This window comes from Bradyrhizobium sp. SZCCHNS3016, assembly GCF_032484535.1.
In the GTDB taxonomy this organism is placed as follows: Bacteria; Pseudomonadota; Alphaproteobacteria; order Rhizobiales; family Xanthobacteraceae; genus Bradyrhizobium.
In genome coordinates this window covers 150,001-261,437 of the sequence record NZ_JAUETE010000002.1, presented here as the reverse complement: position 1 = coordinate 261,437, position 111,437 = coordinate 150,001, and the positions used below count along the sequence as shown (strand labels likewise).

Here is a 111,437-nt window from a genome sequence, read left to right as displayed (position 1 = left end):
GCGCAGAGCGATGCGGCCTGAGCCCGACGGCCTTTGAGGCTCTCCAGGCGATGACCCATGCACTTGCTCGGAGCTTCGGCGAGAGGTCAGGAGGAGCGTGCAATGCCCGATATCACCTACTACGTCGCGATGCCGTTCAGGCGGGACGAGGGTGGCATGTTGGTCGCGGGAACGGCTGAGGAATGCCAGAGCTCGTCGGCCGCGCTGCGTCGCGCGGAGGCCATGTCGCGCTTATCAGACAATATCGGCGCCATTGCCTTCAGCCGCAGCGGCGATCCATTGAAGGGGGAATTCAGCGACGCCCGGCTGCTGCACAAGTTCGGCGAGTTGCCTGACGATCTCGGCGAGCTGTGAGCGCCGTGTTCCGCCAGCTCGGTCATCGGCGCGGATGGCCGGTGAGCGTCACCGCTTGTCGCCCGGCAGGGTCGTTCGTTACGCGGGGCTCTCGTACCTTCGCTGGGCCTTGCGCATGTACATCGCGCGGTCGGCTTCCTCCAACGCACGTACTGGGTTGACGCGCTTGTCGAGAAGGGCAACCCCGGCCGACGCGCCGGCACGCACGGTCTGATCGCCGAAGGTGAAGGTCAGGCTGTCGATGGCCTGCTCCAGCTCCGCCGCCTTGGCATGCGCCTCCGTCGCGCTGAGGTGCCAAAGCAGCACGCCGAACTCGTCGCCGCCGAGCCGACCGATCACGTCGGAGGATCGGACCCGCTCGCCGAGGACACGCGCAACCGCCTTCAGGACCTCGTCACCGGCCGCATGGCCGAAGGTGTCATTGATGGGTTTCAACCGATCGACGTCGAGCACGACCAGGGCACCGGTCGCATCGTAACGCTTGATGAACGCGATGGAGCGATGGAGCTCGCGGGCGAAGCCGCGACGATTGAAGATGTCGAGCAGGAAATCGCGCTCGGCGGAGGCCGTGAGCTCGGCGATCCGCGCCTGCGCTGCCCTCAGCTCGGCCTTCAGGCGTCGGATCGTCTGCCGCGTGCCCGCCGATGCGGAACCAGGTTCAGGTGAGCGCGCGCCCCGAAGAACCCGATGACGGTACCGGGTTCTTCGCTTCCCGGCCCGCCACGCGGCCGCCATGCGCTTCTTTTTCATCGGACACCTGCCGCGCCGTCGTTTGGGCTTGCCGGGCTTAACCAAGACAGGATAGTCCATTCGGGCCTCCATGCCATGGCTTGCCGCTGTCGGGACCGATCCTATACTCCGGCCCATGCTGATGGATTCCCGAGAAGATTTGAGGTTATGACCGCCCCGATCGCCATTATCATGGGAAGCCAGTCGGACTGGGATACCATGCGCCATGCCGCCGACACACTCGGAGCGTTGGGCGTGAGCTACGACGCCCGTATCATCTCGGCGCACCGCACCCCGGACCGACTGTATGCCTTTGCCAAGGGCGCCAAGGCGGCCGGCTACAAGGTCGTCATCGCCGGTGCAGGCGGCGCCGCCCATCTGCCGGGCATGACGGCCTCGCTGACAGAGCTGCCCGTGTTCGGCGTTCCCGTCGAGTCGAAGGCGCTGTCGGGGGTCGATTCGCTATATTCCATCGTCCAGATGCCGGCCGGAATTCCGGTGGGAACGCTCGCCATCGGCAAATCCGGCGCCATTAACGCGGCGCTGCTGGCGGCGAGCGTGCTCGCTCTCTCCGATCCCGCGCTCGCCGGCCGTCTGTCGGCCTGGCGCCAGGCGCAGACCAATGCGATCGCCGAACGTCCGGAGGGCACGGCGTGACCGACTCCAATCGGGTGAAACTCAAGCCCGGCGACACCATCGGTATTCTCGGCGGCGGCCAGCTCGGCCGGATGCTGGCGCTTGCTGCGGCGCGGCTCGGGCTGCGCTGCCAGGTGTTCTCGCCGGACCCGGACTCCCCCGCCTTCGACGTGGTGCTGAACGCAACCTGCGCCGAATATGCCGACGTCGAGGCGCTCGAGCTGTTCGCCAATGACGTCGACGTCGTCACCTACGAGTTCGAAAACGTCCCCTCGGCCGCGGCCATGGTGCTGGCGGCGAGGCGCCCGGTGCTGCCGCGCCGCTCGGCGCTCGAGACGACCCAGGATCGCCTCACCGAGAAGGATTTCGTCACCTCGCTGGGCATCAGCACCGCGACCTATGCCGACGTGTCCTCGGTCGCCACCTTGCGCGAAGCCGCGTTCCGGATCGGCTTGCCGGCCGTGCTGAAGACGCGTCGGTTCGGCTATGACGGCAAGGGCCAGATCAAGATCCGCCCGGGTGACGATCTCGAGCGGATCTGGGCCGAACTCGGCACCAAGTCGGCGATCCTTGAGGCGTTCGTTCCGTTCGAGCGCGAGATCTCGGTCGTGGCGGCCCGAGCGGCCGATGGACAGGTCGAGTGCTTCGACGTCACCGAGAACGAGCATCGCGATCACATCCTGAAGGTGTCGCGGGCGCCGGCGCGCATCCCGGATGCGCTCGCCGACGAGGCCAGGGACATTGCGAGCCGGATCGCCACCGCCCTCGATTACGTCGGGGTGCTGGCCGTGGAGATGTTTGTGGTATCGGATGGTCCCACTCCAGGCGTCCTGGTCAACGAGATTGCCCCGCGGGTGCATAATTCCGGCCACTGGACCCTCGATGGCGCCTCGATTTCCCAGTTCGAACAGCACATCCGGGCGATCGCCGGTTGGCCGCTCGGCAAGCCGCTGCGCCATGGCCACGTCACGATGACGAACCTGATCGGGGACGAGATCGACAGCTACGAGCAGTGGCTCACGGTTCCCGGCGCGACCGTGCATCTCTACGGCAAGGGCGCCGCTCGTCCGGGCCGCAAAATGGGGCATGTGACCCAGGTCTCGCCACTGCCGCCGAGGCAGGGCTGAAATAAACCGCTCCGGCGAGGTTAAACTTGCGGTCAAGAGCCCGTCAGCGGGTGGACAGCGACGGTGTCCTCTGATACACGGGCGCGCTCAAGGTTAAGGGCGCGGGCATTTGCCAGCCCTGGCTTCACCAGATTTCAAACCGATAGACTGAGAAAGAGGATGCCGCGTGCAGGTTCTCGTTCGCGATAACAATGTCGATCAAGCCCTCAAGGCGCTCAAGAAGAAGATGCAGCGTGAGGGCATTTTCCGCGAGATGAAGCTTCGCGGCCATTACGAGAAGCCGTCCGAGAAGAAAGCCCGCGAGAAGGCCGAAGCCGTGCGCCGTGCGCGCAAGCTGGCCCGCAAGAAGTTGCAGCGTGAAGGCCTGCTGCCGATGAAGCCGAAGCCGGTGTTCGGCGCTGGCCCCGGCGGTGACCGTGGTGCTGGTCGTGGTCCGGGCGCAGGTGCCCGTCCCGGCGCGCCGCGCTGATCTGGCCACTTCAATCTGACGTCGTCTGAAGCGCGGGCCTTTGGCTCGCGTTTTTGTTTTGGGCGCTCCTTTTTGATTTTGCGCCTCTGGCCATCCGGCGACCGGATTCAATCCGGGTTGCTGCGCCCGCCCCTCGCATCGCTGCAGAGCTCGCCACTCCAAAGAAAAAGCGGCAGACCGGCCAGGCCCACCGCCTCGATCACGTCCGCGAACGATTCGACCGGCTATTTCGGCAGCACTGAGTGGAACACCGATTTCGCCGCCGACATCATGTCCTGCGCCACGCTGGACATCTGGTCCTTGATCGATGGATCAGCCTTGTCGGCGCGCAGGTCGAGCGGACGCAACTGCTGGACAGGGATCTCCGCCGGCGGGGTCGGGCGCCCGTCCGGCTGCAATGATCCCGTGTAGGTCGGGCTCGAGGCCGACGGCAAGGCAAGGCCCTGCTCGGCCGGTGGCGCAGAGACCGTCACGGGAGGCGGCAGCGGACGGACCGGCGACACCTGTGGCGCGACGGTCGCGATGCGCGGGGTCTCGCCAGCGCCCCGGGCTGCGTCGCTCGACGGCTTCTCGACAGCCGCCTTGCCGGCACCTTCGCTCGCGCGCAACCGCTCGATCGCCGCGCGGGCGAGATCAGCAGCATCCCGGCGATCGTCCTGCTGGGCCGCTGGGGCCTCGGCCGGAGTACCGCGCGCAATCAGCTTTTCCCGCGGCGACCCGGGATGGCGCGCGGCCTGCACATCGGTCGGGAGGTTCGCTGTTTCGGTCGGCTTCACTTCGACGGCCTTCTCCGCAGCCTTGTCGGCGAGCGACTTCTCCGAGACCCCCTTGGCCTTGATGCCAGGAGCGGTAATGCTGGAGACCTCCGTCGACGTTTCCGCCGGCTTGGCGTCGGACTTGGGATCGGCCTTCGCTTCCAGCTTGGCGGGGTCGATCCCCTTGCCCGTGGATTTCGGAGCGTCGCTCTTTGAGCCGGTGAGCTTGGCGTAGGCAGCCGACGCCACCGCCGCCACGGTCGATGGCGGCGAGTCGGGCTTGGTATTGATGTAGTGGTTGACGATGTAGGCCCCGATGATGGTGGCAACCACCGACGGGACGATCTCCATGGCGAACTTTGTGAGATATTTCAGCATGCTGACCACTCCCGCGCGGTATTTGCGGGAACTTTGAGGCACAATTAAGGGACCATCCCAGTACCTTCCGGAGCCCGCAACCTGCGATCCCTGCAGGCGCAACCGCCGAAAAGTCGTTCTCCTGAAGCCCTTTGAGACCGAAGCCGTGCTGCAATCCAAGATCGTATGGGCGCTGCCAACTGCTTCCGGATCGCCGGCTCAAGATACCACAATCAGCGGCATCCCGGTAAACAAATGGTTACGGCTTCAATTCAACTTCGAGGAAAACGATCTCGGAACCAGTCTCATTCAGGACATCGTGTTCGACACCGGCTTTGCGGAAATAGGATTTGCCGACCGCGAGCTGCGCCTTCGAGCGCTCGCCGGACGGCGCCACGATCGTCATCTCGCCCGCGGTGACCGGCACGATCACGTAATCCATCTCATGAACGTGGCGCCCCGTGGCACTGCCGGGCAATAGCCGCCACTCCGTGACGCGGACTTCGGGCGTATCGACCTGGACGTCGGACTGGGCGCTGAGCATGGGGGATCTCTTGAATCAGGGGACGAAGAGCAGGAACAGGAATATCGCGAACACCACCATGTGCACCAGCCCGAACAGGATGTTCGTCCGTCCCGTGCCGAAGGTCAGCATGCTTAGGACGAAGGTCAGGACCAGCAGCACTATTCCCTGCGGGTCCAGCCCGAGGACGAGCTGCTTGTCGAGCACATGGGCGGCGACCGCCACTGCCGGGATGGTCAGCCCTATGGTGGCGAGCGAGGAGCCAAGCGCGAGATTGATGCTCTTCTGAAGGTCGTTGGCGCGGGCGGCCGAGAGGGCGGCGATACTCTCCGGCAGCAGGATCAACAGCGCCACGAGCACGCCTGCGACCGCCTGCGGCGCACCCGTTGCGGCAACGCCGGCGTCGACCACCAGCGAGAACTTCTTGGCAAGCAGGACCACAGCGAGCAGTGCGACCAGCAGCAGCCCGACACTGAGCAACAGCTTCGCACGCGGCAGCCGGACATCGTCATCGGCGAACCCAGCCGAGCCGCCGACGAAATAATCCCGATGGCGGGTGGTCTGCGTATACAGGAACACCGCGTAGAGCAGGATCGTCACGACGCTGACGAAGGCGATCTGCACGGCAGAATACACCGGACCAGGCGACGTCAAGGTATAATTCGGCAGCACCAGTGTGATGGTTGCCATCGTGAACAGTACGCTGAGATACAGATTGGCACCGGAGACCAGCACGTCCTGCTCGCGATAGCGCAGGCCGCCGATGAAGATGCAGATGCCGGCCAGGCCGTTGCACACGATCATGACGACCGCGAACACGGTGTCGCGGGCCAGCGCGGGCGCAGCCTTGTCGCCGAGCATGATGGTGGCGATCAGCGCCACCTCGATCACCGTCACCGCCAGGGTCAGGAGCAGCGTGCCGAACGGCTCGCCGATCTCATGCGCGATCACCTCGGCATGGTGCACGGCCGCGAACACCGTGCCGAACAGGATCACCAGCAGCACCGCGGCGAAGACCACGCCGGCGGCCGAAGGCGTGAAGTCATAATGCGTCGCCGTGACGATCGCGACGAGCGCGACCGCCAGGCCGGGAAAGATCACCGATGATGCGGGCGTTGCGCCCTTCACGCTCATGATTCGCGTCCTTCGATCCGTTCTGTCCGACTATGCGCGACAGCGAGGCGATCGTCACGCGGTCCGGCCGTGACAGGGTCAACCAGGACGGTCTCTGAAAGTGCCGTCGATCAGGTCAATGCGGGCTGAGCAGCGGATGGATCGGAAGCACGGTCAGCAGCACGAACAGCGGAATGAGGACGGCACCTGCCCGCAGCATGTAGCCGAAGAAACTCGGCATCTTGATGCCGCGCTCATTGGCGATCGCTGCGACCATGAAGTTCGGCGCGTTTCCAATGTAGGTCAGCGCACCCATGTAGACGGCGCCCATCGAGATCGCCGCCAGCGTGCCCGAGAGTTCGCCCATCAGCACCTTGGGATCGCCGCCCGCCAATTCGAAGAACAAGAGATAGGTCGGGGCATTGTCGAGGAAGGCCGACATCAGCCCGGTGAACCAGAAATAGGCGACCTCTCTCGGCGCGCCGGCGGGTGTCGTCACGGCATCCAAGAGCCAGCCGAACGAGCCACTGCGCCCCGCGTTCAGCATGGCGATGACCGGGACGATCGCGGTGAAGATCGCCGCGAACAGCTTGGCGACCTCTCGGATTGGCTCCCAGTTGAACCCGTTCGCCTCGCGGTGCTCGTCCGGCGTGAGCCAGAGCGACAGGCCGGCGATCGCCACGAGGATGGCATCGCGCACGAGGTTCTGAAGCTCGACATGCGTGCCGAAGACGTCGAAGGAGATGCCTGGCTTCCAGGTCGCCGAGAACAGCGTATTGGCAACGATCGCGGCGATCAGAACGACATTGATGAGGCCGCGAATGCGCACCGGCTCCTTCGTTACGAACGCTTGCGACGCAAGCTTCTCCGCTCGGAAGCGCCACCAGTCGATAGCGGCAAAGACGATGAGCAGCAATCCGGCGACGATCGCGGTCTGCAGCCAGAGGTGTTGCGTCGTCCAGAAGAAATCGACGCCGCGCAGAAAGCCGACGAACAGCGGCGGATCGCCCAGAGGGCTGAGCGCGCCACCGACATTGGCAGCCAGGATGATGAAGAAGACCAGCACGTGCACGTTGTGCGGCCGCGTCAGATTGGCGCGGATCAGCGGACGCACCAGGATCATCGCGGCGCCCGTCGTGCCGACCACGCTCGCGATGATCGTGCCGAGAGCCAGGATGGCCGTATTGGTCGCCGGCGTACCTCTGATGTCGCCGGTCACCAGGATGCCGCCAGCGACGGTGTAGAGCGCAAACAGCAGCACGATGAAGCTGAGATACTCCGCGAGCAGCGCGTGGATGAAGGACGCGAGCGAGGCCGCCAGTCCCGCCTGCCAGGTCAGCGCCGCCAGCGTCACCACGGCCCATGCCAAGGCGATCTTGCCGTAATGGTGATGCCAGAGGCGGGCAAACAGCAGCGGGCCGAGCGCGATCGACAGCAGCAATCCCGCAAACGGCAGCGCGAACGGCCAGGTCATCGCAGCGCCATCGAGGCCGGCGGCAGCATACGCGGGGATCGGCAGACCTGCGACGATCGCGACTACAAGCAGAGCCGGCCACCGACCGAGGACATTACGGGCTGTCGATGAAACGCTTGGCCGTACCTGTCGCACCATAGAAATCCAGATCATTATGTCCGCCGTCGGGAAACCGTACGAAGCGCTTGGGGTCATGCGCAAGCGCGAACAATCGTTCCCCGAAGCGGATCGGAATCCCCGGATCTTTGGCGCCATGCATGATCAGCAGCGGCACATGCACCTTGGCGATGCGCTGATCGGATTGGAAGCGGTCGCGCATCAGCAGGCTGACGGGAACCACTTTGAGCATGTCGGAGGCGACGTCGACCGTGGACGTATAGGGCGCCTCCAGGATCAGCCTGGCGATGGGACGCTCAGCGGCGATCGCGGCGGCCACGCCGCTGCCCAGTGAAAAGCCCCAAGCCACGATGCGCTCCGCCGCGTAGCGCTCGCGCGTGAAGGCATAGGCGGCTGCGGCATCCTGAAGCAGCTCCTGCTCACTGGGGTTGCCGCTCGAGCCTGCATAACCGCGATAGGACAGCGCGACGAGGCCGGTCCCGTCGGAGGTCAGCGCCTTGAGGCGCGAGACCACGCCGGCGAGGAAGTCGCCATTGCCCGGGAAATACAGCACGACCTTGCGGCCGGGCTGCGCCGGCACATGCCAGGCGATGACCTTCTCGCCGTCGGCCGAGGTCAGCACGTGCTCTTCAGCCTGCGGAAATCCGGCCGCGTCCGGCGCGGTGCGACCGACCGGCGGGATCGGAAACAGCATCGCGCGCTGGCGCATGAACAGCACAGCAAGCACGGTGGCGTAGATCGCCACCACGACGATCAGGAGCCATTTCAGGACCGTCATGGCTCCCAATAATGCCAGCTACATGCCCTTGACGATGTTCTCGGTCATCTTCTTGGCGTCGCCGAGCAGCATCATCGTGTTGTCGCGGTAGAATAGCGGATTGTCGATGCCGGCATAGCCCGAGGCGAGCGAGCGCTTGATGAACATCACGGTGCCGGCCTTCCAGACCTGCAGCACCGGCATGCCGTAGATCGGCGAGGACTTGTCCTCCTCAGCCGCCGGGTTGGTGACATCGTTGGCGCCGATCACGAAGGCGACGTCGGCCTGGGCGAATTCCGAGTTGATGTCCTCGAGCTCGAACACCTCGTCATAGGGGACGTTGGCCTCGGCGAGCAGCACGTTCATGTGGCCGGGCATGCGGCCCGCGACCGGATGAATGGCGTACTTCACCTCGACGCCTTCCTTCTTCAGCGTGTCGGCCATCTCGCGCAGCGCGTGCTGGGCCTGGGCCACCGCCATGCCGTAGCCGGGCACGATGATCACCTTCGAGGCGTTCTTCATGATGAAGGCCGCGTCGTCGGCCGAGCCGAGCTTGGCCGGCTTCTGCTCACCGGTACCACCGCCGGCCGCTGCGGTCTCGCCGCCGAAGCCGCCGAGGATGACCGAGATGAAGGAGCGGTTCATCGCATGGCACATGATGTAGGACAGGATCGCACCGGACGAGCCGACCAGCGCGCCGGTGATGATCAGCGCCGAATTGCCGAGCGTGAAGCCGATACCCGCCGCGGCCCAGCCCGAATAGGAGTTCAGCATCGAGATCACGACCGGCATGTCGGCGCCGCCGATAGGGATGATCATGAGCACGCCGAGCGCCAGCGCCAGCAGCGTCACCATCAGGAAGTCGAACCCGCCGCCCGTCATCACCAGACGGACCACGAAGAAGACGAGCGCAACGGCGAGCGCAATGTTGATGATGTGGCGCGCCGGCAGGATGATGGGCGCGCCGCTCATCCGTGCCGAGAGCTTCAGGAAGGCGATGACCGAGCCGGTGAAGGTCAGCGCGCCGATGGCGACGCCGAGCGACATTTCGACCAGGCTCTGCGGATGGATGTTGCCGGGCGTGCCGATGTCGAAGGCTTCCGGCGCGAAGAACGCGCCGGCGGCGACCAGCACCGCGGCCATGCCGACCAGCGAGTGGAACGCCGCCACGAGCTCGGGCATCGACGTCATCGGCACCCGGCGCGCGATCACCGCGCCGATGCCGCCGCCGATCGCAACGCCGAGGATCACGAGGATCCAGGCGATCGCATCTGCCGGGGGATGCCCGGCCAGCGTGGTGGCGACCGCAATCGCCATGCCGGCCATGCCGAAGAAATTGCCTTGCCGGCTGGAGGCCGGACTCGACAGCCCGCGAAGAGACAGGATGAACAGCACACCTGCCACGAGATAAAGGAGTGCCGACAGATTGGCGTTCATTGCAGATGCCCCGTTGTGCCTGTCATCCCGCGTCGTGCGGCGTTGTTACTTGGACTTCTTCTTGTACATCGCCAGCATGCGCTGGGTGACGAGGAAGCCGCCGAAGATGTTCACGCAGGCGAAGATCAGCGCGATGAAGCCGAACGCCCGCGCCAGACCGCTGCCGCTCGACAGCATGGGAACGCCGACCGCGAGCAGCGCGCCGACCACGATCACCGAGGAGATCGCATTGGTCACCGACATCAGCGGCGTGTGCAGGGCCGGCGTCACCGACCACACCACGAAATAGCCGACGAACACCGCCAGCACGAAGATCGACAGCCGGAAGACGAAGGGGTCGACGGCTTGGACGACATGTTCCATGGCTCTGCTCCTTAGGGCTTCGGCTGGAAGTTCGGGTGGACGATGGCGCCATCCTTTGTCAAAGCCGTGGCCTTGACCAGCTCGTCGTCCCAGTTGACCGCCAGTGTCTTTTCCTTCTTGTCGATCATCGTCTCGATGAAGGAAAACAGGTTGCGGGCGTAGAGACCGGAGGCGGAAGCTGCGACCCGGCCGGCGAGATTGGGGTAGCCGATGATCTTGACGCCGTCGATCTCGACGGTCTCGCCCAGCTTGACGCCCTCGACATTGCCGCCGCGCTCGACCGCGAGGTCGACCAGCACCGAGCCCGGGCGCATCGACTTCACCATTTCCATGGTGACGAGGCGCGGCGCCGGACGGCCGGGAATCAGCGCCGTGGTGATGATGACGTCCTGCTTCTTGATGTGTTCCGCCGTCAGCCCCGCCTGCTTGGCCTGGTACTCCTTGGACATCTCCTTGGCGTAGCCGCCGGCCGTCTGGGCGTTCTTGAACTCCTCGTCCTCGACCGCGAGGAACTTGGCGCCGAGGCTCTCCACCTGCTCCTTGGTGGCCGGCCGCACGTCGGTCGCAGAGACCATGGCGCCGAGCCGGCGCGCAGTCGCGATCGCCTGCAGGCCGGCGACGCCGACGCCCATCACGAACACCTTGGTCGCCGGCACGGTGCCGGCCGCGGTCATCATCATCGGGAAGGCGCGGCCGAAGGCCTCGGCGCCTTCGATGACGGCGCGGTAGCCGGCGAGGTTGGCCTGGCTCGACAGCACGTCCATCACCTGGGCGCGGGTGATGCGCGGCATCAGCTCCATCGCGAAGGAGGCAATGCCGGCATCGGCCATGGCCTTGAGCGCCGCGTCATTGCCGTAAGGATCCATGATCGCGAACACCAAGGCGCCGCGCCGGTAGTTGGCGAGTTCGGAGGCTTCCGGCCGCTTCACCTTGATGATGATGTCGGCATCCTTGAGCGCGTCCGCGCTCACGGTTGCGCCCGCCGCCGTGAATTCCGAGTCCGGCAGGCCGGATTTGATGCCGGCGCCGGGCTCGACCGCGATCTCGGCACCCAACGCCTTGAACTTCTTCACCGTGTCGGGAGAGGCGGCAACCCGCGGCTCCAACGGGTCGATTTCCTTGGCGACGGCAATCTTCATGAGGCCTCCGGCGCGAATGCGCGCGCGAGCTTTAAGAGGGCGGGACGTCCATGGGCTACAGCATGACGCCAAGTTAGCACTTGGCTTCGGCAGTCAGCTGAAGGCCCGCCGGCGGGGATGCCGGCGGGCCGAGAGCGACATTAAGCGAGGAAAATAGCCATCAAGATGACGATGAGAGCGACGCTGATCGTGCCGTACTTCACCAGCTTGATGAAGCCCTCGTAGGTGGCCTCATGCGCCACATAGTCGTTGCCGTCAGCCGTCGAGTAGGCGATCTCGCCATGGTTTGCCATCGGGGTCCCCCAGAGAAATATGCTTTGTTAAGGTCGCATACCCCAAAGCCGATGCAAGGGCAACGGCTGGCATGCAAGGCAGTTTTATCGCGTTTTCCGATCGCCCTATTGGCGAGGCCAATTGTCACGGATCCAGCGCGTCAGGCTGGCCTCGCTGACCTCGCCGGCGGCGAGGGCGAGGATCACGGCGGTGGCCTGAGCCGGCTCGGGCGCAAACGCAATTCCATTGCGCCGTAGGAAGATCATCATGGCCATGAAGGCGATGCGCTTGTTGCCGTCGACAAAGGCGTGATTTTTGGCGAGGCCGAACGCATAGGCCGCGGCAAGCTCGGGCAACGATGCTTGTTCATAGGTCCATTTGTTGATTGGACGCTCTAGCGCCGAGCGCAACATTCCCTCGTCACGGAGTCCGGATGCCCCGCCGAACCGGCGCAGCTGCCGGGCATGGATCGCGATCGCCTGATCGTAGGTGATCCAGAGCGGGTCCTGCAGCTCGCTCATTTGGCGAGGGCGGCTAGCGTATCGCGATACTCGTCCATGAGTTCGTCGGCGATCTCCATGGTTCGCTCGAAATCCGGATCATAGGGAAGAGCCTGGAAGCCGCCCCCGGGCAGTTCCACGATATGCAACTGCTGACCGCGCTTCAGATCCAGCCGCTGCATCAGCTCGCGCGGCAACAGCAGGCCGTCAGAATTGCCGATCTTCTTGATTTCAATCTTCATCGCAGACCTCCGTCCGCATACAAAAGGCGCGTTACACACATGTATAACGCGCCTTTTCGTTCAGTTCAACAGATGTTGTACGCCCCCTACCCCATCCGCTCCAACTCATCGATCATCCCGGCGATGACCGACAGGCCACCGTCCCAGAATTTCGGGTCCTTCGCGTCCAGCCCGAACGGGGCGAGCAGCTCCGAATAGTGCTTGGTGCCGCCGGCCGCGAGCATCGCCAGATAGCGCTCGGCAAACCCCTCGGCGGCGTGCTCGTAGACCGCATAGAGCGAGTTCACGAGGCAGTCGCCGAACGCATAGGCGTAGACGTAGAACGGCGAATGGATGAAGTGCGGGATGTACATCCAGAAGTTTTCGTAGCCCGGCTTGATCTCGATCGCCTCGCCGAGACTCTCGGTCTGCACCGACAGCCAGAGCTGCCCGAGCCGCTCGGCGGTCAGCTCGCCGTTCTTGCGCTCGGTATGCACCGCGCGCTCGAACGAATAGAACGCGATCTGCCGCACCACGGTGTTGATCATGTCCTCGACCTTGCCGGCGAGCAGCGCCTGGCGCTGCCTGGCGTCCTTGGTCTCGGACAGCAGCCGCTTGAACGTCAGCATCTCGCCGAACACGCTTGCGGTCTCCGCCAGCGTCAGCGGCGTCGGCGCCATCAGCGCACCTTGCCTTGCCGCCAGCACCTGGTGCACGCCGTGGCCGAGCTCGTGGGCGAGCGTCATGACGTCGCGCGGCTTGCCCTGGTAGTTCATCAGCACATAGGGATGCGCCGACGGCGTGGTCGGATGCGAGAACGCGCCCGGCGCCTTGCCCGGCCGCACCGGCGCATCGATCCAGCTCTGGTCGAAGAAGCGCTGCGCGATGTCGGCCATCTCCGGCGAGAAGCCGCGATAGGCCGTCAGCACCATGCTCTTGGCCTCCGGCCACGCAATGGTGGCATTGGCGGCGAAGGGCAGCGGCGCATTGCGGTCCCAATGCGCCAGCTTCTTCTTTTTGAACCAGCGCGCCTTGAGCTGGTAGTAGCGATGCGACAGCTTCGGATAGGCCGCGCGCACCGAGGCCACCAGTGCATCGACCACCTCGCGCTCGACGCGGTTGTTGAGATGGCGCGAGTCCGCAACGTCCTGGAAGCCGCGCCACCGGTCGGAGATGTCCTTGTCCTTGGCGAGCGTATTGGTGATCAGCGCGAAGGTTCGCTCATTGGCCTTGAAGGTTTTTGCCAGCGCCTCGGCGGCCGCCTTGCGCTTGGCGCCGTCGCGGTCCTGCAGGAAGTTCAACGTCGGCTCGATCGCGAGCTCCTTACCTCCGACCTGGAAGCGCAGGCCAGCGATGGTCTGGTCGAACAACCTGTTCCAGGCCGAGTATCCGGTCTGCGACTTTTCGTGGAACAGCTGCTCGACGCGGTCCTCGAGCTGATACGGCTTGTCCTTGCGCAGATCCTCGATCCACGGACGGTAATGGCCGAGCGCGGGCGTCTCCATCGCGCGCTCGATCACGGCGTCGTCGATGCGGTTGAGCTCGAGAGGGAAGAACAGCAGATGCGTCGACGCCGCCGTCAGCCGCTCCGAGATGTCGCCGTAGAATTTGGAGATCGCCGGATCGACGCTGTCGCCGGCATGCGCAAGACCAGCGAACGAACCGAGCCTCCCGGCGAGATCGTCGATCGCCTCGTAGCGCCGCACGGCTTCTGCGAGCCATTCGCCGCCATCCTCGCGCGCGACATGCTCGGCGAGCTTGCCCTTGTAGTCGGTCTCAAACGCGACGCATTCGGAATCCATCTTCGCGAGATCGTGAGCGATCTCAGGGGCGTCGATGCCCATATAAAGGTCGCCGAGATTCCATTCGGGCAGCACGCCGATGCCGGCCTTTGCCGCAACGGCCTTCTTTGCCGGTTTGGCCGATGATTTGGCCGTCGCACCGCGCGCAGCCTTGACCTCTACCGGTTTCGGCTTTGACGCGGGCTTCTTGGCCGGCTTGGCCTTGTTGGATTTGGTCTTGGCGGATTTGGTCTGGGGGGCGGATCTGGTCGGCTTGCGAAGGGCAGAAGAAGCGCGCGAGGTCATCGGATGGGTAACCTGTTGTTCGAACGTGTATCCCGATCAGCGAGGTTTAAGGTTGCGTTAATCGGCGTCGGCGAGAGTGCCCCGATTCGAGACAGATAGTCGTAGCGTGCAAGGAAAGCCATGGCTGCCAGCATTTTGATTGCCGATGATGATCCGGTCCAGCGCCGGCTGGTGGAGAACATGGTTCAGAAATGCGGCTACGAGGCGGTCGTCGTCGAGACCGGCGATGCCGTCATCGAGAAGCTGACGAATCCTGATACCGGCCCCATCGACGCCATCGTGCTCGATCTCGTGATGCCCGGCCTCGACGGCATGGGTGTCCTCTCCAAGATGCGCGAGATGGGGATCTCGATACCCGTGATCGTGCAGACCGCGCATGGCGGCATCGACAACGTCGTCTCCGCAATGCGCGCCGGCGCGCAGGACTTCGTCGTCAAGCCGGTCGGCATCGAGCGGCTCCAGGTCTCGTTGCGTAATGCGCTCAATACCTCGGCCTTGAAGGGCGAGTTGCAGCGCATCCGGCACAGCCGCGAAGGGCGCCTGACCTTCGCCGACATCATCACCCGCGCGGAGACGATGGCGCCGATCCTGCGCATCGCCGAGAAGGCCGCGGCCTCGTCGATCCCGGTGCTGATCGAAGGCGAATCAGGCGTCGGCAAGGAGCTGTTCGCCCGCGCCATCCACGGCACCAGCGAGCGCAAGACGAAACCGTTCGTTGCCGTCAATTGCGGCGCGATCCCGGACAATCTGGTGGAATCGATCCTGTTCGGTCACGAGAAGGGCGCATTCACCGGCGCGACCGAGCGTCACATGGGCAAGTTCGTCGAAGCCCATGGCGGCACGCTGTTCCTCGATGAGGTCTCGGAGCTGCCGCTCACCGCCCAGGTCAAGCTGCTGCGCGCCCTGCAGGAGGGCGCCGTGGAAGCCGTCGGCGGCCGCAAGCCGGTCAAGGTCGACGTGCGCATCATCTCGGCGACCAATCGCAGGCTGCTCGACCGCGTCAAGGAAGGCCACTTCCGCGAGGATCTGTTCTACCGGCTGCATGTGCTGCCGCTCACCGTTCCGCCGCTGCGCACCCGCCGCGAGGACATCCCGCATTTGTTGCGGCATTTCCTCGCGCGGTTCGCGGCCGAGGAGAACCGCGCCATTTCGGGCATCGCCGGCGAGGCCGTCGCCTATCTGACCAAGCTCGACTGGCCCGGCAATATCCGCCAGTTGGAAAACGCGGTCTACCGCGCCGTCGTCATGGGCGAGAGTGACCAGCTCGGCGTGGCCGATTTTCCACTGATTCCCACCCACGCACCGCCGGTGGAGCCTGCGCCGGCCCTCACCGTGGAGCGGCCCGTTCCTCCCCTGCCTGCGATGGTGCCGGGGAGTGAAGTCCCCATTGCCCCCCTGCCCTCGCATGGGTTCCTGCCGCTGCTCACCGCAAGCGGCGAGGTGCGGCCGCTCGAGGAGATGGAGCATGAGATCATCCGTTTCGCCATCGCCCATTACCGCGGCCAGATGTCGGAGGTGGCGCGCCGCCTCAAAATCGGACGCTCGACGCTCTACCGCAAGCTCGACGAAGCCAATGACGAGACCCCCACGACGGAAAGCCCGCCGCTCGGCTGAGCCGCTCGGATCCGCACCATGGTTGCGCTTGGCTGTCGTCTGAAAAAGGCCGCAAGTCTTGGCAACACTGGAACATCTGAACCGTTGCCTTGCGGTGACAGACAAAGGAAATAACGCGTGGCACAAACGCACGATCGGTTTGGCCGGGGTTTCCCAAGAGTCAGTTTGTCGTGAGTTGTCCCGTGTGGCGCTGGCCGCAGAAATGGGGCTTGAGTATCGTTTGGGCGTGAATCATTGCGTGCAAATGTGAACCATCCTCACAGGCGGTACCCGCGCCGAAGCTGGCGGATCGACCTTGTTACCCCTGTTCCAGCCGGGACAGATCATCCGAGGGATTGATGATGCGAGATTGTGTGACCACCCGTGGCGGATATGACCGCGTGCTCATGGCTGTCGCGGCGACTTTCCTCGCGGTGTCCTCGACCTCTGCTTTCGCCCAGAACGATCCGCCCCGCAACAGCGCGGCCGAGCTCGCCATCGATGCGGCGATCCCGTTCCCCGAGCCGGCCAACGTGCCGCCGCCGACCGCCAGCGACTTCAAACTCGACACCACCGCCACCGTGTCGCCCGACCAGGCCAAGTCGCCCGAGACGACGACCAAGCCGCTCGACTCTGCCGCGGCGCCTGCGGCCGATCCCGCCAAGACCGTCGCCACGCCGCCGGCAGCGGCCCCTGCGACCGCGACAGTCCCAGAGCCGGTCAAGGCCGCCAGCACCGTTCCCGCCGCCGACCAGCCCATTGCCGACCGTCTGCGCGACCTGATGGCGAGCAAGGCGACAAGGTATTTCGACCGCAAGGCCGAACGCGCCGCCGTCGAGAAATTCTACACCGGCCGCGACTACGCGCCGATCTGGACCCAGGGCGGCAATCTGACAGCCGCCGCGAAGGGCGTCATCGCCCGTCTCAGGGATGCAGCAGCCGATGGCCTCAATCCCGGCGACTATCCGGTGCCGGATTTCGCAGCCGCAGCCTCCGCACCGGACGCGCTGGCGGAGGCGGATCTCAGACTCACCGAGAGCATAATGGACTACGCGCGCCAGGCGCAGAGCGGCCGCATGCACTGGTCGCAGGTCTCAGCGGATATCCAATATCCCGAGCATCCGGTCGATCCGAACGAGGTGCTGGCCAACGTCACCGGCGCAAAGGATGCCTCCGCGGCGCTGGAGAGCTACAACCCGCCGCACAAGCTCTACAAGCTGCTGAAGGCCAAGCTCGCCGAGCTGCGCGGCGTCAGCGACGGCGCGCCTGTTATCATCGACGACGGCCAGCCGCTGAAATACGCCCCTGCCCGCGGCAAGAATGCGCCGGAGGCCGAGGCGCAGATGTCCGACCCGCGCGTGCCCAAGCTGCGCGCCAAGCTCGGCATCACCGAGAACGCCGACGACATCCGCTATGACGCCAAGGTCGCCGCCGCCGTCCGCAAGTTCCAGGAAAGCGTCGACCTCAAGCCGACCGGGGTGCTCGACGACCGCACCGTGAAGGCGCTGAACACGCCCAAGCGCGACAAGCAGATCGATACGGTCCTCGTCAACATGGAACGCTGGCGCTGGCTGCCGCGCGACCTCGGCGCGCCCGCGATCGGCGACGCTTATGTGATCCTCAACATTCCCGACTACACGCTGAAAGTGATGCAGCACGGCGCGCAGGTGTGGAGCACCCGCGTGGTGACCGGCAAGCCGGGGCAGCATGCGACGCCGTTGCTCAGCGAGACGATGAAGTTCATCACGGTCAATCCGACCTGGAACGTGCCGCCGTCGATCATCTACAACGAGTATCTGCCGGCGTTGCAGCAGGATCCGACCGTGCTCGACCGCATGGGCCTGCGGCTGGAGCGCGCGCGCGACGGCTCGATCCACATCTCGCAGCCGCCGGGCGAGGCCAACGCGCTCGGCCGCATCCGCTTCAATTTCCCGAACAAGTTCCTGGTCTATCAGCACGACACGCCGGACAAGAACCTGTTCGCCCGTGATGAGCGCGCCTTCAGCCATGGCTGCATGCGCGTGCAGTATCCGGATCAGTACGCGTCGGTCCTGCTCAACATCACCATGCCGAACGAGCGCTACACGCCCGAGCGCATCCGCAGCATGTACGGCCGCAGCGAGATCGATCTGAAATTCCCGACGCCGATCCCGGTCAACATCACCTACCAGACCGCCTTCGTCGACGATGCCGGCAAGCTGCAATTCCGCAAGGACATCTATGGCCGCGACGCGACCATGATCTCGATCCTGAAGAACAACCGCGGCAAGGATCTCGAGAACGTCGTCGCCCACGCCCAACCGAGCTACGCGCGTCCGAAGGGGCCGCTGCCGAACTCGGTCAACATCAGCGACAACAGCTTCTCCTCCGGCCCGAACTTCTTCGAGCGCCTGTTCGGCGGCGGTGGCCAGCCGACGCCGCCGGCGCCGGTCGGCCGCCCTGCCCGGCGGGTCTTCACCCGCTGATCAGGCCGCCGATCACGGTCAAAATTTCCATTTTGAGATCAAAGGCCTCGCCGATCGGCGGGGCCTTTGCTTTAGGTTAACCACAATGATCGACCAAGATTCGATGGCTCTTTTTCGCCACACTCAAGAGTATATGTTAAGGGTAATTGGGGGGCGGGTCGGTCAGTATCCTTTAACCATCCCGCCTTAGGTAAGCGTTTCCTCTCTCTTCCGCCGGACGGGCCGCAAGAGGGTAATCGAGTAAACGCTCGTCGACGGGGTGGGCTGCATCTTGCTGTCTGTTTTCGCGCGCCAATCTGTTTCGCTCACGAGGGCGGGTTGGAAGGCTGGATGCCAATGCGGGCTGGCGGCGCTGCTGCTGCTCATCGGCGCCGGCTCGGTGCATGACGCAGCGGCGCTGAATGAAACCCACACCCTCTCCTTCCACCACACCCATTCCGGCGAGGACCTGACGGTCACCTTCAAGCGCGAGGGCCGCTATGACGAAGACGCGCTGAAGAAGCTCAATCACTTCCTCCGCGACTGGCGTACCCAGGACGAGACGGTCATGGACCGCCGCCTGTTCGACATCCTCTGGGAGGTCTATCGCGACGTCGACGCCAAGCAGCCGATCCAGATCATCTCGTCGTACCGGTCGCCCGCCACCAACTCGATGCTGCGCCGCCGCTCGGCGCATTCCGGGGTGGCGCGGCACAGCCAGCACATGCTGGGCCACGCGATGGATTTCTACATTCCCAACGTGCCACTGGAGCAGATCCGCTTCGCCGGACTGCGCCTGCAGCGCGGCGGCGTCGGCTTCTACCCGACTTCCGGCTCGCCCTTCGTGCACCTCGACACCGGCAACATCCGGCACTGGCCGCGGATGACGGCTGACCAGCTCGCCCGCGTGTTCCCGGACGGCAAGACCGTTCACGTGCCGAGCAACGGCGTTCCGCTCAAGGGCTATGAGCTGGCCAAGGCTGAGATCGAGAAACGCGGCAATGGCGATGACGCGTCGTCCAGCCGCCCCAACCTGTTTGCACGGCTGTTCCGCGGTCGTCCGAGCGAGGATGACGAGGAGTCTGGCGAGAGCGAGAGCAAGGCCGACGCCAAGCCGGTCCAGACCGCGGCACTCGCCGCGAAGCCGGCTGACAAGAGCTCCGACAAGGACGGCCGGACCGTCGAGCGATCGGTGGACAGCAAAGCCGCCACCACGCGCGGCAAGATTGCCAATGCCCTGCAGTTGGCCTCCGCGGATGCGCAATCTGCCGCTCAGCCCGCGGCGACCAAGCCCGAGACGAAGTCCGAAACGACAAGCGCCGTCGGCAGCAAATCCAGGGACGGCGCGCCGCAGAGCGTCGCCGACATCATCAATTCGCGCGGCTTCTGGGGTGACAATCCCGGCACGCCGAAGCAGGCCACCCCCGAGCAGGTTGCCGCGATCACGGCGCGCCGTGCGCTGTCATCGATCGATCAGCAGCAGACCGCGAGCCTGATGCAGGCCATGGCCTTCGCACCCCCGGCCTCCTCTCCGCTCGATCGCGCCAATGTCGCCTCCACCGCCCCCATCCCGGTGCGAAACTCCCGCCCGGCGACCCGCAGCGTCGCGCCGGTGCCTGAGGCCGCCCCGGCGGCCGCGAAGAACGGCCAAGGCCAGGACGGCGCCATCACGATGGCGACGCGAATCTCGGCGGCCAAGGGTCCCGATTCGACCTGGATGCGGGCTATCATGCTGACGCCGAGCGCATCGTCATCGATGTCCGTGACGAAAATGGGCGACGTGGACCTCACCGTGATGCGCAGCTATTTCGTCAAGCCGCAGGTCGCGCTGGCGATGAGCTTCACCGCCGAGCCGACTCCGGGACTAAGCTACGATCAGTTCACAGGGCCGGCGATCATCAAGCTCGAAACCAAATCCTTCGCCATGCGCGCGGCAGCCTTGCGCTGACACCGCGACAGCCGGTTCGTCGTTCTCCTCAGCATTGACGAGCTGGAGTGCAGCGTCGATGGCCGCATGCCGCCGGCGCGAATCGGGAGAAAGCGAATCCCCCGTCAGGGGCAGCCGAGGTCTCCTCCGGGTGTCCGGGTGAGCGAGGCCGGCTGCTCAGATCATTCCGAGCGCCTGCATATAGGTCTCGAGGATGCTTTCCTCTTCCTGGCGCTCGTTCGGGTCCTGCTTGCGCAGCCGAATGATCGTGCGCAGCGCCTTGACGTCGAAGCCATTGCCCTTGCTCTCGGCGTAGACGTCCTTGATGTCTTCGGAGATCGCCTTCTTCTCCTCCTCGAGACGCTCGATCCGCTCGATAATCGACTTGAGCTGGTCTACGGCAAAGCGGGTCGCGGGCGAGTCGTCGTCCTTCGCGGCGGCGGAGGTGGCCATCTGATACTCCTGAGTGGAACTCGTGTGTCCAAGGAAGGCGCCAAAGGGCGCTACATGTTCGCCGCGACCCTCAAATCTGGCGTGCCCCGCGTCAAGGCGACATCGCCCTCATCCACAGAGCGGCCCACATCTTGTTGGCCTGCGCAGCGTGAAGCCTACGCAAGCCGGCCGCGCCACTTGTGTTTCGTCGCCATCCTGCGCAGGACCCGATTCGCCTTCGAAGCCTCTGCCAAGTCTGGGCTCGCGCGCGAAAGGCAACAAAGCGCGTCTCCTGCGCGCTCGTTTCGGAATCAGTGGCCCGGATGCGCCTTCTTGAAGGCTTCGCGCTGCTCGGCGCTGGCCTCGCGCTGGTACTTCGCCTTCCATTCCTCGTAAGGCATGCCATAGACCGCCTCGCGGCTCTCGTCCTTGGTCATCGGCGCCCCCTGGGCGTCGGCGGCGTCCTTCAGCCAGTTGGAGAGGCAGTTGCGGCAGAACCCCGCCAGATTCATCAGATCGATGTTCTGAACGTCGGTTCTGGTCCGCAGATGCTCGACGAGCCGGCGAAAGGCGGCGGCTTCGAGTTCGGTCCGGGTGGTGCTGTCCATCGTCATCTCTTTGTTCCCTGTTCCGCGCCATAACGGATGTCTGCTATATAATGAGGCTTCGTCGCAGATTTGGCCATATCGCAGCGCGGTCAGGAGGAGCGAGGCGCTGGATCGCAGCGGCTTCGCACGAGATCGTCATGGCGTTGACAGCCGCAGCCAAGCCCAGCGACATCGTTCAACGGTTGATATAGCGTCGCGCAATGATCCCCAAAATCTCCTCTCTCCTGCATCGCAATCCCTTCCGCCCTGGCTACGGACTGCTTTCGCTGCTTGGGCTGGCCGCGCTCTGTCTGTCGTCCACTCCGGCGGCCGCCGATTTCCGGCTCTGCAACAATACCTCCAGCCGAGTCGGGATCGCCCTCGGCTACAAGGACGCCGAAGGCTGGACCACGGAGGGCTGGTGGAACGTGTCGTCACGCAGCTGCGAGACCCTTCTCAAGGGCACGCTGGTGGCGCGCTATTATTACATCTACGCGCTCGACTATGACCGCGGCGGTGAATGGTCGGGACAGGCCTTCATGTGCTCGCGCGACAAGGAATTCACCATCAAGGGCACCGACAATTGCCTGGCTCGCGGCTTCGACCGCACCGGCTTCTTCGAGGTCGACACCGGCGACCAGCGCGCCTGGACGGTGCAGCTCACGGAGGCCAATGAGCAGCCGGCGCAGCAGCGCGTGCCCGGAATTCCCGGTACGTTGGGACCCGGAGGCAACGTTCCAGGTCTACCCAATGGGCCGCAAGGTGCGCCGCCGGCAGCCGCACCGGCCCTGCCGCCAGGGCAAGCACCCAAGCCATGAGGCGGCTGCGACGCATCAAGATCCTCGCGACGCTCGGCCCCGCCTCCTCGGACAGCGCGATGATTCGTAAGCTGTTCGAGGCCGGGGCCGACATATTCAGGATCAACATGAGCCACACCCCGCACGACAAGCTGCGGGAGCTGGTGACGACGATCCGCAGCGTCGAAGCGAGCTACGGCCGCCCGATCGGCATTCTGGTCGATCTTCAGGGTCCGAAGCTCAGGCTCGGCACCTTCGCCGACGGCCCGGTTCAGCTCAACAACGGCCAGAGCTTCGTGCTCGATTCCGACAAGACACCGGGCGATGCGACGCGGGTCCATCTGCCGCATCCGGAAATCCTGGCCGCCCTGCAGCCGGGACATGCGCTGCTGCTGGATGACGGCAAGGTGCGGCTGATCGCCGAGGAGACCTCGCCGACCCGCGCCGTCACCCGGGTCGTGATCGGCGGCAAGATGTCCGACCGCAAGGGCGTGAGCCTACCGGACACCGACCTGCCGGTCTCGGCGATGACGCCGAAGGACCGGGCCGACCTCGATGCAGCCTTGAACATCGGCATCGACTGGATCGCGCTGTCCTTCGTGCAGCGCGCCGACGACGTGCTGGAAGCCAAGAAGATCATCCGCGGCCGCGCCGCCGTGATGTCGAAGATCGAGAAGCCGCAGGCGATCGACCGGCTCAACGACATCGTCGACGTCTCCGATGCTTTGATGGTGGCGCGCGGCGACCTTGGCGTCGAGCTGCCGCTAGAGCGCGTGCCCGGCCTGCAGAAGCAGATGACGCGGCTGGCGCGCCGCGCCGGCAAGCCGGTGGTGGTCGCGACACAGATGCTGGAATCGATGATCCAGTCGCCGGTGCCGACGCGCGCCGAGGTCTCCGACGTCGCCACTGCGGTCTATGAAGGCGCCGACGCGATCATGCTGTCGGCCGAGTCGGCCGCCGGCAAATACCCGGTTGAGGCGGTCTCGACCATGAACCGCATTGGCGAGGAGGTCGAGCGCGACGTGGTCTATCGCTCGGTGATCGCGGCGCAGCGCCCCGAGCCGGAATCGACCGCAGGCGATGCGATCGCCGAAGCCGCACGCCGGATCGCCGAAAATCTCGATCTTCCTACGATCATCTGCTGGACCTCGTCCGGCTCCACCGCGATCCGCGTCGCGCGCGAGCGGCCGAAGCCGCCGGTGGTCGCGATCACCCCGAACCTGGCAACCGGACGCCGCCTGTCGGTCGTGTGGGGCGTGCACTGCGTGGTGGCCGAGGACGCGCGCGACCAGGACGACATGGTCGAGCGCGCCGGCTCGATTGCCTTCCGCGACGGCTTCGTCCGCGCCGGACAGCGCGTCATCATCGTCGCCGGCGTGCCGCTCGGCACACCCGGCACCACGAACATGGTGCGCATCGCCTATGTCGGGCCGTCGAGCGACGCCCATATCTGAGACGACCTATTGGGTCCTATCGATCGCGCCCAGTCCGGCCGTGGACGGGGGCTTGGCCCGCGCGATCACCGGACAGGCCTCGATGGCAATGCCGGCGGCGCCGGGGATGCGCTCGCAGCCGCGCGACGCATCGATCTGGAGATCATAGTCCGCAAGCACCTCGAGCCGCGGCGGGTTGTCGGCCGGGCTCTTGGAGAAATACAGCGCCCACACGCCTCCCGGCAGCGGATTGGCCAGGCCGTTGCGAACCCGGCGGTCCAGCACGCCGCCGGGCACGATCGGCACCACGAGCTCCGACAACTGATAGACGCGCGAGCCCTGTGGCAGGAACGACGTGACGTAGCCGAGCGGCTTCTGCAGCAGCAGGAACGTCGCGGGACGTTGCAGGTCCGCCGCGAGCTGCGGCCGGTAGGGATCGGACCATGGCCGCCGCATCCAGTCGGTCGGCTGCGACGCCAGCGCGATGCCGAGCGCGGCCATCACCGTGACGGCCTGCGTCATCCGCCGCGATGGTGACGCGACCGGCCCAGCGTCTGCACGCCAAGCATCGACCAGGCGGATGAGCAGCAGCACGATCAGCGGCGCCGACAACAGCTCGAGCGGCATCAGATAGCGCTGGATCGAGAAGGCCAGCACCCACAGAACGTAGCTGAGCCAGAAGAAGATCAGGAGGCGCCGGTCGCGCAGCGGCAACACTTCACGCCGCTGCCACAGGCCGGTGACGATCAGCGCGATGAGCAGCACGATCACGACGGCGAAACGCGGATCGCGGAACGGCCATTCCGACGAGGGATGCTTGCCGATCACCCAGTAGAACGGATAGGCGAGCGCATCGAGCAGTCCCTGCGGCATGAAGCGCGTATCGACGATCGAGGCCTGCGGCGCTTCGGGCGAGCGGAAGATCGTGTTGTAGAACGGAAACAGCGGGCTGCCGTAGTCGCGCGCCATCTTCAGCGCCCACGGCCCCGCGGTCACAATCACGCCGGCCGAACTGCCCGCGCCGAATGCGACGATCGCGCGCCACGGCCGCGCCACCAGCAGCAGCGACACGCCCGCTCCGACCAGAAACGTCGCATTGGTGAGCTTCAATCCCGTGGCCGCGCCGATCAGCAGGCCCGCGGCGACGAAACGGCGGCCGCGCTCATCATCCTCCCCGAAGATCAGCGCGATGCCGGCGAGGATCGGAATGGTCGTGAGAATGTCGGCGAAGCTGGTGCCGACCTCGGACAGCGCCATCGGACTGAGGGCGGCGATGATGAGCGCGGCGCTGAGCGTGAACGCGTCAGCCGCGCGCCGGAGCAGCACGCGCGCAACCCAATAGACCAGCGCGAGATTGAGGCCGTGCAGCGCGCCCAGCGCGACGCCCCACCACGGCGCATCGAGCCCGTGGCGGACCGCGTAAGGCAGCAGGTAGATCAGCGGATTGAGGAAGCTCTGAAAGCCGCCAGGCGCGACGTCGATGTCGAAGCGGCCATGCAGCAGCGCGAAGCCGGCATAGTCGTGATAGTTCTGCCAGTCCCAGTTGATGTCCTCGCCGGCGAGATATGCATAGACAGCGCCGGCGGCGGCCGATCCGGCGATGACGAGGCGCGTCGCCAGAGGGTTGCGTGCAATCGACATCGTCTGAGGAGGCACCTGGAGTGGGGCAAGGCGGTGCTCTCGCGGCACGCCAGCCTCACCATCGCCGCGACGGGTGAATCCTTGCTTAAGCGAGGCCTTGCGTCCGAAGGGTAAAGCATGGTGGCGCTGACTACGCGCCGACCAAGCTCCTGACCGGCAGCACGGCCTGCACGACGAGACCGCGCGCACGCGCATCCATGACGCCGACCGCGCGCAGCGCCAGCAGGGTGACCGCCTGAACGGTGTCGCGGAGCTTGGCGGGGTCGTTGGGATTCTGGGTCGCCAGCGGCCCCACCAGCGCCTCGTGCAGCGCGCCGAGCAGCGCGGTCGCGGCCAACTGGGTGTCCTGCGCCGGAAGGTGGCCGGCACGGACGGCCGCATCGATCCGTGAGGCGATCTCGCCGACGATCTCGCGGCGGCTCGCGATCCGTGACGCCGTCACGTCGACGTCGACGGGCTCGGCCAAGATGCCCCAGGCGAGCTTGCGCTGCGACAGGATGTGCACTGCGACCGTGGACACCGCGGCAGCCAGCGCTGAGGATGGACCGGGCGCGGCATCGGCGGCGCGCCGGACGGCGGCGAGCTCATCGCGCGAGACTTCCGCGATCAGCTCCGAGATCAGATCCGCCTTGGAGGGAAAGTAGCGATAGACGGTGCCGGCGGCGACATTGGCCCGGATCGCCACCGGGGCGATCTGGACGGCAGACATGCCGCCTTCCGCGGCGGTTTCGCGGGCGGCAGCCAGGATCGCGCTGCGGCGAGCCGCGAGCCGCTTCACGACCTGATGGGTTCGCCGATAGACCATGGCGTTTCTCGTCCCGGACGCGCTCGTCCAGGGAACCCGGCGAACGCTGGTTCAGTGTTTTTGGAGGATCGACCTCACAAATGGCTGGGAAGAACTGAACACTTGTTCACGAAGGAAGACAAGGGAAATCATGACCCTGCCCGGCCCCAACCAGTGTGTCAGGCGCTCGCGAGCGCCGCCGCGGCGGGCGCCGGCTGCCGACGCCACCACGAGCCGGCGCGCGCCAGCACCAGGCCGGCCAGGATCAGATTGGCCGCAAGCCCGAGCGGAATCCCCGACAGCATGAACGTGATCTGAAGCGCCGCGATGCCGCCGAGCGCGGGGAGTTCGTAGCGGCGAAAGCCCTCGGCGAGGCCGATCCGCACCAGCCATGCCACCGCGATGGCCTGAACCATCATGTCGTACATGAACAAATAGGGCGTCGTCAGCAGCAGCCCGACGGCCAGCGCCGCCGCCTTCAGCGCGTAGCGCACCGGGCTGCGCCACAGCGTCACCAGCACGACCGCAACGGCTGCGGTCAGCACCCATTGGAAGGTCCAGCCGAGCGCTTCCGAGCCGCCGAAATAGCGCACGAGCGAAAACAGGCTCTGCAGCTTCCACCAGGTCGCCTTGCCCTCGGTCAGGAACGCCTGCGAGAACATCGGCAGCCAATGCAAGAAGGCCTGCCAGCTCTCCAGCCCGAAGGCGAGCCATGACAGCAGCGCCAGCACGATCGCGGTGACGCTCGCCGAAACGAAGGCTGTCCAGCGCTGGGTGGCGATCAGCACGATCGGGAAGAGCAGGCCATATTGCGGCTTGTAGGTCAGGAGCCCGAGACAGATCCCCGCCAGCACCGGCCGCACCGGCAGCAGATAGAGCGTGCCGCCGACGAGCGCGGCAGTGAGGCATCCGTTCTGCCCGACCAGCGCGTTCGAGAACAGGGCCGGAAAGCCGGCTGCGAGCAGCAGGCCGAAGCCGCGGCCGACGATCGCGCGCATCGCGAGCGCATAGGGAACAAAGCTGGCATAGACCCAGCCGACGAAGGCGAGCGTGTAGGGAAACTGCGCCAGGAACGCTGCGACGAACAGGAACGGCGGCGGATAGTGCCAGGCAAAGTAGCCCGGGAAATCCTGCCGCAGCAGGTCGAGCTCGACCTGGCGCTGCACGTCCCAGTCCCAGGCCAGCGCCGGATGTCCCTGCAGCGCCAGCTTGCCGGCCGCCCAGACATTGACGAAATCGGTGGGAATGCCGAGACCCGCCTGGTCCCAGATCCAGGTGCCCGACCACAGCCCGGCCGGAAAGAACGAGGCGTTGATGCAGGCGAGCGCGAAGCAGGCCGCGAACAGGCCGAGCGGAACGTCACGACGCTGCGATGGCATCGCGGCGGCATCAGGATTGTCAGCCATCTGGACCTCGCCCCGCGCTGCATGGATGCATTCCCGATCGAGACATAGGCGCGGACGCTTGAAGAAGGCTTAAGCGCGGGCGATGGCGTCCGGCCGCCGGCGCCGCACCGATTGTTTACGTGCGATCTGTATCGCAGGGGTCCGAATGCAACCAACGGCGGCAGGCCGGGGAGATCCCATGTTCGTTTATCGCGCCCTCATCGCGCTGCTCGTTTGCGCCATTTGGCCGGCCGCAAGCCGCGCCCAGGACAAGGGTCCGGTCCGTGTCTCCTCCGACGTCAGCTATGAATATCTGGCCCGCTGGGACGTCGCCCGGCTGAACACCATCCTCACTGTCGATACGCCGAAATTCGCCGGCGTCTCGGTGACCTACACCCCCGCGCGCAATGCCGTCCGGCTCTATCGCGTGACCTATGCCTCAGTCGTGCCCGAGCGCGGCAACAAGCCGATCACGGCGAGCGGCCTGCTCGCGGTGCCCGAGACCGGCGAGACCAGCCTGCCGATGGTGTCCTATCAACACGGCACGGTGTACGGAAAGCAGGAGGTGCCGTCGTTTCCGGAGCAGTCGCCCGAGACGCAGCTGATGATCGCGCAGTTCGCAGGACAAGGCTATCTGCTGATCGGCGCCGACTATTTCGGAATGGGCATCTCGACCGAGCCGGAAGGCTACATGGTGAAGGCCAGTCATCAGCAGGCCACCTACGACATGTTGCGGGCGAGCCGCGCCGTGCTCGACCAGATGAAGCTGACGAGCGCCAGGCTCGACATCGCCGGCTGGTCGCAAGGCGGCTTCGTGACCATGGCCTTTCTGGAGAAGCTCGAAAGCGCCGGCGTGCCGGTGACGGCGGCGGCGACCGCGAGCGCCCCTGTCGACGTGTCCGTGGCGCTCAACGGCTTCCTCAGCTTCCCGCGCAAGAACGACGCCGCCTGGGTCAATTCGCTGTTCATCCTGTCGGCCTTCGCATTCGAGAACTATTACAGCGTACCGGGACTGGCGCGCTCGGTGATCAGCGACACCTATTACGACGTCGCCCGCAAGGCCTATGAGCGCGAGCCCTTCAACGTCGCCGACGTCCCGACCGATCTGCACGAGCTGCTCAAGCCCGACTATTTCGATGCGCAGTATTTCGCGGCGTCGGCCTACGGCCGCCTGGTCGCGCAGACGCAAGCCTATCGCTGGATCATCAAGACGCCGGTGCGCAACTATTACGGCGAGGCCGACGAGGCGATCTCGACCGGTCTCGGCCGGCTGGCGATGACCTACCAGCAGGCGATCGGGGCCGGCAACAGCAAGGTCGAGGCGGTGTCGACGGGACCGACCAGCCATCGCGGCACGTTCGCCACCGCCGTCCCGCAGTGGAAGGCCTGGTTCGACAAGCCGTGATGCGCGCGGCGCCGGTGGATGCGGTCCGCGGCGCGGCACCCCGTCAACGAAAGACGTGACAAACAGAACGCGCGCCCACCGCGCGCAAATCGGACTGCCGCCGGCACGACTCCAAACAAACGAAAAGCCCGGCTGCAAGCCGGGCCTGTCGTCGCTCTCGATCTTCCGGATCAGATAGGCTGACCGTCGGAAGTCCGTTGCATATCAACCCTGGCTCACGCCTGGGGCTGCGGCTCCAGGCCTGGATCGGGCCGCGGCCGCGGCTTGCCGGCCGGCGGCACGGCCGACGCGCGCGGCGTCGACGGCTCGACCGCCGATTCGCGGTTCGGCTTCTTGCCCTTCAGGAGGTCGTTGATCTCCTCGCCGGTCAGCGTCTCGTATTCGAGCAGCGCCTGGGCGATCGCTTCCCAGTCGTCGCGCTTCTCGGTGATGATGCGGCGCGCCTCCTGCTCGCCGGCCTCGATCAGGCCGCGAATTTCGGAGTCGATCAGGCGGGCGGTATCGTCGGAGATGTTGGTCGAGCGCGCCACCGAATGACCCAGGAAGACCTCCTGCTCATTGCTCTGGTAGCGCACGCGGCCGAGCTTGTCCGACATGCCCCATTCCATGACCATCGCGCGGGCGAGGTTGGTGGCCTGCTGGATGTCGCCGGTGGCGCCATTGGTCACCTTCTCCGCACCGAACTTCTGCACCTCGGCCTCGCGGCCGCCGAACATCATCGCGAGCTTCGAGACGCACCACTCACGCGTATGCGAGTGACGGTCGGCCTCGGGCAGCGACTGCACCATGCCGAGCGCGCGGCCGCGCGGAATGATGGTGGCCTTGTGGATCGGGTCGTGGCTCGGGACGTTGAGGCCGACGATCGCATGTCCCGCCTCGTGATAGGCGGTCAGCATCTTCTCTTCCTCGGTCATGACCATCGAGCGGCGCTCGGCGCCCATCAGCACCTTGTCCTTGGCCTCCTCGAACTCGGACTGCGTCACCATCCGCTTGTTGCGGCGAGCGGCGGTCAGGGCAGCCTCGTTGACGAGGTTCATCAGGTCGGCGCCGGAGAAGCCGGGCGTGCCGCGGGCGATGGTCTTGAGGTTGACGTCCGGCGCCAGCGGCACCTTGCGGACATGAACCTTGAGGATCTGCTCGCGGCCGATGATGTCCGGGTTCGAGACCACGACCTGGCGGTCGAAGCGGCCGGGACGCATCAGGGCAGGATCGAGCACGTCGGGCCGGTTGGTGGCTGCGATCAGGATCACGCCCTCGTTGGCCTCGAAGCCGTCCATCTCGACCAGCAACTGATTGAGGGTCTGCTCGCGCTCGTCATTGCCGCCGCCGAGACCGGCGCCGCGATGGCGACCGACGGCGTCGATTTCGTCGATGAAGATGATGCAGGGCGCGTTCTTCTTGGCCTGCTCGAACATGTCGCGGACGCGGCTGGCGCCGACGCCGACGAACATCTCGACGAAGTCAGACCCCGAAATGGTGAAGAACGGCACGTTGGCTTCGCCGGCCACCGCACGCGCGATCAGCGTCTTGCCGGTGCCGGGAGGGCCGACCAGCAGCACGCCGCGCGGGATGCGGCCGCCGAGCCGCTGGAACTTGCCGGGATCGCGCAGGAATTCGACGATCTCCTGCAGATCCTGCTTGGCCTCGTCGACGCCAGCGACGTCCTCGAACGTCACCCGACCGTGCGCCTCGGTCAGCATCTTGGCGCGCGACTTGCCGAAGCCCATCGCCTTGCCGGCGCCGCCCTGCATCTGCCGGGAGAGGAAGATCCAGACGCCGATCAGCGCGATGAAGGGCAGCCACGAGACCAGCAGCGACACGAACCACGGCACGTTGTCGCCGGGCGGCTTGGCCTGGATGTTGACCTTGGCGTCGTACAGGCGCTTCACGAGGTTCGGATCGCTCGGCGCGTAGGTCTGGAACGACGAGCCGTTCTTGAAGGTGCCGTGAATCTCCGGCCCCTGGATCACGACGTCGCGCACATTGCCCTGATCGACCTCGGTCAACAACTGCGAGAAGTTGATGTCGGTCGACGACGCGCGTTGCCCCGGGTTCTGGAAGAGTGTGAACAGCGCCAACAGCAACAGGACAATAATGACCCAAAGGGCGAAATTGCGCAGATTGGCGTTCATCGATTTTCCTTCGTGGTCGCGCGGATCGCGGCCGTTCGTCCTCGGACTCATCCCTGGGTAGCCACGAGGGAATCCCCCGGTCGACCGTCTCGTAATCTAGGTACCACTCGCGGCAATGCCAAGGGAACTAGAAAGGACTATTTATCGCATCCTAGCCCGATTCCCGCTCAAAAAATGGCGCGGGAAACCGCTGCCAGGGCCGGTGGTTAAGGGTCCGCGAAAGCGACGAACCGCTTCAAGTCGCGCCCGACCGCCGCGGCGGCGCGGGCGTGATGCGGATCGCGCCTCGCGTCATGCTTACCAGTGCACCAGCCAGGGTCTGTTTTAGCCTGCCCGGAGCAGACGTACCACCATCTGCGTTCCCCGCAAGAGTCCGGTCCAGCCGCGCCAGCAGCGCCTCGGCCTTGCCGAGTTCCACGGGACCTTCAGTGCCAATGCGATTGATGGCGCGCATCAGCAGCCTCAGTTTGATTTCTGCCGGGAGTGCGACAAAGGCGCGCGCCTCGAAGGTCTCGCCGTGATCCGCCTGTCCGGGCCCGGTGCCGGCCGCTCGCAATGCGAGATAGCGTTCGGCGCCATCCGCCATCGATTCGATCGCGGCATTGGCCCGTCCGAGCCGGTCGGCCAGCGTCGCCAGCGTCCGGGCATCGCCGCCCTCGGCGGCCAGAGCCGGCATCAGGGCGCGCAGCCGCGGCCGGGTGAAGGCGGGATCTTGATTGGTCGGATCATCTGCGAAGGGGATCCCGGCCGAGCGCAGCGTCGCCACCAGCCTGGCCTTGGCAACGTCGAGCAGAGGCCGCGCCAGCAACAGCCCTTCACGCTCGCTGAGCGGTGCCATCGCCGCGAGCCCCGCAATGCCGCTGCCACGCAAGAGCCGCATCAGCACGGTCTCGGCCTGGTCGTCACGGGTGTGGGCGGTGACGACGTGTCCGGCGCCCGCCTGCCGCGCCGCGCGCGCCAGCAGGCGGTATCTTGCCAGGCGCGCCGCTTCGGGAATCCCGGTGTCCGGCTTCTCATCGTTCCAGCGCAAGGTTCGATGTGGAATTGCGAGCCGCCGCGCGGTCTCCTTCACCATACGGGCTTCACGGGCGGAGTCGCGCCGCAGAGCATGGTCGACCGTCACAGCCACAAGGCGCGGCCCCTGCGCAAGCCCCGCGCGCCACCGCGCCGCGAGCCACATCAGAGCCATCGAATCCGGACCGCCCGATACGGCGAGCACCAGCACGGGCGCCGCCGAAAGCGGCGCGAACAGGCGCTCCGCTTCGGCGGAGGAGATCGCAAGATTATCTTCGGAACCGGCCTTCGACATGGCGCCGCAGCCTACCCGCCCCGCCGGTCGTAGGCGAGAGGCCTACCCTCGCCCGGGGGCGTTCAGCACTTCACCCGCTTCTGCTCGCGATCGACCGTCGCCTTCACGCCCGCCGACGCGCGCGGATATTTGCGCGTCACTTCGCCGAACGCGGCGCAGGCGGCCTCCTTCTCCTTCAGCGCGGCCAGCGACTGGCCGAGCCGGAGCAGCGCATCCGCCGCCTTGCCCGACTTCTCGTATTTCGTCGTCACGGCGAGGAAGACCTCGGCGGCATCGCGATATTGCTGACGCTGGTAGAAGCTCTCGCCGAGCCAATATTGCGCGTCGCCGACCATCGGATCGTTCGGATATTTCTGGGTGAAGTTGCGCATCGTCTGCTCGGCCAGCGCGTAGTCGCGGCGCTGCATGTAGCCGATGCCGAGGTCGTATTCGTCGCGCGGCGTCTGCCGCGGCGGCGCGGTCTCCAGTCCGCCAGCGCCGGGAGCAGCGGCCGGCGGCGCACCCTGGGGATAGCGACCGCCCGTGTTGGCGAGAGTCGTGGGATCGCCGGCGGGACGGCCGGCGGGCTGGCCGCCACCCGGCTGGATCGGCAACTGGCCGCCGCCGAGCGCTTGCGGGGCGCCGGGAGCCGTCGGATTCTGGCTCGGATCGAACGCATCGCCGCGGCGGCCCCGGCCAGGGGCCGCGGGCTCCTGGACGATTTGCACCGGCGCGCCGGCCTGCGGCTGCGCATAGCCCGGCTGCTGCTGGGGAGAGGCCTGTTGCGGCTGGCCGTACTGCTGCTGGCCATATTGCTGCTGCCCGTAAGCGGGCTGTGGAGGCTGGCCGTAGGCGGGATTGGCCTGCGCCGGCGCGGCCGCGCTCGGCTGCGCCGCGGGGGCGCCGCCGGGCGCTGCGCTCTGCAGTTGCCGCAGCCGCTCCTCGAGCTGGCGATTGCGATATTGCAGCTCCTCGTTCTGACCGGTCAGTTGCCGGAGCTGGTTTTCGAGCCGCTGGATCCGGATCTCGGGATCATCGTCGGTCTGGGCGAGCGCCCGCGACGAAAGTGCCTGACACGAGAATACGACGAGCGCTGCGAGGATCGCGGCGGCGCTCCGTGGAAGAAACATGAATGACATGCTGCCCTGACGACCGGATCGGCGAGACATTGAAAACAGGCCTGTGAGCGAGGCTGTAAAGCAGAAATGCGATAGAGACAAATGACGTTCAAGCGAAGACAAGACCAAGCTCGGACAAGACCCGCCGATCACAAACAATGAAGCCGGCGTCGATGGGCGACGCCGGCTTCATCAGCAACGGATTCGTTCAGCTTTATGAACTGGCGTTCAGGACCGTCACCGCACGACGGTTCTGCGACCAGCACGAGATATCGTTACAAACCGCCACCGGCCGCTCCTTGCCGTACGAGATCGTGCGCATGCGGCCCTGGTCGATGCCGCGCGACACCAGGAAGTTGCGGACCGACTGCGCGCGCCGCGCGCCCAGCGCGATGTTGTACTCGCGGGTGCCGCGCTCGTCGGCATGGCCCTCGATCGTGAAGGAGTAGCGCGGATAGCTCTGCAGCCACTGCGCCTGCTTCTCCAAGGTCGCGATCGCCTGCGGCGTGAGATCGGTCTGATCGCTCTCGAAGAAGACGCGATCGCCGACATTCACGACGAAGTCCTGCTGGCTGCCTGGAGTCGCAGCGCTGGCCATCGCCCCGTCGGCCCCGGTGAGATTCTTGTTGGCGCAGGCGCCCATCGACAGCGCCACGGCCAGCACGGCGGCCAACTTCAATCCCTGGAGGATACGCATCTGATATTTCATTCCCGGAGCCTCCACGCTCACGTTCTTAGACTGCCATCCGGTCTACAGGGCGATGGTTAAGCGAACGTTCCGTCAACCTTGATGGGGTCTTGCCGAACCCCGTCAAATGCTAACGAAACCCGAAAAGCGACCGCGATGGTTAATGGGTTGTAAATGTGGCGCCAGGGTGAAGGCAAGCGGCGCGACGCCTGCAGCAGGGCGCTTTTTCGCTGATTTTTGCATCAGCGCCACGGTGTGAACCGGCCAGACGGCCGAACTGGCCCCGATATCCGCCGATGATCAGCCGGCCTTCGCGACCGCCTGAATCCTGAACGAATCAGTGAAGGCGTCCGGCGCGGGACGATCGAACAGCATCCGCCGTTCGAACGCGCTCGAGCGCATGAACGGAAAGCGCTGGAACACGCGATCGCGGATCGAAGGATAATGCGCGGCCACCAGGCCGACCGGCTTGGTGAGGCCGGAGTAGAGCCGCGGCTCACCCCATGGTTCCTGCAGGAACACCTTCTTGTAGAAGGCGCGATGCTCGGGGCGGACGTTGGCGAGACCGATGTCCGCATTGAAGTGGGCGCAGGCGACGTAGCCGAGCCGGACCGTCACATAGGGAAGCGCCGGAAACAGCCGCGCCTTCTCATGGTCGGCGACGAACCGTGTCGGGTCGATGATGACCTTCCCGCGCTCGAGCTCGGGATGCAGCAAGTCGGCGAACATGTCCGAGGACAACGATCGGCGCCATTGCGAGTTCACCACGCTGATGCGGATCGAGCTGTAGAGCTCGCCATTGACGTAGACGCCGAAGATGAAGCTGTTGGGAAGATCGTCATATTCGTCGGTGACACGTTCGCTGGGCGACGGCAGGATGGCGCCTTCACGCAGATAGGCGCGGTAGCGCAGCCGATAGATCTCGTCCTTGTCCTCAACAGTCAGCGCCAGTCGATAGTCCACGTTCTCCAGCACATCCGACTTCTGTTCAGCAACGGCACTTACTCTAGCCGCCGACTTCATCCGCAACCCCTTCTCACACAACTCCTACGAGCAGTATGAGCTTAACAGCGGGTTAATGCCGACGCAAAGCTTTCGGCGGTACAAAGTTAACAGCTCGTAGAATCCCGGAGGCGCAACCGTGACTTACGGGATTGGACGCTGCACCGGACGGATTGCTTCGGATCACTTGCGTGTCAAATCGAAACGGATTGGCTTGGTAGACGCGTGCAATGTTTCCGAATGATGCGACGTGGGGTTGTCACATCGCCATTCACGTGCGAGCCACGCTCGTAGAGAGGACTGGCGGGATGCTACGCACAGAGCTCTCCTCCAGCGCCGGTCGATCTTCGCGGCACGTCCGCATCAAGGCGGAGGTCGGGCGATCAAGCGATCGAACGTGTCCCGCCGGCGGCCGCGATCGCCCCGTCGCTCGAACGGCGCCCATGCGAGGCATTCAGGAGCTGTCGGATGCGGATTGCGGGGACGGGCCGGCTGAACAGATAGCCCTGCGCCTCGGTGACCGTGCCGTCGGCGCTGACCAGTTCGAGCTGCTCGTTGGTTTCGATGCCCTCCACCACCACCGACATGCCGAGATCGGCGGACAATCTTGCGACACCGCGCAACAGGGTCAGCGGCCGATCGCTGTCGATGCCTTCGAGGAAAGAGCGATCGATCTTGACCTTCTCCAACGGGAAGTTGTGCAAATAGCTGAGGCTCGAATAGCCGGTGCCGAAATCGTCGAGCGAAATACGGACCCCGAGCATGTGCAGTTGCGACAGCACATCGTGCGTGAGCTGGGTGTTGCGCAACAGCGAGGATTCGGTGATCTCGATTTCGAGCCGATGCGGCGGCAGCCCGGACACTTCGAGCGCGTAGCGGACCTCACTGAGCACGTCGCGCTGATGGAACTGCTGCGGCGAGAAGTTGACGGCGACGCTGACCGCATCCGGCCATTTCATGCATTCCAGGCAGGCCTTGCGCAGGATCCAGCGGCCGAGATCGACGATCAGGCCCATGTCCTCGGCGACGGGAATGATGTCGACCGGCGAGACCGTGCCGCGCACCGGGTGATTCCAGCGCAGCAGCGCCTCGCAGGTCGAGATCTTGCCGGACTTCAGATTGACCAGCGGCTGATAGAACAGCTCGAACTCCTCGTTCGCCAGCGCCTTGCGCAGATCGAGCTCGAGGATGCGGCGCGCCTCGACCGTCTGGGCGAGTTCGTCGCGGAAGAAGCAGAAGGTGCCCCGTCCCTCGGCCTTGGCGCGGTACAGCGCCATGTCGGCGTTCTTCAGTAGCGTGTCGGCGCTGATCCCCGGCCCAGTCATGGCGATGCCGACGCTGGCGCCGATCTCGACCAGATGATTGTCGATCTTGTAGCGCTCGCTGAGCTGGTCGACGATCCGGCGCGCCAGCATGGCCGCGTCATCGTTGGAGCGGATGTTGCGCTGGAACACCACGAACTCGTCGCCGCCGAAGCGCGCGACGAAGTCTTCCGGACGCAGCATGTCGCGCAGCCGCTCGGAGACCGCGCAGAGCAGTTGATCGCCGCAGGGGTGGCCGAGCGTGTCGTTGACCTGCTTGAAGCGGTCGAGATCGACGAACAGCAGCGCGGACAATTCGCCGTGCCGCTGCGGAATCCTGAGCAGCCGTTCGATCTCGTCGCGGAAGCTGACGCGGTTCGGCAAGGTCGTGAGCTCGTCATAGCGCGCCAGATGCGAGATGCGCGCCTCCGCATGCCGGCGCTCGGTGATGTCCTCGAGCAGGACCACGGCGCCGCCGTCGGCCATCGGCTGGAAGGTCCAGGACAGCGACCGGTCGCGCGCGACGTCGGGATCGCTGGTAATGACGTTATGGGTCTTGGTGTGCTCGATCTCGGCCAGAATCAGCCGGCCGCTCGAAGCGGAGATCGAGCCTGCGATCACGCAGGCGTTGATGATGTCGGCCGCCTTGCCGCCACGCTGCAGGATGTCATCCGGCAGGCTCATCATGTGGCCGAAGCGGTGGTTCATCACGGCCAGACGCCCGTCGGAGCGGAACATGCACAGGCCGTGCGGCATGTTGTTCAGGGCCGTATCGAACTGCTTGGCCAGCGCAGCCTCGCTTTCGCGCGCCACGAAGGCCTGGACGAAGATCCTCTGCAGATTGGTCGAGATATGTTTCAGCGACACGAAGAACAGGACGCAGAACGCCGCCATGCCCAGGTAATAAGGGCTGCCGTGGATCGCGAGAGCCACTGCAAGCGGTCCGCAGGCGAGCAGGATCTGGACATGGAATATCCAAGGCCGCCCGTAGGTCCGGCCGGCGCCCGCCGACATGTAGCAGAGCGTCACCGTGATCGCGATCAGGTGCACCACCGGGTCGCTGTTGTCGACAAGGGCGACTACGCACCACACGCCGAGCACCAGCGCATAGATCATGGCGCCGATCTGGTAGCGAACCTCCCAGCGCTCGACCGCCTCCTGCGTGAGGCGACCGTTGTCGCAGAGGCTCCGATAGTAGCGCATGTCGAGCGAACGGAACGCCCCTGCGATGATCAGCATCGCGGCACACGGCCACAGATTGACGTCGCCGCTCTTGATCGCGGTCATGACGGCGGCGACGGCGGCGCAGAGTGCGCCGGCGAACATCGGGCCGGGATCCTGGAAGAGGGAGTCGACGAGAGCCGCCTGGATCGCAGGCGACAACTTTTGATCGTCTTCTCCATTCTGAGTGGCAAGCTGCATTCGTGCGCACGCGTCCTGTTCGGTGCACAAACATTACCGCTCGCAGGTGAAGTCTTTCTGAGGGAACATCGTTAGCGGAGCGTTTCCGCGCTCGCGAAATGCACGAATTCGCTCGAAAATTCAGAGAACTAGGCAAACACTACCCGGCTACTACAACTAATAGTTCCACCTTTCCACAGAACACGCCTCGCGCGACTCGAAAAATCGCGTCCACCACGACGTGAGCGGGCCCAGAGCCTCGCTCACCGTCACGACAACAGCGGCGACCAGGCCGGATCCGAGGCGAAGCCCGGCGTCGGCACCTTCTGCTCGAAGCGGCCGGAGACGTCGATCGAGTACAGCGACGGACCGGCGGTGCCGCCGGGGTCACGGAAGAACATCAGCACGCGGCCGTTGGGCGAGAAGGTCGGCCCTTCGTTGTGGAAGCCGGCGGTGAGGATGCGCTCGCCCGAGCCGTCCGTCTTCATGATGCCGATCGCGAACTGGCCGCCGCCCTGCTTGGTGAAGGCGATGAAGTCGCCGCGCGGCGACCACACCGGCGTCGAGTAGCTGCCCTCGCCGAACGAGATGCGCTGCGCTGCCCCGCCACTGGAGGACATCACGTAGATCTGCGGCTTGCCGCCGCGATCGGACTCGAAGCAGATCTGGCTGCCGTCCGGCGAGTAGCACGGCGAGGTATCGATCGCCGGCGTGTCGGTGAGCCGCGTGGTCGTGCGCGAGCGCAGGTCCATCACGAACAGGTTGGAGTTGCCGCCCTGCTGCAGACTCAGGATGATGCGCTGGCCGTCCGGCGAGAAGCGCGGCGAGAACGACATGCCGGGGAAGTTGCCGACGATCTCGCGCTGGCCGGTCTCGATGTTGAACAGATAGACCTTCGGGTCGCCCTGCCCGAACTCCATGTAGGTGATTTCCTGGCTCGACGGCGAGAACCGCGGCGTCAGCACGAGGTCGGCACCGCGGGTGAGATAGCGGACGTTGGCGCCGTCCTGGTCCATCAGCGCGAGCCGCTTGACGCGGCGATCCGACGGGCCGCTCTCGTCGACGAACACGACGCGGCTGTCGAAATAGCCCTTCTCGCCGGTCATCTGCGTGTAGATCTGGTCCGAGATGATATGCGCGATGCGCCGCCAATATTCCGGCGCCGTGACATATTGCTGGCCGGTGAGCTGCTGTCCCGAGTTCGGGTCCCACAGCCGAAACTCAGCCTTCAGGCGCCCGTCCGGCTGCCGCGTCGCGCGGCCCGTCACCAGCCCGCGCAGGTCGAGCGGACGCCAGCTCGCGAATTGCGGCGGCGCCTCGAAATTGCTGATGCGCTCGGGAAACGCAGCCGGGTCGACCGGCACGAACAGCCCGCTGCGCTTCAGATTGTTGGTGATCACCTGCGCAATGCCATTGCCGACATCGGCATCCCCTGCCCCGCCGGGCACGAAGGGCGGAACGGCGATCGGGATCGGCTTGAACTCGCCGCTCGGGATGATCTCCAGGCGCTTTTGCTGGGCGAGCGCGGGCCCAGCGCCCAGCGCCGCCATCGCGGCGCCTCCGGTCAGCAACAGCTGGCGCCGCGTGAAAAATCCGGTCGTGCGCGTCGGAGGTGTCGTCAAGTTCGGCCTCGCATCGAATTCATCATTTTGAGATTGAATGTCGTCGGTACGAGCTTCCACTCATTGTACCGGTTCTTCGGCAGGAACGAATAGGGCTGGCAATTCTCGACCGCGCGCTTGGCATTCTCCGCCATGGCCACGCTGACCCGCGACGGTCCTCGCGTCCCAACGACGGCCGGCACGGCGGCCAGCGATCCATCCGGACGCAGCTGGATGTCGATATCGACCTCGATCTTGTCCTCATCGACGCCGGTATAGGGAAGATTGAAGCAGCGACCGACCGCTTGTTGAAATGCGATCTGCCAGCTCGCGACGTTGGCTTCGGCCGTTCCCTGCGTTGCGCCGAGCGCCGCATTGGCATTGAGCTCCGCCCCCGTCGCCGCCTGCCGCGTCGGGTCCTTCTGATTGATCAGGCTCGCGATCTTCTCAGAGTCGTATTTGCGCTCGCTCTTGTGCTTGGGCGGCTCCGGCGGCGCGGCGGCGGCCTGCGGCTTCGGCGGCTGCTTCGCCTTGTCCTTGTTGAGCACGCTGGCGATCTGGTCCGGATTGAAGGGATCGGGCTTCTTCTCTTCCGGCTTCGGCTTCTCGGCCGGCGCGGGCTTCGGCGGCTCCGGCTTCTTTTCGGCCACCGGCTTCGGCGTCTCCGGCTGCTTCTCGACCGGCTTCGGCGGGTCGGGCTTCTTCTCGACCGGCTTCTCCGGCTTGGGCTGCGGCGTCGGCGCTGCGTCGGTCTCGGTGACCTGCTTGGTGTCGACCTTGCCGACGATGTCCTCGGTCGGCTTCTTCTCGCCGATCTTGTCGGCCAGCAGCTTCTGGGATTCCTTCTTGCCCGTCAGCACGCCGGCCTTGGCCTTGGACGAGTTGTCCTCCGAGATCACGTCGACGGGTACCAGGTCCTCCGCCGGCACCACCATCGAGCGCGCGGAGAAGCTGAACAGACCCCAGCACAGCACGAGCACGTGCAGGGCGACGGACAGCACCGTCCCCTTGCGCGTGCGAACGAACCGGATGAGGTCTGCTGACGTCATGAGCCCTGATCCGGCAGCACGACGATGCTGGCGCGATAGCCGGCGTCGCGCGCCAGGCCCAGCACCTTCATCATGTCGGAGTAGCAGGCGTCGCGGTCGCCGCGGATCTTGACGACGTTGTCGGCGCCACCGGCGCCCGCTTCCTTCATCGCCTTGATCTTCGGCCCAAGCTCGTTGATCGCGATCGGCGAGTCGCCGAGATACACGTCCACCTTCGACGCGCAGCCGCCGCCGGTCTTCTTGACGGTGACCTCGAGCGGCGGCTTGGCGTCGGCCGTCGAGGCCGAGCCGCCTTGCGCCTGGGGCAGGTCGACCTGGATGTTGACGGTGAGCAGCGGCGCCGCGACCATGAAGATGATCAGCAGCACCAGCATGACGTCGACCATCGGCGTGACGTTGATCTCCGCCATCACGGCCGCCTTGCGCCGACCGCGGCGACCACCGCCGCCGGACGCGCTGCCCATGCTCATGCCCATGCTGTGGTACTCACGATCCGGATGCCACTATACCTGCCCTCATCCCCGCTCGTCGATCTGACGGGACAAGATGGCTGAAAATTCATCTGCGAAGCCTTCCAACCGCTGCGCCTGCCGGTTCACCTCCGAAGAGAACTTGTTGTAGAAAATCGTCGCCGGGATGGCCGCGATCAGGCCGATGGCAGTGGCGAACAGCGCCTCCGCGATGCCCGGCGCGACCACCGCCAGCGAGGTGTTCTTCGAAGCCGCGATCGCCTGGAAGCTGGTCATGATGCCCCAGACCGTGCCGAACAGGCCGACGAAAGGGCCGGCGGAGCCGACCGTGGCGAGCACCAGGAGACGGCGTTCCAGCCGCTCGACCTCGCGCGCGATCGAGACGTTCATCACCTTCTCGATGCGCATCTGCAGCCCGGCGAAGGAGCGCGCATGGCCCTCGAACGAGCGCTTCCATTCCCGCATCGCCGCCACGAAACACGCCGCCATCGACTGCGTCGGCTTCGCCGACAGCACCCGATACAGCTCCTCGATCGACTCGCCGGACCAGAAGGCCTGCTCGAAACGGTCCATCGAGCGGCGGGTCCGCGAGAACAGGAACATCTTGTCGATCGCAATCGCCCAGACCCAGATCGAGCAGGAGATCAGGCCGAGCATGATGATCCGAACCACCCAGCCGGCATTGCCGAACAGATCGATCAGGGACAGGCCGCCGCTATCGACAGACATCTGCAGTATCCTCTCAACCAATCATCCCGGGACGCCCGGGACCATGCAGCCGCCGTTCCATGCCGGATGCCGTCGCGGCGGAAAGCGCCTGCGCGAGAAAACCCTGAACTGATCGCTTTAAGAGGCCCGCCGAAGCCATAAGCGGCCTGCTTCCTCTGCCAACGTGTCAAAACAAGGGCTCTTGGCGCGCGTAAGCGCCCCTTAACCAAACCCCCTCCGGGGTTAAGGCGGGGTTACCGCGGAGTATTGCCGAGGTCAAAGGTCCAGCCGGACCAGCCAGATAGAGCCTTTGTGATCAGTCGCTTGACCCTTTTGGCCGGCGGCGGACAGCGGCCAGCCGCCGCAGGTGGGCGGTATCGGAGAACGCAAAACGCCCGCCGGCGGGGGAACCGCAAGCGGGCGTCTTATGCCGTCAGGGCGGGGGCTGAAAGCCCTGCGCCGTCAGGTGAGAGGCGATCAGCTCTGCGGCTGGTCGTTAGGCGGGGTCGGACGCGGCTTGTGCTGGGCCATGAACGCGTCGAACTCCTCCTTGTCCTTGGCGTGGCGCAGCCGGGTCAGGAAGTCGCGGAACTCCTGCTGCTCCTCCTCGAGCCGCCGCAGGGTCTCCATGCGGTACTCATCGAAGGCGCGGTTGCCGCTCGAAGCCGGCTGCGAGAACCCGAAGCCGAAGCCGCGGCGCTCCATCTTGTCGCGCATGCGGTCCATCTTCCACTGCATCCGCTCCATCTTGTTCGACCAGCGATCACCGCCGTTCCAGCACGCCATCTTTCTGCTCCCGAGTGTGAAAAAGAGAAGGGCAAGTCCGATCGGCCACCAGATGATGAAGCCGAGCACGGTCACGGCGATCCAGCCGGGATGCCAGGGCGACTCCATCATGCGGGGCCGGTACCTCTGCTCCTCCTCCGAACCGCGCCAACGATTGACATCTGCGGTGTAGGCCATCTCCCTCTCCATTCGCGGCGCCATGCCGTGTGAATGTAAATAACATTTACATAGCTAGCTCAACCCGGGATTTTGTCAAGGCGACCGCCTGACGCGTCGCTCGAATTATTTTTCGGCGTTCCTTGAACCTTATTTCGGGCGGCCCCAGGGCCCTGCCGGCTTGTCATCGTCCGGCAGCGGCGGCGGCTCGGCAGCGGAGGACGGCGCAGGCCGGCGGTCGGTCGGGAAGCCGAGCCCGCGCAGATAGATCAACACCTCGGCCTCCAGCAGCTCCTCGGGCGACATCGGCAGCTTGCGCCGGGCAGCATCGCCGCGCGCGAACAGCGAGGCGATGCCATGCGCCATCGACCAGATGTGCAGCGCCATCATCAGGGCCGGCGGCCGCGGCACCCCGGCCGGCGCCAGCGCCGCCAGCCGCTCCGCCGCAGCACGGATGACGCCGAAAGCGCGCTCCCCCGCCGCCAGCAGACCGGCGGTGGAGTCGGCCGGCACACCGGATTCGAACATCGCCGAATAGAACGCAGGCTCCGAACGGGCAAATGCGAGATACGCCTTGCCGACGCGCTCGAACGCCGTGACGGTGTCGGGCCGGCCGTCGTCCCACGCCGCCGAGAGCTGCGCCTCGAACTGCTCGAAGCCGCGCTGGGCGATGCTCGACAGCAGTTCGTCGCGGTCGCGGAAGTGGCGATAGGGCGCGGCCGGGCTGACGCCGGCCATGCGGGCCGCATCGGCAAAGGTGAAGCCGGCAGCCCCCTTCTGCGCGATCAGGTCGAGCGCCGCCTGCAGCAGCGCCTCCTTGAGGTTACCGTGATGATAGCCGCGCTCGGCGCGGCGCTCTTCCTTGCGCCAGCTCATGTAAAAGGCTTTTACATGAGCCGGGTCAAAGGAAGCCAGCGACTTTTGGGCGGGGTCAGCCGCCGATGTGCGCGGGGGGGCCGTCCCGTCGTCCCGTTAAGCCCCCAGCGAAACAGGCGCCACCCTCGCCTGAAGGGTCGCGCAAGGAGCAGGGTGGCACCGAAGTCGCCGCGAGATCAGCGCGCCCGGCACAAGCGCCGGGCGCCGCAGCAAGCGCGATGTTCACACCTCAGCCGACGTTCCGCCCTGCAGGCCGCTCAACTAACCGCCCGGAATCGGCAGCACCGGCATGATCTCGACCCGCTCGCCCGGGAAGATCGCAAAATGCGGATGGTTGACGAACATCTTCGCGGCATCCTCGTGCGACGCGGCGCGGACCACGGTGAACGCGCCCATCTCGTTGGCGATGTCGTTGACGCCGCCCTTGTCGACCCGCTTGGTCTTGCCGAGCGGCCCGCCCATCGCGACGATCGCGTCCTTGTGTTGGTCCACCCAGGCATGCCAGGCCGCCATGCCCTGCTGTCCCCTGGCATTGCGCTCCGTTTCGGACAGCGCCTCCCAGGCTTTCCAGGCCGGACTGGTCTTGCTGCCGAGAAAGACGGCGAGATAGGTGTTGCTGTTGTCGCTCATTGCACTTCCCTCTCCTGCTGTGAAACGGATCGATCAGACACGGCCGGCATGCGGCAGCTCGGCGAAGCCGGCGGCGGCCTGCTGCACCTCGTCGGAAAAATCGGCCATCTCCTGGACCTGGCGAATCTCGATGATCTCGTTGTCCGAGGCCGGGCACTGCCTGGCCCAGGCGATCGCCTCGTCGCGCGAAGCGACCTCGATCATCCAATAGCCGCCGAGCACCTCCTTGGCCTCCGCGAACGGGCCGTCGGTCACCACAGGCGTGCCGCCCGCGAACGAGACCCGCGCCCCCATCGACAGCGGATGCAGGCCCTCCAGCGTGATCAGCACGCCGGCGTCCTTCAGGGCCTCGTTGTAGCGCATCATCGCCTTGACGCGCTCGGGATCGAGCTGCACGTCCGGCGGCGCGCGCTCATAGCCGAGCGGGATCATCAGCATCATGAATCGCATTGCGTTTCTCCTCCTCTCCTGATCAGGGTCGGTTCAGCTCTTGGCGGCCTGCGCACGCAGCCGTTCGACCCGCTCACGCAATTTGGGCGTGAACGCCTCGCCGAAATCCTCCGCGGCGTAGACCTGGCGGATCTCGATCTCGCCGCTCGGGAACGGCGCCCGCTGCATGTGCTCGATCACCTCGTCGAGCGAGCCGGCCTTGAGCATCCAGAAGCCCGCCGCGAGATCGCGGGAGAGATCGAACGGACCGCGCGCGACGCTCGGCGTCCCGTTCGAGAAGTCGATGCGCGCCCCCTTTGCGGTCGGATGCAGGCCCTCACCCGCCTCCATCATGCCGGCCTTGACCAGTCCCTCGTTGAACCGGCCCATCGCCGCGAACTCCTCGGTCGTCGGCAGGATTCCCGCTTCCGTGTCCCTGGTCGCCTTCACGATCACCATGAACCGCATGGCGCCTCTCCCCTGATGCTGTCCGGCAGGACTGCCCTGCCCTCATCAGTAAGACGATCCGGCCCTGGTGCCGCCGACACGCTCCCGCAATTATTTCGACCCGGTTCCCGGTTCAGCCCGGCTCCTGCGGGAACATGTGGAAATAAGGCTCGGCCTCTGCGAGCACCCGCGCCACGGATGGCCTCGCCTTGAGCCGGTCGAGATAGGCTGTGACCCGGGGGAGCCCATCACCCAGCGGCTCCACTCTGTCGGCGTAGAACAGCGCCGGCAGGGCGGCGCAATCTGCTAAGGTGAACGGGTCTCCCATCGCCCAGCCACGCGGCGGCAGCTCGGCCTCCAGCATGGCGTAGGACGTGCGCAGCCGGCTTCGAGCGTCGGCGACGCCGAGCGGATCGCGGGCATCGGCCGGCCGCAGCCGGTCGAACACGACGGTCTGCGTCGGCATGTGCAGATAGAGGTCGAGAAAGCGATCGCGCAGACGTGTCCGCAAAGCGAGATCGGGATCATCGGGAATGAAGCGCGTCCTGCCCGCATAGTGCTGGTCGAGATATTCGATGATGATGCTCGATTCCGGAATCGTGCGCTGCTCGTCGCGCAGCACGGGAAATTTACCGACCGGCCAAAGCTTCAAGAACGCCGCGCGCTCATCCGCGTCACCGAGATTGATCAGCTTCGGCGTGAACGAAACGTCGTTCTCATACAGCGCGATCAGCACCTTCCAGCAGAACGACGACAGCGGATGATAGTAGAGGGTCAGCGACATCCTACGCTCCTGATGAGTTGAGTGAGAACAAGTTGTTTGGTCCCGAACGCGCGGCCGCAGGGATGGTGCGCTCCCTCGCCCCGTTCTTCACGGGGAGAGGGTTGAGGTAAGGGGCTAGACGCACCGGTGGTGTGAGTGGAAAGACCTGCACTCCCCCGGGACACGGAGCGCGCCCGCGAGATCTGGACTCACACGTCCCGAACGGGGGCATAGCGCGCGATGACAACGCCGTTGGACAGCGCCCGGCTGTCGATCAGGCGGAGCTTCACGGCCTGACCCGGCTTGAACAGCGGCCGTCCGGCGCCGAGCACGCGCGGATTGATCGCGATACGAAACTCATCGATCAGATCGTGCGCGACGAGCGTCGAGGCGAGGTCCGCGCTGCCGAACAGGAACAGGTCCTTGGCATTCTCCTGCTTGAGCTTGTCGACCTCGGCCGCGAGCTGCGGACCCAGCAGATGCGCGTTCGACCATGCCAGGCGAGACAGCGTGCGCGACGCGACATATTTGGGGATGCTGTTCATGAAGTCGGCGATCACGCCCTTCTCGGTCGGCCAATAGCCGGCCATCAGATCGTAGGTCACCCGGCCGAACAGCAATCCGCCCGCCTCGTGCAGTTGCGTCTCGGAGATCTGCTCCAGCTCCGGGCCCCACACATCCTCGTGCCAGGAGATGTCGCCGTTCGGGCCCGCAACCATGCCGTCCAGCGTCATCATGTTCCACATCACCAGTCTCGCCATCGACTGCCTCTCCCTGACTGCTTTCATTTTGCAAGCAGTTGGAGAATGCCCAGACCGGTGCAATATTGCAAGCGGTTTATGCGCGATCCCTGCTCACGAGACTTCGATGTCCGACCCTCAGCGCTCCGGCTGCCCGATCAACCTGTCGCTCGAACTGGTGGGGGACAAATGGAGCCTCTTGATCATCCGCGACATGATGTTCGGAAATCGCCGGCATTATCGCGAGCTGCTCGGCGGCTCGGAGGAAGGCATCTCCTCGAACATTCTCGCCGACCGGCTGAAGACGCTGCTCGCGGCCGGCATCATCAGCCGTGAGGACGATCCGAGCCACAAGCAGAAGGGCATCTATTCCCTGACCGAGCAGGGCATCGAGCTGTTGCCGATCCTCGCGCAGATGGCGGGCTGGGGTTACAAATATCTCCCCGTCTCGGAGGAGCTCGGCATCCGCGCCAAGCTGTTGATGGAAGGCGGCCCGAAAATGTGGGCCGAATTCATGGACGAGCTGCGCGAGACCCATCTCGGCGCGAAACGGCGCAGGAAGGCTGGACCGAGTGTCGGCGAGCGGCTGCAGGCGGCTTACCAGAAGGTCGTCGCTGCCAAGACAGCCGAGGCAGGCGGCAGGTGATCGTGCGCCTCGCAACGCGCACGGATCGTGCGCGCCGCTTCCCGCATCAGAACCGTGTGTTGTCGGCCCTGTAGCGCGATGATTTGCGCGGGGCGCGTTCGGGGGCCTGCTCGAGCTGCGCGATCGGGCGGCGATAGGTCTCCGCGCGACGCAGCCAGCCCGCCTCCCACACGCGGTTCGAGGGCAGATTGCGAACCCGCTGTTGCAGCACGACCTGCACCGCGTCGGAATATTCGGCGAGCACGGCCTTGGACTCGGTGGTAGTGCCGTTCATCTTGAGCAGTACCTGCTTGAGACCCCAGCCCTGGCGCTGGCCCGTCTCCTTGTCCACCGCCGTCTCGGACGGATTGGTGCCCTCGCCCTTGAAGTTGATGTAGTCGATCAGCGGATAGAGATCGTTGGAGGCGCGCACGACCCGCGAATACTGCGCGACGATGTGCTCGCGTTCGGCGCTGTCGGGCGTGTTGGCGAGGATCTTGTCCATCGCGCCTTGCGCACGCGCCACCAGGAACTGCGTCTGCTCCGCAATCGTGTCGAGCAGGAACTGCCGCAATTGCCGCATTTGCGGCGAGTTGAAATTCCGCTTGAAGTCGGCCCGGCTGGTCCACGGGCATGCCGGAATCGGCGTCTTGTCGAGCCATGCAGGCAACGGCGTCTTGCCCTTGCGCAGAAATGCGATCAGCCCCGGAAAACCCTCTTCATAAGGCGGCTTCGCGGTGGATGGGTACCAGATGAAATGCCCGATTCCCAGCGAGGCGAATTCTTCACCCGCATTCCACGACGTGATCGCGTCGCGCCGTCCCCCGGCCTCGTTGAGCCAGATCTTGCGGCCGATCATCTGCGCAACGTCGGCCGGGAGCGCGCGTTGAGGCACCGACTGATTCTTCGTCGTCTTGGTGTCGCTCCGCGGGTCGGCCTTGCGCTCGGCCGCGACCGGCTTCGCGGGCTCGGTCGATGGCACGGCCACCTTCGGAGCCGGCGTCGGCACGTCCGACGGCCGCCCCACCGTCTCGGGCTCCGCCGTCTGCGGCTGCTGCGGCGGCGCGACATCGTGCGCAGCCTGCTCGGTCTCTGCCGGTTTCTCTGCAACGCTGCCATCCGCTCCGGCGGCGCCGGACGCCGCGAGCCCGAGGACAATGCACGACAACAGCAACGCGCCGCACACGCGCCTCAGATCATTCGGCCCGCGCGACGAAGCGTGCAGCTCCGTGGTTCTGACGAGAGTGATTCGCCGGCTGATGAATTGATCGCCCATGTCGATTCTACCGAGACTCTTAAACTCTACGCTACCGGTTCAGATTCGTCCCAGACACGTCCGAGAACGCCCCGACGACGGGCAAATCAGCCGACGGCGGGGCTGTCCAATTCCACGGGGGAATGCGCCTTTGGAGGCTGCGGCGCGGCCGCGAGACCGCCGGCGCCACGGAGCTTTTTCGTGAAGACTTTCAAGTCGATCACCCTTACCCTTGTCGTCCAGTCCTTCTCGTAAGAATGTTCCTCTTTCTCCTTTCCAGAATTCATGCTCTTTTAGCCACGTCCTGTTCCCGATCGAGACGGACGTTTCGCGGTCGTCACGAACGTGGGGAGCAGGACGCGGTGGAAGCGTCGATGTTGCAGCTTGGAGCATGATTCGGAACCGGAGGATGTTGACGCGCAGTGCGCCACAGCTTTCCGACAAGATCATGCTCATATGAGGACACGCAGACGAACAACGCGGCGCGTACGGCGAAATCGTGTGGTCCCGGCATCCCGATGCTGATGCCGTGTCCGATGCGTGAGCGCATTGTGGCGGAAACGGGGGCAAGACAGCCGGTCCCCGGGGAGCGTGTTATAGGCCGTCAGACCATCGCGCAGGGAGGGCCGGGATGTCTCAGCCGAACCTGTGGTTCCTACCCCGTGCATTTTTCCCGCACGGGGGCCGATGGGGCGCCAAGCTCCCGGTCTTCCCTGCTCCCTCCGATCGAGCGGGAGGCCAAGGCGGGCATGACTCGGATGCTTCTCCACCGCGAGCACGCGAGCTGATGCGACCGCTACCACCGCTGGCTGTTTGACAACGCCCACGAACTTCGCTGGCTATACGCATCGCGCGGAGCTGGATTGAACGTACACTGACAGATGTGACGGCCTTCACAGCTGATCCGCGCAGCGCATGTTAGGACTCAACGAAGAGAAAAGCCGGGCTGCCGGCCCGAGGAGTCGACCGCCGTGACGGAAACATCGACGACGACGCAGACCGACAAGGTCGCCCTGATCACCGGGGCGGCGCGCGGCATCGGGCTGGCGACAGCAAAGAGATTTCTGCACGAGGGCTGGCGTGTGGCCCTGCTCGACATCGAGAAGAAGCTGCTCGACGACGCCACGGCCGCACTCGAATCTCCCGATCGAACGCTCGCCCTGCATTGCGACGTCGCGGAAGCCGAGATGGTCGCCGATGCGTTGGCGCGCCTCGCCGACCGGTTCGGCCGTCTCGATGCGCTGGTCAACAATGCCGGTGTCGCACGCTTCGCTCCGATCATGGAAACCAGCGAAGCCGACTGGCAGCGCATCCTCGACGTCAATCTGACCGGGCCGTTTCTGTGCACGCGGGCCGCGGTCCCGCTGATGCGCGAGCGCGGCGGCACCATCGTCAACATCACCTCGATTTCCGCCGTCCGCGCCTCCACGCTGCGCTCCGCCTACGGCACCAGCAAGGCGGCGCTGGCGCATCTGACCAAGCAACTCGCGGTCGAGCTCGCATCCGCCGGCATCCGCGTCAACGCGGTGGCGCCGGGCCCGGTGGAGACCGCGATGGCCAAGGACGTGCACACGCCGGAGATCCGCGCCGACTATCACGATGCCATTCCGCTCAACCGTTACGGCCTCGAGGACGAGCTCGCCGAGGCCATCTTGTTTCTCAGCTCCGAACGCTCCAGCTATATCACCGGACAGATCCTGGCCGTCGATGGCGGCTTCGACGCCGCGGGAATCGGATTGCCGACCTTGCGCGGCCAACGCAGGAACACATGAAACGATGCCGAGCCGGATGCGCATCATCCTGACCTTGCTGCTGGCGGTCGTCCTGTGGGGAATCGCGACGATACTGGCGCGCGCCGACGTCCGCATCATCTCCTCGCCCGGCGGCGAGGTGGGGCCGTTCATCGATCTGTTCGAGAAGGTTCGCGCCTCCGGCGAGCGTGTCATCATCGACGGTCCCTGCCTGTCGGCCTGCACGCTGGTGCTCAGCGTCGTGCCCGAGGACCGCATCTGCGTGACGCGGCGAGCCACCCTCGGCTTCCACGCCGCACGCTCGGTCGACCGGCGCGGCCGCGCTTATGCGGAACCAGAGGCTTCCAAGCTGGTGCTGCAGACCTATCCCACGCCGGTGCGCGGCTGGATCGAGCGCCGCGGCGGCCTGACGTCGCGGCTTCTGTTGTTGCGCGGGCGCGAGCTCAAGGCGATGTACGCCTCGTGCCGCTAGCGGCGTCACGCCTCGTAGCCATCCGCCGGGGAATTGATCATCCACGGAATGCCGAAGCGATCGACGCCCATGCCGAAGCCCTTCGACCAGAAGGTCTTGCCGAACGGCATGGTGACGGCACCGCCTTCGAGCAGGGCGTGGAACTTGCGCTCCGCCTCGGCCGGGTCTGCGATCTGGAGCGAGACCGAGATTCCGTGCGGCTTGCCTTGATAATATTCGGGCGGCGAATCCGAGGCCATCAGGACGCCGCCGCCGATCGAGAAGCGGACATGCATGATCCTGTCCTTGTGCTCCGGCGCACACGGCATCTCCGGTGGCGCCTCGCCATAACGCATCATCATGTCGACCTTGGCGCCGAGCACCTCGCCGTAGTGCTTGAGCGCCTGCGCGCAATCGCCATTGAATGTCAGATAGGGACAGATCATCGTCATCCTCCTTGGTTGAAAGATCATTTGTCAGCGCAGCAGCGGCAGAAGCGCGCGCAGGCGGCGGTCGCGCAGCCACAAGCCGCCCCACAGCAGGAGTCCGAGATAGAGGCCGAACAGGACGTGGCTGAACAGCGGACTGCCGATGCGGACATGCGAGGCGATGGCGCCGCCGAGATAGCCGGTGAGCAGGATCGCGCCGACGAACGATGTCGGCGGCAGGATATAGAGCACGGTGCAGAGAAGCGTGATGAGGCCGAGCGCCCGCGCCATGGCGTCGCCTGCTCCATAGCCCATCTGATCCAGCGTCTGGGTGACGACGGGCAGAGGGATGAGCTTGACCGCGCCGTCGAACAGCAGGAACAGCGTCACCAGACCGCTCAGGATGCGGCCGCTCCACAATTCGGCGCGCGAGACCGGCTCTTCCATCGTCGTCATCTGCAGCTCCTTCCCGTGATGCTGCTCCCAGGACGAATGAAGGATCGTGCCGCCGACAGCCCGGTGCAGAATTTTAGATCGAATCTCGGCAGTATTTCACTGGCCGACCCGAGCCTGAGCCGTCGCGCTGTCGCGCATCAGGCGATCGAGCTGCATGCGGATATGCGCGGCCTCCGCCGAGCTGTGCGCCAGCGCGATGGCGCGGTCGAAGGCGGTCCGCGCCTCGTCATTGCGCCCGAGCTGCATCAGCAGCGCGCCGCGCACGCCGAAGAAATAGAAATAGTTGGCAAGCCGCCCTTCGAGCGGCGCAATCAAATCGAGCGCCGCCTCGGCCCCGCGCACCTTGGAGACGGCGACGGCGCGATTGAGCGTCACCACCGGCGAGGGCTGCACCACTTCCAGCGCGCCATAGAGAAGATCGATCTGCGTCCAGTCGGTGTCCTCCGGGCGCGCGGCGCGCGAATGCAGCGCCGCAATCGCCGCCTGGATCTGGTACGGGCCGCTGTGGCGGTGGCGGATCGCCTTGTCGATCAGGGCCACGCCTTCCGCGATCATCGGCTGGTTCCACAGCGAGCGATCCTGTTCGTCGAGAAGGATCAGCGTCCCCTCCGCATCGAAGCGGGCGGCGCTGCGCGCGTGTTGCAGCAACAGCAGCGCCGTCAGCCCCATGATTTCGGGCTCGCTCGGAAACAGCCGCAGCAGCAGCCGCGCCAGCCGGATGGCCTCCTCGGACAGCGGCTGGCGCAGCGCCGCGGTCTCGCCGCTGGCCGAATAGCCCTCGTTGAAGATCAGGTAGATCATGGCCGCGACCGCGGTCAGGCGCTCGGCGCGCTCGATCGCGCCCGGCGTCTCGAACGGCACGTCCGCCTGCGCGACGCGCGCCTTGGCGCGGGTGATGCGCTGCTCCATGGCGGCCTCGCTGACCAGGAAGGCCCGGGCGATCTGCTTCACCGTGAGCCCGGACACCACCCGCAGCGCCAGCGCGATCTGCTGCGTCGCCGGCAGGTCCTTGTGGCAGCAGATGAACAGCAGGCGGAGGATGTCGTCGCGGTAGTGCGAGCCGTCGAGCCGGTCGGCGAGCGCGCTCTCGGCGTCGTCGAGATCGGAGATCGCCTCGTCATCCGGCAGCGGCTGCTCGCGGCGGACCCGGCGGACATCGTCGATGGCCGCGTTGCGTCCGACCATGATCAGCCAGGCGGCCGGATCGCGCGGCGGACCGTTCTGCGGCCAGCTCTTCAGGGCGCGCAGGCAGGCGTTCTGGAACGCCTCCTCCGCCGTGTCGAGGTCGCGGAAATAGCGCAGCAGCGCGCCGACGGCCTGGGGTCGTGCCGATGTCAGGGCCGCATCGATCCAGGCCGTATCGGTCATGCCAGCGCTCCACCCGGCCTGAACGTTCCGACGGGACGGATCTCGTAGGAGCCGCCGGGATTGGCCTCGCCGAGCTCGCGTGCGACCTCCAGCGCCTCATCGAGATTGGCGCAGTCGACGAGATAGAAGCCGAGCAGTTGCTCCTTGGTCTCGGCATAGGGGCCGTCGATGACGAGCGGCGGATCCTCCTTCCGGAGCGTCGTCGCAGCCGTGGTCGGCAGCAGCCGCGCCACCGGCCCAAGCCGCCCCTGCTTGGCGAGCTTCTCCTGGATGACGGCAAGCTTGGCCATGACCGCGGCATCCTGGTCCTTGCTCCAGGCGCAGACGACATCCTCGTCGTGATAGCAGAGCAGCGCGTACAACATCAGCAGGCATCTCCCTTCGTCTTCAAGACGGTGGAGTATGCCTCCGGCCGACAGTCCCACGAAGTATTTTCGCGGGGTTCCGCCTACAGGAACAAGCCGCCTACCAGGAGATGCCGTACTTGGCCGCGATGTTGCGCGCCCGGGTCTCCTGCGCGCTCTCGCGCGGCTGCCTGGCGCGCGCGGCCTGCCGCTGCGAGTTGGCCGGGCCCTGCCCTTGCCATGCGGCGCTCGGTCCACCTTGGCTGCCCGCGTTCGGGGACATACCGTCCTGCGTCTGGCCGCCGGCCTGCGGCTGACTGCCCTTGCCGATCGAGATGCCGTTGGCCGACAGGATCGACCCGACATCGATGGTCTGGGCCTGGACCGAGGCAGACGCGACGACGAAAGCAGTGGCGAGAAGCAATTTGCGCATAACGATTGTCTCCGTGTTGATGGGCGGAGATTGGCGTGCGCGCGCGATCTGGTATGTGGAACACGTCACATAAGCTCGAGGACTCTCCGATGACCAAAGGCGCGCTGGCGCTCCTGATCCATGGCGGCACCGACAACTGGTCGCCACAGCGCTGGAAAGCGCGTTTCGACGATGTCTGCGGCGACCGCCCTGTGGTGCTGCTGCCCGATCCCGGGCTCGATCCAGCCGAGGTGCATTACGCCGCGGTGTGGAAGCCGGTCCCCGGCGAGCTCGCCGGCTTTCCGAACCTGCGCGTGATCTTCAACCTCGGCGCCGGAGTCGACGCGCTGATGGCGGACAAGACGCTGCCCAGCGTGCCCCTGGTCCGCGTCGCGGTCGATGATCTCACCGCGCGAATGACCGAATATGTCGTGCTGCACGTGCTGATGCATCATCGCCAGGAGCTGTACCTGCGCGAGTCGCAGCGCGTGAAGCGCTGGGCGCCGAAATACCAGTGGCCGGCGGCCGCGATCGGCGTCGGCGTTCTCGGACTGGGCACGCTCGGGATCGACGCAGCCGAGGTGCTCAAGCGATTGGGCTTCCAGGTCGCCGGCTGGAGCCGCAGCGCCAAGCAGGCTGACGGCATCGAATGCTTCCATGGCGCGGCGCAGCTCGACGCGTTCCTGGCGCGGACCGACATCCTGGTGTCGCTGCTGCCGCTGACGCCGGATACGCGCGGCATTCTCGACCGCAAGATGTTCGCCAAGCTCAGGCGCTCATCGCCGCTCGGCGCCCCCGTCATGATCAATGCCGGCCGCGGCGGGCTGCAGAACGAGGCCGACATCCTCGCCTGTCTCGACGACGGCACGCTCGGTTCGGTCTCGCTCGACGTGTTCGGCCAGGAGCCGCTGCCCGCCGACAGCCCGTTCTGGACCCACCCGAAGGTGGTGCTGACGCCGCACAATGCAGCCGACACCGACGCCGACGCGATCTCGCGCTACGTCGCCGAGCAGATCGCGACCTTCGAGGCCGGCGGGGCGCTGCGCAACCTGGTCGATCGCATCAGGGGATATTGAAACGCTATCCTTTGCCGACCATCACATCGATTGCGCCGGCGACGATCGCTTCCAGCTCCTGACGCGGCGCCCGCGCGCGAGCGCGGACCGCGATCGAGTGGATCGTCGCCGACGCCAGCCGCGCCAGCACGGCGGGGTCGGCGTCCGCAGGCAGCTCGCCCTTCTCCTTGGCGCGGCGGAAGCAGCGCGCAAACGCCATGTCGAGCTCGGTCAGGGCGTTCTGCACCATGGCGCGGATGTCGGGATCGGCGACCGCTTCCGAGCCCGCCGTCATCACCGTGAAGCAGCCGCGCGGCCCCTCATCGCCCGAGAGATAGATGTCGAGTGCGGCGGCGAAGATCTTCTGCAGCTGCTCGCGCACCGGCCAGTCGTGACGGAAGATCTCGCCCATCACGGCGCGGGCGTTGTCGCGGTAGCGCTGATAGCTCTTGATGTAGAGCTCGCGCTTGTCGCCGAACGCGCCATAGAGGCTCGGCCGGTTCATGCCGGTGGCGGCGCTGAGATCGTCGAGCGAGGTCGCGGCGAATCCGGTCGACCGGAACAGGTCGAGCGCCTTGCCGAGCGCGACATCCGGCTCATACGCCCGCGGCCTCCCACGCCGCTTCGGCTCGACCGGGACGGCAGCCATTTTCTGGGGAAGGTCGCCCTGCGGCGGCCCTTTCTTTTTTTGTACCATTTCGCAATAAATTCCTTGACCGGCCTTATATTATGCGAGACAGTATAAAAATCAATCAACGCTCCGGTCCGGAGCCCGAGGGAGACGTCCATGGACCTGTATTTCTCGCCACTCGCCTGCTCGCTCGCCACCCGCATCGCGCTGTATGAAGCTGGCGCCAAGGCGAATTATCTCGAGGTCGATCCGAAGACGAAGATCGTCCTCAACGACGGCTCCGATTTCCGCGCCGTCAATCCGCTCGGGCTCGTCCCGACGCTCCGCACCGATGACGGCGACCTGCTGACCGAGAATGCCGCGATCCTGCAATATGTCGCCGATCGCTTCCCCGAGGCGAAGCTCGGCACCGGCCCCGGCATGGACCGCAGCCGGCTGCATCAATGGCTCTGCTTCATCGGCACCGAGCTGCACAAGGGATTGTTCATCCCGATCCTCGACAAGACCGCGCCCGAGGAGATGAAGGCCCATGTCCTGAAGAAGAACCTGTCGCGGCTCGATCATCTCGAGAACCACCTGCGGGATCGCGACTATCTGCTCGATCATTTCACGGTCGCCGACGCGTATCTCGTCACCGTGATCAACTGGACCATGGCAACGCCGCCGGTCCAGCTCGCGAAATGGCCGGCCGTGAAGGCGTACTACGAGCGCCTGCGCGCGCGGCCGTCGATCGCCCGTGCCATCGCCGAGGAGTTCGAGCTCTACAAGGCGGAACTGGCGCGCCATAAGGCGGCGGCCTAGGAACATACGAGTCTCATCTCCCTCGATTGGGAGATGAGACCTCTTCATGGGGAAGATGAACCATCACTCATTGACCCCCCTTCTCCACCGCGCCGGGTGCTTGACCGCGATCACTTCGGGTTGCAATCCTCGAATCGCAGGAGGATTGCACGTGGCAACCACATCCGTAAGAGACCGATTGCTGGCGGACCGGCGCGCGCTGCTCGATCTGGGCACGCGCAACCGGCTCGTGCACATCCCGCTCAAGACCAAGACCATCCGCACCATCGACATCGTCGGCGCGCGGTCTGCTGCGCTCTTCGAGCTTCTCGGCGAAGGCAAACGCTTCACGTTCCTTCCGACGAAGGCAGAGACTGCGGAGACGGACGGCACCCTGCCCTTGAGCGAGCCGGCGCCGCGATCCGACACGCCGACCACCAAGGGGGACCAGGGAGGTGATGATTCGGAGTCGCAGACGCGGCAGCCCGACACCCGGCTCAAGACCCGGCTGTCATCGGAGGCGCTGCAGAAGCGCCTGCTGGATATCTGGTACGACGCACGAACGCTCGAGGAAGAACAGGGCGTCAATATCCTTTATCTCACCTTCGGGCTGCTGAAATGGTTCGAGGACGACAAATCCGACGTCGAGCGCTTCGCGCCGCTCGTCCTGCTGCCCGTTCGCCTCGAACGCAGCAGCGCCGCCGATCGCTTTCACCTGGTCTCGCGCGCTGAGCCGCCGTCGCCGAACCTCTCGCTCCAGGCCAAGCTCGACGCCGAGTTCGGACTCAAGATCGAGGATTTTGGCGACGAGGACGACGTCGACATCGCGACCTATCTCGCCGGCGTCGCGGAGACGGTCGCCAACAAGCAGAGGTGGGAGGTCAGGGCGGACGCGATCGTCCTCGGCTTCTTCTCGTTCTCCAAGTTCCTGATGTATCGCGATCTGGACCCTGACAACTGGCCCGCAGATGGCAGCCTTGATCGTCATCCCCTGATCTCAGCGCTGCTTCAGGACGGCTTCGAGGGCGCGGAGCCGATCGTGGCCGACGACGGCAAGATCGATTCCGTCATCCAGCCGGTGGCGATGAACCATGTCGTCGATGCCGATTCATCGCAGGCCGTGGTGATCGAGGAAGTGGTCCGTGGACGCGACCTCGTCGTCAAGGGACCGCCTGGGACCGGCAAATCGCAGACCATCACCAACATCATCGCGTCGGCGGCCGCCGAGGGGAAAACGGTGCTGTTCGTGGCCGAGAAGATGGCGGCGCTCGAGGTCGTGCACCGACGGCTGAAGCATGTCGGTCTCGGCGCGCTCGCGCTGGAGCTGCACTCCAACAAGGCCAACAAGCGCGTTCTGCTCGAAGAGCTGAAACGCTGCAAATCGGCTGAGGTGCCGGTCCCGCGCGGCGAAGCCGCCCTGGTCCAGCGCCTGACAGACAGCCGTGACGGCCTCAACCGGCATGCGGACATGATGCACCAGCCGCACCAGCCGAGCGAGCTGACGCCATTCAGGTTGCTCGGTCACCTCGTGCGCTGCGGGGACATCTCCGCGCAGCCGCCCTACCCGTTGCAGGGCGCGCCCTCCTGGTCTCCCCTGGATCTGGAGCGGCGGCGTGAGCTGATCGCCGAGCTCGCCGAACGAATTGCAGCCGACGGCGCGCCGCACCTGCATCCCTGGCGCGGCGTCGGCCGCGACGCGCTCGATCCAGCCGAAATGACCGAGCTGCGGAGATCGCTGGGCGACATTTCGAACGTCGTCAGCAGCGTATCATCAGGCGCGGCCCGCCTCGGCACGCTGCTCGATCTCCCGCCGCCGGCCACCTTGGCCGATGCCGCGGGGATACTCGCCTTTGCGGAGGCCGCGGCCGCGATGCCGGAGTGCGATCGGACTGCCTTCCGCGAGGCCGTCTGGAGCCAGGCCGGACTCATCACGGACATCGTCGACAAGGGGCTGCGCTACGCGAAATTGAGGACGGCCTTCGAGAGCGCCTTCGTCGAGGCCGCCTGGGATGCACCGATCGCCGATTGCCGCAAGGTCATCGCCGAGAAGGGCCGCTCCTGGCTGCGCCTGCTCAGCCCGCGTTATCGCCAACAGGTGGCGCTGCTGGCCTCGCACCTGAAGGTGCCGATGCCGAAAACGCTCGAGCAGCGGCTTCTGCTGATCGACGGCCTCATCGCGGCGCAAGCCGCTCGCCGGTCCTTCGAGGAGGTCGAAGCCGCCGGCAGCACCGCCTTCGGGACCGCGTGGCACAAGGAACGGTCGGATTGGGATGCGCTTTCCAAATTGGCGACCTGGTGGACTGCATTCCCCAAACCGTTGGCAAGCGATGAAACGCGCCAGCGGCTGACGCAGCTGACGCTGTCGGCCGATGATCGGCGATCGATCGAACAGCTCAATCAAAGCCTCGCAAGTCTGATGTCCGGCCTCCGCAGGCTGATCGACTCTCTCCAGTTGGAGCCCGCCCGCATCCCACTCGACGCCGGCGACCAGATCCGGCTGGACGAGCTCTCGCAGACTTTGTCGGAGTGGCAGAACGCGACCGAGCGCCTCACCCGCTGGATCGCGTTCATGGGCCGGGTCCGCCTTGCGCGCGCGCAAGGTCTCGCCGCGCTGGTCGATCGCGCGCTCGACGGCTCCTTGCCGGGCGAAGCGCTCGAAGCCGCTTTCGACCGATCCTACTACGATGCCATGCGCAGCGTGATCTTCGCTGACCATCCTGAACTGAAACGTTTCGACGGCGAATCGCACGATCGGCTGGTCGACGGCTTCCGCAAGCTCGACGTCGCGCGGATGCAACTGGCCCGCGATCAGATCGCCCACGAGCATGCCGCGGCGCTGCCGCGCAACGCCGGCGGCATCGGGCCGCTCGGCGTGCTGAACGGCGAGCTTGCCAAGAAGCGCAACCATCTGCCGATCCGCCAGCTCCTGGAGCGCGCCGGCCCGGTCGTCCAGCAGATCAAGCCGATCTTCCTGATGAGTCCGCTGTCGGTGGCGCAGTTCCTCAAGCCCGGCGCGATTGCCTTCGATCTGCTGGTCGTCGACGAGGCCTCGCAGATCGAGCCGGTCGACGCGCTCGGCGCCGTCGCGCGCTGCCGGCAGATGGTGGTCGTCGGCGACGAGCGGCAACTGCCGCCGACGCGCTTCTTCGCGAAGCTGACAGGCAATGATGACGAGGACAACGACGACGAGGATCAGCCGACCTTCCAGGTCAAGGACGCCGAGAGCATTCTCGACCTCTGCCTTGCCAAGGGTCTCTCGCACCGGATGCTGAACTGGCACTATCGCAGCAAGCATCAGTCGCTGATCGCCGTGTCCAACAAGCAGTTCTACGACAACCGGCTTTTCATCGTGCCGAGCCCGTACGATGCCGTCGCGGGAATGGGATTGAAGTTCAACTACAACCCCGATGCGCACTACGAACGTGGAAGCAGCCGGACCAACCCCAGGGAAGCGCGACTCGTCGCCGAGGCCGTCATGCGCCATGCGCGCGAGACGCCGGACCGAAGCCTTGGCGTCGCGACCTTCTCGGTGGCGCAGCGCCAGGCGATTCAGGATCAGCTCGAGATCCTGCGGAAGGACAGCCCGGAGACCGAGAGCTTCTTCGTCCGCGGTGCCAGCGAGCCGTTCTTCGTGAAGAACCTCGAGAACATCCAGGGCGACGAACGCGACGTCATCTTCATCTCCATCGGCTATGGGAGAACGAAGGAAGGTTTCGTCTCGATGAGCTTCGGCCCCCTCAACTCCGACGGAGGCGAGCGCCGGCTGAACGTGCTGATCTCGCGCGCCAAGCTCCGTTGCGAGGTTTTCTCCTCGATCACCGGCGACGACATCGACCTGTCGCGCGCCAAGGGCCGCGGCATCGCGGCGCTGAAGACGTTCCTGACCTTCGCGCAGACGGGGCAGCTCGGCATCGCGCAGGAGACCGGGCGCGATCCCGACTCGGTGTTCGAGGAGCAGGTCGCCGCCAGGCTCCGGGCGCTCGGCCACGACGTGAAGACCCAGATCGGCACCGCCGGATTCTTCGTCGATCTCGCTATCCTCGACCCCGACAAGCCCGGCCGCTTCCTGCTGGGGATCGAATGCGACGGCGCCCAGTACCATGCGTCTCGTTCGGCGCGGGATCGCGACCGTTTGAGACAGAACGTGCTGGAAGCGCATGGCTGGGTGCTGCATCGCATCTGGTCGACGGACTGGTTTCTCCGTCCCAAGGAGGAAACCGAGAAGGTCCTCCGCGCGATCGACGCTGCGAAGGCGCATTGGCGGGACATCGACCAGGGGACTGCGCGAGCTCAACCCGAGCCTCCGGCAACCTCCGATGTGCCGGCGCCGGAGCAGACCGAGCAGCGCCCTCTGGAGATCCTCGCACAGGCACCAACGGTGGCCCCCTATGAAGAGGCGAAGCTGCGCGTCCGTCGGGAGATCGAGCCGCACGAGACGCCGCTCGCCGACATGACGCGGCACGTCGTCGAGATCGTCGCCATCGAAGGGCCGGTGCATGAATCGGAAATCATCGTCCGGATCAGATCGGCCTGGGGCCTTGCCCGCGCCGGCAATCGCATCCGCGATGCCGTGCGAACGGCGCTGAGATCGGCAGTCGCGAAGGGACAGATCGCTGGAGGTCCGTTCTACGCCCTGCCCGGCCAGGCGATCGTCGTTCGAAGCCGCGAGGACGTGCAATCGCAGTCTTTGCGCAAGCCCGAGATGCTGCCGCCGGAGGAGATCAAGGCGGCCATCGTGCAGGTCGTGGAGCAAAACTACGGCGCCGAGGAAGACCAGTTGATCCAGGCGGTCGCCCGGCTGTTCGGCTTCGGTTCGACCAGCGCCCAGTTGCGCGAGGCGTTGCAAGGCAGCCTCAAGGATCTTCTCGCCGCAGGAAACCTGCGCCGCGAGGGAGAGCTGCTGATCAAGCCGCAGGAGGTCTCGCCGGCTGCGCAGGACTGACCGGCTGAATTGGTGCTAGGAACTCACAGCCCGAACGCCGCTTGACAGCCGCCGAAATCGGCGATCCGGCCGCGCCCCCTCCCTGCCAAGGCATCGGACCAGGATTGCACGGGTCCGTCCCTGCCACTATCCTTGAGGCGAGACACGCGCTGGCCCGCATCCAATAGGAGCGCCCCATGCCGACCGCGACCCTGGCTCCCCTGGACGAGACCATCACGATCGCGGAGCTGACGCGCGATCCCTACCCGATCTACCGGCGGCTGCGACGCGAAGCCCCCGTGTTGCGGGTCAAATCCGTGGGCCGCACGTTCCTCACCAAAGCGGTCGATACCAAATATGTGAAGGACAATGCGGCGCTGTTCTCGTCCAACGATCCGAACACGCCGATGAAGCGCGCCTTCCTCGCGCATACCTTGATGCGCAAGGATCACGACGAGCACCGCGCCGAGCGCATGGCGATGATGCCCGCCTTGATGCCGAAGACGATCGAAGCCGTCTGGGAGCCGCTGTACACGAAATTCGCCACTGATTATCTCGACCGCCTGCCGCGCGGCGAAGTCGTCGACCTCTTCCCCGCCCTCGCCGGCCCGCTGGCCGCGCGCATTCTCGCTGAAGTGATGGGCATTCCCGACGCCGGCGATGCCGACATGCAGCGCTGGTCGCAGGCCCTGATCGACGGCGCCGGCAATTTCGGCTGGACGCCGGGGCCGTTCGACGCGTCTGATATCGCCAACGCGGAGATGGACCGCTGCATCCGCGCCAACATGGAGCGCGTGCGCGCCGAGCCGGATTCGTCCGCGCTCTCCTTCATGGTGAACGCGAAGAACCCGATCCCGGACAGCCAGATCATCGCCAACATCAAGATCGCGATCGGCGGCGGCATCAACGAGCCGCGCGACGCCCTGCTGACGATCCTCTATGGCCTGCTGACCAATCCGGAGCAGCTTGCCGCCGTGCGCGCTCAGGACAAATGGCGCTCCGCCTTCGAGGAAGGGGTGCGCTGGGTGGCGCCGATCCAGGCGAGCTCACGCCTCGTGATGGAAGACACCGAGATTCGCGGCTGCCTGATCCCGAAGGGCGACACCGTGATGACGATCCAGGCCTCCGCAAACCGCGACGAGGACCTCTTCGACGATGGCGAAACCTACAACGCGCTGCGCGACCCCAATCCCCACCAGGCCTTCGGCAACGGCCCGCATCATTGCGCCGGCGCCCACCTCTCCCGCCGCACCGTCGGCGCCATCCTGCTGCCGATGCTGTTCGAGCGCTTCCCCGACATGACGCTGCCCGATCCCGCGAACGTGCGCTGGCACGGCTTCGGCTTCCGCGGCCCGCTCAATCTGCCGGTTCGGCTGCAGTAGGACCGGCCCGAAGGGCGTTGTTCTTCGCGTTGTCTCAGTGCACCTGAGCCGGCCCCGGGTTGGTTGGGATCACCACGTTCGAGCTATCGCGCTTTGGCAGGCCCGGCGGCGATCTCGACGACGGCCTTCGTAAACCTACGGTAGATGTCGATCTGTCTACCGGCAAACGTGGTCGCGACGCCGAACATGCTGAGAGGCGAGCGCATCGTGGCGAGGCTGGCCGCCAAATCGAGATTGTCTCGCGTCATCTCCATAAGCAGGGTCTGGCAGGCCTCCATGCCGGCGAGCGCCGGCGGGGGTCCGCCCGCCACGGGCGAGGGATCGGCCGCCCTGGCTTCAGCGATCGGGGTTGGCTGGGATTCGTGCGAGTCCGTCCCAGCGCCGACAGGCTGAACGGCATCGGGCTTCAGCTCGCTGAGAGGCGGCAGGAGCGCCGGCCCGGGTTCGGGCTCAAGAGGCGGGAGCGGCGGCAGGATCGTTTCCGTCTCCTGGCCTGGTCGTCCCGGGAGCCTCGTTTCGGTCTCCGGAACTGCCTGCAGTTCGTCTGCGTCCGAGCTTACGAACTCGGCAAGCACGCGAGCGCGCTTCTGCCTCGCTGTCGCGTCGGCGTGTTTGGGCATTGGTACCGGCTTCGCCACGACGGGTTTCGCGCTGTTCCCCTTGTGGGAGCCATTTGATTTGCGCTTGTTCATTGAAAGGCCTTCCTGTGCGGCATCGCCGGAGTGGGGCCAGCCCGGTCTCGATACCAATCTCCGTGTCGGACCATTGGTTCCTTGCGATCAGGACGCCGTCGCTCGAGCGAGGAGAGTGAGCTAGGCTAGGACCCTGGTCTCTCCGTCGTACTGATCGGCGACGACGTCACGATCGGCTGACGGTCCGCGATCCGGCCGTGGATCCTGCCCTGGATTCGGCCCTGGATCGGATCGCGGCAGCAGACGGCACGCTTGCTCCGGTCAAGTCGTCGCATGTCGCCACGGCGGCGTGACGCACCGAGACGGTCGTGCCGGGCCGGCCGGCCACGGTCGAGACCTCGGCACCGAGCTGCTTCGCCAGGGCCATGATGATGCCGGTGCCCAGGCCCCCCTTCGGCCGGCCGTTCACCTGCAATTTCCCCGTTCCATTATCCGAGACGGACAGGGTCCAGCCGGCTCCGGAGGACTCGTAGATCACGGTGATCAGCCCATTCGCGGTGTCCTCGGGAAAGGCATGCTTGAGGGAGTTGATGACGAGCTCGGTGACGATCAGCCCGAGACTTTCAGCTTCGCTCGTCGTCGCCTGGCCGTCGCCGCGGGTTTCGATCCTGGTCCGCTGCTGGTCGGCGATCATCGATTGCGAGATCGCCTGGCAGAGCCTCGCGAAATGCGGTCCGAGCGCGATCACGCCGCTGCGCGCGGAGGTGTGGAGACTCTGCTGGATGTTCGCGAACGAGATGACCCGGTCGCGGGCGTCGTCCAGGTGGCGTCGCGCCTCCTCGGAGCCGACGGACCGTGCCTTCAACGAGATGATGCTGGCGATGATCGCCAGGCTGTTGCCGACGCGGTGCTGAAACTCCTCGAGCAGCATGTCCTTCTGACGCAGCAGCTCCTCGTTCCGGCGCGCCATCGCGCGCTCGCTGGTGACGTCCTCGAGGCCGAGCAGGATGGTCGTATGGGACCCGACCGTGTAGGACACCTGCCGGGCGTTCAGCCGCATCGCCCGGGGTCCGACGGCGGGAAAAACGTGCTCCACCTCGAAATCATGCAGCGCGCCGGTGTTGGAGAAGATCCGGCTCAGCCACGACTTCAGCGCCGGGATATTCCAGGCGCCGTCATCCAGCTCATAGAATAGTTGTCCGAGCACATCCTCGGGCGTCGCGGAGAAGGTGAGATAGAACGAACGGCTGGCGGCAATCACGCGGAGATCGTGGTCGAGGACGAGCAGCGGCTCCCGGACCGTGTCCACAATGGCTTCGGCAAGTGCGCACGCGTCAGACGCGTCGGAAAACTGCTGCTTGAACATGTGGTCCCCTCCCTACGCAACACTTCACCCCGTCACGAACGCTTCGCGCGTCCCGCCTTCAAGCGGCGAAAACGAAACGCAGAGCCCGGCGGCGGGTTAGGGGCAGCTAGCGATGCGGACAAAGTTCCGTCTGTGCAAGACAGACCACCCGCGCGCTGCACACCCGCAGCTAGTTCTGCTGCTCCGCCTGCAGGTTGTCGTTCAGGACGGCTTGCAGCAGCGCCGGATAGACGACGATCTCGCCGCCATATTCGATCAAGCCCGCCCTCCGGAACTTGTTCATGAAATGACTGACGCGCGACCGCGTCGTGCCGATCATTTCGGCCAGCGTTTCCTGGCTGATTCTTGGAATGACCGGCAGCGGCGTTTCGTCACGGCCGTAATTGGCCATCGTCAGAAGCAGCCGCGCCAGCCGCTTTTCGCTGCTATGGAAGAGCTGGTCGATCAGGTCCGCTTCGAACCGGTCGATCCTGGCCAGCAGAAACGCGACGAACATCTCCGCAAGCTCAGGGTAGAGGCGAAGCGCTGCGATCATCGTCTTCTTGGCGATGGCGGTGACCACGCAATCCTGCCGCGCGAATGCCGAGCCGGTATGCACCGCCTGCCGCGTCAGACAGCCTTCGCCAAGAAACTGCCCGGCATCGACGATGCCGATGACCGCTTCCTTGCCGACGCCGTTGACGACGGTCAGCTTGATCTTTCCCTGTTGGAGAAAGAACAGGACGTCGGCCGGATCGCCCTGGGCGAACACGCTTCCCCCCTTGGGAACCTTCAGGACCTTCTGGCCCGGGCAAACCTTGTCGAGAAAGGCCTTCGGATCAAATCTGGCGAGGTTCGAACTCGGCACAGCCCCCATCCCGCTCGATGGACATGTTGATGGACATGCCTAACTTTTACGGTGGAAACCGCCTCCCGCTTTGCGCTAGATCAATCCAATCAACACCCTCCGATTGAGTTTCCGGCGAGGGCATGGCGCCGCGAGCGCCCTTCTGCAATCGATGCGAGACCTTCCATGCGATGTCGCCCCTCACATGATGGAGGATGCTCGCGGCGGAGCGCCTCGAACGAGAGACCGACGTGCACCAGACCCCGCGCCGTTCGATCATCTGCTCAGCGCGAGCCGGCCGAGCGAATGAGGCCTCACCGCATCCTCGCGGTCGTTCATCCGTGGTGATCGACCACCTGTTTGGGTTGCACGGACCAGGCCGCGGGCGCGTCGTCACGATCGGCTGCGGCCGCGGCTGCCGTCGCCTGCACCTTGCCGGGCGTGTGATGGGCCGGCGCATAGATCGCATAGACCTGCATCGGTGTCGGGCCGATGTTGGTGATGTTGTGCCAGGTCCCGGCCGGAACGAGCACGCACCAGCCGTTCGACACCGTCTGGTCGAATGTCAGCCTGTCCTTCGCGGGCCCCATCTGCACCCGGCCGCGGCCGGCATCGAGCCGCAGGAACTGATCGGTTTCCGGATGCGCCTCCAGGCCGATGTCGCCGCCGACCGGAATCGACATCAGCGTCACCTGCAGATAGCGCCCGCTCCAGGCGACCGACCGATAATTGGTATTGTCCCGGGTCGCCCGCTCGATGTCGAACGCCTGCGGCTGCGGCCCGATGTCTTTGATCTCAGCAAGCATGTCCATCACGGATCTCCCAACCGGCGGCATTGCCGGCAAACCGTCCCGCCACGCGTCTAGCGATGATCGCGAAGCTGATCGGACACCGCCTCCTTGCCGAAGGCGTGGTCGAGCGCGCGCTCCAGCTTGTGGACCGCGCCGCGCACGGCCTGCTCCATGAAGCTGTCCTGATGTACCGCGACGATCGGCTCGCCGCCGTCACGGTGCACCTCGATCTTGCAGCTCTTGTCGTCGTGACTGGGCTTGTGGCTCACCGCGTCGCTGAGCTGCACGTCGATCCGCCCGACCTGATCCTCATAGCGATGGAGCACCGCATGAAGCGACGCCTTCACGTCCTGCGACAACTGCTCGCCGCCCTCGACGTTTCCATCGGTCCTGACATCGATCAACATCCGTGTCTCCTTGAGGTGAAGCGCCAAGCGTCGCAAGATGGAATTCGCGATCATGATCGGCTCCCCGGCATGGTCGTCATCCAGGCTTCGACGTCGCCGCACGGCACGCGACACCATGACGCGTCGTCCGCGGGCGGCGGCCACGAATGAATACCCCGTGATACAGCGGGTCTGAAGCGACGCTTGATCCGCCTCGGGCCTTTCGGGCGGGGCGAAGCGGCCGTTCAAGCGCGTCTCCCAATGTCTCCCGTGACCAGACTGCCAGAGGCGAACGCGAGCGGCTGATCAATATTGCTCAGTCAATACCGGAGAATCAGGCGCAACCTGCGGCGACCCAACTTTCGAGTCTGCACCGGAGATGGGATGATGGATTGTCCGATCACATTTCGCTGCCCCCAGACAGGGTCCGAGGTCGATGCCATCCTGCACCAGCCGAAGGACGACTGTCGGTTCGAGACCGTGACCTTCGAGACCGTGAGCTGCCCGGCCTGCACGAGATTTCACTTCATCCACGCCATGACCGGCGCGCTCATTCCTCCGACCCTGCTGGGCCCGGCGAATTGGACGCCGTAGCGGCGGTCTCGAAAGGCGAACGTCCCGTCTTGCACATTCCTGTGCGGAGGCCGTTGCCGCGGCATCAACGAGCCGCGCGACGCGCTGCTGACGATCCTCTACGGCCTGCTGACCAACCCGGACCAGCTCGCCGCCGTGCGCGCGCAGGACAAGTGGCGCTCCGCGTTCGACGAAGGGTGCGGTGGGTGGCGCCGATCCAGGCGAGCTCACGCCTGGTGATGGAGGACACGTAGATCCGCGGCTGCCTGATCCCGAAGGGCGACACCGTGACGACCATCCAGGCCTCCGCCAACCGCGACGAGGAGCTGTTCACCGACGGCGAGAGCACCAACGCGCTGCGCGACCCCAACCCCCACCAGGCCTTCGGCAACGGCCCCCACCACTGCGCCGGCGCCCACCTCTCCCGCCGCACCGTCGGCGCGATTTTGCTGCCGATGCTGTTCGAGCGGTTTCCGGGGATGGAGCTGGTGGATGCGGCCAGCGTGCGATGGCACGGGTTCGGGTTTCGGGGGCCGCTGGGTTTGGCGGTGAGGTTGGGATAGGTCGGCGACGAGAGGTCAATTCTATTGCGTATTCACACAGAGTGCACTTGATCCGGTCGCGGGCTGATGAAATTCTTCCTAGAGGAGGCCCAACGAATATCCGAAGAACGATCAAAAATTTGAGATTTTTGCCCTCGTAGCCTTACTTCGCGACAAGATGCAGACGACACGGGAACAGAAGTCCATTTGGAGGTCGCCCGCACAGCGGGGGCGCGCTGACGCCCAGCGCCACCAAGAGGCGAGCTAGCTAGCCTCAGTCGCCGAACGTCTAAATCAAACCGCGATGGTTGCAGGCGGAAGCTCTTGATCCTTTTCATTCTGGTGCCCCCAAATGCTATAATGCAATTAACAATCGCCGCTTTACGTCGACCAGTTCGCCGTGTCCCGGCGCGGAAGCTCAATGAAACGAGACCAGAATGAACGGCATAATCCCCGATATCGATCGAGAACTCGACATAATATTTGGTGAATTTCGGGATCCCCAAGTCGTGCAATCGTTTGTGCGCGGCGCGCGGGAAGCGGGTCTGACCGGCACTCTCTATGTGGGCTACCCTGTTCTCGCCATTGACGACGGCCGTGTCGAGTTCGACGCCGTTTTAGTCTCCCGCGATCGCGGCGTCATCATCTTCGACATTTATTCATTTGCTGGCCGCACGCACTCGGCGAGCAGCGGATCGGCCGCCTCCGACGTTGATATTCGGCAAGAGCAATTATATGCAGCGCTCTACAACAAACTAAACTCCTTCAAGGAGCTACGACGCGGCAGGCAGCTGCTAGTCGACATTATCACGGTCGCGATTGACCCGCTCAAGGACGTTCGCGTATGGGACCAAGACGCCGAGACGCACGTAGTTGGCTTGAACAGCCTTAGCATTATCCCTCAGCTTGCCCCCTCGGACCGCATCAGTGACGTTGAAGTTCAGCACTTGAACGCTGCTATACAACGAATCTCTAATCTTCGCCCTCCCAAGAAACGTGACAACGTTACACGCCCAAACTCGAAGGGAGCCGCGATCAAAGCGATCGAAGCACAAATCGCGAACCTTGACCTTTGGCAGAAGCGGGGCTCTATTGAGTATGTAGATGGGCCACAACGTATCCGCGGCCTCGCAGGATCCGGCAAGACCGTCGTTCTAGCACTTAAGGCGGCCTACCTACATGTGAAACGCCCCGACTGGAAGATTGTAGTAACCTTCAATACCCGATCACTCTACCAACAATTTGAATCGCTAATTCAGCGCTTCGTGTTTGCACAGATCGGCGATAGCCCGGATTGGGAAAAGCTGATTGTTATGCACGCCTGGGGCGCATTCGATCGCCCCGGCGTTTATTCCACGATGGCATCACTTTTGGGGATACCGTTCCGCGATTTCGGCGCGGCCTCACGCATGTTCGGCTACAATCAAGCGTTCGACGGCGCCTGCAATGAAGTAGTTAGCAACATAAACGATCGAGACCTAGATCTCTATGATGTGATGCTGATCGACGAAGCTCAGGATCTTCCTGCATCATTTTTCAGGATAGCTTACAGAGCCGTAAAGGATCCACGGCGAATTGTTTGGGCGTACGACGACCTTCAGAATCTAGGCGACTTTCATATGCCTTCCGAAGCCGAGCTTTTTGGCTGGCATAGTGACGGCACGCAACGAGTAACGTTGCTCAATAGCGAGGATCAGCCCCAGCAAGATATTGTCTTGCCTCGGTCTTACAGAAACCCCCCTTGGACGCTCGTGACCGCCCATGGACTTGGTTTCGGAATCAATCACGATCCAATGATTCAAATGTTTCCTGACCCGGCACTTTGGCTCCGCCTAGGATATCGGGAAATTCAAGGCGAGTTGGATTTCGACCGCGATGTGATCATTGAGCGAGATCCCAAGAGCGTACCTGACTTTTTTGGAAAGCTTCTGAATCCAGAAGATTCGCTTCAGGTGCGAACCGCAGAAAGTCAAGATGCTCAATACGACATTGTCGCAAAAACAATCGCCCAGCTTCTTGCCGACGAAGAGTTGCAGCACTCCGACATACTCATTGTAATGCCGGACACGCTGACAAGCCGCAGAACAGGCGCTCGAATATTAACAGCGCTCCGGGAAAATGGCCTTCAAGGCCATGTTCCCGGAGTAACATCCTCGCGAGACGAAGTGTTCAAGGATTCATCCATAGCGGTGACACATATTCATCGCGCGAAAGGCAACGAAGCTCCCGTGATCTTCGTAGTCGACGCAGATTTTTGCGAATCGCCATTTGATAAAAAGAAGCGTCGCAATGTCCTTTTTACAGCTATCACACGATCACGTGCCTGGACCTACGTAATCGGCGTTGGGCCAGCCATGCAGCAGATAGAGAAGGAAATTCTGCAGATCAGACAAAACAATTACCGGCTTGCGTTTCACTATCCCACACAGCTACAGGCAGCAGCACTTGCAGCGTCGTCCGATTTGCCGAGGCCAGGCATTTCGGTCGGTCGAGAGGCCGTTGATGATCTGAGAGTTGCACTCAAGAAGGCAAAAAAGGAGCAATTGCTATGGGATGATCTCCCTGATGACTTGCAGCGCGACTTCCAAGAGATTTACGGCCCTGGCAAATGAGACCGCGTGCGCTTTGCAATAAATTGAATGAGTTCTTTGAGAGAGGCCTCGAAGAAGGGGTTTTTCTGGCCATCCAGACCCATCTGTTGCGCGGCGTGATCGGAAGCGAAATACTTGAACCTCCGTGCGACATTGGAATGATCACTGCAGGCGGCGTTTCCGTATCTGAGTATATCGAGCTACTAGATGCCGACCGCTACTCCGCAGTGTTCGACGACTATGCTCTTCTTACGGTGCAATGCATATTTGAAGGAGACGCGATTCGAAATCATCGCTACGGGTACATCCCGTGTCCGATAAGACCTCAGCTCATGGCAGATCGTCCGGAGGAAATATCAATAGCCGACTGGATCCGATCAGTAGTTTCATCGACTGGCGTAGATTCTTTCCTAAGCCTTGGCACCTACAGATTCGATTTTACGAAAAGGACACCGTCTAGGTCGACTGATCCCCATCCCGCGTCTCATTTCACGTTCGCATCCGCAGGCTGCCGACTTCCAGTTCGCGCCCCGATGAGTATCGGGCATTTGCTGAACTTTCTATTCGACAATTTCTATCGCAGCCGTCGATCATTTTGGAATGACTTCGCACCGCACCTCGCAGGAGCAGAGGTGGTCGACACCATAACCGCGCAAGAACAGTTGACGCATCATATTACTTGGGCCGACGCTCCGTAGTAGTCAAACGTGTAAAATCGCCGGCATCCGGAGGACGGATGTAGATTTAGGCCTTTCGCGATCTTGGAAGTGAGACAGTCTACTTATCTATTCAGCAATGTAGAACCGTTCATCCCGCGTCCCGTCGACATCTGTTTTCTGCATCCAACCCATACCAAAACTGCCCGTCGTGCCAGTTTGTCGCACGCTTTTCGCTTGCACCGTCGGGCAAATCGCAACGATCATCCCGCCCGTCTCGCGCTCACTGAAGGGGCGTTTCGCGATCGTCACGGACCGTGGAGCGTGGGATGCGGTGGCCGCATCGGGTCGCAGTGCGCGTTTCGCGTGCGGACGAACGGTTCGATGCGGACGGTCAAGCCGTGTGGTCCCGACACCCCGACGCTGGTGTCTTGGTCGGCGACATCCCGATGACGGGGGCAAGCAAGCCCGGTCCCCTGGGAGAGCACGGAGCAGCCGTTCAACCCATCGCGCAGGGAAGGCCGGTTGTTCGGCCAATCCTGTGGTGACTGCCGCCTGCTTTTCTTTCTGCAGGCGGGCCATGGGTGCGGCCTGCACCCGGCCTTCCCTGCGCCCTTCTCTATGAGGGGCGTCCCGAAGAGCAAAGCTCGGGCGCAGGAATGTGCCGCGAGGCTGAGGAGCCGCGTCACCAAGTCAGAGATGAAGGGTTGAGCGCCGGGGAATGGCGCTCCCTAGGGGAATCGAACCCCTGTTTCAGCCTTGAGAGGGCCGCGTCCTAACCGCTAGACGAAGGGAGCGTGAGGTGAACCGCATAGCCTCGAAATCGCCGCGCCGCAAGACGGGGATTGGAAATTTCGTGGGAGTGTGGGTGTCCGGGCCCCAAGGGTCTTTCCCCGTGTGGGCCCCCTCCCCTAGCCCCTCCCCACAAGGGGGAGGGGAATGGACTGTCCGGGTGGCGAGAGGATCGCTCATTCGGCCATCATGGGATGGAAGCAGCCGGCCGCGATGGCGGTGGGCTCCCTCTCCCGCTTGCGGGGGAGGGTTGGGGTGGGGGCGGCCGCGGCCACCGGTGCCAGTGGAGAGAGTTCCCCCACCCGCATCGCATCTTCGATGCGATGCGACCTCCCCCGCAGGCGGGGGAGGCGCAGACCGGGCGGGTCGTCAGAGCCGGGGCTACATGGCAATGGCCGCCGAAACCGCCCTGCCCTTACGGCTCCACGGCGAAGCGGAGGCGGCCGGTGGGTTTCAGGGTCTTGGCGTCGAAGGTGCGGATCTCGGTGGTGCCGGAGACGTCGAGCGTCACCGCCAGGCGGTCGCCGGCGGTGCCGGTCGAGACGATCCGGGCGCCCTTGGGCAGCATGGCGGTGAGGTCGGGGCCCGAAGCTGTGCTTCCATCGCCGCGGAAAAGGCGGTAGCCGATGGCGACCAGAAGCACTGCGATCGCGATCGAGGTGGTCACGCCCGCGATCATCATCATGCGCCGCAGCCGCGCCATCAGCTGGGCCTGCTCGGGCGAGGACGGCTCGGGCGCAACGGTAGAATTCATGGACATCTCGACTTCACAATCCCACGGTCTGATGACGGTCACGGTCGCCGGCGACGAAGGCTCGCCGCGGCTCGATCGCGTGCTCGCGGCAAGGCTGCCGGAGCTGTCGCGGTCGCGGCTCAAGGCGCTGATCCTGGCCGGTCAGGTCAGCCTTACTTCAGGGAGCCTTGGCGCGGCGGCGGTGCGGGACCCCGCTTATCACGTCGCCGCCGGCGACACGATCACAATCGACGTGCCGGAAGCGGCGCCGGCCGAGCCTGCGGCCGAGGCGATCCCACTGAAAATCATCTACGAGGACGACGACATCGTCGTCATCGACAAGCCGGCCGGCCTGGTGGTGCACCCCGCCGCAGGGCACGAGACGGGAACGCTGGTGAATGCGCTGATCGCGCATTGCGGCGCCAGTCTTTCCGGGATCGGCGGGGTCAAGCGGCCCGGCATCGTGCACCGGCTGGACAAGGACACCACAGGGCTGATGGTGGTGGCGAAGAACGATCACGCGCACGCCTCGCTGAGCGCGCAGTTCGCCGACCACGGCCGCACAGGCGCGATGGAGCGCGGCTATCTGGCGTTCGCGTGGGGGGTGCCGCACCGGCCGCATGGCACCATCAACGCAGCCATCGACCGGCATCCGCATGCCCGCGACAAGATGGCGGTGCGCCCGCGGGGGCGCGAGGCCATCACCCATTACGAGGTGCAGGAGAGCTTTCTTGGCCGCGACGGCAAGCCGGTGGCGTCGCTGATCGCCTGCCATCTCGAGACCGGGCGCACCCACCAGATCCGGGTGCATCTGGCTCACCTCGGCCATCCGCTGCTCGGCGATGCCGTCTATGGCCCGCATTTCAAGACCAAGGCGAACCAGCTCGCGCCGGCCGCGCGGGACGCGCTCGAGGCGCTCGGGCGGCAGGCGCTGCACGCCTATCTGCTGGTCATCGAGCACCCGCGGACGGGAGAAATCATGCACTGGGAATCGGAGCTGCCGGAGGATCTCATGCATTTGAGGGGCGCGCTGCGAGCGGCGCTATGACGCAGCGCCTTCAGAAAAACGCAAGCATGCCAGCAGGTTATGGCAGCCACACGGGGACGTGACCCCCGGAATCCTTCCACCGGGGGGCGAAAATGGTGTATGTTGCGCCTGCGTCGAATGGTCGACGCATGGAACGTCGCAAACCGGCCGGCTTTAACCAAGCGACCGCTTTGCCTGGCCCGCCGCTATCGGGGGCCTGAACCAACTGGAGGGCGCTCGATGGCCCGTACAGCTTCACTGCCGGTTCTCAATGGAGAATCCGGACTTTCACGCTACCTCGCCGAGATCCGCAAGTTCCCGATGTTGGAACCGCAGGAGGAGTACATGCTCGCCAAGCGTTGGCGCGAGCATGACGACAGCGACGCAGCGCATAAACTCGTGACCAGCCACCTCAGGCTCGTGGCCAAGATCGCCATGGGCTATCGCGGCTACGGCCTGCCGATATCCGAAGTCGTTTCGGAAGGCAATGTCGGCCTGATGCAGGCGGTGAAGAGGTTCGAGCCCGAGAAGGGCTTTCGCCTCGCCACCTACGCCATGTGGTGGATCAAGGCGTCGATACAAGAGTACATCCTGCGTTCCTGGTCGCTCGTGAAGATGGGCACCACCGCGAACCAGAAGAAGCTGTTCTTCAACCTGCGCAAGGCCAAGAGCAAGATCTCCGCGCTGGATGAAGGCGATCTGCATCCGGATCAGGTCAAGCTGATCGCGAAGCGCCTCGGCGTGACCGATCAGGACGTGGTCGACATGAACCGCCGCCTCGGCGGCGACGCCTCGCTGAACGCGCCGATCCGCGACGACGGCGAAGCGGGCGAATGGCAGGACTGGCTGGTCGATACCTCGCCCAACCAGGAAGCCATCATGGCCGAGCACGAGGAATATGACCACCGCAGGCAGGCGCTGAACGGCGCGATCGGCGTGCTCAACGCGCGCGAGCGCCGCATCTTCGAGGCGCGACGCCTGGCCGACGAGCCGATGACGCTCGAGGATCTGGCGGCCGAGTTCGGCGTGTCGCGCGAGCGGGTGCGCCAGATCGAGGTGCGCGCGTTCGAGAAGGTGCAGTCCGCCGTCAAGGGCGCCATCGCCAAGCAGGAGGCGGCGGCCCTGGAGGCCGCGCATTAACGGCGCGGCTTGCGGCTTGAAGGTGGTCTTTGGATGCGATCGGAGCCGGCGGAGACGCCGGCTTCTTGTTATGTGATCAGTTGATATGTGATCAGTCCGGCGCAGCGCGGGCGAGCCCGGCGAGCGCACAGCCCTCGCAATAACGGGCATCCTTGTAGTCGATCCAGTTGTGCGCATAGATCCGCTCCCGCGGAATTTGATAGCGCAGCCGGAGCAGCTTCGAGAGAATGCGCCACGCGGCGATCTGGGCTTCGGTGGCGGGCCGGGTGACGTCGGGATAGTTGCCGGCGAACTCCACGCCGATGGAATTGTCGCGGACGACCTTGCGATAGGTCGGGCCGTTGTCGATATAGCGATTGTCGCTGCGGTTGGCGCCGTCGCCATGCAGCGTCACCAAGGTTTCCGGCACCGCCCAATACACCGTGCCGTCGGTTTCCACCCACAGGGTGACGCCGCGCCGTTTCGGGTTCTTGGCTTGCGCCAGCGCCCCTGATCGCGCCGATCCCGCCGGCCCTTCGGTCTGGTGGACGATGATGTTGGTCCAGGGATGGGCCTGGGCGGGATCGCCCCACGGCGCCAGCCAGACCATCTTCAGCCCGGGGATGTCCGGCGTGCCGGACGAGCGGGCGAGCGACGTGAGATCCTCGGCCGAGACCGGCGCAGGAAGAAGAAGCAGCGCGAGCGCTGCGCGGAGAGAGAACAGAACCGGCCTCATGGCCGGCAACGATAGCACCGGCTACCCGGCGGCGGCATCCTGCCGGCGCGGCGGTGCGATCATCGGCTCGATCTGGTCCGGCGCCAATGCCGGCGTCTCGTGGTCGGCGGCGAAGACGGCATAGCGGTTCTTGCCCTCCTTCTTGGCGGCATAGAGCGCCTGGTCCGCCCGCGCCATCAGCCGGTCGGGGAAGGCGCCGACATCCTCGGTCCATTCGGCGATGCCGATCGAGACCTCGATCGGCACCTCGGCGCCGGCACAGGCCTCCGCATCGTCGCGGCAGACCTGCAGGATGCGCCGCGCGATCATCGCGCCTTCGCGCAGGGCGGACGCCGGCAGCACGATGCAGAATTCGTCGCCGCCGGTGCGCGCCAGCATGTCGCCGGGGCGCAGCCGGGTCTGGGCCATCAGCGTGAAGTGCTGCAGGCAGGCATCGCCGGCGGCATGGCCATGGGTGTCGTTGATGATCTTGAAGCCGTCGAGGTCGATCACCAGCAGCGCGAACGGCCGCCGCGAGCGCTCGGCGCGCGCGCACTCCTCGCTCAGGCGCTGCATCAGGTGACGGCGGTTGGCGACGCCGGTGAGATCGTCGAGCAGCGCGAGATCGGCGACCTCGTTGCGCAGCCGGTCCACCGCCATCAGCAGGAAGCCGAAGTTGAGCGACATCGACAGGAAGATCAGCAGCAGCACCGCGGCGGCCTGGCCGCTGGTGGAGTGGCTGAAATTGAAATCGGCGCCGACGAACGCCCCGATCGACCGCGCGGCAAACACCGCGATGATCAGAACGGACAGCAGGCCGGCCAGCCGCGCTCCCGGATTGACGGGCCCGCGCCTCGCATCCAGCACCAGCCGCGCGATGATCGCCATGGGGACCGCCTGCCCGATCGAGTAGCATAGGATCCTCAGCGGGCCGTGGTCGTACACGTATTGAAAGAATGCGATCGACGCGCAGGTCATCGCGACGACGATCAAGCTCAGCCGCCACGACGCCCTGTAGCCATAGAAGCGCTCGACGCCCATCGCCGCGAGGCAGATCGCGAAGGTCATCAGCGAGCCGCCGGCCAGCAGCGGAACGAACGAGCCGAAATAGAACCGCGTCAGCGCGAACGTCGCCGCCGGCGCGCACATGAACGCCGATGCCGTCCAGTACCGCGCCGAATCCAGATTGGGATAGCTGCGCATCACGTAGGCCCAGATCAGGCCCAGCGCGAGGAAATTGACCACGAAGGCGGTCCACAGCGTCGGAACGTTCAGCATCCCGACAGCAGGACGCCGCAGCTCCTGTCCTCGATGTTCAATAGCGCCGCGCTCATGAGCTACCCTGTTGTTCGCGGCAACATGGGCGCGGCGCAGTTAACGGTTCCTCAAGGTCGCAACCAAGATTGCGCCTTGGTTTTGAATCAATGAAGACACCTTTTACGATCCGCTAACCTTGTCACGACCTGCGTGCCAACGGCGCAACTGGCCGGCGAATGCATCGAGCTGTGGATAAGCGCAACCGCGCTGGTGACAGCGTGAGGCAGAGCTTCGCGAATCTGCTGGGATCGACACCCGAGGCTGATGCATGGCTGGCGTGCGCCAGCGAAGCCTCGAAGTCGCGTTGCAATCCATCAACTCCTGACGAGGATGCCATGGCGAAGAAGGCGAAGAAGGCCGCGAAGGCCACCAAGAAAGCTGCGAAGAAGACCAAGAAGGCTGCCAAGAAGAAGTAGTTGCACTTCCGGGTGGGAGCGCGGCTTCCACCCGGCTCTCAGTCGGCTCGGCCGCTAGCCGATCCCACGTCTCCACCGGTCGGCATTTGCCACGCATCACCCTTTGCTCGACGCTGGCTAGGTCGGCCCCTGGGCCTTACCCGACGTCCGGCGCGCGCTCGAGCGTCACCTCGGCCTCGCGCAGCACATCGAGCGGCGCCCACGGCTTGCTCCAGAACTTCGTGCCGCCCGGCAGCGGCTGCGACAACGGCCGGCCAGAAGTGACGACCACATTGATGTGGGGGTGACGCGCCTTGGCGAGATGGGCAAGCTCAACCCCGTTCATGCGGCCCGCCAGATTGACGTCGGTCATCAGCAGGACGATGCGATGACCCGGCTTGTTCAGGACGAGTTCGGCGGCCTCCGCGCTCTCACACGCGATCACGTCGTACTCGCTCTCTTCGAGCAGCAGCGTGATCATCTCGCGCTGCGCCAGATCGTCTTCCACGATCAGTGCGGTGGCACGGAAAGGTTGCGACTGTCCCATGCAGGTCCTCCACGAATGTGTGCTCGTAAAGTAATGTGAGTTAAAAGCTGAACGGCCGGATGGTTCGGTTCCAATCAGAAAAAGTGGCAGAAAACCCAGCTGCAATTGGAACAGGCACGTAGATCCGGTCGATCAGGGGAGTGAAGCGACAATGACGATCATTCGAGGCGCATCTGCCGCCGTGACAGGCGCAGCCAGCGGCATTGGCCGTGCGCTGGCGCAGGAGCTGGCGGCGCGCGGTTGCGATCTCGCGCTCGCCGACCGCGACGAGGCGGGCCTCGCAAGCCTCGCCGCCGAGCTCGCCGCGAGCGGCCGCAAGGTGACCACGCACCGGCTGGACGTCAGCGATGTTGCTGCAGTCACCCAGTTCGCCGAGGACGCGACCCGCGCGCATCCCGAACTCAACATCATCGTCAACAATGCCGGCGTGGCACTGTTCGGCAGCTTCGCCGAGATCGATCAGGCGGAGATGGAGTGGCTGTTCAACATCAATTTCTGGGGCGTCGTGCACGGCACGCGCGCGTTCCTGCCGCATCTTTCGCGCCAGCGCGAAGCGCATGTCGTCAACCTGTCCTCGATCTTCGGCATCATCGCTCCGCCCGGCCAATCGGCCTACGCCGCGGCAAAGTTCGCGGTGCGGGGATTTTCCGAGAGCCTGCGTCACGAACTCACAGCCGCCGGCAGTCCCGTGCGGCTGTCGGTCGTGCATCCCGGCGGCATCGCCACGGCGATTGCGCGCAATGCCCGCGCCGGCCAGGGCATGACCGACAATGCGCGCCGCGTGCAGGCCATCGAGCGGTTCGAGCGGCTTGCCAGGACCAGCCCGCGCGACGCCGCGTTGCGGATCATCGAGGGCGTCGAGCGCAATGAGCCCCGCATCCTGATCGGCGGCGATGCGCGCTTCATGGATCTCCTGCAGCGGTTCATGCCGGGCACCTATTGGCGCGTGATGGCGAAGCGGCTCGAGAAGGCGGCCGCGAAGCAGGCGTGAGCCACGGGACAGGAGGCGCCGCCCCGCCTCGCGCTCTCGAGACCACGGCACCAGGACACAGCTCATGCCGGTCGGACACGGGAATCACCCCGTGGCGGATACGGCCGGGGCGATGGGCGTGTCGGCGAGCTTGATACTTCAGCCACCAACGACCGATCAGGCCGCTCTGATATGGGCCAGGAACTGGTTGACCTCGCTGCGCAGCCGGGTCGACTGCTGCGCGAGCTCGCCGGCCGCCGACAGCACCTCGTTGGCGGCGTGGCCGGTCTGCACGACCCCGGACGTGACGCCCGCGATGTTGCGCGTGACGTCCTGGGTCTTGCCGGCGACGACGTTCACATTGCCGGCGATCTCGCGGGTCGCGGCGTCCTGTTGCGCGATCGATGAGGCGATGATGGTCGAAATTTCGTCGACCTCCTGGATCGTGGTGCAGATCATGCCGATGCTCTGGACCGCGGCGGCGGTTTCGGCCTGAACCGCGGCGATCTGAGCACCAATCTCTTCGGTCGCCTTGGCCGTCTGGGTCGCCAGCGTCTTGACCTCGCTGGCGACGACGGCGAATCCCCTGCCCGACTCGCCGGCGCGCGCGGCCTCGATCGTCGCATTCAGTGCCAGCAGATTGGTCTGGCTGGCGATCTGGTTGATGAGTGCGACGACCTCGCTGATCTTGCTGGCGGCAACGTTGAGCCGCTGCACCTTGTCGTTGGATTGCTGCCCTTCGTCCGCGGCCTTGCGAACCACGGACGATGCACGCTCGAGCGTCTTGCTGATCTCGTTCATCGAGGATGACAGCTCTTCGGCCGCCGAGGCAACGGTGTTGACATTATCCGATGCGGAGCCGCACGCCTGCGACACTGTCAGGGCCTGCTGCTTCGATTGATCGATCGTCACCGACATCGAACGGGCGGTCGCCTCCATTTCAATGGCCGCAGCCGACACTGCGTCGACAACGCCGCGGACGCTGGCCTCGAAGCCATCGGCCACCTCCATCAGCATGCGGCGCCGGTCCTCCTCGGCACGAGCCTGGGCCTTCTCCTGCTCCGCCTGCAGATCCCTCATCCGGATGGCGTTGTCCCTGAAGACCGAAACGGCGCGCGCCATCTGTCCGACCTCGTCCTTGCGCCAGTCGGCCGGGACGCGAACGTCCAGGTTGCCATCGGCGAGCTCGCGCATGGCGCTCGTCATCTGGACGATCGGGAGGGAGATGCTGCGCGCGATCAACAGCCCGGCGAGCGCGATCAGCACGAGGCCGGCCAGCGTCATCCCGATCGCCAGCGCCCCGGCGCGATTGCGAGCCTGGATGAACTCGCTGTTGTCCATGACGATCTCGACGGCGCCGATCGGCTTGCCGGAGAAATCCTTGATCGGGCCCAGCAGCGCGACCACCGGAACGCCTTTGAGCTGTCCTTGGCGCGACAGGAAGCTGCCGGCCGATGCCTCGCGATAGTCGCCGCTTGCGAAGAAGGAGGTCTCCCCGATCGTTGTCGCGAACAGATTGAAGCCGTTGTCGCCAGCCAGGCGGAACGCAACGTCGACATTCCGGCTGCGCTTGAACTCGTCGAAGAAGTTTTGGCCAAAGGTCAGGCCGAACTCGACCGAGCCCAGATGTTTGCCGGCGGAAACGATCGGTACGACGCCGCGGAGGCCGAGGCCGGCAACGCCGCCCTCCAGCCCGACGATCGGCTTGCGGTCGGTATTGGCGGCCACCACCGTCTTGCGGAAGCCCGACAGATCGTCGCCGAACTTGGCCGGCTGGTGCACGCGCAGGAAGGACATCGCCGGCGGCGTGTGAAACTGAAACTGGTCGACACCGTAATCGGACTTCATGCTGGCCATGCCCGCGCCGAACAGCCGCATCAAGGCGTCGCGGTCGTTCTGCGCCATGGCGTCCTGGACGGCGGGGATCTTGGCGACCACCGCGCTCATGGCTTCCGCGCGGGTCGACTCGAGCTGCAGGCGCGAATTGAAGGCGTCATATTGAGCGTGGAGCTCACGCTCATTGGCGCGGTCGATGATGCCGCCGATGATCCACATGGCGACCAGCAGCACGAAGAGGGCCGTCGCGGCCGCGCCGATCACCAGAGAAAGGGTGATCCGGGTTCTCAAGCCAACAAGCTTCAACATGCAATCCTCGAACGTCGACCGGTGTTCGAGTATTGCAGCGTTGCAACTAATTATTCCTGAACGAGTCAACCAATGGAGTGGACCAACAACAAATTAGATGCTGCGGGCGAGAACGGCTATCGAAGCTTTCCGCCGCACACTTTGCTCTTAACCTGCCGCAACCCACGCTGGTTGCAGGTCATTTCATCTCAACCAGAACAGATCCGTTGGGAACGTCCTGACAGAGCAGGAGGTCCGACCTGTCCGGCAGGGCGCGTTCAGGCGACAGGACCGCCGCGCGCCCGCCAGCGGCTCATGCCGCCGGCATAGTGGCGGATATCCTGCCGCCCCGCCGACAGCGCCCGCCGCAGCGCGGTGGCCGAGCGGCCGCCGGCCTGGCAGATCAGAACCACCGGCTTGTCGTGCACGAGGTTGCCCGGGTCGAAACGCGACAGCGGGTGATTGACGGCGCCGGGAATGTGTCCGCCCTTGAACTCATGCGGCTCGCGCACGTCGACGATAACGCAGCTCCGCTGCTGGTGCGCCCGCACCAGCTCGTCATGCTCGATCGCCGGCACGCTGGTCGATCCGGTCAACTTGCTGAACAGTCCTGATAGCATGGGAGGAACCTCTCACTGATTGACATAGGGGGCACTCGGGCGACTCCGCCTACCCCTGTGTCCGCTTCGCCTTGGCCTCGGACGCCTCGACCCAGAAGAAGAACGCACCTGCGCCGATCGCGAGCGCGGCGAACCAAACGCCATCCGGTACGCCGGTGATGTCGGGCAGCCGCACCTTGCCGAGCGCCCAAACATTCAGGACGTGAGCCTTCACCCAGTCGAAGCTCAGCGCATAGAGGATCGCGCCGACAATCATGCCGAAAGCGCCGACTGCGGCATGCACGCTGCCGCTGGCGATGGCGCCGAGCGCGGTGCCCGGGCAGTAGCCGTAGACCACCATGCCGACGCCGAACAGCGCCGCGCCGAGCGCGACCGCGAGCATGTTGGCGTCCTTGACGTAATATTTGGTGTTGCCGGTATCAACCAGCAGCAGCACGCCGATGCCGCCGACCACGATCGCCGTGCCCATCACCTTCAGCACGGTGAAGTCGCGCAGCCGGAACTGGTTCTCGATCACGTTGCAGCTCGTGACCTTGCCCTGCTGCAGCAGATAGCCGAACACGGCGCCCATCAGCAGCGGGCCGGCGATGCTCATCAATGACGTCATGGCCCTTCTCCTATGCTTTGCGGAACATGACGCGCGACGCCAGAAGGCCGGTCGCGAACATCACGGCGAGGAACAGCCAGCTCGACAGCGCCAATTGCAGACCGCCGGAGATGCCGTGTCCGCTGGTGCAACCGCCGGCCAGACGCGCGCCATACATGATGACGATGCCGCCGAGAAACGCGGCCACGAAGCGCTTGACCACAGACGGGCCAAAGCGCTCCTTCCAGACCTCCGGTACCAGTTCGAGGCGCCACGTGCCGGAGATGATCGCCGACAGGAATGCGCCGAACGGAATGCCGACCAGGAACCAGACGCCATAGTCCCATTTCAACGGCATCGACTTCCAATAGCTGTTGGCGGCGACGGCGTCGGATCCGATCACCGGAGCGGCAAACAGCGATGCGATGCGCGAAAACGCCGTCGTGACGCCGAGCGGGTCGCCGAACCCGGCAAAGGCCACCCAGCTGAGGACGCCGATGCCGGCGCCGACCAGATAGGGCGACCAGTCGATGCGCTTGGACTTGCCCAGATCCTTGACCATGACGTCGTTCATCATTGCCACCACGGGTCCTCCCTGCTGACGCGGCCCAGCGCCGCGACCGACTTACGTTACTATATGCATATATTCGAATTTATGCAATTATAATTCAGCCGATGCCGACAGGTGAGGTGAAAAGGCGGGGCTCTGCGGCAGCCTGACTGCGAGGAAACAGCGGCACTGACGAACTCGGGGACGGCAGCCCCGAGCAAGCCGCGGCGGAGCACGATCCGCCGCGCCCCACGCTCTGTTCATGTCGGCGCGGGCCTCGCAAGCCCATCGTCACCAGGCGACTCGGTCACGCAGCTTGCCGCGGCCGCGCGAAAGATCCTCGAGATGAGGCTCGCAGGCCACCGCAGAAGCGATGGCAGCGTGGCCGGCGCACCTGTCAGCACACCCGACGCGGGCCGGCCGAAATGGCGGCGAGATCGGATCTGCGCGGCTCTCAGTCGCTACGAACCCTAGGCGGCTCTCACGCCGGCGATGAACTTCTTCACTTCCATGCTCAGTCTGGCACTGTCGTCGGCCAGCGATTTCGCGGCGGACAGAACCTGGGAAGCCGCGGTTCCGGTATCAACGGCGCCGCGCTGCACATCCGCAACGTTGGCTGAGACCTGCTGCGTTCCCGCCGCCGCGTGCTGGACGTTGCGCGAGATCTCCTGCGTGGCAGCGCCCTGCTGCTCCACGGCCGATGCGATCGTCGACGAAATCTCCTGCAGTTTCTCGATGGTGATGCTGATGTCGCGGATCGCACCGACCGATTGCTGGGTGGCGGACTGGATGCCGGAGATCTGCTGGCCGATCTCGCCGGTGGCCTTCGCCGTCTGCTCGGCAAGCGCCTTGACCTCGGATGCGACCACGGCAAATCCGCGGCCGGCTTCGCCGGCGCGCGCGGCCTCGATCGTTGCATTCAGCGCGAGCAGGTTGGTCTGTCCGGCAATCGTATTGATCAGCTCGACGACGTCGCCGATGCGGGCAGCGGACTTCGAAAGCTCGCTGACCTGTTCATTGGTCTTGCGGGCCTGCGCCACCGCCTCATTGGCCATCTGGGCCGAATCCTGGACTTGCCTGCTGATCTCGTTGACGGACGCGGAGAGCTCCTCGGTCGCAGATGCCACCGACTGCACATTGGCGCAGGCTTCCTCGGAAGCCGCGGTGACGGACGTGGCCAGGTTCTGTGCGCGACTCGCCGTGTTGCTGAGTCCGCCGGCGTGACCCTCCAATGTGCTCGATGCCGTGGACACGGTGTCGACGATCTCGCCGACCACGGCCTCGAAGCGGCCAGTGATCTCGTCAAGCCGCCGGCTGCGTTCCAGTTTCACCTCTGCCTCTTTCGAAGCGATATCGTCGGCCTGCTTTTTCGCGATCAAGGCGGTCTTGAAGACCTCCAGGGCGTCGGCCATCATGCCTACTTCGGTCTTCTGGCCGCGATAGGGGATCTCCGTCGCCAGGTTGCCCTCACCGAGCGCCTGCATCGGCCTGATGATGGAAGCGATGCACCGGGAAATGTCGCGAACGAACCAGCTTCCGACGCCGATGCCCGCGAGAACGGCAAGGACGATGACCGTCGACATCAATGCAAATGCCTCGGCATAGCCATCCGCAGCGATCTTCGTCTCGGCGTCGGCGCTACGATTGTTGAGGTCAATCAGCTTTCGAAGATATTCGTCCGACTGATTGGCGACGCTCCGGACCGTCTTGTTGAACAGATCGCTTGCCTGCTTGGTCGCATTGCCGTTCCCTGCGCGCAGCACCTCGAGCACACCATCGGCAGCCTTGACATATTGCTCCCAGCCCCGCGACCAGCTCTCGAACAGGATGCGCTCCTCGGAAGACGAGATCATCGCCTCATAGGAGCGGCGCGCCGTCGCGATCAGGGCGAGCGTTGCCTTCATGTTGCGGTCGAGATTGTCCCTCTCCTCAGTCGTATCAGCCGTCATGTAGGCCCGGAGCTGCGCCCGATTGAGATTGATCGCCGAACGCAACTCGCCGAGCACGCGCACGCTCGGCAGCCAGTTCTTGGCGATCTGTTCGGTATGCGTGTTGATTGTCTGCATGCCGCGGACGGCCAGCAATCCGACGATGGTCATCGCCACCAGCAGCAGCGCAATGACGGCCGCCATTTTTGCTCGAATGGAGAGTTGCGACATCTCGCGTGCCTTTCGTAGTCCCGGCGATTCGTATCGGTCCGCCGCATGATTGCACCGTCCCCCTCGCGACGGTAACACCCGACCTTCGCAAATTGGTTAACGGGCGGGATTTCCAGACTGGGATCTACCAAGATCATGTTAGGGCGCGATGGTCCGGATGCCGTGTTCGGCACGCATCTCCTGTGGCCGATCCGCGGACTACGCGATCTGCGCTCCGGCGTGACGACGCAAAGATGCGTGTCTTCAGGTTCGATCCGATCTGATCAGACAATATTCTTCGTCAGAGGCTTGGAGTGCGCCGACACGCCAGGCGTCGACGAGCCTGTGACAGACAGGTCCCGGAGATCGATGGATGCTGCTCTTTGACGCTGCATTTTCAATGCCGCTCAGCAGAAGCAGGCTCGCTTCCGCAAGATGCCTCATGAAGGCATGACGGAGGGCGACTGAACCGGGCTCTGCGCCGGCTTGGCGGCGAACAGCCAGCGGTCGACGACAAAATCGGTGACGGCCGCACCCAACCACATTCCACCGAGCACGATCCACGCTGTGAGCGCAAACACCGATGCCCCGGTCACGCCGGCGCCGACGGCGCAGCCGCCCGCCAGCATCGCGCCGAATCCCATCAGGACGGCGCCGATCATGTAGCGGCGCATGCCGCGCCCATCCGAGAAGCCTTCGAGATTGAGTTCGCGCGCCAGCGCGGCCGCAACGAACGAGCCGATGAACACGCCCGGAATGATGCCGAGATCGAAGCCCGGCTTCAGCTGCGGGCTGGCGAGCACCTGCATCAGCAGTTCCGCCGAAGGACCGCTGAATGTGAGGCTCTTCAGCGGCACCGGCGAGAACGAGGCCTGACCGAGCTGATAGGTGAGGAGCCAGCCCCCGGCGACCGCCGCACCCGCGGCCACCGCCGAGCGCAGGATCTTCGGGCCGACCTGAAACTTCGACACGGCGGCGAGCCCGGCCAGGAACCACAGCATGCCGAAGCCGAGCTTCTCGGGCGTGCCGCCGCCGAACAGGCTCATGATGTCGCGCGACGGTCCGCCGTCGACCAGCCAAAGATTGGTGAGCCACTCGCGCGCCGGCGCGAGCAGGCCGCGATAGGCGGACTGCGCCGTCACCGCGAAGATCAGGCCGGACAGCAGCGCCCGCAGATTGCCGTTGGCCGAGAGCACCAGCAGACGGCTGGCACAGCCGCGCGCCAGGATCATGCCGCAGCCGAACAGGGTGCCGCCGATCATCGCGCCGGAAATGCTGCCCTGCTGCGCCAGCTGACGCGCTTCAGAGACGTCGAGCAGGCCCATCGCCACCAGCGCCTGGGTGCCCAGCAGCGCCGAGGCGAAGGTGAGGAGCCACACCGCCAGCCGCGGACCGCCCTGCCCGCGCGCGAACTCGACCGTGGCCGCCCGCAGGCAGAAGCGGCTGCGCTGCGCGAAGAAGCCGAACGCGCCACCGGCCGCGAGCCCGCACAGCAGCGACACCAGCTCCTCACCCAGAAGGTCGATCAATGCGGTGAGCACGGGCGCTCCCGTCGTTCAGGCCTGCCGCTCAACATACCGGGCGGCATCGGTAAGGACGCATGCGCCCGTCACGGGCGCAGGTAGGCGTATCCACTCTGCTGCAGCTCGGTGAGACGCACGACGCCGCCCTTCTCCGCCACCGCGAAGCCTGGCAAGAGATCGTCGAGCTTCACACCCTGCGCCTTCATGGTATTGGCACAGGCCTCGAAGCCGACGCCGGCCTTCATGAGGCGCTCGGCCAGAGCCGAGATGGTCTGGTCGGCCGAAATCGCATGAAAGGCCCGCAACCCCGGGCCGTGGATCACCAGGCGAATGTCTGCGCGTCCAGGTCCTCCGGTGCCATCGACGTGATTCTGGAGGTTGCCGAGAACGAACAGGGCGCGGTCCTGATCGGCGAGATGATAGGCGACGCGCTGGCGCGGAGACTCCGTCGCCGCGCGTGCGCGGCTGACACCGAAGATTCCAAACACACTGGCAAGACCAGCTTGCATCAAAGATCGACGTTCCATGGTGACTCCTAACGCGTGGCTGCAATGAATCCTGCGATGCGATCAGCGGCATCCTCGGCGGCGAGATCGCGAAAGAAGTGATCTGCGTCGTCAATCGTCTCCAACCGGACACGGCTGCCGGTGCGTGACGCCAGCGGCGCGAACGACGCTGCCACGTCCGGTACCGTCTTGTCTTGCGCTGCCGCAAGCACCAGAACCGGCAGGCTCACATCGGCGATCAGCGCCGCCGTATCCTGGCGCCGGTCGGCGCGATAGAATGCTGCGAATGCGCGCGCCGTCACCTTGGCATCGCGGCAATAGATGAAGCCCGGCACCGACATCCAATCACCGCCGCGCCCGGCGGCGATCGCAGCCTCAGCCTTGTCGAGCAGCGGCGCCAATCGCTGGCCGTAGCTCTCCGCATAGGCCTCTCTCAAACCGGCCTCGATGCTCGCCGTCGCCGGCGCCAGCAGGATCGCACCGTCGACCGCCGCTTTGGGATTGGCGGCCAGATAGCGCGCGAGCTGATTGGCGCCGCGCGAATGTCCGAGCACGAAGACGTGCGACGACGTCTTGCGCGCTTCACTCAGCCAGGCGGCGATCTCCACGACAGCATCGTCCGTCACATAGTCATGGGGTTTGGCACAATCGTACATGCCAGTGCGGCGATCGAGACCGAGCACGAGATTGTGCGCGAGCGAGGCGATCCCCCGCTCGGCCAACGCCTTGGACAGGCCCTGGATGGTCTCCATGTCCTTGTGCGCGAGCGTGCCGTGCGTCATCAGCACCAGCGGCACATCCGGTCCAGACTGCGCCGGCAGCCGGAGCGTGCCGAGCGCCGTGCGCCCGCCGATCGTGAGCTCGCGCGGCTCCTCGGCCGCGAAGGCGATCGACGCAATGAACGAGACGACAAGAGCGAGCCACCACCGCATCGCAAATTCCTCAGGGACGCACGATCGTCCAGTTCTTCTCGGACAGCTCCAGCAGGGTCGCGACCCCGGTCTTGACGACCGTGACACCGTCGAGCAGAGGCGGCTGCCGTCCCTCCTTGCTCGCGAGCGTCTCCAAGGTATTGCCGCAGGCGATGAAGCTCACATTGGGCATCGACTTGGCGAAGCCGAGCACCCGCTCCTTCACCGGCGAACGGTCGGCCAGCAGCATGTCGAGGCCGCCATTGAACGCGACGATCACGATCTCGACCTCCGCGCCCTCGCCCGAATAGTGGCGGGAGACATTCGCGGCCACGTCGAGCACCGCGCGCATCTTGGCCGGATCCTCGTCGCTGATCTGCAACGCGAGCCTATGTGGCTCGGCTGCAGTGGCGATGGACGCAACCCCGCTTCCGGCCAGGGCGACGGATGCGGCCGCCAACAGCATCTGGCGGCGGCTGCATCCGGCAATCCTCACTCGACGCCTCGCGGCTTGCCGTCCTTGTCTTCCGGCGTGACGTCGACCGCTGTCGCGCGTCCGGTGATCTTGACCGGCGCGATGCAGTTCTTCATGCAAGGGTCCTTCTGCCAGAACGCCTTCTCGCTCGTGCTCCGGTCATCCATGATGAACCCGCCCTCGTTCGGCATCTTGATCGTGGCGAGATTGCTGTTGCTCAGCTCGAAGTTCTGATCGGTGATCACGTCGTTCAGATACAGCACATAGGCGACCAGCGCGTAGTACTCGTCGACCTTCAGCGACTGCGGGCTGCCGAACGGCATCGCGTGGCGGACGTAGTCGAACAGCGTCGAGGCGTAGGGCCAGTAGGAACCGACCGTCTTGACCGGATTGTCTGATGTCAGCGATCCCTTGCCGCCGGCGAGCACCGGCCAGCGGCCGGCACCCTCGCCGAATTCGCCATGGCAACTGGCGCAATTGTCCATGAACAGCTTCTCGCCCTGGGCGACAGTGCCCTTGCCGACTGGCAGCCCCTGCCCGTCCGGACGGACGTCGATGTCCCAGCCGCGGATCTCCTCGGCGCTCGGCGCGCGGCCGATGTTGAAGCGCTGCGCCGGCTTGGCATCGGACTTGGCCTCGGTCTTCTCGCTCGGACCGCCGGCGAACGCCACCGAGCCCGCAAGCGTTGCCAGCGCTGCGGCGACAATGATGAGCTTAGGCGACCTCGACATTCTCGACCTCACCGTTTGCCTGCACATGCCAGGTCTGGATGCCATTGTTGTGATAGATGGAGTTGTAGCCGCGGACCTTGCGCAGCTCGGCCTTGGACGGCTGGACGTAGCCGGTCTCGTCCTGGACGCGCGACTGCAGCAGCAGCGGCTCGCCGTTCCAGTCGAACTCGTAGTAGAAACGGGTCAGCGCCTTGTCGAGCACCGGGCCGTCGATCCGCGCCGGCCACCAGTTGCGGCCACCATCGAGCGAGACGTCGACGCGCTTGACCTTGCCGTTGCCCGACCACGCCAGTCCCGAGACGATCGTAAAGCCCTTGCCATGCTTGATCGGCGCCTGCGGGCTCGGGCTGGTGATCACCGACTTGGCATCCATCGCCCAGGTGAAGCGCCGCGCCTTGCCGTTCGGCAAAAGGTCCGTGTACTTCGAGGTTTCCTCGCGGGTGTGCCAGGGCTGGTCGCCGACCTTGATGCGGCGCAGCCATTTGACCCAGAGATTGCCCTGCCACCCCGGCACGACCAGGCGCATCGGATAGCCCTGCTCGGGATACAGCGCCTCGCCATTCATCTTGTAGGCAATGATGCAGTCGTCGAGCGCCTTCTCGATCGGCAGGCTGCGATCCATCGACGCGGAGTCGGCGCCCTCCACCAGCAGCCATTTGCCGTTGGTCTTGACGCCGGCCTCTTCGAGCAGGGTGCGCAGCGAGACGCCGGTATATTGCACGCAGTGGATCATGCCATGCGTGAACTGGCAGCCATTGAGCTGGGCGCCGCGCCACTCCATGCCGGAGTTGGCGGCGCATTCCATGAAGTGGATGCGGTTGACGCGCGGGTAGCGCTTGAGCTCGTCGAGCGTCAGCAGCAGCGGCCGCTCGACCAGGCCGTGGATCATCAACCGGTGATCGGCCGGATCGACGTCGGCCACGCCGCCGTGATGGCGCTCGAAGCACAGCCCATTCGGCGTGATGATGCCTTCGAGCTCATGCAGCGGCGTGAAGCTGACAGAGGATTCGCGCGAAGCCGTCAGCCATTCGACGTCGCGGCGGACGACGTCCTTCTCGAACTTCGACGGCTTGCCGTAGGGGCGCACAGCGACGCCCTCGCCGAGGGTGCGCGTCCATTCCGGCACGTTCGGCGGCTGGTTGGCGGGATTGCCGGCGCCGGCACGCGCCTGCGAGGCCAGCGCCGTGGCGGCAAGACCGCCGGCTGCGGTCAGGAAACCACGGCGCGACGCACGTGGGGCTGAGGGGAGAGATTTGTCCTTGGACATCGTCGTCACACTCCAGAGACTTTGACGGCCCGGTTGGGCTCGAGACGCACGGTTTTCTGGCGCTGCAGATAGCTCGACACGACCTCCCAGATCGGCGGCCCCTGGGTGCCCTCGTTGACGCTGGCCCAGCCCGCGACCTGATACTCGCGCGTCGGATCGATCGCGGCCCCGGTCTTGATCAGGCGCATGTCGGAGATGCGCTGCCCCTGCGGCTTGTTGACGTCGATGGCGTAGGACATGCCGCCGATGCGGACCATGTCGCCGCCCTGCTGGTAGTAGGGGTCGACGTTGAACAGGTTGTCGGCGACGTCCTCGATGATCTCCTTCAGCCGAGTGCCGGTCATGCCCATGCGATAGACCGCCGGATAGGTGATCGCGGTGGCGTTGGTGACGTCCTCGAAGGTGATGTCCTGGCCCGGCATCACGCTGGTGCCCCAGCGGAAGCCCGGCGACAGCGCGATCTCCGCATCGCGCTCCTGCAGCAGCGCCTGGCAGATGAGGTCGTCGAACGTGCCGTTGAAATTGCCGCGGCGATACAGCAGCGTCTCGGTCCGGCCCAGCGGGCGGGCGAGATCGGCGGCAAACGGCTTGCGCACCTCGGCGATCTTGGCCGCCATCGCCGGATCCGGCGTGATCACGTCTGAGAACAGCGGGATCAGCTTGTAACGATAGCCCTTCACCTCGCCGTCCTTGACGTCGAGATCGAGCCGCGAGACGAACTTGCCGGAGGAGCCCGACGCGATCAGCAGCGTCTTGCCGACCTTCACGGCCTCAGGCAGCGCATCATGGGTGTGACCCGTGAGAATGACGTCGAGACCCTTGACGCGGCTGGCCAGCTTGCGGTCGACGTCGAAGCCGTTGTGCGACAGCAGCACCACGAGGCCGGCGCCGTCCTTGCGCGCCTTGTCGACCTGGGTCTGAACATCCTCCTCGCGCACGCCGAACGACCAGTTCGGAATCATCCAGCGGGGATTGGCGACCGGCGTATACGGGAAGGCCTGGCCGAGCACCGCGATCTTGACGCCGCCGCGCTCGATCATCGTCGAGGCTTCGAACGCCGGCTCGTTCCATTCGGTGTCGCGGATGTTGAGGCCAAGGAAGGGGAAGCCGAGACCATCGACCGCCTGCTTGACGCGCTCGGTGCCGTAGGTGAACTCCCAATGCCCCGTCATCGCATCCGGCTTCAGCAGCGCCATGCAGTCGATCATGTCCTGGCCGCGGGTCTTCAGCGACGACCATGATCCCTGCCAGGTGTCACCGCCATCGAGCAGCACGACCTTGTCGCCGCGCTCCGCGCGGATGGCCTTGATGACGGTGGCGGCGCGGTCGAGCCCGCCGATCCGCCCATAGGTCTTGGCGAGCGCCTCGAAATCCTCCGACGTCAGCGCATAGGCCGACGATGAGCCCGGCGCGATGCCGAAACGGGCGAGGAAATCCTTGCCGGTGACATGCGGCGGCTGGCCCTTGGCGTCACCGACGCCGAGATTGGTCGACGGCTCGCGGAAATACAGCGGCATCAGCTGGCCGTGGATGTCGGTGACATGCACCAAGGTGACGTTGCCGACCGGATCGAACGCCAGCAGCTCCTTCTCGGTCAGCTTCTGCTGAGCAAAGGCGCGGGTCGCACCCGCAAGACCGGAGCCACCCGTCAAGGCAGCCGCCGCCAATGCGACCTGAACGAATTCGCGACGCGATATCATGATGTATCTTCCTTGTGTCCGCGGCTAGTTGCGGACCGACGGTGTCTCGACGGGCAGCCCAATGCCGCGCCAGGCGACGTAGACTTCGAGCGCGAGGAACTCGTCCGACAGCGGCTTGTAGGGCACGCCGCGAACGTCGAACATGCAGCCCTCGAACCGTTCGTGCAGCGGGATAAGGCGCTGATCGCGCAGCCGGTAGGTCGGAAAGCCGTTGGTCTGGCCTTGGCTCAGAAAATCGGCGCGCATGAACTTGCCGTTGTTCTTCTCGTGGCAGGACGCGCAGGCAAGATCGAGCTGCCCGACCCGCGTATAGTAGATCTCCTTGCCCTTCTCGAACCATGGCGACATCGGACCGTCGGTCTTCACCGCCACCGGCATGCCGCGCGACTGATAGCGGACGAACGCCGTCATGTCCGTCAGTTCCTTCGACTTGAAGGCCCAGGGCTGCGCCTTCATGTGCTCGGTGCGGCAGATGTTGATCTGCTGCTCGAGATTGACCGGCTTGTTGAGCTTATCGCTCCATTTGGGCATGGCGGCGCCGACGCCCTTCATGGTCTTTTCCGCCTCGCCATGGCAGCTCATGCACGACTTGCCTTCGCTGCCGTCGACCGTCTTCCAGACGTCGGCGGCCCGCTCCACCGCGAGGAAGCCGGGATTCTCCAGGTCGTCATCCTGGAGCGCGCGCGTTTCCTTGGTGCGGAACTGATAGCCCGAGATGATGGTCTTGAAGACGTGACCGGGAGGCGCCGGAATGCCCTTCCGTTCGGCCTCCTGGCCGAACGTCGCGGCTGCCGACAGAGCCAGCGCGGCCGAAGCCAGGACGGCGAGAGAACCGTAGCGAATGGACATCCGTCACTCCTCCTAGCGATCACACGCGGCCGATCAGGCCTTCAACGAGATCTTCTCTTCGGCCGTCACGACTGAGCCATCATCGTCCGTCCAGGCGAACTTGAACGTGCCTTCCTCGTCGATCCTTGCGTCGAACTGGATGTACGGGTTGGCCGAGATCGCCGGCTCCAGCGCGCAGGCAAACACCGGCTTGCCGTTGAACTCGCAGGTGAACTTGTTGATGATCTTGCGTGGGATCGGCTTGCCCTGCGCATCCTTGCGCTGACCCGATTCCATCAGATGCGAGACCAGCGTCTTGATCTGGATGATCTCGCCCTTCTTGGCTTCCTTCGGAAGCTTGATCCGCGGCTTGTCTGCCATGTTCGTCTCTCCCCTGTCTCAGCCGCCGCAGCCGCCGATGGTGACCTTGACGGTCTTGCGCTCCGTGAAGAGCGAGCCGTCGCTCATCTTCGCGACCGCGATCACGTTCTGGGTCTGCGCCAGACGGATGCGGATCGACGCCTCGGCCTTGCCGGACATCGGCGTGAACATCAGCGTGGCGACGCCGGCGTTCGGATTGCCGTCGGCCACGAACAGCACTTCCTTGACGTAGTTGTCTGGTGTCATCGGGCTTTCGACCGAGAGCGCGAGCGGCACGGTGTTGCCGTTCTCGGCGATCTCAGGCAGATCGAGCGTGATCTTGCCCTTGGCCGCTTCCTTGCCGCCGGTGAACTTCTTGATCATCTCGGCCGCGTCGTTGCTCGGCTCGGCGTTGGCGGCCATCGGCAGCACCGTCAGGGCGACGAAACCGCCGCCGAGAAGGAACGCCTGTCGTCTGTTGATTGCGCCCATGCATCATCCTCCAGAGGCGGTTACTTCAATGTTTCGAGAAAGGCGACGACGTCCTCGACCTGCGCGGCGGTGAGGACGGGTTTGCCGACGAACTCCGGCCTGACGCGATTGAGTCCGTCGTTCTTGTAGAAGGCGGGCATCACCGTGTCGGTGAAGATGCGCTTGGGATCGGCGACGATCAGGCGCAATTGCGCCGTGTTGTAGCGGGTCGCGACGCCGTCGAGCGACGGACCGAACTCACCGTGAAACTCTTCCGACTTCAGCGACGACACCTGATGACAGGCGAGACAATTGCCCAGCGTCCGCGTCAAGAACACCTTCTTGCCGGCATCGGCATTGCCGGGCGCGCCCGTCAGCGATTTCGGAATGGCATAGTCGACGACATCGAGCCTGATCGGCTCGTCACCTCGCGCGGCTGCCGACAGCAACACGCAGAGCAAGGCGGCCGGAATCAAACGGCGCATGTTTCCACCCTGACCGACGAGGCGTCCCCTCGCCTTACGATGACACGACGGACTTACGATCCATCATATTCAAGAATTATGATTTGATAATGTGATTGGTGTCAAGCGTATTTCGATGCCGCACTGCACTCAACCCCTGGTCGAAGCGAGATAGTCGCGGAATGTACCGCGCTCATACGCCCTCTCGCGCACGAAGCGGAACATTGCGAGGAAATGCGGCGGCTTGAGATAGCCCGGCGCGCGCGCCACCTCGCGTGCGAGCGGCTCCTTCGCAGAGACCCCCTCGGCCGATGGCGGAAAGAACTGGAACGTCGGCGTGAAGCGGATCGCGTAACGCTCGGCGAGGTCCTTCTCGGTGAGCTCCTTGCCGTCGAAGTCGATCACCTTGCGCGCGCCGAGCAGGTTGAGCTGCAGCACTTCGAAATTGGCACGGATGTAGTCCGTGATCCCTTGGTCGGCAAAGTTCACCAGATGAGTCTCGCGGCAATACGGGCAGCCGCGCAACTCCCACATGATCGCAAGCCGCTTGCCTTCCAACGCCGCGCTTTCGAGATCTTCGCGCAGGTCCAGGAAGCTGTTGAGAAACCAGGACTGGTGATAGAGCCCGTCGTCGCCGAGCGCCGCGTCGGCCTGCGCCGGCGCTGACGCCGGGCCGACGGCCGCCGCAGCAGAGAGCAGCGCAACCAGATCGCGCCGCGTCATCGTCCGGTTCGTCGTCATCAGCCTGCTCGCGCGCTTTGCCAAGTCCACTTTGCCAAGTCCACGGAATTTCGATACATGATATTCGAATAACAGAATGTGAAAAGGACATTCGATGCTGCGCCGCGTCATCATGCTGTCGCTCGTGCTGTCATGCCTCACGCATGGCGTCCGTGGGCACGCCGAAGAGAACGCGGACGTTGCTGCCTTCATGCGCTCGGCGATGGCCAGCCTGCGCACAGCCGCGAGCTATGGCCGCACCGGCAATGTGGGCCTGGCCCAGATCGAGCTCGACGACGCCCGGACCGCCTGGGCCAGGCTCAGCCGGCTCGCCGAGCACTCCAATGCGCCCTATTCGGCGAAGTCCTTTGCAGAGTTGATCGCCACCGGAAACGATCGCCTGAAGCAGACGGACGAAGCGCTGACCGCAGGTGACGGGGCACGCGCTGCGGCGGCCATTGCCGCGTTGCGCCGGTCGCTTCACGCCCTGAGGCAGGACGCCGGCGTGGTCGAGCTCAGCGATTGCGTGTTCGACCTGTCACCCGTCATGGACGCGTTGCGCAACGCAGCTGCGCGGTTCGCAGCGAGCAAGGCCGAGCCTGGCGAGGTCGTCCAGGCCGGCACAGCGCTGCGCGACCGGCTGCAACGCTGCAACGGCCTCGCCGCGCCCGACGTGGCGCGCCAGGCCGAATTCCGCCGCCTGATCGACGGCGCCACGACGAGCGCCGGCGAAATCGGCCGCGCCGCGCGCGAGAGCGACGCCGGCCTGGTGCATCGCTATGAGATCGAACTGCAGTCCTTCGTCAATCTATTGGACTTCCGCTTCGGCTGATCAGCCGATGGTGGCGAGCGACGGAAAGCGCTCGAAGATCCATTCCGACATCCGCGGGATCACGCCGGCGAGAAAGGCCGCGCCGGTCAGGACGAGAAAGCCGCCCATCGTCTTCTCGACCAGGGGGAGATACGGCTTGATACCCTTGAGCATGGTCATGAACTGCCCCGTGAAGGCCGCGGCGATCAGGAACGGGATGCCGGTCCCGACCGAGTAGGCGGCGAGCAGCAGCGCGCCCTTGCCGACCGTCGCCTCCGCGCCGGCCATCATCAGCACGGCGGCAAGGACCGGCCCCGCGCACGGCGTCCAGCCGAAGGCGAAGGCAAGTCCCATCACGAACGCACCGAGCAGGCCGGCCGGCTTGCTTCCGACGTCGATCGTCGCGCTCCGGTACAGCAGCGGAATCCGGAGCACCCCGAGGAAATGCAGCCCCATCATGATGATGACGAGGCCGGCGAGGATGCCGAGCTGGCTGAGATGGCCGGCGATGAACCGTCCGAACACCGAGGCGGTGGCGCCAAGACCGACGAACACCAGCGAAAAACCGCCGACGAAGCACAGCGCCGTCAGCACCGTCCGCCGCCGCTGGGCCATGCTGGTTTCGCCGATCGCGTCGGCCGCCGAGACGCCGGCCATGTAGCACAGGAACGGCGGGACCAGCGGCAGAATGCACGGCGACAGAAACGACAACAGACCCGCGGCCAGCGCGGCACCCAGCGTGACGTCGAGATCCATCTTTCCTCCCGGTCGGCCAGCGCTACGTGCCCGGCCTGCCGGGCAGGATTCGGAAATCGCGCACTAGTACATATTCGAATTTAATGATAGATTGACCGACAAGTCCAGAGAGGATCTCGGCATGTCCAGCAGAAGTGCATCGCGCGGATTCGCAACGCTCGCAGGGGCGGTGGTGACCGGCATTTGCCTCTCGGCCCCGGCGTTCGCCTCCGAGCTCGTGATGTTCGAACGTCCGGGCTGCGGCTGGTGCGCCCGCTTCAACGCAGAAATCGGTCCTATCTACGACAAGACCGACGAAGGGCGCGCGCTGCCGCTGCGACGGGTCGACCTTGCCAAGCCGCTGCCGACGGATCTTTCCGGCATCGATCCGGGAGCGTTCACCCCGACCTTCGTGGTGGTCGAGCAGGGCCGCGAGATCGGACGCATCCGCGGTTATCCCGGCGATGCGTTCTTCTTTGGGCTGCTCGGCCGCATAATGAATGCTACAAGCGGGGCTCCGGCCCGCTCCTGACGCCAACCGAGGGATTCAGAATTCATGCCGCTGCCGAAGTTGAAGGACATCGAAACCTCTGCCGAGCTCGAGCAGATGATCGAGAAGGCGCGGGAAGCCAGCGAGATGCTGAAGGCGCTGTCCCACGAGTCCCGGCTTTTGCTGCTCTGCATCCTCGCCGAAGGCGAAAAATCCGTCACCGAGCTCGAGCAGTTCCTGGGCGAGCGGCAGTCGACGGTCTCGCAGCAGCTCGCCCGTCTCAGGCTCGACCGGCTGGTCACGACGCGGCGCGACGGCAAGACGATCTACTACAGCCTTGCGAGCGAAGATGTCCGCAAGATCCTGACGGCGATCTACGACGTCTATTGCGAGCCGGTCCGCAAGCGCCGCCGCTGACAGGTTGGCCCTCGCGGTCTCGGGCTTCGCATCGGCGCGCCCCGTAGGGGCGCAAGAGGTCTGGCGTCCCCGCCGTTCCTGGCGCACAATGCCGGGAAACCAACGAGGATGTCGGAGAGGAATGCTCAGCCCATCAGCACTGACGTTCATGTGTGGGCTGCTCGCGGGCGCCGTTCTCGGCGTCGCCGGTCGTGCCGGCCGCTTCTGTACGCTCGCGATGCTGGAGGACGCGTTCTTCGGCGCCGATACCCGACGACTCAAATCCTTCGCTCTGGCGGCGGCGGTCGCGCTGGTCGCAACCCAGTTGCTCGCCAGCTTCGGCCTGATCGACCTGTCGCGCTCGATCTACTTGACGTCGTCCATTCCGCTCGGCGGCGCCATCCTCGGCGGCCTGTCGTTCGGCATCGGGATGGCCCTGGTCGGCACCTGCGGCTTCGGGACGCTGGTCCGTATCGGCGGCGGTGATCTGCGCGCCATCGTCGTGTTTCTGGTGCTGGGCGTGTCAGCCCTGGCCGCGATGCGCGGGCTCACGGGATTCCTGCGCATCTCGCTGATCGAGCCGCTCTCCATACGCCTGCCCGAAACGATGACCCAGGGCATGGATATGCTGCTGTCGCCCGCACTTGGCTCATATGCGCGGCCGGCAACCGTTTCCGTCGCAGCGGTCGCGCTCGCGGCCTGGGCATTGGCCGACGGGCGCCTCGTGAGATCGCCGCGCCTGCTGCTCTCCGGCCTCGCCGTAGGCTGTGCGGTGGCGTTCGGCTGGTTCGCTACCAGCTGGCTCGGCAATGACGATTTCGATCCGGCGCGCGTGGCATCCCTGACCTTCGTTGCCCCGCTCGGCAATACCGTGCTCTACATCGCCACGCTGTCCGGCAGCCGGGCCGATTTTGCGATCGGCTCCGTCGCCGGCGTGATCCTGGGCTCGTTCGTCGCGGCAATGTTTTCGCGCGTCTTCCGCTGGGAAGCCTGCGATGACGCGCGCGAGCTGAAGCGTCACATGACCGGCGCGCTGCTGATGGGCACCGGCGGCATCATGTCGATGGGCTGCACGATCGGACAGGGCCTGTCGGCATTCTCGACGCTGGCGGTCTCGGCGCCGCTGACGATGCTGGCGATCACCTGCGGCGCACGGCTCGGCCTCGAATACACCATGACCGGCGAATGGCGCCCTGCCGTGCGCAACCTGCTGCGTCTGACTTCGTGACGGGTGGCTACGCTCTCGCAAGGTGCGAGCTTGCTCCCACGCTTGGCCAATGGCGTTGTGCCGCAGGCAGACGGACTGTGGATTTCGCCCGTTACCTCAATATTTCAGATTCAATGCAAGCATCGCAAATTGTCTGCCGACTTACACGGTCGTCTGGAACGCCGCCCCCCTGATAATCCCCGGATCTTCCGATGCCACGCTTCAGGGGGAGACGGCACTGTCCTCAGCTGCACAGCAGCTCACAGGGAGGAAGCGGCACAAACCAAAACTCCCGCAGCCTTATCGGCTACGGGAGTGTCGGTCTCAGTGGTTGCGGGGATAGGATTTGAACCTATGACCTTCAGGTTATGAGCCTGACGAGCTACCGGGCTGCTCCACCCCGCGTTAACTTGTGCGTCACCTTCAGAGAAGCGCCGGGCGGTCCTGGCAGACGCCTGAGGCGCTGCCGATCCATCCCAAAGGCTTCCTGAGAAGGCTTGAGCCCGCCGGCCGGGTCGGCCATCGGGTGCGGGCGGTATGTACCAATGCGAGGCCGGTTTGGAAAGGGCTTTCCGCAAGTTTTTTTGCCGGATTGTGACACCGCCCGCTACGAGCCTTGTTGCTCGAATTACATCGATAATCCAATCTCTTATGAGATCGGCCTGTTTGCCCGCCAGCATGAGGCGCACGGCCCAGGCTGGGAACAAGGACAAAGTTCCTCGAAGGGCGGCGGCAGGGATCGACGAACCACACACCCGCCAAACGGCTTGGTTCTACGGTATCGCCAGGCGGCGCAAAACCGATGCCGTGCTTGCCAAGGGTTCCGCAACGCGGCAGCTTTAAGCCAACCAGAATGACGGCCCTGCACGCGGCCGCGGTACACGCGAGGAGACGTCCATGGACCAGTCCGTGAAGAGCCCAGCCCTCTCGGCACTCGACGACGCGTTCCAGGCGCAGGTCGAGGCCTCCCGCAATGCGCCTCCACCCGCCCTCGCGGCGCGGCTGGACGGCCTGAGGCGGCTCCGAGCGATGCTGTCGGACAACGAGAAGCGCCTGGAGCAGGCGATCTCGGCCGATTTCGGCCACCGCTGCGCCGTCGAGACGACGATTGCCGAAACGCTGTTCCTGCAGGCCGAGATCAGGCACACGCTCAAGGTGCTGCCGCGCTGGATGGCGCCGCGGCGCATCGCCACCGCGCTGCAGTTCTGGCCGGCGCGCAACCGCCTGATTCCGCAGCCGCTCGGCGTGGTCGGTATCATCGCGCCGTGGAATTACCCGCTGCAGCTGACGCTGGCGCCGGCAATCGGCGCGCTCGCCGCCGGCAACCGGGTCATGATCAAGCCGAGCGAACTGACGCCGCACTTCTCGGCGCTGCTCAAGGAGCTGATCGCGGCGAATTTCGACCCGGCCCAGCTCACCGTCACCGGCATCGACAACGGCATCGCGGAGGCCTTTGCGGCGCTGCCCTTCGATCATCTCGTCTTCACCGGCTCGACCCGCGTCGGCCGCATCGTCGCTGAGGCCGCCGGACGCAACTTGACCCCGGTGACGCTCGAGCTCGGCGGCAAGTCACCGACCATCGTCGACGTCTCCGCCAACATCGACGAAGCCGCGGAGCGGATCGCCTATGCCAAGCTGCTCAACGCCGGCCAGACCTGCATCGCGCCGGACTACGTGTTCGTGCCCGAGCCGCAACGCGACGCATTCGCGGGCAAGCTGCACCGGCACATGCTGCAGATGTTCGGCACCAACCCGGCCAATGCCGATTACACGTCGATCATCTCCGAGCGGCACTATGCCCGGCTGGAAGGATTGCTGCGCGACGCGATCGCGCGCGGCGCCAAGACGCTGAGCACGACCAGTCCGGAAGATCCGGCCTGGAAGAAGCTGCGGAAATTTCCACCGACCGTCGTGGTCGGTGCAACCCCGGACATGGCGATCATGCAGGAGGAGATCTTCGGTCCCCTGCTGCCCATCATGACCTATCGCCAGTCCGACGAGGTGATCCGCCACATCAACGCCCACGACCGGCCGCTCGCGCTGTACTGGTTCGGCAGTGACGCTGCGGCCCGTGACACGGTGCTGGCGCGCACCGTCTCCGGCGGCGTCACCATCAACGACTGCCTGCTGCATTTTGCGCAGATGAACCAGCCGATGGGCGGCGTCGGCGCCTCCGGCACCGGCCACTATCACGGCGAATGGGGCTTCAACAGCTTCAGCAAGCTGAAGCCGGTGTTCTACCGCTCGCCCTTCAACCGCATGAAGGATCTCTATCCTCCCTACGGCGCCAGCATCGCCCGAATCGAAAAGCTGCTGCGATTCCTGTCCTAGCCACACCAATCGTCATTCCGGGGCGCGCAAAGTGCGAACCCGGAACCCCGAGATGATGGGGTGCAAGCCTAGCCCAATGGTTTCGCCAGCTGCGCGCGGCGCCGCCCCTTGGAATGACATTCAAACAACAAGCAAGACAACATCAGGGAGAGATGCGTGACGGACGAGGTCGATTTCATCGTCGTGGGCGGCGGCAGCGGCGGCGCAACGGTTGCCGGCCGCCTGTCGGAAGATCCGGCGACATCCGTGGCGCTGCTCGACGCCGGGGGACGCAACGACAACTGGATCGTAACCACGCCCTACATGCTGTTCCTGATGGTCGCGGGGCCCGTCAACAACTGGTCTTTCACCACCGTGCCGCAAAAGGGCCTGGACGGGCGCAGCGGCTATCAGCCGCGCGGCCGCGGGCTCGGCGGCTCCTCGGCGATCAACGCCATGGTCTACATCCGCGGCCACCGCGCCGACTACGATCATTGGGCTGCACTCGGCAATCCCGGGTGGTCGTATGACGACGTACTGCCCTACTTCAAGCGCTCCGAGAACAATGCCGAGTTCGACGGCGAGTATCATGGGCGATCGGGACCGCTGCCCGTCAACCGGCTGCGGACCGACAATCCCGTGCACGAGATCTTCCTCCAGGCCGCGCGCGAAGCGCAGTTTCCGATCCGCGACGACTTCAATGCCGAGACGCAGGAAGGGCTCGGGCTCTATCAAGTCACGCAAGCCAATGGCGAGCGCTGGAGCGCGGCACGGGCCTACATCCAGCCGCATCTCGGCAGCCGCAGCAACCTGCGGGTCGAGACCTCGGCGCATGCCTCGATGATCCTGTTCGAGGGCAAGCGCGCGGTCGGCGTGAAGTATCGCCAGGGCAAGGAGGTCAAGGAGATCCGCTGCCGACGTGAAGTGATCCTCGCCTCCGGCGCGTTCCAGACCCCGCAATTGCTGATGCTGTCGGGCATCGGCGACGCGAGCGCCCTGGCGCGGCTCGGCATCGCCAGCATCCACCATCTGCCGGGTGTCGGACAGAACCTGCAAGATCATCCGGATTTCATCTTCGCCTACACCTCCGACAACCCCAATTTCTCTTCCCTGTCGCCGAAAGGCCTGCGTCGGCTGCTGGCGGGCATCGGCCAATATCGCCGCGAGCGCCGCGGCGTCCTGACCTCGAACTTCGCCGAATGCGGCGGCTTCCTGAAGACGCGGCCCGATCTCGACATCCCCGACATCCAGCTGCATTTCGGCATGGCCGTCACCGACGATCACGGCCGCAAGCGCCATGGCAACGGCTTCTCCTGCCATTTCTGTCTGCTGCGGCCGAAGAGCCGCGGCACGGTCGGTTTGAGGAATGCCGATCCGCTCGCCGCGCCGCTGATCGATCCCAACTTCCTGGGCGAGGCCGAGGATCTCGAGACCATGGTGGCCGGCTACAAGACGACGCAGCGGCTGATGCAGACGCCGGCGATGCGCAGCCTCGGCAAGCGCGACCTGTTTACGTCGGACGTCAGGACCGACGACGACATTCGCGCCGTCATGCGCGCCCGCGTCGATACGGTCTACCATCCTGTCGGCACCTGCAAGATGGGCGTCGACGATCCACTCGCCGTCGTCGATCCCAAGTTGAAGGTGCATGGTCTCTCCGGCCTGCGCGCGGTCGATGCCTCGATCATGCCGACCCTGATCGGCGGCAACACCAATGCGCCAACCATCATGATCGGCGAGAAGGCCGCCGACATGATCAGGAGCGAGCTGAAAGGCTGAGTCCGCTTGCCATCGAGGGATATCAACCTGCGGATCAGCAGGGCCTCACGTCAGCAGGAAGCCGCCATCCACCGTGACGACGCTGCCGGTCATGTAGCGCGAGGCGCTGGACGCCAGCAGCAGGATTGCGCCGTCGAGATCGCTCTCATGGCCGACGCGCCGCTGCGGGATGCGCTTGATCAGCTTCTCGCCCGCAGGCGTCTCCCAGACGTTGTGATTGATGTCGGTGTCGATATAGCCGGGCGCCAGTGCGTTGACGCGGATGCCGCTCGCCGCAAGCTCCAGCGCCAGCGCCTTGGTCGCCTGCACCACGCCGGCCTTGGAGATCGCATAAGGCGAGATGAACTTGACGACGCTGAAGCCGAGCACCGAGGCGATGTTGATGATGTTGCCGCCGGCCTTGCGCGCCGTCATGCGCCGCGCCGCTTCGGTTGCAGCGAAATAGGCGCCCTTCAGATTGGCGCCGATCACGGCGTCCCAATCCGCTTCGCTCTGCTCGACAGCGAGCTTCTCCACGGCGATTCCGGCGTTGTTGATCAGCACCGTGACGGGCCCGAGCGCGGCTTCGGCGACATCCATGCCCCTGGCTATCGACGTCGTGCTCGTCACGTCCATCTCGACCGCGGCGGCGCGACCACCCCTGGCCCTGATCTCCTCCTCCAGCGCCTTGAGCTTGCCGGTCTGGCGCGCCGCGAGCGCAACGGCGGCGCCATGCGCCGATAGAACCCGCGCGAACTGCCGGCCGAGTCCCTGGCTCGCGCCGGTGATCAGGATCACCTCGCGGCTGACATCGAACAGGTCGGACATGGTCCCTCCCACAGCTTCCTCATTTGTTGCAGCGCATTGATACAGACGATTTGAAACAGCGCAAACCGGAATCGTTTACCGGACCGGCCTACAACCGCGGCGGAGCACCCATGAACGCTTTCGACCTCGCCGCTTGTGCAGCACTGATGGTTGCCGTCTACAGCGGCTTCTCGACCGGGCTGTTGCGCAGCGCCATCACGATTCTGGCCTACCTGCTCGCGATGCCGCTGGCGATGGGCGCTGTCGCGGCGATGAGCCCGCAACTGCGCGACATGCACGGGACTCCGCTGGCACAGAACTGGCTGCAGTTCTTCGCCGCCTTCGTCGTCATCGGCATGGCGCTGGGCAAGATCGGCCGCATCCTGCTCGACGAAGCGATCGGTTCCGAGGCCGGCTTCGGCGATCGGCTCGGGGGCGCTCTGCTGGGCGCAGTGCGCACCGGCATGGTCGCGACCACGCTGGTTCTGGTGTTCGACAGGATCGTTCCACCCGAGCGTCAGCCGCGCTTCCTCGAGGGATCACGCCTGCGGCCGATGCTCTCGCTCGCAGGCGCAAACGGCTTCCGCTCGCTGCCTCCGGAGGTCGCAAGCCTGATCGACCGGCTGAAGCAGGAACGGCGCATCTGACGGACACGGCGGCGCCGCCTCTCCCGTCATAGCGAGCCATGCAATTCGGCACAGGCCGGCTGCTCTTATCAGCGGCAATTCGGTTGGCTAGAATGCGCCTATCTTTCTTCCAGCCTCACTGACATATCGGAGTGATCAATCGTGGATCTCGGGATCAAGGGCCGCCGCGCCATCGTCTGCGCCTCCAGCAAGGGCTTGGGCCGCGCCTGCGCCATCGCGCTGGCCAATGAAGGCGTACATGTCACGATCACGGCGCGCGGCGCCGAAGTGCTGGCGAAGACCGCGGCCGAGATCCGCGCTGCCAATCCTGGCGTCACCGTGACGGAAGTGGCGGGCGACATCACCACGCCCGAGGGCCGCGCCGCCGTGCTGAAGGCCTGCCCGGATCCGGACATCCTGATCAACAATGCCGGCGGCCCGCCGCCCGGCGATTTTCGCAACTGGACCCGCGACGACTGGATCAAGGCGCTCGACGCCAACATGCTGACGCCGATCGAGCTGATCAAGGCGACCGTCGACGGCATGATGGCGCGCAAGTTCGGCCGCATCGTCAACATCACCTCGGCCGCGGTGAAGGCGCCGATCGACATTCTCGGCCTCTCCAACGGCGCCCGCGCCGGCCTCACCGGCTTCGTCGCCGGCCTGTCGCGCAAGACCGTGATCAACAACGTCACGATCAATGCGCTGCTGCCGGGGCCGTTCGAGACCGACCGCCTGCTCTCGACGGCAAAGGGCGAGGCCGAGAAGCGCGGTGTCACGCCGGAGCAGATCCTCGCCGACCGCGCCAAGACGAACCCTGCAGGTCGCTTCGGCGATCCCGAGGAATTTGGACTCGCCTGCGCCTTCCTGTGCGGCGCCAAGGCCGGCTACATCACCGGCCAGAACATCCTGCTCGACGGCGGCGCCTTCCCAGGCACGCTGTAAGACAGACTTCCTTGGGCGGTCTGGCGCGGAAACCTGCTACGCCGATCCCGGGCTTTCACCTCGCCCCGCTTGCGGGGAGAGATCGGATTGCATCGCGAGATGCAATCCGGGTGAGGGGGCTCTCCGCGAACGCGGTGTCTGTGGAGAGTCCCCCTCACCCCAACCCTCTCCCCGCAAGCGGGGCGAGGGAGCGCAGTGCCGGCGCAATAGGAATTCGAATCCAACTAATAAAGCTGTGAGTTCTGTTTGCCATCCGCGCTATGAATACAGCGACTCTGCCTTTCCGAACGACCTACCGCTTCGTGGTCTCGTCCTCGTCGCGCTGGCTTGGGCTCGACGAATCCGCCGTGGTGCGGCCTTCGGTCCAATCGATGCCGAACGCATCGAGGCCCTCCGCCAGCAGGTCGCCGAGCATCGGCTCGCCCAGCAGATAACGCGCGGTGTGGCGGTCGCGCTGGCCGGCGGCCTCGCGGCGCAGATCGTCCCACTCGTCGATATCGCCGTCGCCGCGGCCGAGCCGCATCAAGGCGACGAGATCGGTCTGCTCGTCCTCGGTCATCGCGTTGATGAAACCGGTGATCTCGCGCACCACAGGATCATCGCCGCTATCCTGGAGCACGTCGACCATGTCGTCATCGACAGCATTCGAGCCGGATTCCTCATCGGTTGCCTGCTCCTTGACGTCGAACTCGCGCGCCTTTTCGATCAGGAAGGCGACCTTCTCGGGCGATATCGTCAGCTCTGGCATGGCGTTCTCCTCATGGACGGAATGCAGCAACGCTTGTTCCGGGCAGTTGATCCATTGCGCCGGAATAAGCCACGCGGCATCGTGACCGGCATCAAGAATACGACGAGGAAGCGCGCATGTCTTGGACGATCGGCCGGGTCAGGATCACCAAATTCGTCGAGCTGGAGACTGTCGGCGGCACCCGCTTCATCCTGCCGCAGGCAACGCCCGAGGCGATCCGCGAGCTGTCCTGGCTCGCGCCCGATTTTGCGACCGATGAAGGCCGGCTGAAGATGTCGATCCACACCCTGGTGCTGGAAACACCGACGATGCGGATCGTGGTCGACACCGGGCTCGGCAACGACAAGCAGGGCCGCAGCGTGCCAATGTGGAACAACCGCGCGACACCGTTCCTGGAGACGATGAGCGCTGCTGGCCTCCCGCCTGAGAGTATCGACATGGTGATCTGCACCCACCTCCATGTCGACCATGTCGGATGGAATACGCGGCTGGTCGACGGCCGCTGGGTCCCGACCTTTGCCAATGCGCGCTACGTCTTCGGCCGCAGCGAATATGAGCATTGGCGCGATCACAGCGAGGCCGCCGACGAGACCGCGACCTTCGCCGATTCCGTGCAGCCGATCGTTGCGGCCGGACGTGCGGAGCTCGTCGGAAGCGAGGCTGTGATCACCGACGAGATCACGCTGATCCCGACGCCGGGCCACAGCCCCGGTCATGTCAGCCTGCACATCCGCTCGGATGGCGCGCAGGCCCTGCTCACCGGGGACGTCGCCCATCATCCCTGCCAGATGGCGCATCTCGGTTGGAGCTCGACGGTCGATTCCGATCCGGCGCAGGCGATCGCGACCCGGCGGGCGCTGTTCTCGCGTTTTGCCGACACTGAGACGCTGGTGATCGGCGGCCATTTCCATGCCGGCCATATCCGGCGGGACGGCGCCGCCTTCCGCTTCGAGGCATTACAGGGCAGCGGCGACGCATAGCCCGCGAGGTTGAATTTCCTCCCGCCATGCTCCATGACAGGGCTCTGGAATACCAAGGAATTGAGGGAGAGAAACCAATGAAGCTTGTTCGCTACGGCGAGAAGGGCGCGGAAAAGCCGGGCCTGATCGACGCATCCGGCCAGTTGCGCGACCTGTCGGCGCATGTGAAGGACCTCGACGGCGCCGCCTATGCGCCGGAGTCCCTGAAGAAGCTCGCCGCGCTCGATCCGGCCTCCCTGCCCGCCGTCTCCGGCAAGCCGCGGCTCGGCGCCCCCGTCACCGGCATCTCGAAATTCGTGGCGATCGGTCTCAACTACTCCGACCATGCCAAGGAGACCGGCAACCCGATTCCGGCCGAGCCGATCTTCTTCCTGAAAGCCAACACCGCGCTGTGCGGCCCCTATGATCAGGTCGAGAAGCCGCGCGGCTCGACCAAGCTCGACTGGGAGGTCGAGATCGCCGCCATCATCGGCACCCGCGCCAAATACGTCTCCGAGGCGGAGGCGCTGAACCACATCGCCGGCTACACGATCTGCAACGACGTGTCCGAGCGCAACTTCCAGATCGAGCGGCTTGGCCAGTGGACCAAGGGCAAGTCGCACGACACGTTCGGCCCGGTCGGCCCGTGGCTCGTCACCAAGGACGAGATTCCAGACGTGCAGAACCTGTCGATGTGGCTCGACGTCAACGGCCAGCGCCGCCAGACCGGCACCACCGCGACGATGATCTTCTCGATGGCGAAGTGCATCTCCTACGTCTCGCAGTTCATGACGCTGCTGCCCGGCGACATCGTCACCACGGGCACGCCTCCGGGGGTCGGCATGGGCATGAAGCCGCCGACCTTCCTCAACGTCGGCGACGTCGTCACGCTCGGCATCGAGCGCCTCGGCGAGCAGCGCCAGGAGATCATCGAGGCGTAAGGCGCGATATCGACTTGTGAGTCATTCCGGGATGGCGCGTAGCGCCAGACCCGGAATCTCGAGATTCCGGGTTCGATGCTTCGCATCGCCCCGGAATGACCAGCCAGAGGACACTACCGATGAAACTCACCTTCTCGCCCGCCTCGCCGTTCGCCCGCAAGGTGCGCATCGCCGCCATCGAGCTCGGGCTGATCGACAAGATCGAATTCATGGCCGCAGCGGTGACGCCGGGCCAGGCCAATGAGGAGTATTCGAAGATCACGCCGCTGAAGAAGCTGCCGGTGCTGATCCTCGACAACGGCGACGTGATCCTGGATTCCTATGTGATCGTCGAGTATCTCGACGAGCTCGCCGGCGGCAACAAGCTCATTCCGGCATCGGGTCCCTCGCGCTGGAAGGTGAAGAGCGAGCATTCGATGCTGCAGGGCATGCTCGATTCGATGCTGCTATGCCGCTACGAGGCGATGGTGCGCCCGGAGGGCCTACGCTGGCAGGCGTGGTCCGACGACCACTGGAATCGCGCCTGGATGGGCATGGCCCGCTTCAATGCGCAGAGCGACCTGATGACGCGGCCGTTCGACATCGTTTCGATCGGACTCGTCTGCGTGCTCGGCTATGCTGATTTCCGGTTTGCGGATTGCGGCTGGCGCAAGGCGTTTCCGACGCTCGACGCGTTCCACAACAAGATGCTGGAGCGGGAATCGGTGAAGGTCTCGGTGCCGCCGGCGGCTTGATCGCCGAACAGGAGCTGACGTGACGCTGACATTCTCGGTTGCAGACACGACCATTTATCGCATCATCGAGCAGGAAACCACGTTCCTGCCGGCGCGCGAGATGTTTCCGGGGCTGACGTCGGAGATGCTGGCAGCGGAACGCAGCGCGCTGCAGGCGGCCGGTGCCCTCGATGCGCAGGACACGCTGATCCTGTGCTTTCAGTCCTACGTGGTGAGGACGCCTCACCACACCATCCTGATCGACAGCTGCATCGGCAACGACAAGCCGCGCGCGCGGCCGGTCTGGAACATGAAGACCGACGACACCTACATCCGGGCGCTTGCGACTGCGGGCGTGTCGGTCGACGACATCGACGTCGTGATGTGCACCCATCTGCACACCGATCATGTCGGCTGGAACACGCGGCTCGACAACGGCCGCTGGGTGCCGACCTTTCCGAATGCGCGCTACGTCTTCGCGCAGCGCGAATATGATTACTGGGTGGCGCAGAACGCCAAGGCCGAGGTGCCTCCATTCGCCGACAGCGTGCTGCCGGTGGTCGAGGCCAAGCGCGCCGACATCGTGAAGGATGGATTCGCGATCGGCGATCACGTCCGCCTGCTGCCGACGCCGGGGCACACGCCCGGCCATGTCGCGGTCGCCGTCGGCAAGGGCAAGGACGACGCGGTGTTCTCCGGCGACCTGATGCACTCGCCGCTGCAGCTTGGGCTTCCCGAGCTGTCGCCGAAATTCGACGTCGATCCGGCGCAGGCCGCAGCGACGCGGCGCACCTTTCTCGATCGCTATTGCGACACGGCGACGCTGTGCTGCACGGCCCATTTTCCCTCGCCCTCGGTCGGGCGTATCAGGCGCAAGGGCAACGGCTTCGCCTGCGAGACCGTGTAACGCTCGCAGATCTCAGTCGACGATGAACAGCTTGGCGCCTTTCGGCGTAAAGGACCGATGGGCAGCGTCGCCGAAATCGGAGACCTGATAGCTCATGCCCGCCGACAGAGTGAACCTGCGGCCGTCCTTGAGCTCGCTCTCGAGCTCGCCTTCCAGCACCAGCAGGATGTGGCCGCGATCGCACCAATGATCGGCAAGATAGCCCGGCGTGTACTCGACCTGCCGCACCCGGATGTCGCCGATCATCAGCGTCCGCCAATAGGCCGTGCCCTGCTCTCCCGGATGCTCGGTCACGGGAACGGCCGACCAGTCGGTCACGGTGAAGGGAAGGGTCGGAATTTTCATCGGCGCGCTCTGCTCGGAGATGGGTTGGCGGGGTCGAGACCGCGCCACCGCATAGAGCGAACCGCGCCGGAGATCAAACCCGCCTTCCAGTCGCGTTCTGCCGTCAATCGAACAGGCTGGGCGTATGGTTCACCGCGGCGCCCTCGATCGCCAGCATCCTCAGCTTGGTGTCGACGCCACCATTGGCGGAGAAGCCGCCCGGCTTGTTGCCGGCCGCGAGCACGCGATGGCATGGCACCACGATGGGACACGGGTTGCGGCCCAGCGCCTGACCGACCTCGCGCGACAACTCGACGCCGCCGAGCTGTTTGGCGATGTCGCCATAGGTCAGGGTCCGGCCCGGCGGGATCCGGCGCGCGATGTCGTAGACGCCGCGCTGGAATGCGCTGACGCCGTCGAGATCGAGAGCCACGTCGGTGAGATCATCCGGCTCTCCGGCCAGTAGCGCCTTGACGCGGGTGATGACGCGCTGCACATGCGCCGGCGGCTCATCCTCGGCGATGCCCGGGTGGCGCTGCTGCATCCGGGTCCGGGTCTGCGCGACGCCGCCCATCGGCAGTTGCACCGCGTTGATTCCGCGTGGTCCCCAGGCGATCGCGCAAGTGCCGATCGCGGTCTCGAAAAGTGCGTAGAAGTGGTCAGACATGGCGGGCTCCATCGTCGATCTGCCCCGTATCATCTGCCAGTCAAAATAGGCTTGGAGAATGTTGCGATCCACCCGGATTCTGCCAATGTCGACAGCGGAAGCACCGTGACGCCCATCGGCAGGCCGAGAGGATGGGAGCACGACGCAGAGGCAGCCCGGCGCAAAGAGCGGGCGCCCCGTCCGAGGAAGCCAAGGCGAGGGAGAAGGACATGAAGCTGACCCCGGAGCAGATTGCATTCTTCAACCGCGAGGGCTGGCTGTTCCTGCCCGAGTTGTTCAGCCCGGAGGAGACCGCGTTCCTCGCCCACGAGGCGGAGGCGATCTACGCCGCCAACAGGCCCGAGGTCTGGCGCGAAAGGAGCGGCGCGCCGCGCACGGCGTTTGCCGCCCATCTCTACAACGACGCCTTCCGCGTGCTCGCGGCGCATCCGCGCATGATCGAGCCGATCGAGCAGATCTTCGGCGAGAAGGTCTACATGCATCAGTTCAAGATCAACGCCAAATCGGCCTTCACCGGCGATGTCTGGCAATGGCACCAGGACTACGGCACCTGGAAGCGCGACGACGGCATGCCGGAACCGCGCGCGATGAACATCGCGATCTTCCTCGACGAGGTCATGCCGATCAACGGCCCCTTGATGCTGGTGCCGCGCAGCCAGCATGCCGGCGACCTCGAGGCGTCGCACGATCTCGCGACGACGTCCTATCCATTGTGGACCTTGGACGAGGCGACGGTGACGCGGCTGGTCGCGGAAGGCGGCATCGTCGCGCCAACCGGAAAGCCGGGCGGCATGCTGATGTTCCACGGCAATCTTGTGCACGGCTCCGCCGGCAACATCACACCCTATCCGCGCAAGATCGTGTACCTCACACTCAACGCCGTCTCGAACCATATCCGCACGCCCACGCGGCCCGACTACATCGCGCATCGCGATTTCGCGCCGATTGTGACGCTGCCGGACGATGCGCTGCTACAACTGGCGCGGGCGCATTGCGAAGCGGCGGAGTAGAGGCAGACAATCGCGCTACGAAGAGAGTCGTCATGCCCGGGCTTGACCCGGGCATCCATCAATCAGGACTACGACCCCCGTTGGAGATGGACGGCCGGGTCAAGCCCGGCCATGACGGGGAAACTGATAGCCGCCCTACCGCGCCTCCAAGAAATGCTGGAATTCTCCAATGAACCTCCACGCCCTCCTCCAAGCCCGCAATGCCTCCGGCAAGCCCGTCCGCGTGGCACTGATCGGCGCCGGCAAGTTCGGCTCGATGTTTCTGGCGCAGGTGCCGCACGTCGCGGGCCTCGAGGTCCCCGTCGTCATCGACCTCGATCCCGAGCGCGCCCGCGACGCGTGCCGGACGGTCGGCTGGAGCGCCGAGCTAATCGCGCGCACGAATTTCAGCCCCGATGGTTCGAAGGCGACGGGTGACGGCGTTGATGTCGTTGTCGAAGCGACCGGCAATCCTGCTGCCGGCATCCGCCATGCGCGCGCCGCGATCAAGGCTGGCAAGCACATCGTGATGGTCAATGTCGAGGCCGACGTGCTGGCCGGGCCGCTTCTTGCGGAAGAGGCGCGCAAGGCGGGCGTGGTCTATTCGCTGGCCTATGGCGACCAGCCGGCGCTGACAGCCGAGCTCGTCGACTGGGCACGCGCGACCGGCTTCCACGTCGTCGCGGCCGGCAAGGGCACGAAATATCTGCCGGCCTATCACGACGTGACGCCGGACGGCGTCTGGCAGCATTACGGGCTGACGGCGGGCGAAGCACAGTCTGCCGGCATGAATCCGCAGATGTTCAATTCCTTCCTCGACGGCACCAAGTCGGCCATCGAGATGGCCGC

General features: G+C 65.1%; 112 protein-coding genes, 2 tRNA genes and 1 pseudogene (2 of these 115 only partly in view). 40 read left to right on the top strand and 75 right to left on the bottom strand.

The window, feature by feature from the left end; translation table 11 throughout:
- Together QW881_RS05500 and QW881_RS05495 are read left to right on the top strand one after the other, a co-directional pair.
- Positions 1 to 21, top strand: partial view of a hypothetical protein gene (locus tag QW881_RS05500; RefSeq protein ID WP_315736345.1) — the final stretch only. Its footprint begins 192 nt before the window's first position; the window shows 21 of its 213 coding nt (coding positions 193-213); its start codon lies beyond the left edge, outside the window; its stop codon occupies positions 19 to 21.
- Between the two features lie 81 nt (positions 22 to 102).
- Positions 103 to 354, top strand: coding sequence for a hypothetical protein (locus QW881_RS05495; protein ID WP_315736344.1), 252 nt, complete (start codon positions 103 to 105; stop codon positions 352 to 354).
- A gap of 78 nt (positions 355 to 432) precedes the next feature.
- Here the strand turns inward: QW881_RS05495 and QW881_RS05490 are convergent, their stop codons facing one another.
- Entirely contained in the window at positions 433 to 1,164 is a 732-nt protein-coding gene (locus QW881_RS05490) for a GGDEF domain-containing protein (RefSeq protein WP_315756072.1), read from the bottom strand.
- 87 nt (positions 1,165 to 1,251) lie between these two features.
- Here QW881_RS05490 and purE point away from each other — a divergent pair, with 87 nt between their 5' ends.
- From purE to rpsU, 3 genes are all read left to right on the top strand, one after another.
- Positions 1,252 to 1,740: a 5-(carboxyamino)imidazole ribonucleotide mutase gene (gene purE / locus QW881_RS05485; protein WP_315756071.1), complete on the top strand. Its 489-nt coding sequence runs from the start codon at positions 1,252 to 1,254 to the stop codon at positions 1,738 to 1,740.
- Positions 1,737 to 2,846 carry a 5-(carboxyamino)imidazole ribonucleotide synthase gene (locus QW881_RS05480; protein ID WP_315756070.1) on the top strand — a complete coding sequence of 370 codons (1,110 nt, stop codon included), beginning with the start codon at positions 1,737 to 1,739 and terminating at the stop codon, positions 2,844 to 2,846. The genes purE and QW881_RS05480 overlap by 4 nt, the downstream gene beginning before the upstream one ends.
- A gap of 166 nt (positions 2,847 to 3,012) precedes the next feature.
- Positions 3,013 to 3,315: a 30S ribosomal protein S21 gene (gene rpsU, locus QW881_RS05475; RefSeq protein WP_011924350.1), complete on the top strand. Its 303-nt coding sequence runs from the start codon at positions 3,013 to 3,015 to the stop codon at positions 3,313 to 3,315.
- A 224-nt stretch (positions 3,316 to 3,539) separates the two neighbouring features.
- Here rpsU and QW881_RS05470 read toward each other — a convergent pair whose 3' ends face one another.
- The 12 genes from QW881_RS05470 to QW881_RS05415 form a co-directional block, all read right to left on the bottom strand.
- The gene (locus tag QW881_RS05470) at positions 3,540 to 4,448 is read right to left on the bottom strand and encodes a hypothetical protein (protein ID WP_316158340.1); all 909 of its coding nucleotides are present in this window, start codon (positions 4,446 to 4,448) and stop codon (positions 3,540 to 3,542) included.
- Positions 4,449 to 4,686: 238 nt separating this feature from the next.
- The gene (locus QW881_RS05465; RefSeq protein ID WP_315717559.1) at positions 4,687 to 4,971 is read right to left on the bottom strand and encodes a cupin domain-containing protein; all 285 of its coding nucleotides are present in this window, start codon (positions 4,969 to 4,971) and stop codon (positions 4,687 to 4,689) included.
- 15 nt (positions 4,972 to 4,986) lie between these two features.
- Positions 4,987 to 6,084, bottom strand: a complete 1,098-nt coding sequence (locus QW881_RS05460) for an ionic transporter y4hA (protein ID WP_315756068.1) — start codon at positions 6,082 to 6,084, stop codon at positions 4,987 to 4,989.
- 115 nt (positions 6,085 to 6,199) lie between these two features.
- Positions 6,200 to 7,537, bottom strand: a complete 1,338-nt coding sequence (locus QW881_RS05455; RefSeq protein WP_315756067.1) for a sodium:proton antiporter — start codon at positions 7,535 to 7,537, stop codon at positions 6,200 to 6,202.
- A 94-nt stretch (positions 7,538 to 7,631) separates the two neighbouring features.
- Positions 7,632 to 8,432 carry an alpha/beta hydrolase gene (locus QW881_RS05450; RefSeq protein WP_316158339.1) on the bottom strand — a complete coding sequence of 267 codons (801 nt, stop codon included), beginning with the start codon at positions 8,430 to 8,432 and terminating at the stop codon, positions 7,632 to 7,634.
- A gap of 18 nt (positions 8,433 to 8,450) precedes the next feature.
- On the bottom strand, positions 8,451 to 9,848 hold the full coding sequence (locus tag QW881_RS05445) for an NAD(P)(+) transhydrogenase (Re/Si-specific) subunit beta (RefSeq protein ID WP_315736336.1): 1,398 nt from the start codon (positions 9,846 to 9,848) through the stop codon (positions 8,451 to 8,453).
- Between the two features lie 45 nt (positions 9,849 to 9,893).
- On the bottom strand, positions 9,894 to 10,211 hold the full coding sequence (locus tag QW881_RS05440) for a proton-translocating transhydrogenase family protein (protein WP_284420324.1): 318 nt from the start codon (positions 10,209 to 10,211) through the stop codon (positions 9,894 to 9,896).
- A gap of 11 nt (positions 10,212 to 10,222) precedes the next feature.
- The gene (locus QW881_RS05435; RefSeq protein ID WP_315756065.1) at positions 10,223 to 11,350 is read right to left on the bottom strand and encodes a Re/Si-specific NAD(P)(+) transhydrogenase subunit alpha; all 1,128 of its coding nucleotides are present in this window, start codon (positions 11,348 to 11,350) and stop codon (positions 10,223 to 10,225) included.
- Between the two features lie 140 nt (positions 11,351 to 11,490).
- Positions 11,491 to 11,643, bottom strand: coding sequence for an aa3-type cytochrome c oxidase subunit IV (locus QW881_RS05430; RefSeq protein WP_315736334.1), 153 nt, complete (start codon positions 11,641 to 11,643; stop codon positions 11,491 to 11,493).
- 105 nt (positions 11,644 to 11,748) lie between these two features.
- Positions 11,749 to 12,144, bottom strand: a complete 396-nt coding sequence (locus tag QW881_RS05425; RefSeq protein WP_315756064.1) for a type II toxin-antitoxin system death-on-curing family toxin — start codon at positions 12,142 to 12,144, stop codon at positions 11,749 to 11,751.
- On the bottom strand, positions 12,141 to 12,365 hold the full coding sequence (locus QW881_RS05420; RefSeq protein WP_006612211.1) for an AbrB family transcriptional regulator: 225 nt from the start codon (positions 12,363 to 12,365) through the stop codon (positions 12,141 to 12,143). The genes QW881_RS05425 and QW881_RS05420 overlap by 4 nt, the downstream gene beginning before the upstream one ends.
- 86 nt (positions 12,366 to 12,451) lie before the next feature.
- A complete protein-coding gene (locus QW881_RS05415) occupies positions 12,452 to 14,431 on the bottom strand; it encodes a M3 family oligoendopeptidase (RefSeq protein WP_315756063.1) in 1,980 nt (659 codons plus the stop codon).
- 120 nt (positions 14,432 to 14,551) lie between these two features.
- Between QW881_RS05415 and QW881_RS05410 the strand changes: the two genes are divergently transcribed.
- From QW881_RS05410 to QW881_RS05400, 3 genes are all read left to right on the top strand, one after another.
- Entirely contained in the window at positions 14,552 to 16,045 is a 1,494-nt protein-coding gene (locus QW881_RS05410) for a sigma-54 dependent transcriptional regulator (protein ID WP_315756062.1), read from the top strand.
- 386 nt (positions 16,046 to 16,431) lie between these two features.
- Positions 16,432 to 18,489, top strand: coding sequence for a murein L,D-transpeptidase (locus QW881_RS05405; protein WP_315756104.1), 2,058 nt, complete (start codon positions 16,432 to 16,434; stop codon positions 18,487 to 18,489).
- A gap of 271 nt (positions 18,490 to 18,760) precedes the next feature.
- Positions 18,761 to 20,416, top strand: coding sequence for a DUF882 domain-containing protein (locus QW881_RS05400; RefSeq protein WP_315756061.1), 1,656 nt, complete (start codon positions 18,761 to 18,763; stop codon positions 20,414 to 20,416).
- Positions 20,417 to 20,572: 156 nt separating this feature from the next.
- Here the strand turns inward: QW881_RS05400 and QW881_RS05395 are convergent, their stop codons facing one another.
- Positions 20,573 to 20,848 (bottom strand): DUF2312 domain-containing protein, encoded by a 276-nt coding sequence (locus tag QW881_RS05395; RefSeq protein ID WP_008961835.1) that lies wholly within the window; start codon positions 20,846 to 20,848, stop codon positions 20,573 to 20,575.
- 290 nt (positions 20,849 to 21,138) lie between these two features.
- Positions 21,139 to 21,435 (bottom strand): DUF1244 domain-containing protein, encoded by a 297-nt coding sequence (locus tag QW881_RS05390; RefSeq protein ID WP_315736329.1) that lies wholly within the window; start codon positions 21,433 to 21,435, stop codon positions 21,139 to 21,141.
- A gap of 200 nt (positions 21,436 to 21,635) precedes the next feature.
- On the opposite strand from QW881_RS05390, the gene QW881_RS05385 reads away from it, so the two are divergent.
- Positions 21,636 to 22,232 carry a DUF1036 domain-containing protein gene (locus QW881_RS05385; protein ID WP_315736328.1) on the top strand — a complete coding sequence of 199 codons (597 nt, stop codon included), beginning with the start codon at positions 21,636 to 21,638 and terminating at the stop codon, positions 22,230 to 22,232.
- Positions 22,229 to 23,665: a pyruvate kinase gene (gene pyk / locus QW881_RS05380; protein WP_315736327.1), complete on the top strand. Its 1,437-nt coding sequence runs from the start codon at positions 22,229 to 22,231 to the stop codon at positions 23,663 to 23,665. The genes QW881_RS05385 and pyk overlap by 4 nt, the downstream gene beginning before the upstream one ends.
- Positions 23,666 to 23,671: 6 nt before the next feature.
- Here the strand turns inward: pyk and QW881_RS05375 are convergent, their stop codons facing one another.
- The 3 genes from QW881_RS05375 to QW881_RS05365 all read right to left on the bottom strand — a co-directional run bounded on the left by QW881_RS05375 (position 23,672) and on the right by QW881_RS05365 (position 27,475).
- A complete protein-coding gene (locus QW881_RS05375; RefSeq protein ID WP_316158338.1) occupies positions 23,672 to 25,285 on the bottom strand; it encodes a glycosyltransferase family 87 protein in 1,614 nt (537 codons plus the stop codon).
- Positions 25,286 to 25,415: 130 nt separating this feature from the next.
- Positions 25,416 to 26,090 (bottom strand): helix-turn-helix domain-containing protein, encoded by a 675-nt coding sequence (locus QW881_RS05370; protein WP_316158337.1) that lies wholly within the window; start codon positions 26,088 to 26,090, stop codon positions 25,416 to 25,418.
- A 158-nt stretch (positions 26,091 to 26,248) separates the two neighbouring features.
- Positions 26,249 to 27,475, bottom strand: a complete 1,227-nt coding sequence (locus tag QW881_RS05365) for a glycosyltransferase family 87 protein (protein WP_316158336.1) — start codon at positions 27,473 to 27,475, stop codon at positions 26,249 to 26,251.
- A 178-nt stretch (positions 27,476 to 27,653) separates the two neighbouring features.
- Here QW881_RS05365 and QW881_RS05360 point away from each other — a divergent pair, with 178 nt between their 5' ends.
- Positions 27,654 to 28,859: an alpha/beta hydrolase family protein gene (locus QW881_RS05360; protein ID WP_316158335.1), complete on the top strand. Its 1,206-nt coding sequence runs from the start codon at positions 27,654 to 27,656 to the stop codon at positions 28,857 to 28,859.
- A gap of 215 nt (positions 28,860 to 29,074) precedes the next feature.
- On the opposite strand, the gene ftsH is transcribed toward QW881_RS05360, so the two are convergent.
- The 17 genes from ftsH to QW881_RS05275 all read right to left on the bottom strand — a co-directional run bounded on the left by ftsH (position 29,075) and on the right by QW881_RS05275 (position 46,465).
- Positions 29,075 to 30,991, bottom strand: a complete 1,917-nt coding sequence (gene ftsH, locus QW881_RS05355) for an ATP-dependent zinc metalloprotease FtsH (RefSeq protein ID WP_315777758.1) — start codon at positions 30,989 to 30,991, stop codon at positions 29,075 to 29,077.
- A gap of 235 nt (positions 30,992 to 31,226) precedes the next feature.
- On the bottom strand, positions 31,227 to 32,300 hold the full coding sequence (gene tilS, locus QW881_RS05350; RefSeq protein WP_316158334.1) for a tRNA lysidine(34) synthetase TilS: 1,074 nt from the start codon (positions 32,298 to 32,300) through the stop codon (positions 31,227 to 31,229).
- 62 nt (positions 32,301 to 32,362) lie between these two features.
- Positions 32,363 to 33,409 (bottom strand): tol-pal system protein YbgF, encoded by a 1,047-nt coding sequence (gene ybgF, locus QW881_RS05345; RefSeq protein WP_315756054.1) that lies wholly within the window; start codon positions 33,407 to 33,409, stop codon positions 32,363 to 32,365.
- A gap of 202 nt (positions 33,410 to 33,611) precedes the next feature.
- On the bottom strand, positions 33,612 to 34,106 hold the full coding sequence (gene pal, locus QW881_RS05340; protein WP_315736319.1) for a peptidoglycan-associated lipoprotein Pal: 495 nt from the start codon (positions 34,104 to 34,106) through the stop codon (positions 33,612 to 33,614).
- Between the two features lie 279 nt (positions 34,107 to 34,385).
- The gene (locus tag QW881_RS05335; protein ID WP_315756053.1) at positions 34,386 to 35,108 is read right to left on the bottom strand and encodes an N-acyl amino acid synthase FeeM domain-containing protein; all 723 of its coding nucleotides are present in this window, start codon (positions 35,106 to 35,108) and stop codon (positions 34,386 to 34,388) included.
- Between the two features lie 362 nt (positions 35,109 to 35,470).
- The gene (locus QW881_RS05330; RefSeq protein WP_315756052.1) at positions 35,471 to 37,810 is read right to left on the bottom strand and encodes a putative bifunctional diguanylate cyclase/phosphodiesterase; all 2,340 of its coding nucleotides are present in this window, start codon (positions 37,808 to 37,810) and stop codon (positions 35,471 to 35,473) included.
- Between the two features lie 248 nt (positions 37,811 to 38,058).
- Positions 38,059 to 39,339, bottom strand: a complete 1,281-nt coding sequence (gene tolB / locus QW881_RS05325) for a Tol-Pal system beta propeller repeat protein TolB (RefSeq protein WP_315737038.1) — start codon at positions 39,337 to 39,339, stop codon at positions 38,059 to 38,061.
- Between the two features lie 68 nt (positions 39,340 to 39,407).
- The gene (locus tag QW881_RS05320; protein ID WP_315756051.1) at positions 39,408 to 40,439 is read right to left on the bottom strand and encodes a protein TolA; all 1,032 of its coding nucleotides are present in this window, start codon (positions 40,437 to 40,439) and stop codon (positions 39,408 to 39,410) included.
- Entirely contained in the window at positions 40,436 to 40,915 is a 480-nt protein-coding gene (locus QW881_RS05315) for a biopolymer transporter ExbD (protein ID WP_315736315.1), read from the bottom strand. The genes QW881_RS05320 and QW881_RS05315 overlap by 4 nt, the downstream gene beginning before the upstream one ends.
- Positions 40,916 to 40,954: 39 nt before the next feature.
- Positions 40,955 to 41,638 carry a protein TolQ gene (gene tolQ / locus QW881_RS05310; RefSeq protein WP_315717584.1) on the bottom strand — a complete coding sequence of 228 codons (684 nt, stop codon included), beginning with the start codon at positions 41,636 to 41,638 and terminating at the stop codon, positions 40,955 to 40,957.
- Between the two features lie 456 nt (positions 41,639 to 42,094).
- A complete protein-coding gene (locus QW881_RS05305) occupies positions 42,095 to 42,580 on the bottom strand; it encodes a DUF2852 domain-containing protein (RefSeq protein WP_315736314.1) in 486 nt (161 codons plus the stop codon).
- 129 nt (positions 42,581 to 42,709) lie between these two features.
- Positions 42,710 to 43,435, bottom strand: coding sequence for a TetR/AcrR family transcriptional regulator (locus QW881_RS05300; protein ID WP_315756050.1), 726 nt, complete (start codon positions 43,433 to 43,435; stop codon positions 42,710 to 42,712).
- Between the two features lie 261 nt (positions 43,436 to 43,696).
- Positions 43,697 to 44,065: a hypothetical protein gene (locus tag QW881_RS05295; RefSeq protein WP_315756049.1), complete on the bottom strand. Its 369-nt coding sequence runs from the start codon at positions 44,063 to 44,065 to the stop codon at positions 43,697 to 43,699.
- 33 nt (positions 44,066 to 44,098) lie between these two features.
- Positions 44,099 to 44,515 carry a YciI family protein gene (locus QW881_RS05290; protein ID WP_316158333.1) on the bottom strand — a complete coding sequence of 139 codons (417 nt, stop codon included), beginning with the start codon at positions 44,513 to 44,515 and terminating at the stop codon, positions 44,099 to 44,101.
- A gap of 33 nt (positions 44,516 to 44,548) precedes the next feature.
- Positions 44,549 to 44,962, bottom strand: coding sequence for a YciI family protein (locus QW881_RS05285; protein WP_316158332.1), 414 nt, complete (start codon positions 44,960 to 44,962; stop codon positions 44,549 to 44,551).
- A 112-nt stretch (positions 44,963 to 45,074) separates the two neighbouring features.
- Positions 45,075 to 45,725 carry a glutathione S-transferase family protein gene (locus QW881_RS05280; RefSeq protein WP_315756046.1) on the bottom strand — a complete coding sequence of 217 codons (651 nt, stop codon included), beginning with the start codon at positions 45,723 to 45,725 and terminating at the stop codon, positions 45,075 to 45,077.
- A 188-nt stretch (positions 45,726 to 45,913) separates the two neighbouring features.
- Complete coding sequence (locus tag QW881_RS05275; protein WP_316158331.1) at positions 45,914 to 46,465, bottom strand: dihydrofolate reductase family protein; 552 nt, start codon at positions 46,463 to 46,465, stop codon at positions 45,914 to 45,916.
- A gap of 106 nt (positions 46,466 to 46,571) precedes the next feature.
- On the opposite strand from QW881_RS05275, the gene QW881_RS05270 reads away from it, so the two are divergent.
- Complete coding sequence (locus tag QW881_RS05270; protein ID WP_316158330.1) at positions 46,572 to 47,090, top strand: helix-turn-helix domain-containing protein; 519 nt, start codon at positions 46,572 to 46,574, stop codon at positions 47,088 to 47,090.
- 46 nt (positions 47,091 to 47,136) lie between these two features.
- Here QW881_RS05270 and QW881_RS05265 read toward each other — a convergent pair whose 3' ends face one another.
- Complete coding sequence (locus tag QW881_RS05265; RefSeq protein WP_316158329.1) at positions 47,137 to 48,345, bottom strand: hypothetical protein; 1,209 nt, start codon at positions 48,343 to 48,345, stop codon at positions 47,137 to 47,139.
- A gap of 950 nt (positions 48,346 to 49,295) precedes the next feature.
- On the opposite strand from QW881_RS05265, the gene QW881_RS05260 reads away from it, so the two are divergent.
- Positions 49,296 to 50,096: an SDR family oxidoreductase gene (locus QW881_RS05260; protein ID WP_315756042.1), complete on the top strand. Its 801-nt coding sequence runs from the start codon at positions 49,296 to 49,298 to the stop codon at positions 50,094 to 50,096.
- 4 nt (positions 50,097 to 50,100) lie between these two features.
- Positions 50,101 to 50,547, top strand: coding sequence for a hypothetical protein (locus tag QW881_RS05255; RefSeq protein WP_315756041.1), 447 nt, complete (start codon positions 50,101 to 50,103; stop codon positions 50,545 to 50,547).
- Between the two features lie 5 nt (positions 50,548 to 50,552).
- Here the strand turns inward: QW881_RS05255 and QW881_RS05250 are convergent, their stop codons facing one another.
- The 5 genes from QW881_RS05250 to QW881_RS05230 form a co-directional block, all read right to left on the bottom strand.
- Positions 50,553 to 50,972 carry a VOC family protein gene (locus tag QW881_RS05250; protein WP_315756040.1) on the bottom strand — a complete coding sequence of 140 codons (420 nt, stop codon included), beginning with the start codon at positions 50,970 to 50,972 and terminating at the stop codon, positions 50,553 to 50,555.
- A 30-nt stretch (positions 50,973 to 51,002) separates the two neighbouring features.
- Positions 51,003 to 51,374 (bottom strand): DoxX family protein, encoded by a 372-nt coding sequence (locus QW881_RS05245; protein WP_315737036.1) that lies wholly within the window; start codon positions 51,372 to 51,374, stop codon positions 51,003 to 51,005.
- Between the two features lie 132 nt (positions 51,375 to 51,506).
- Positions 51,507 to 52,778: an RNA polymerase sigma factor gene (locus QW881_RS05240; RefSeq protein WP_315756039.1), complete on the bottom strand. Its 1,272-nt coding sequence runs from the start codon at positions 52,776 to 52,778 to the stop codon at positions 51,507 to 51,509.
- Positions 52,775 to 53,143: a YciI family protein gene (locus QW881_RS05235; RefSeq protein WP_315717600.1), complete on the bottom strand. Its 369-nt coding sequence runs from the start codon at positions 53,141 to 53,143 to the stop codon at positions 52,775 to 52,777. The genes QW881_RS05240 and QW881_RS05235 overlap by 4 nt, the downstream gene beginning before the upstream one ends.
- Before the next feature lie 100 nt (positions 53,144 to 53,243).
- Entirely contained in the window at positions 53,244 to 53,555 is a 312-nt protein-coding gene (locus tag QW881_RS05230) for a hypothetical protein (RefSeq protein WP_315756037.1), read from the bottom strand.
- Positions 53,556 to 53,644: 89 nt separating this feature from the next.
- On the opposite strand from QW881_RS05230, the gene QW881_RS05225 reads away from it, so the two are divergent.
- Positions 53,645 to 54,610, top strand: a complete 966-nt coding sequence (locus QW881_RS05225; protein ID WP_315756036.1) for a glyoxylate/hydroxypyruvate reductase A — start codon at positions 53,645 to 53,647, stop codon at positions 54,608 to 54,610.
- Between the two features lie 4 nt (positions 54,611 to 54,614).
- On the opposite strand, the gene QW881_RS05220 is transcribed toward QW881_RS05225, so the two are convergent.
- Positions 54,615 to 55,286 (bottom strand): TetR/AcrR family transcriptional regulator, encoded by a 672-nt coding sequence (locus tag QW881_RS05220; protein ID WP_315756035.1) that lies wholly within the window; start codon positions 55,284 to 55,286, stop codon positions 54,615 to 54,617.
- 90 nt (positions 55,287 to 55,376) lie between these two features.
- Between QW881_RS05220 and QW881_RS05215 the strand changes: the two genes are divergently transcribed.
- The 3 genes from QW881_RS05215 to QW881_RS05205 all read left to right on the top strand — a co-directional run bounded on the left by QW881_RS05215 (position 55,377) and on the right by QW881_RS05205 (position 62,303).
- Complete coding sequence (locus QW881_RS05215) at positions 55,377 to 56,021, top strand: glutathione binding-like protein (RefSeq protein WP_315717604.1); 645 nt, start codon at positions 55,377 to 55,379, stop codon at positions 56,019 to 56,021.
- 100 nt (positions 56,022 to 56,121) lie between these two features.
- Positions 56,122 to 60,942 (top strand): DUF3320 domain-containing protein, encoded by a 4,821-nt coding sequence (locus tag QW881_RS05210; RefSeq protein WP_315756034.1) that lies wholly within the window; start codon positions 56,122 to 56,124, stop codon positions 60,940 to 60,942.
- Positions 60,943 to 61,118: 176 nt separating this feature from the next.
- Entirely contained in the window at positions 61,119 to 62,303 is a 1,185-nt protein-coding gene (locus QW881_RS05205) for a cytochrome P450 (RefSeq protein WP_315756033.1), read from the top strand.
- A gap of 83 nt (positions 62,304 to 62,386) precedes the next feature.
- On the opposite strand, the gene QW881_RS05200 is transcribed toward QW881_RS05205, so the two are convergent.
- The 5 genes from QW881_RS05200 to QW881_RS05180 all read right to left on the bottom strand — a co-directional run bounded on the left by QW881_RS05200 (position 62,387) and on the right by QW881_RS05180 (position 66,553).
- A complete protein-coding gene (locus tag QW881_RS05200; RefSeq protein WP_315756032.1) occupies positions 62,387 to 62,995 on the bottom strand; it encodes a hypothetical protein in 609 nt (202 codons plus the stop codon).
- 166 nt (positions 62,996 to 63,161) lie between these two features.
- The gene (locus tag QW881_RS05195; RefSeq protein WP_315756031.1) at positions 63,162 to 64,301 is read right to left on the bottom strand and encodes a sensor histidine kinase; all 1,140 of its coding nucleotides are present in this window, start codon (positions 64,299 to 64,301) and stop codon (positions 63,162 to 63,164) included.
- A gap of 169 nt (positions 64,302 to 64,470) precedes the next feature.
- Positions 64,471 to 65,157, bottom strand: a complete 687-nt coding sequence (locus QW881_RS05190) for a Crp/Fnr family transcriptional regulator (protein ID WP_315756030.1) — start codon at positions 65,155 to 65,157, stop codon at positions 64,471 to 64,473.
- 305 nt (positions 65,158 to 65,462) lie between these two features.
- The gene (locus QW881_RS05185; RefSeq protein ID WP_315756029.1) at positions 65,463 to 65,939 is read right to left on the bottom strand and encodes a cupin domain-containing protein; all 477 of its coding nucleotides are present in this window, start codon (positions 65,937 to 65,939) and stop codon (positions 65,463 to 65,465) included.
- A gap of 50 nt (positions 65,940 to 65,989) precedes the next feature.
- Positions 65,990 to 66,553 (bottom strand): HPF/RaiA family ribosome-associated protein, encoded by a 564-nt coding sequence (locus QW881_RS05180; RefSeq protein WP_315756028.1) that lies wholly within the window; start codon positions 66,551 to 66,553, stop codon positions 65,990 to 65,992.
- Between the two features lie 138 nt (positions 66,554 to 66,691).
- On the opposite strand from QW881_RS05180, the gene QW881_RS05175 reads away from it, so the two are divergent.
- The 4 genes and pseudogenes from QW881_RS05175 to QW881_RS32565 all read left to right on the top strand — a co-directional run bounded on the left by QW881_RS05175 (position 66,692) and on the right by QW881_RS32565 (position 70,708).
- Positions 66,692 to 66,898, top strand: a complete 207-nt coding sequence (locus QW881_RS05175; protein WP_315736291.1) for a hypothetical protein — start codon at positions 66,692 to 66,694, stop codon at positions 66,896 to 66,898.
- Between the two features lie 60 nt (positions 66,899 to 66,958).
- Positions 66,959 to 67,440, top strand: a pseudogene (locus tag QW881_RS05170) (cytochrome P450); the annotation flags it as partial.
- 416 nt (positions 67,441 to 67,856) lie between these two features.
- Complete coding sequence (locus tag QW881_RS05165; protein ID WP_315756026.1) at positions 67,857 to 70,031, top strand: DEAD/DEAH box helicase; 2,175 nt, start codon at positions 67,857 to 67,859, stop codon at positions 70,029 to 70,031.
- Positions 70,028 to 70,708, top strand: coding sequence for a DUF2290 domain-containing protein (locus QW881_RS32565; RefSeq protein WP_410052021.1), 681 nt, complete (start codon positions 70,028 to 70,030; stop codon positions 70,706 to 70,708). The genes QW881_RS05165 and QW881_RS32565 overlap by 4 nt, the downstream gene beginning before the upstream one ends.
- Before the next feature lie 680 nt (positions 70,709 to 71,388).
- On the opposite strand, the gene QW881_RS05160 is transcribed toward QW881_RS32565, so the two are convergent.
- Positions 71,389 to 71,463 (bottom strand) — tRNA-Glu (locus QW881_RS05160).
- 410 nt (positions 71,464 to 71,873) lie between these two features.
- The gene (locus QW881_RS05155; RefSeq protein WP_315756011.1) at positions 71,874 to 72,212 is read right to left on the bottom strand and encodes a hypothetical protein; all 339 of its coding nucleotides are present in this window, start codon (positions 72,210 to 72,212) and stop codon (positions 71,874 to 71,876) included.
- A gap of 31 nt (positions 72,213 to 72,243) precedes the next feature.
- On the opposite strand from QW881_RS05155, the gene QW881_RS05150 reads away from it, so the two are divergent.
- Both QW881_RS05150 and rpoH read left to right on the top strand, forming a co-directional pair.
- On the top strand, positions 72,244 to 73,239 hold the full coding sequence (locus QW881_RS05150; protein ID WP_315756102.1) for an RluA family pseudouridine synthase: 996 nt from the start codon (positions 72,244 to 72,246) through the stop codon (positions 73,237 to 73,239).
- 219 nt (positions 73,240 to 73,458) lie between these two features.
- Positions 73,459 to 74,358, top strand: a complete 900-nt coding sequence (gene rpoH / locus QW881_RS05145; RefSeq protein WP_315756101.1) for an RNA polymerase sigma factor RpoH — start codon at positions 73,459 to 73,461, stop codon at positions 74,356 to 74,358.
- 91 nt (positions 74,359 to 74,449) lie between these two features.
- Here the strand turns inward: rpoH and QW881_RS05140 are convergent, their stop codons facing one another.
- Positions 74,450 to 75,073: a peptidoglycan recognition family protein gene (locus QW881_RS05140; protein WP_316158328.1), complete on the bottom strand. Its 624-nt coding sequence runs from the start codon at positions 75,071 to 75,073 to the stop codon at positions 74,450 to 74,452.
- Between the two features lie 21 nt (positions 75,074 to 75,094).
- Entirely contained in the window at positions 75,095 to 76,330 is a 1,236-nt protein-coding gene (locus QW881_RS05135) for a GGDEF domain-containing protein (RefSeq protein WP_315756009.1), read from the bottom strand.
- Between the two features lie 257 nt (positions 76,331 to 76,587).
- Between QW881_RS05135 and QW881_RS05130 the strand changes: the two genes are divergently transcribed.
- Positions 76,588 to 76,785, top strand: a complete 198-nt coding sequence (locus tag QW881_RS05130) for a hypothetical protein (RefSeq protein WP_315736286.1) — start codon at positions 76,588 to 76,590, stop codon at positions 76,783 to 76,785.
- 136 nt (positions 76,786 to 76,921) lie between these two features.
- Here the strand turns inward: QW881_RS05130 and QW881_RS05125 are convergent, their stop codons facing one another.
- Positions 76,922 to 77,311 (bottom strand): response regulator, encoded by a 390-nt coding sequence (locus QW881_RS05125; RefSeq protein ID WP_315756008.1) that lies wholly within the window; start codon positions 77,309 to 77,311, stop codon positions 76,922 to 76,924.
- 151 nt (positions 77,312 to 77,462) lie between these two features.
- On the opposite strand from QW881_RS05125, the gene QW881_RS05120 reads away from it, so the two are divergent.
- Positions 77,463 to 78,302: an SDR family oxidoreductase gene (locus QW881_RS05120; RefSeq protein ID WP_315756007.1), complete on the top strand. Its 840-nt coding sequence runs from the start codon at positions 77,463 to 77,465 to the stop codon at positions 78,300 to 78,302.
- 156 nt (positions 78,303 to 78,458) lie between these two features.
- On the opposite strand, the gene QW881_RS05115 is transcribed toward QW881_RS05120, so the two are convergent.
- From QW881_RS05115 to QW881_RS05035, 17 genes are all read right to left on the bottom strand, one after another.
- On the bottom strand, positions 78,459 to 80,426 hold the full coding sequence (locus QW881_RS05115) for a methyl-accepting chemotaxis protein (protein ID WP_315756006.1): 1,968 nt from the start codon (positions 80,424 to 80,426) through the stop codon (positions 78,459 to 78,461).
- A 257-nt stretch (positions 80,427 to 80,683) separates the two neighbouring features.
- On the bottom strand, positions 80,684 to 81,025 hold the full coding sequence (locus tag QW881_RS05110) for a rhodanese-like domain-containing protein (RefSeq protein ID WP_315756005.1): 342 nt from the start codon (positions 81,023 to 81,025) through the stop codon (positions 80,684 to 80,686).
- A gap of 49 nt (positions 81,026 to 81,074) precedes the next feature.
- Positions 81,075 to 81,632 (bottom strand): YeeE/YedE thiosulfate transporter family protein, encoded by a 558-nt coding sequence (locus tag QW881_RS05105; RefSeq protein WP_315756004.1) that lies wholly within the window; start codon positions 81,630 to 81,632, stop codon positions 81,075 to 81,077.
- Positions 81,633 to 81,642: 10 nt separating this feature from the next.
- The gene (locus QW881_RS05100) at positions 81,643 to 82,185 is read right to left on the bottom strand and encodes a YeeE/YedE thiosulfate transporter family protein (RefSeq protein WP_315756100.1); all 543 of its coding nucleotides are present in this window, start codon (positions 82,183 to 82,185) and stop codon (positions 81,643 to 81,645) included.
- Between the two features lie 446 nt (positions 82,186 to 82,631).
- Complete coding sequence (locus QW881_RS05095) at positions 82,632 to 84,320, bottom strand: methyl-accepting chemotaxis protein (protein ID WP_315756003.1); 1,689 nt, start codon at positions 84,318 to 84,320, stop codon at positions 82,632 to 82,634.
- A 419-nt stretch (positions 84,321 to 84,739) separates the two neighbouring features.
- On the bottom strand, positions 84,740 to 85,840 hold the full coding sequence (locus tag QW881_RS05090; RefSeq protein ID WP_315756002.1) for a YeeE/YedE family protein: 1,101 nt from the start codon (positions 85,838 to 85,840) through the stop codon (positions 84,740 to 84,742).
- Positions 85,841 to 85,908: 68 nt separating this feature from the next.
- A complete protein-coding gene (locus QW881_RS05085) occupies positions 85,909 to 86,349 on the bottom strand; it encodes a DsrE family protein (RefSeq protein WP_409997641.1) in 441 nt (146 codons plus the stop codon).
- 8 nt (positions 86,350 to 86,357) lie between these two features.
- Positions 86,358 to 87,260, bottom strand: coding sequence for an alpha/beta hydrolase (locus QW881_RS05080; RefSeq protein ID WP_315756001.1), 903 nt, complete (start codon positions 87,258 to 87,260; stop codon positions 86,358 to 86,360).
- A gap of 10 nt (positions 87,261 to 87,270) precedes the next feature.
- Positions 87,271 to 87,705 carry a hypothetical protein gene (locus QW881_RS05075; RefSeq protein ID WP_315718331.1) on the bottom strand — a complete coding sequence of 145 codons (435 nt, stop codon included), beginning with the start codon at positions 87,703 to 87,705 and terminating at the stop codon, positions 87,271 to 87,273.
- 26 nt (positions 87,706 to 87,731) lie between these two features.
- Positions 87,732 to 88,490: a cytochrome c gene (locus tag QW881_RS05070; RefSeq protein WP_315756000.1), complete on the bottom strand. Its 759-nt coding sequence runs from the start codon at positions 88,488 to 88,490 to the stop codon at positions 87,732 to 87,734.
- A complete protein-coding gene (gene soxC / locus QW881_RS05065) occupies positions 88,429 to 89,712 on the bottom strand; it encodes a sulfite dehydrogenase (RefSeq protein ID WP_315755999.1) in 1,284 nt (427 codons plus the stop codon). The genes QW881_RS05070 and soxC overlap by 62 nt, the downstream gene beginning before the upstream one ends.
- 5 nt (positions 89,713 to 89,717) lie before the next feature.
- Positions 89,718 to 91,412, bottom strand: coding sequence for a thiosulfohydrolase SoxB (gene soxB, locus QW881_RS05060; RefSeq protein ID WP_315755998.1), 1,695 nt, complete (start codon positions 91,410 to 91,412; stop codon positions 89,718 to 89,720).
- A 24-nt stretch (positions 91,413 to 91,436) separates the two neighbouring features.
- Positions 91,437 to 92,261, bottom strand: a complete 825-nt coding sequence (gene soxA / locus QW881_RS05055; protein ID WP_315755997.1) for a sulfur oxidation c-type cytochrome SoxA — start codon at positions 92,259 to 92,261, stop codon at positions 91,437 to 91,439.
- A gap of 33 nt (positions 92,262 to 92,294) precedes the next feature.
- A complete protein-coding gene (soxZ, locus tag QW881_RS05050; RefSeq protein ID WP_315755996.1) occupies positions 92,295 to 92,621 on the bottom strand; it encodes a thiosulfate oxidation carrier complex protein SoxZ in 327 nt (108 codons plus the stop codon).
- 18 nt (positions 92,622 to 92,639) lie between these two features.
- Complete coding sequence (gene soxY / locus QW881_RS05045; RefSeq protein ID WP_315736272.1) at positions 92,640 to 93,092, bottom strand: thiosulfate oxidation carrier protein SoxY; 453 nt, start codon at positions 93,090 to 93,092, stop codon at positions 92,640 to 92,642.
- A 20-nt stretch (positions 93,093 to 93,112) separates the two neighbouring features.
- Entirely contained in the window at positions 93,113 to 93,556 is a 444-nt protein-coding gene (soxX, locus tag QW881_RS05040) for a sulfur oxidation c-type cytochrome SoxX (RefSeq protein ID WP_315755995.1), read from the bottom strand.
- Between the two features lie 129 nt (positions 93,557 to 93,685).
- Positions 93,686 to 94,276, bottom strand: coding sequence for a thioredoxin family protein (locus tag QW881_RS05035; protein ID WP_315755994.1), 591 nt, complete (start codon positions 94,274 to 94,276; stop codon positions 93,686 to 93,688).
- A gap of 94 nt (positions 94,277 to 94,370) precedes the next feature.
- On the opposite strand from QW881_RS05035, the gene QW881_RS05030 reads away from it, so the two are divergent.
- The gene (locus QW881_RS05030) at positions 94,371 to 95,087 is read left to right on the top strand and encodes a hypothetical protein (protein WP_315755993.1); all 717 of its coding nucleotides are present in this window, start codon (positions 94,371 to 94,373) and stop codon (positions 95,085 to 95,087) included.
- Here the strand turns inward: QW881_RS05030 and QW881_RS05025 are convergent, their stop codons facing one another.
- On the bottom strand, positions 95,088 to 95,822 hold the full coding sequence (locus QW881_RS05025; protein WP_315755992.1) for a cytochrome c biogenesis CcdA family protein: 735 nt from the start codon (positions 95,820 to 95,822) through the stop codon (positions 95,088 to 95,090).
- A 121-nt stretch (positions 95,823 to 95,943) separates the two neighbouring features.
- Between QW881_RS05025 and QW881_RS05020 the strand changes: the two genes are divergently transcribed.
- From QW881_RS05020 to QW881_RS05010, 3 genes are all read left to right on the top strand, one after another.
- A complete protein-coding gene (locus tag QW881_RS05020; protein WP_315737028.1) occupies positions 95,944 to 96,333 on the top strand; it encodes a thioredoxin in 390 nt (129 codons plus the stop codon).
- Positions 96,334 to 96,357: 24 nt separating this feature from the next.
- Positions 96,358 to 96,708 (top strand): metalloregulator ArsR/SmtB family transcription factor, encoded by a 351-nt coding sequence (locus tag QW881_RS05015; protein ID WP_315755991.1) that lies wholly within the window; start codon positions 96,358 to 96,360, stop codon positions 96,706 to 96,708.
- 121 nt (positions 96,709 to 96,829) lie between these two features.
- Positions 96,830 to 97,915, top strand: coding sequence for a YeeE/YedE family protein (locus tag QW881_RS05010; RefSeq protein WP_315736267.1), 1,086 nt, complete (start codon positions 96,830 to 96,832; stop codon positions 97,913 to 97,915).
- A gap of 307 nt (positions 97,916 to 98,222) precedes the next feature.
- Here QW881_RS05010 and QW881_RS05005 read toward each other — a convergent pair.
- Positions 98,223 to 98,299 (bottom strand) — tRNA-Met (locus QW881_RS05005).
- Between the two features lie 492 nt (positions 98,300 to 98,791).
- On the opposite strand from QW881_RS05005, the gene QW881_RS05000 reads away from it, so the two are divergent.
- Positions 98,792 to 100,225: a coniferyl aldehyde dehydrogenase gene (locus QW881_RS05000; protein ID WP_315755990.1), complete on the top strand. Its 1,434-nt coding sequence runs from the start codon at positions 98,792 to 98,794 to the stop codon at positions 100,223 to 100,225.
- Positions 100,226 to 100,381: 156 nt separating this feature from the next.
- Complete coding sequence (locus tag QW881_RS04995) at positions 100,382 to 101,983, top strand: GMC family oxidoreductase (protein ID WP_315755989.1); 1,602 nt, start codon at positions 100,382 to 100,384, stop codon at positions 101,981 to 101,983.
- Between the two features lie 45 nt (positions 101,984 to 102,028).
- On the opposite strand, the gene QW881_RS04990 is transcribed toward QW881_RS04995, so the two are convergent.
- Complete coding sequence (locus QW881_RS04990; protein ID WP_315755988.1) at positions 102,029 to 102,790, bottom strand: SDR family oxidoreductase; 762 nt, start codon at positions 102,788 to 102,790, stop codon at positions 102,029 to 102,031.
- Positions 102,791 to 102,900: 110 nt separating this feature from the next.
- On the opposite strand from QW881_RS04990, the gene QW881_RS04985 reads away from it, so the two are divergent.
- A complete protein-coding gene (locus QW881_RS04985) occupies positions 102,901 to 103,416 on the top strand; it encodes a CvpA family protein (RefSeq protein WP_315755987.1) in 516 nt (171 codons plus the stop codon).
- A gap of 141 nt (positions 103,417 to 103,557) precedes the next feature.
- A complete protein-coding gene (locus QW881_RS04980) occupies positions 103,558 to 104,340 on the top strand; it encodes an SDR family oxidoreductase (RefSeq protein WP_315753786.1) in 783 nt (260 codons plus the stop codon).
- 292 nt (positions 104,341 to 104,632) lie between these two features.
- On the opposite strand, the gene QW881_RS04975 is transcribed toward QW881_RS04980, so the two are convergent.
- On the bottom strand, positions 104,633 to 105,088 hold the full coding sequence (locus QW881_RS04975) for a DUF3775 domain-containing protein (RefSeq protein WP_315736261.1): 456 nt from the start codon (positions 105,086 to 105,088) through the stop codon (positions 104,633 to 104,635).
- 116 nt (positions 105,089 to 105,204) lie between these two features.
- Between QW881_RS04975 and QW881_RS04970 the strand changes: the two genes are divergently transcribed.
- The 4 genes from QW881_RS04970 (at position 105,205) to QW881_RS04955 (ending at position 108,608) form a co-directional block, all read left to right on the top strand.
- Positions 105,205 to 106,068 carry an MBL fold metallo-hydrolase gene (locus tag QW881_RS04970; protein ID WP_315755986.1) on the top strand — a complete coding sequence of 288 codons (864 nt, stop codon included), beginning with the start codon at positions 105,205 to 105,207 and terminating at the stop codon, positions 106,066 to 106,068.
- Between the two features lie 77 nt (positions 106,069 to 106,145).
- Entirely contained in the window at positions 106,146 to 106,988 is an 843-nt protein-coding gene (locus QW881_RS04965; protein ID WP_315755985.1) for a fumarylacetoacetate hydrolase family protein, read from the top strand.
- Between the two features lie 119 nt (positions 106,989 to 107,107).
- Positions 107,108 to 107,722 (top strand): glutathione S-transferase family protein, encoded by a 615-nt coding sequence (locus tag QW881_RS04960; RefSeq protein WP_315755984.1) that lies wholly within the window; start codon positions 107,108 to 107,110, stop codon positions 107,720 to 107,722.
- A 19-nt stretch (positions 107,723 to 107,741) separates the two neighbouring features.
- Positions 107,742 to 108,608 carry an MBL fold metallo-hydrolase gene (locus QW881_RS04955; protein ID WP_315755983.1) on the top strand — a complete coding sequence of 289 codons (867 nt, stop codon included), beginning with the start codon at positions 107,742 to 107,744 and terminating at the stop codon, positions 108,606 to 108,608.
- A gap of 12 nt (positions 108,609 to 108,620) precedes the next feature.
- Here the strand turns inward: QW881_RS04955 and QW881_RS04950 are convergent, their stop codons facing one another.
- Together QW881_RS04950 and QW881_RS04945 are read right to left on the bottom strand one after the other, a co-directional pair.
- Positions 108,621 to 108,953 carry a DHCW motif cupin fold protein gene (locus QW881_RS04950; RefSeq protein ID WP_315736257.1) on the bottom strand — a complete coding sequence of 111 codons (333 nt, stop codon included), beginning with the start codon at positions 108,951 to 108,953 and terminating at the stop codon, positions 108,621 to 108,623.
- A 103-nt stretch (positions 108,954 to 109,056) separates the two neighbouring features.
- Entirely contained in the window at positions 109,057 to 109,599 is a 543-nt protein-coding gene (locus QW881_RS04945; RefSeq protein WP_315755982.1) for a methylated-DNA--[protein]-cysteine S-methyltransferase, read from the bottom strand.
- A 209-nt stretch (positions 109,600 to 109,808) separates the two neighbouring features.
- Between QW881_RS04945 and QW881_RS04940 the strand changes: the two genes are divergently transcribed.
- Entirely contained in the window at positions 109,809 to 110,609 is an 801-nt protein-coding gene (locus QW881_RS04940; RefSeq protein ID WP_315755981.1) for a phytanoyl-CoA dioxygenase family protein, read from the top strand.
- A gap of 169 nt (positions 110,610 to 110,778) precedes the next feature.
- Positions 110,779 to 111,437 carry the 5' portion of an NAD(P)H-dependent oxidoreductase gene (locus QW881_RS04935; RefSeq protein WP_315755980.1) on the top strand. 649 nt of this gene lie beyond the right edge of the window, so 659 of the gene's 1,308 nt are visible here — the first part of the coding sequence; the start codon lies at positions 110,779 to 110,781; the stop codon falls past the right edge of the window.

Excerpts from the sequence above, each read along its gene's own strand:
- QW881_RS04990 (WP_315755988.1), bottom strand. The coding sequence starts at position 102,790 with ATGTCCGACCTGTTCGATGTCAGCCGCGAGGTGATCCTGATCACCGGC.
- QW881_RS05240 (WP_315756039.1), bottom strand. The coding sequence starts at position 52,778 with ATGACCGATACGGCCTGGATCGATGCGGCCCTGACATCGGCACGACCC.
- QW881_RS05220 (WP_315756035.1), bottom strand. The coding sequence starts at position 55,286 with ATGGTACAAAAAAAGAAAGGGCCGCCGCAGGGCGACCTTCCCCAGAAA.
- QW881_RS05010 (WP_315736267.1), top strand. The coding sequence starts at position 96,830 with ATGCTCAGCCCATCAGCACTGACGTTCATGTGTGGGCTGCTCGCGGGC.
- QW881_RS05280 (WP_315756046.1), bottom strand. The coding sequence starts at position 45,725 with ATGTCGCTGACCCTCTACTATCATCCGCTGTCGTCGTTCTGCTGGAAG.
- soxZ (WP_315755996.1), bottom strand. The coding sequence starts at position 92,621 with ATGGCAGACAAGCCGCGGATCAAGCTTCCGAAGGAAGCCAAGAAGGGC.
- QW881_RS05000 (WP_315755990.1), top strand. The coding sequence starts at position 98,792 with ATGGACCAGTCCGTGAAGAGCCCAGCCCTCTCGGCACTCGACGACGCG.
- QW881_RS05025 (WP_315755992.1), bottom strand. The coding sequence starts at position 95,822 with ATGGATCTCGACGTCACGCTGGGTGCCGCGCTGGCCGCGGGTCTGTTG.
- QW881_RS05285 (WP_316158332.1), bottom strand. The coding sequence starts at position 44,962 with ATGCGGTTCATGGTGATCGTGAAGGCGACCAGGGACACGGAAGCGGGA.
- QW881_RS05270 (WP_316158330.1), top strand. The coding sequence starts at position 46,572 with ATGTCCGACCCTCAGCGCTCCGGCTGCCCGATCAACCTGTCGCTCGAA.
- QW881_RS04975 (WP_315736261.1), bottom strand. The coding sequence starts at position 105,088 with ATGCCAGAGCTGACGATATCGCCCGAGAAGGTCGCCTTCCTGATCGAA.
- QW881_RS05300 (WP_315756050.1), bottom strand. The coding sequence starts at position 43,435 with ATGAGCTGGCGCAAGGAAGAGCGCCGCGCCGAGCGCGGCTATCATCAC.
- QW881_RS05035 (WP_315755994.1), bottom strand. The coding sequence starts at position 94,276 with ATGACGACGAACCGGACGATGACGCGGCGCGATCTGGTTGCGCTGCTC.
- QW881_RS05200 (WP_315756032.1), bottom strand. The coding sequence starts at position 62,995 with ATGAACAAGCGCAAATCAAATGGCTCCCACAAGGGGAACAGCGCGAAA.
- ybgF (WP_315756054.1), bottom strand. The coding sequence starts at position 33,409 with ATGTTTCTTCCACGGAGCGCCGCCGCGATCCTCGCAGCGCTCGTCGTA.
- QW881_RS05395 (WP_008961835.1), bottom strand. The coding sequence starts at position 20,848 with ATGGCCACCTCCGCCGCCGCGAAGGACGACGACTCGCCCGCGACCCGC.
- QW881_RS05110 (WP_315756005.1), bottom strand. The coding sequence starts at position 81,025 with ATGCTATCAGGACTGTTCAGCAAGTTGACCGGATCGACCAGCGTGCCG.
- tilS (WP_316158334.1), bottom strand. The coding sequence starts at position 32,300 with ATGTCGAAGGCCGGTTCCGAAGATAATCTTGCGATCTCCTCCGCCGAA.
- tolB (WP_315737038.1), bottom strand. The coding sequence starts at position 39,339 with ATGGCGGCGCTGGGCGCTGGGCCCGCGCTCGCCCAGCAAAAGCGCCTG.
- QW881_RS04985 (WP_315755987.1), top strand. The coding sequence starts at position 102,901 with ATGAACGCTTTCGACCTCGCCGCTTGTGCAGCACTGATGGTTGCCGTC.
- QW881_RS05435 (WP_315756065.1), bottom strand. The coding sequence starts at position 11,350 with ATGAAGATTGCCGTCGCCAAGGAAATCGACCCGTTGGAGCCGCGGGTT.
- QW881_RS05440 (WP_284420324.1), bottom strand. The coding sequence starts at position 10,211 with ATGGAACATGTCGTCCAAGCCGTCGACCCCTTCGTCTTCCGGCTGTCG.
- QW881_RS05230 (WP_315756037.1), bottom strand. The coding sequence starts at position 53,555 with ATGCGCAAATTGCTTCTCGCCACTGCTTTCGTCGTCGCGTCTGCCTCG.
- QW881_RS05265 (WP_316158329.1), bottom strand. The coding sequence starts at position 48,345 with ATGGGCGATCAATTCATCAGCCGGCGAATCACTCTCGTCAGAACCACG.
- QW881_RS05030 (WP_315755993.1), top strand. The coding sequence starts at position 94,371 with ATGCTGCGCCGCGTCATCATGCTGTCGCTCGTGCTGTCATGCCTCACG.
- QW881_RS05135 (WP_315756009.1), bottom strand. The coding sequence starts at position 76,330 with ATGCTGAACGTTCCGACGCTGTGGACCGCCTTCGTGGTCAATTTCCTC.
- QW881_RS05185 (WP_315756029.1), bottom strand. The coding sequence starts at position 65,939 with ATGGACATGCTTGCTGAGATCAAAGACATCGGGCCGCAGCCGCAGGCG.
- QW881_RS05385 (WP_315736328.1), top strand. The coding sequence starts at position 21,636 with ATGATCCCCAAAATCTCCTCTCTCCTGCATCGCAATCCCTTCCGCCCT.
- QW881_RS05150 (WP_315756102.1), top strand. The coding sequence starts at position 72,244 with ATGACGGTCACGGTCGCCGGCGACGAAGGCTCGCCGCGGCTCGATCGC.
- QW881_RS05415 (WP_315756063.1), bottom strand. The coding sequence starts at position 14,431 with ATGACCTCGCGCGCTTCTTCTGCCCTTCGCAAGCCGACCAGATCCGCC.
- QW881_RS05140 (WP_316158328.1), bottom strand. The coding sequence starts at position 75,073 with ATGAGGCCGGTTCTGTTCTCTCTCCGCGCAGCGCTCGCGCTGCTTCTT.
- QW881_RS05075 (WP_315718331.1), bottom strand. The coding sequence starts at position 87,705 with ATGCTGTTGGCGGCCGCATCCGTCGCCCTGGCCGGAAGCGGGGTTGCG.
- pal (WP_315736319.1), bottom strand. The coding sequence starts at position 34,106 with ATGAAATATCAGATGCGTATCCTCCAGGGATTGAAGTTGGCCGCCGTG.
- QW881_RS05490 (WP_315756072.1), bottom strand. The coding sequence starts at position 1,164 with ATGGACTATCCTGTCTTGGTTAAGCCCGGCAAGCCCAAACGACGGCGC.
- QW881_RS05320 (WP_315756051.1), bottom strand. The coding sequence starts at position 40,439 with ATGACGTCAGCAGACCTCATCCGGTTCGTTCGCACGCGCAAGGGGACG.
- QW881_RS05190 (WP_315756030.1), bottom strand. The coding sequence starts at position 65,157 with ATGGGGGCTGTGCCGAGTTCGAACCTCGCCAGATTTGATCCGAAGGCC.
- tolQ (WP_315717584.1), bottom strand. The coding sequence starts at position 41,638 with ATGTCTGTCGATAGCGGCGGCCTGTCCCTGATCGATCTGTTCGGCAAT.
- QW881_RS05085 (WP_409997641.1), bottom strand. The coding sequence starts at position 86,349 with ATGGAACGTCGATCTTTGATGCAAGCTGGTCTTGCCAGTGTGTTTGGA.
- QW881_RS05360 (WP_316158335.1), top strand. The coding sequence starts at position 27,654 with ATGTTCGTTTATCGCGCCCTCATCGCGCTGCTCGTTTGCGCCATTTGG.
- QW881_RS05020 (WP_315737028.1), top strand. The coding sequence starts at position 95,944 with ATGTCCAGCAGAAGTGCATCGCGCGGATTCGCAACGCTCGCAGGGGCG.
- QW881_RS05455 (WP_315756067.1), bottom strand. The coding sequence starts at position 7,537 with ATGACCTGGCCGTTCGCGCTGCCGTTTGCGGGATTGCTGCTGTCGATC.
- QW881_RS05430 (WP_315736334.1), bottom strand. The coding sequence starts at position 11,643 with ATGGCAAACCATGGCGAGATCGCCTACTCGACGGCTGACGGCAACGAC.
- QW881_RS05070 (WP_315756000.1), bottom strand. The coding sequence starts at position 88,490 with ATGGCATCCAGACCTGGCATGTGCAGGCAAACGGTGAGGTCGAGAATG.
- QW881_RS05365 (WP_316158336.1), bottom strand. The coding sequence starts at position 27,475 with ATGGCTGACAATCCTGATGCCGCCGCGATGCCATCGCAGCGTCGTGAC.
- QW881_RS05275 (WP_316158331.1), bottom strand. The coding sequence starts at position 46,465 with ATGGCGAGACTGGTGATGTGGAACATGATGACGCTGGACGGCATGGTT.
- ftsH (WP_315777758.1), bottom strand. The coding sequence starts at position 30,991 with ATGAACGCCAATCTGCGCAATTTCGCCCTTTGGGTCATTATTGTCCTG.
- QW881_RS32565 (WP_410052021.1), top strand. The coding sequence starts at position 70,028 with ATGAGACCGCGTGCGCTTTGCAATAAATTGAATGAGTTCTTTGAGAGA.
- purE (WP_315756071.1), top strand. The coding sequence starts at position 1,252 with ATGACCGCCCCGATCGCCATTATCATGGGAAGCCAGTCGGACTGGGAT.
- QW881_RS05305 (WP_315736314.1), bottom strand. The coding sequence starts at position 42,580 with ATGGCCTACACCGCAGATGTCAATCGTTGGCGCGGTTCGGAGGAGGAG.
- soxX (WP_315755995.1), bottom strand. The coding sequence starts at position 93,556 with ATGCGCCGTTTGATTCCGGCCGCCTTGCTCTGCGTGTTGCTGTCGGCA.
- QW881_RS05460 (WP_315756068.1), bottom strand. The coding sequence starts at position 6,084 with ATGAGCGTGAAGGGCGCAACGCCCGCATCATCGGTGATCTTTCCCGGC.
- QW881_RS05125 (WP_315756008.1), bottom strand. The coding sequence starts at position 77,311 with ATGGGACAGTCGCAACCTTTCCGTGCCACCGCACTGATCGTGGAAGAC.
- QW881_RS04970 (WP_315755986.1), top strand. The coding sequence starts at position 105,205 with ATGTCTTGGACGATCGGCCGGGTCAGGATCACCAAATTCGTCGAGCTG.
- QW881_RS05100 (WP_315756100.1), bottom strand. The coding sequence starts at position 82,185 with ATGAACGACGTCATGGTCAAGGATCTGGGCAAGTCCAAGCGCATCGAC.
- QW881_RS05175 (WP_315736291.1), top strand. The coding sequence starts at position 66,692 with ATGGATTGTCCGATCACATTTCGCTGCCCCCAGACAGGGTCCGAGGTC.
- QW881_RS05115 (WP_315756006.1), bottom strand. The coding sequence starts at position 80,426 with ATGTTGAAGCTTGTTGGCTTGAGAACCCGGATCACCCTTTCTCTGGTG.
- QW881_RS05205 (WP_315756033.1), top strand. The coding sequence starts at position 61,119 with ATGCCGACCGCGACCCTGGCTCCCCTGGACGAGACCATCACGATCGCG.
- QW881_RS05445 (WP_315736336.1), bottom strand. The coding sequence starts at position 9,848 with ATGAACGCCAATCTGTCGGCACTCCTTTATCTCGTGGCAGGTGTGCTG.
- rpoH (WP_315756101.1), top strand. The coding sequence starts at position 73,459 with ATGGCCCGTACAGCTTCACTGCCGGTTCTCAATGGAGAATCCGGACTT.
- QW881_RS05225 (WP_315756036.1), top strand. The coding sequence starts at position 53,645 with ATGACCAAAGGCGCGCTGGCGCTCCTGATCCATGGCGGCACCGACAAC.
- QW881_RS05290 (WP_316158333.1), bottom strand. The coding sequence starts at position 44,515 with ATGCGATTCATGATGCTGATGATCCCGCTCGGCTATGAGCGCGCGCCG.
- QW881_RS05330 (WP_315756052.1), bottom strand. The coding sequence starts at position 37,810 with ATGCAGCTTGCCACTCAGAATGGAGAAGACGATCAAAAGTTGTCGCCT.
- QW881_RS04945 (WP_315755982.1), bottom strand. The coding sequence starts at position 109,599 with ATGTCTGACCACTTCTACGCACTTTTCGAGACCGCGATCGGCACTTGC.
- QW881_RS05315 (WP_315736315.1), bottom strand. The coding sequence starts at position 40,915 with ATGGGCATGAGCATGGGCAGCGCGTCCGGCGGCGGTGGTCGCCGCGGT.
- QW881_RS05255 (WP_315756041.1), top strand. The coding sequence starts at position 50,101 with ATGCCGAGCCGGATGCGCATCATCCTGACCTTGCTGCTGGCGGTCGTC.
- QW881_RS05015 (WP_315755991.1), top strand. The coding sequence starts at position 96,358 with ATGCCGCTGCCGAAGTTGAAGGACATCGAAACCTCTGCCGAGCTCGAG.
- QW881_RS04960 (WP_315755984.1), top strand. The coding sequence starts at position 107,108 with ATGAAACTCACCTTCTCGCCCGCCTCGCCGTTCGCCCGCAAGGTGCGC.
- QW881_RS05370 (WP_316158337.1), bottom strand. The coding sequence starts at position 26,090 with ATGGTCTATCGGCGAACCCATCAGGTCGTGAAGCGGCTCGCGGCTCGC.
- QW881_RS04940 (WP_315755981.1), top strand. The coding sequence starts at position 109,809 with ATGAAGCTGACCCCGGAGCAGATTGCATTCTTCAACCGCGAGGGCTGG.
- QW881_RS05465 (WP_315717559.1), bottom strand. The coding sequence starts at position 4,971 with ATGCTCAGCGCCCAGTCCGACGTCCAGGTCGATACGCCCGAAGTCCGC.
- QW881_RS04965 (WP_315755985.1), top strand. The coding sequence starts at position 106,146 with ATGAAGCTTGTTCGCTACGGCGAGAAGGGCGCGGAAAAGCCGGGCCTG.
- QW881_RS04950 (WP_315736257.1), bottom strand. The coding sequence starts at position 108,953 with ATGAAAATTCCGACCCTTCCCTTCACCGTGACCGACTGGTCGGCCGTT.
- soxA (WP_315755997.1), bottom strand. The coding sequence starts at position 92,261 with ATGTCCATTCGCTACGGTTCTCTCGCCGTCCTGGCTTCGGCCGCGCTG.
- QW881_RS05235 (WP_315717600.1), bottom strand. The coding sequence starts at position 53,143 with ATGTTGTACGCGCTGCTCTGCTATCACGACGAGGATGTCGTCTGCGCC.
- soxY (WP_315736272.1), bottom strand. The coding sequence starts at position 93,092 with ATGGGCGCAATCAACAGACGACAGGCGTTCCTTCTCGGCGGCGGTTTC.
- QW881_RS05095 (WP_315756003.1), bottom strand. The coding sequence starts at position 84,320 with ATGTCGCAACTCTCCATTCGAGCAAAAATGGCGGCCGTCATTGCGCTG.
- QW881_RS05425 (WP_315756064.1), bottom strand. The coding sequence starts at position 12,144 with ATGAGCGAGCTGCAGGACCCGCTCTGGATCACCTACGATCAGGCGATC.
- QW881_RS05495 (WP_315736344.1), top strand. The coding sequence starts at position 103 with ATGCCCGATATCACCTACTACGTCGCGATGCCGTTCAGGCGGGACGAG.
- QW881_RS05420 (WP_006612211.1), bottom strand. The coding sequence starts at position 12,365 with ATGAAGATTGAAATCAAGAAGATCGGCAATTCTGACGGCCTGCTGTTG.
- QW881_RS05105 (WP_315756004.1), bottom strand. The coding sequence starts at position 81,632 with ATGACGTCATTGATGAGCATCGCCGGCCCGCTGCTGATGGGCGCCGTG.
- QW881_RS05155 (WP_315756011.1), bottom strand. The coding sequence starts at position 72,212 with ATGAATTCTACCGTTGCGCCCGAGCCGTCCTCGCCCGAGCAGGCCCAG.
- QW881_RS05410 (WP_315756062.1), top strand. The coding sequence starts at position 14,552 with ATGGCTGCCAGCATTTTGATTGCCGATGATGATCCGGTCCAGCGCCGG.
- QW881_RS05120 (WP_315756007.1), top strand. The coding sequence starts at position 77,463 with ATGACGATCATTCGAGGCGCATCTGCCGCCGTGACAGGCGCAGCCAGC.
- QW881_RS05390 (WP_315736329.1), bottom strand. The coding sequence starts at position 21,435 with ATGGACAGCACCACCCGGACCGAACTCGAAGCCGCCGCCTTTCGCCGG.
- QW881_RS05450 (WP_316158339.1), bottom strand. The coding sequence starts at position 8,432 with ATGACGGTCCTGAAATGGCTCCTGATCGTCGTGGTGGCGATCTACGCC.
- QW881_RS05335 (WP_315756053.1), bottom strand. The coding sequence starts at position 35,108 with ATGAAGTCGGCGGCTAGAGTAAGTGCCGTTGCTGAACAGAAGTCGGAT.
- QW881_RS05470 (WP_316158340.1), bottom strand. The coding sequence starts at position 4,448 with ATGCTGAAATATCTCACAAAGTTCGCCATGGAGATCGTCCCGTCGGTG.
- pyk (WP_315736327.1), top strand. The coding sequence starts at position 22,229 with ATGAGGCGGCTGCGACGCATCAAGATCCTCGCGACGCTCGGCCCCGCC.
- QW881_RS05080 (WP_315756001.1), bottom strand. The coding sequence starts at position 87,260 with ATGCGGTGGTGGCTCGCTCTTGTCGTCTCGTTCATTGCGTCGATCGCC.
- soxC (WP_315755999.1), bottom strand. The coding sequence starts at position 89,712 with ATGTCCAAGGACAAATCTCTCCCCTCAGCCCCACGTGCGTCGCGCCGT.
- soxB (WP_315755998.1), bottom strand. The coding sequence starts at position 91,412 with ATGATATCGCGTCGCGAATTCGTTCAGGTCGCATTGGCGGCGGCTGCC.
- QW881_RS05215 (WP_315717604.1), top strand. The coding sequence starts at position 55,377 with ATGGACCTGTATTTCTCGCCACTCGCCTGCTCGCTCGCCACCCGCATC.
- QW881_RS05165 (WP_315756026.1), top strand. The coding sequence starts at position 67,857 with ATGAACGGCATAATCCCCGATATCGATCGAGAACTCGACATAATATTT.
- QW881_RS05375 (WP_316158338.1), bottom strand. The coding sequence starts at position 25,285 with ATGTCGATTGCACGCAACCCTCTGGCGACGCGCCTCGTCATCGCCGGA.
- QW881_RS05195 (WP_315756031.1), bottom strand. The coding sequence starts at position 64,301 with ATGTTCAAGCAGCAGTTTTCCGACGCGTCTGACGCGTGCGCACTTGCC.
- QW881_RS05405 (WP_315756104.1), top strand. The coding sequence starts at position 16,432 with ATGGCTGTCGCGGCGACTTTCCTCGCGGTGTCCTCGACCTCTGCTTTC.
- QW881_RS05295 (WP_315756049.1), bottom strand. The coding sequence starts at position 44,065 with ATGAGCGACAACAGCAACACCTATCTCGCCGTCTTTCTCGGCAGCAAG.
- QW881_RS05250 (WP_315756040.1), bottom strand. The coding sequence starts at position 50,972 with ATGATCTGTCCCTATCTGACATTCAATGGCGATTGCGCGCAGGCGCTC.